The organism is Melioribacter sulfuriphilus, from assembly GCF_051488685.1.
Taxonomy (GTDB): Bacteria; Bacteroidota; Ignavibacteria; order Ignavibacteriales; family Melioribacteraceae; genus Melioribacter.
In genome coordinates, this window is record NZ_JBPSEH010000001.1 from 461,372 (window position 1) to 576,714 (window position 115,343).

Here is a 115,343-nt window from a genome sequence, read left to right on the forward strand (position 1 = left end):
ATCGAGTTGACAATTCAGTTTTACAAAAAATATAACGTGGACTTACCCAAAGATGCTCACAATCGACTGATCGACTTTCTTGGATTAAGCGACTGCATCGAGGAAAAATAAAAGTAAATTTACCTCATAATACCGCTCAGTGCTTCTTTAATCAAATCTTCGAGTGCCATCGAAGGATTTTTATCCAGAGCAGCCTTTACAGATTTTTCAGCTGTTTTTTGATTGTAGCCCAGGTTAACCAATGCCGCAATCGCATCACCAGCAATTTGTTGCAAATCGACAGCTTGCTCGATTTCACCAGCAGATTTTATTTTGTCTTTCAATTCTAAAATTAATCTTTCAGCAGTTTTTCTTCCAATTCCCGGTGCAGATACAATCCTCGAAACATCACCTGTTAGAATTGCTCTTTTCATCTCGTCCACACTAATACCGGATAAAATACCGAGAGCTGTTTTTGGTCCAACTCCGCTCACACCGATAAGTAATTCGAACATCTCTTTCTCTTCTTCACCGTAAAAACCGTATAAGTTGAGTGCGTCATCTTTAACGACAAGATATGTATACAATTCGGCTTCTTCTCTGGTGTTGACTTTTTCGTATGTAGCAATTGAGATATTCAATGTGTAACCAACTCCATTTACATCAAGAATTAATTTAGTCGGTTTGATAGAAATAATTTTACCCCTTAAATATCCAATCATAATATTACCCTGTCTGGATTTTTTTCGATATATTCTTTCCAGTTGCGGCTTTTGGATTTTGAAGCAATCGATTTGTATTTAAATGCATGGCACACAGCAACAGCCAGTGCATCGGTTTCGTCGAATTTCAAATTATCAGTTTTGATGCCGCAGATTTTTGAAATCATAAATTGAATTTGTTGTTTGGACGAAGAGCCTTTTCCGCAGATTGCTTTTTTGATTTCTCTCGGCGAATATTCCCGAACAATCAAATTATTCTGTGCTGCAGTCAATAACGATACACCTCTGGCATAACCGATTTTAAGGGCTGACTGAACATTTTTGCCGTAAAAAGCTGTTTCGAGTGCAAATTCGTCAGGCTTATATTTTTTAATAACTGCCGTTAGATCGTCGTGTATTTTTTTGAGTCTCAGTGCAAAGTTGTCTACCGCAGGAATACGTATAATACCCGAAGAGATGTATGAAATTTCATTGTCTTTAAAATCGATGATCCCGAAACCCGTTATAAGGGTGCCGGGATCAACACCTAATATTCTCATTTTATTATTCTTCAACAAAATCTGCGTTTGTAAAAACGTTTTGCACGTCGTCGTTATCCTCGAGCGCTTCAATCAACTTCATAACTTTTTCAGCTTCTTCACCTTTAACTTCAACTTGATTTTTTGCAATCCATTGTAATGATGCATTTTCAACGGGCAAGCCTTTTTCGACTAAGGTGCGTCTTACGGCTTCAAAAGATTCGAGCGTTGTAACGACTTCGAAAAACTCCTCTTCGGTTTGTAGATCATCGGCTCCAGCATCGATAATTATTTCCATCATTTCGTCTTCAGACATGTTGTTGCGTTTAACCGTAATAATACCTTTTCTTTCGAACATCCATGCGACGGAATTCGATTCGCCGAGGCTACCACCGTTTCTCGAAAAGAGATGTCGAACTTCGGCAACGGTTCTGTTTTTATTATCAGTTGCGGCTTCAACTAAAATTGCAATGCCGCCTGGACCGTAACCTTCATAAACGACCTCATGGTAAGCTGCTCCTTCGAGTTCGCCGGTGGCTTTTTTAATTGCTCGTTCTATATTTTCGGCGGGCATATTAGCTGATTTTGCATTGTCGATTGCCAGTCTGAGTCGCGGATTTCCCTCCGGGTCACCTCCGCCCTGACGCGCTGCTATCGTAATTTCTTTAATCAGTTTAGTAAATAATTTACCTCTCTTAGCATCTAATGCGGCTTTTTTCCTTTTAATGGTAGCCCATTTTGAATGTCCGGACATAAATTACTCCTTTATATTATTTTTGATCTTTAAATCCTTTACGCGTATTTGTGGATATTCTTTGCCATCTTTATTAATTGTTTCAATCGTATATACAATATCTACTAAATCTCGGTCTTTATCAATATGTTCTGCATAGTAACCGAGGTTGAATCCGATTGCGTCGAAGACCTTGTCGTTGCCATTTTGTTTGAAAGACGTTACAAGGTGATTCATTCCAACAATTTTGGGAGGGTAAACAAGTTTGACGTTATCACTCAAAAAAACCGGTCGCATATTACCCGGACCGAAAGGAGCGAATTGTCGGAGTATACGCAAAAATTTAGGCGATATCTCTGAAAACGAAAGTTTTAAATCGATCGTAATTTCTGGATAGATATCTTCTTCGTTCATCGACTTGCAGAGAATATCGTTAAAGCGTTTTTTGAACTCGTCAAGTTTATCGATTGCAACCGCCAGTCCTGCGGCCGCTTCGTGACCACCAAATTGAAGTAGTAAATCTTCACAGCTCTGGAGTGCCTCGTAAATATTGAATCCAGGGATGCTCCGCGCAGAACCCTTTGCAATACCATCAACAGTAGTAAGCATTACTGCAGGGCGGTAGAATTTTTCGACAAGCCGTGAAGCCACTATTCCAATTACACCTGGATGCCATTCAGGGTCGTGCAATACTATCCCCATATTAGTATTCAGGTCGATCTCTTTTTCAACAATGCTGACAGCATGGCTGAATGTGGCTTCGTCGATTTCTCTTCTTTTTGAATTTTCTTCTTCGAGTATTTTTGCCAGTTGAATTGCTTTTTGAGGATCGTTCGTAGTAAATAATTCAACAGCTCGATGTGCATCACCGAGTCTACCAACCGCATTGATCCTGGGAGCAATTGTAAATACAATTTGTCCTGCGGATAAATTTCCAGGCTCCATTCTTGCCGAACGGATCAGAGCTTCGATGCCTGGCCTTGGATTTTTATTGATTATTTCGAGACCTTCCCGAACAAGTATTCTATTTTCATCTACGAGTGGGACAATATCAGCAGCACTGGCGAGCGCCACCAGATCGAGATATTTATAGGCCATTTCCTTCTTGCCAATTCTGTCGCCGATCGCAGTAGCCAGTTTAAAAGCCACACCTGCACCAGAAAGACTTTTGAAGGGATATGTATCTGTTGGTTTCAGGGGGTCCAGCACTGCATAAGCATCGGGCAATTGTTCTTTAGGTTGATGGTGGTCGCAAACAATGACGTCAATTTTATGAGATTTGGCGTGTTGAATTTCCTCAACTGCCGTAATGCCACAATCGACTGAGATAATCAGATTAATGCCCTGCTCGTTTAAATAATCGATACTTTGATTCGATATTCCATAGCCTTCAGTAAGTCTATTGGGAATGTAGGTCATCACATTGGCACCCAGTTCCTTCAGGAAAAGATACATAAGGGCTGCCGAACAGGTGCCATCGACATCGTAGTCGCCATAGACACAAATTTTTTGGTTGCTTGTAATTGCCTCGATAACCCTTTGTGTGGCTTGCTGCATGCCATCCATCATAAAGGGATCGTGAAGAGCCTCGAGCGATGGACGGAAATACGTCTTAGCTTCGAAAAAATTGGTAATTCCTCTTTGAATCAGGAGGATGGCTAAAGCTTTTGAAATATTGAGACTGTCTGCCAACGATAGAATTGATTTTTCATCTGGTAAATCTTTTAGTTTCCAGCGTTTAGATTTCATATTATTTCAGAAGAGGGAACAGATGAATCGTGTCTGTAAGCCGAATTCTGTAATCCGCCAGAGGCGGACGGCAGTTATTTATCTTGACCCGGTATTACTACCGAGTTCCAGCGGTCTACCCGAAGGTACTAAAGGCGAACAACCTTTTTCCCTTATAAAAGGGAAGACCTTCTGCTTGACCTTGCTCCAGGTGGGGTTTACCTTGTCCTGCCAATGGCAGGATCCCGTAACGGGACCTCCGACATTACTGCCGAAGCGGTGAGCTCTTACCTCACCTTTTCACCCTTACCCCAACTAAAGTCAGGGCGGTCTGTTTTCTGTGGCACTATCCGTCTTCCGATTTAATCGGAATCCCGGGCGTTACCCGGCACCTTGTTCTGCGGAGTTCGGACTTTCCTCCCCTTACATATCGGGGCAACTGCCCAACACGATTCATCTGCTCTTCTTCTGCTCTTATTATTTATACATTACTTTTTCAATTGAGACAAATATAATAAATTTAATCCCACTCCGCACTACTAAAATTCGGGCTTATAATAACATCAAACTATGGTAAAAGTTTCTGCGAGCGACTATCTAATTGCTCATCAAATTGGCAAGAAAACGCATATTCTTGGAATTTGAATTCGATATGATGATCTTTATGACGGCTGTTAACGGCACAGATAAAAACATCCCTACTATTCCCCAGATATAGCCCCAGAGCATTAGAGAAATCAATATCACCAGCGGGTTCAAACCCAAACGATCGCCAAAAACCATTGGTTCGACTATGTTTCCAAGTATGTTTTGTACGAGAATTAATGTTGCTGTTACAAGTATTGTGTACCCGAATGATTCAAATTGTATCAAAGTCATCAATGCAGGTAAAATTACTGCTATTATCGAACCAATATTAGGAATAAAATTCAGCAAAAAAGAAAGCGTAGCCCACACGATATAAAATTCAACTCCATATAGCCATAGTACTAATCCTATTAAAATGCCGAGCGTAAAACTGATAAGAAATTTTGTAATGATGTACTTCTGTACTTGATTCGTAATATCTTTAAATGTTTTCTTCAATTTCATTTCCCTTTGTATGGTCATAGTAGCAAGCTGGTCGTCAATCGATTTTTCATACAATCCTTCTTTAAGACTTTTTTCTTTCAATTCCTTTTTCAGTTTTTTCACAGTCGTCTGGACATTCTTTTCGACATACCGGATTCTGATTGCTTCGAATATTTTTTCGTGACCGCTGCTGATAAAAATGAAAAAGAAGAGAATCAGAAAAAGACTCACAAAAATATCGAGAGTTGACGTGAACAATCCGCCCACTATTGAACCGTAATCAATATTTTCAATTGTTTTAAGAAGTTCGTGCATCATCATATCGTTCATTCCAATGGAATGCATTCCTTCCTGAAACAAACGGATTATCTTTTCCTGATATCTGGGCAAAGCTTCTCCAAAACTTACAAACCGCCCTACAATTATCTGAACCACACCGCCAAATAACGATATTGTAATTATTATATTAAACAAGATTGTAAATGGGAGAGGTATTTTCTTTTGTTTTAGGTAATTGTTTATCGGTTCAAATACGAAATAAAGAAAATATGAAATAACGAACGGAATAAAGATGTGTCGTAATTCTTTTAACACCATAAAAATTATTACAAGACCTATTACCGATATAAAAAAGGTAATTGCCGGATCGATGTTTTTTTTCTTCATATCTGCCCTTATCAACTATTACAATATAATGAATTCTTTTCTAAGTAAGAGTGATGTGTGGCCGCACAACAAATAATTTTATGACAAATTTTTACACTGACAAAATAAAATAAATTTATTATCGTTATATATAAATATGAGTTTATATTGAGAAAAATTGTTACCCTTATGAAAATTCGCTAATCCCAAAAACATATCTTACGATAATTAGTTAGGAAATAATTTAATACGCTCGGAGGTTCTATGGAACAGCTGAACTTAAACATCTTTATTACCTCTGCAGACGATGCAGAATTGGCCGAATATAAATTGCTGGCAGCTCTGAAAAATTACAAAGAGGAATTTCATAAATATCGTCTCTATCCATTCTTCGGTGAAATTGTTGATGTTAGCAACCAGCTTCGTCAGTTAATTAATAGCAAAGAAGAATTTAACAAACTCCGTTCGAAAAAAATAACGGGGATAGATCTGGAAAATCAACAATTGATTTACGAATACACCGAAGAGACACTGAGCGAGGAAAAGATATCGCGCGTCTTTTCATTTATTGAATGGGCTCTGCCGAAGATTAAAGAAACTCTGGAAGAAGGAGTTGCAATTTACGATTTTGTAGAAAGCAATATCGAGATTAAAGAAATCGGTTTGCTCCCGATTTATAAGGATGAAGGTTATTTTTTTGTAAGAGACAATCTGGAACGAATGCTCTACATCTATAAATTTTCGGTGACAAAAGTTGTCAATTCCAGCGTTCCGTTCCAGTCGCTAAAAACAAATTTCGTTGAAGTGTTCAAAGAAGAGACTGCAGTTGTACCGCCGGAGGCAATAAAACTGGAATTAATTAAGAAATATCCCGATTTGCCAAATCCGGCAACATACAACATTGACACGGACGTGGATTTCCCCTTCAACGAAACAGTACTGCCCGTTGCTAAACGGAAGTTTATTCGTTTTCTGGCCGCTTAGGTACAGATCGGAGGAAAATTCCGAACTGCTTTTGTTCTTCAAGGCGGCACGACCAGACCAGGTCGCCGTTCCATACTGTAATATCCGGGCAGCCGTCGCACATACTCTGGCGTCCATCCTGCATAAAATCCACGGGCTGGATAAAAAGGATTGTCTGCATGTGAACTTTTCTGAAAACATTTAACGGATTTTTAAGATAATTTGCAAATGCCTTTCGAACCCCTTTGTCGAACAGGAAGCTGAGCAGCATGGTAGAGCGCCCCATCGATGCCAGAGTTGGAGATGCATACGAAAGATATTTCCCTTTCAACAGATGATGGAAAGTCATAATCATTTCGATAAACTTAGCACCGCCATAACCGTAAATTTTTCCTTTCGAACCAAAGCGCTCTGTCAATAGCCATTTGAAAGAATCAACTTTTTCCGTGCCATTGAGAAAAGCAGCAGGCTTGAAATCCGGGTAAATTTTACGCGCCTCGGCCACCATATCAGTCGAAAGGATATCAATTTTTCTTACGTTATCAGAATGATATGCAATTGTCTTCCAGTCGATTTTTTGTCCACCTGCATACCAATCAAACGGTAAATTAGGCACCACATGACGGAATGCGATGAAAACCATCGTATGAACTATATCGATATTTTCCTCTGCCCATTTAATCAATTGGGGTAAATAATGGAGAGTATCTTCATAAACTGTCGAATTGAACGAACAGGCAATGCCTCCTTCATTAGCAAGCATACGAGCATATTCATATCTCAATTCATTTAGCTCGATTTCATTTTTGCCCTTCCATTTGCCTCCTCTGCCTTGTTTACTATCCACGTGAAAAGTAAATCCAAAAACTCCAGCTTTTTTCAAATCCTTCAATAATGTTTTATTGAGCGCCACTCCGTTTGTGTTGAGTATGGGTTTAAAACCTCGCCTCTTAATTTCGGCAACTATTTCTACAATTTGAGGATGTAGCAGTGGATCGCCTCCAGCAATCGAAATACAGTCCGAATTTCTTTTCGATTGAAATACGTCAAGTTCATGTTTGATTTCGTCGAATGGTTTATGAGAATTTTTTTCATTTGCACGGTAGCAACCGTCGCATGCAAGATTACACATTGCCGTCGGTTCGAGCCACGAAATTGCATTGTCTGCCAGATTCCATGGAAGTCGGTATAATTCCCTGTGATTAACTACCTGACCGTTCATTTTGACCCTCGCATTTTTTATTTAGAAAACTTAAACGGAATCAGGATAATAGTGATGTCAAGTGTATTAAGTTTGCAATTGATAAAACAAACAAATTACAATTTGCTTACTGAAGCTTTCCTCTTTAAGAATTGAATTCCAATTGCAGTTTTAATAAAAAAATTACTGAATTTAACAGCCCGTTTTAAATTTTTAGACTTCCTTACCCATATCAAACATATAATATATTTCTATTCGAATCAAGGTGGCTAAATGCCTGTTAACAATAAAATAATTTATTTCACCAACAGCATTGCCCTCGTTAATTCCGTATTATCCGAAATAAGTCGGTAGAAATAAATACCCGCAGAGAGATCGGCGGCGTCGAAAAAAACAGAATAATCTCCTGGTTTATGATGTCGATGTGCCAGAGTTTTTACTTCCCTGCCGAGCACGTCATAAACTTTCAGCGACACAAAACTTTCTCGTCCAACTGTGTATTCAATTTGAGTGGAAGGATTAAAAGGATTTGGATAATTTTGCATCAATTTGTAACCGTATGATTTAAAAACTCCCTCTTCTATAGAAGTAGGGACACCTTCGCCGTAAGCTTCCACTCCGTACCAGAGAGTTTTGTACGTCGATTGATTAAGGTTAACGATAAAACAATTCGACGAATTTGGCTTCACAATGAAAGCTTTCGAGTGGTCTTCCTCCCCTTTGTTATTAAGCGGAATTATTTTTATTGAATCGGCATGAAGTGTTAATTCTAAATAAATATCGAGTGGTTGAATTTCGGTCGTACTATTACCCCAGTTGTTTTTCAAAGTGGTGTTATTGTTATACCAGACCATGCCGCTGTTTTGTATTTTTGATGCAATGGTAATAAGCGATTTTCTCGAATGTAGAAGCGAGTCATCGTTTAACGATAGCCAGGTAATAACACCGAAATCATTTCCCGACCCTGATTGTTTCACTTTTATAGCACTTCCTTCAACGTTCTTTAATTGAGAAAGATAGCCACCCAGACCGATGAATCTTTCAGTTAGAATGACGAATATTCCTTTATTAGCATCCCACTCAATTTCGCCCGTATCAGTTTTGTATGGATTTGAAGGAGATTGCTCAAGTGTTTCAAAATCTGTTGTATGGTCGCCAAAATATGTTTCTGTTTTGATCGAATGTTTCAATGCAAGCTTTCTATCGAAATAAGTAGGGCCAGTCCACCCTGCAGCGTCTTTGGATGGCATACTATAAATAGTGTCGGCAGTGTAAGAAAGATATATCGGATTTGAAGACGGTTTAACTAGTTCATTCCTGAATACATGAGCAATCGTTGGAAAGAACGACATTAAAACCGAATTACGGTTGATGGCAAAAAAATTGTTAATTCTATCGATACCCCAGTCGTAAGCCTCGTCGTATGCAAAATACATAAATCCATCTGCGTCATTGAATGATGCATAGCCGGTAGAAAAGAGAACCGATTCGACCTGGTATCGATTTGGAAAAGCGTGGTTGTATTCGCTTACTGTAAAAGGTTTCCCTTTGATTGGCACTCCCGCAAACAATGCAGGAATTATCCCGCCGTTAATATCTTTTACCATTGGTGTATTATTTATCAACCAGTCGGTCGACGACCAGGGCTCGTTGGGAAATTGTGGATGATCCCAGTAGGCATGATTATCGACATAATTACCATCGGACATTGCGGCTAAATCTGCCGTACCTGTATTCCAGTTAGTAGTTAAAATCGGAACTTTAACGCCTAATGTATCTTTTAGATATGCTATCATTTCTTTAAAATATTGACGTTCCAGAGAGATATAAAATTCCGACATATCTTTAATACGTTGTGAAGAAAATTGAACTGCTTTACTATAGTCGATCCTTCTTACATTTCCTGAAGCAAGTGATTCTCCCTCGCGCAATCCTTCAAGCCCGGCAGATCTAAATCTGATATTGTCGAACCAGTAGGTATTGATTTCCAGACCTAAATTGAATGAAAGGCGTGTATGTCCATTATTATCCTCCGGCGCCCTGAAGCTGAAGGAAAACTCCTGCCAATCTGAATTCAAATTAAGAGTTATACCCGAATAATAGGTATATGGGGAACTATCGTTCATTACACTTACACTTATTTGTGTCGGCGAACTTGACATAGCAGCAAAGTTGATTGTATACGTAGAATCTTTTTTAATAGTCGCGTAAGGAAATTTAAATTGAATATGCCAGTTCTGATCGGACGATTTTGTTACTTCCACCTTGGCACTTTTACTGCCATTGAACGATACGTTCGAATCGATTGAAAAAAATGCAGATGCTCCTGAATGTTGCTCCAGCTGCCACCTTCCTTTCGAACCGGATTCGAAACTTCCATCATCAATTTGTTCGTCGATACCTGTTTCTTTTGTGTTACTGTTCCAGGCATTTTTTAATGCTTCGTCGTTTTTATATTTTTCTCGAAGAAAGTCGATCCACAAACTGTCGAGCATTTTCGAATATCTATAAGGCAATTCCCCGCCCTCGGAAATTGGTTTGAGATTGTCCTCGCGCCAGAATCGATAGAGAGAATTTTCGTTAGTAATTTCGAGCATTGCCATTACGGGGTCGTCCTTCAAAGGTAGACCAGTATAAGGATTTACATGCGTAAGTAGCTGGTGTGCATATTCTTTATGCAGACTTTTAATGTATGGGTCGAAAAAATTTACTCCCTTTCCAAATTCTGGTAACGAATCGTATGACGGCACATTGTCGTTAATTCTGAATGTACGCGACACATGGAGGTTCATATTAATATAAATTCCGTTGCGTTTCAATTTGTCAATCAGATTTTCGAGAATATCGAGATAATGCGAATTAAGTTCTCGCGTCGAAGTTTTACCCAACAGACTGCGCTCAGACCATGGATTGTCTAAGTGATGAAGTCGAACGAGATTAATGCCAAATTTGCGCATTCTGCCGGCAAGTAATTCACATTTATCCTGAGGAGGGAATGCAGCGTCGGCTCCTAAATTTGTACCCCAGAATCGTACTCGTTCTCCGTTAAGACTAAAATGGCCTTCGTCGTCTATTGTGATAAAATCCTTTATTTCTTTCACTGGAAATTTTGGTAGAAAATTTACTGACACTGTATCTTCTGAGGGAAGATAAAAATTAAATCCACCAGTGAAGTTCTGTGCAATGAGAGATGTTAAAGGAAGTAATAAAACAACAAGTAATTGCTTTAATAATTTCATAAATGCTCTGTTTACTTAATTAATTCAAATAAGTAAGAATTTTTTGTACGGATGTAATTTCTGATAGTTTTACCGGACAATGTGAGATTCGATTCACTCCATCCACCCGTAGCTGCAGCTCCAGGTACTAACGCAGCCGAGCTCTCATTCTTATCCATTATCGACCAATTACAATTACTCAATTTATTTTTTTCCATAAAGTCGAACCAGAGATTTGCTTCGTTCATGTCGATATTTCCGTCGCCACTTGCCTCGCTCAGTCCGTATTCAGTTACAAACAAAGCGACCCCCTTTGCAAGTGCGCTTGAAGCTTTCGTTCTGTTAGGTTGTTTGTGAGTGCTGGAATAAAAATGGAGTGAATAGGCAACGTTGATATCATCAATCGGATCTTTTGCGGCAATATCCACATCCTGCGACCACGTGGAATTTCCCACTACAATTAAATTATCAGGGTCGTATTCTCTAATTGTTTTTATAACTTCAACTGCATACGGCTTAATTGTTTTGCTCCACGAAACTTGCATCGGTTCGTTATAAATTTCATATATTAGGTTAGGCCTGTCACCATACTTCTGTGCAAGCAATTTGAAGAACTCTTTAGCTTCTTTGAGGTGGTTTTCGGCGTGATGGTCGTGCCAGTCGACAATTACATAAATACCGAGATTAATAGCCGCATTTATAATTGTTTCAGCCTTCTGCATTTCAGTTTCGGGATTGGAAAGATATCCACCACTTTCGATTCCAATTGAAGCTCTTACAACAGTACACTTCCAGTCATCTCGCAGCCATTTAATACATTCTTCATTATAATATTTCCCACCCCATTGACTCCAGAACAAACTCATACCTCTCAGTACAACCGTTGTATCAGCTTTGCCGACAATTTTATTTCCGTCTACTTTCAAAGGTCCAATTAATTCAACAATTGTTTTGGGAGTGAAATTTTCTTCAGGATTAGTAACCGCCGAATTTTCATCTCCACAATTGAGTAAGGAAAATGAAGTAATTATTATAAGAATAATATTTTTAATGGACATTATCCCTCTTAATTTTAATTAATCAGTTCAAATTCTGTTTCCAGCAGGTCTTTCGAATTAGGCCCTACCATAAGTTTGAATTTACCTGGCTCAAGCAGATAATTCATATTTACATCAAAAAATTTCAAGCGGTCAACGGGCAGTTCGAATTCAACAGTTTTTGTTTCTCCTGGCTTCAAACTAATTTTCTTGAAATCTTTCAATTCTTTCACAGGACGTGTAACACTTGCAACTAAGTCCCTTATATAAACCTGAACAATTTCCTTTGCTTCATATTTGCCAGTGTTAGTTACATCGACACTGAACTTAACAGAATCGTCACTTTTAACTTTGTCGGTTTTCAATTTTAAATTAGAATACTCGAAAGTGGTATAACTGAGGCCATAACCGAATGGGTAAAGAGGTTCTAAACTGAAGTCGATATAATATGAAGTAAAGCGTGGATTTTCGGGATTGTATGGGCGGCCAGTGTTTTTATGGTTGTAGTAGAGTGGAATTTGACCAACTCCTTTCGGGAACGTGACTGTGAGTTTTCCACACGGAACATAATCGCCAAAAAGTATATCAGCAATGACGCTGCCATGTTCGCAACCGAGATACCACGATTCAATAATCGCAGGAATATTTTCAGATATCCAGTTAATTGTCAAAGGTCTGCCGTTCATTAAAATTGCTACCACAGGCTTACCGGTCTTTTTAATTTCTTTAATCAATTCTTCCTGAACGCCGGGTAAATCGAGCATGGCTTTCGAATGTGCTTCACCGCTCATGTCGCGTGTTTCTCCAATTACAACTATTGCCACATCAGATCGATTAACGGCATCGATAGCTTCTTTAAATCCAGATTTATCGTTACTGCGTACTTTGCATCCTTCTGCATAATTTATTTTAATTCTGTCGCCGACTTTATTTTTTAATCCTTCGAGAATCGATACGACAGTTTCTGGAGTTCCTTGCTGTGCCCAAGGTCCAAGCGGGTCGTCTTTTGAGGCTGCTAATTCGCCAATTAATGCTATCGATTTGATATTCTTATTCAAAGGAAGCAAATTGTTCTCGTTCTTGAGTAATACAACCGACTCAAGTGCCACTTGCTTTGACGCCCTTCGTAAGTCTTCGCTCAGTGTAACTCTGGCTTCGCGTTCGGAATTGCAATATTTGTATGGATCGTCAAACAAACCAAGTTTGAACTTAGCTTTCAGGATCCTTCTTACAGCATCATCAATATATTTAATATCGACTTTCCCCTCTTTCACAAGTTCGGCAAGATAATTGTGGTATCCGTTACTTTCCATATCCATATCGATCGAAGCTTCAATTGCAATTTTTGTTGCTTCTTTCAAATCGTTAGCAATTCCATGAATAAGAAATTCACCAATTGTATTCCAATCGGTTAATACAAATGCATCCGACTGCCATTCGTTCCTCAGTATTTGAGTCAACAATAATTTGTTTGCAGAAGATGGAACGCCGCCAATTTCATTGAATGCTGACATCAAAGAACCGACGCCTGCATCGACTGCAGCTTTGAAAGGTGGAAGATAAATTTCTCTCAATGTACGCTCTGAAATGTCCACAGTATTATAGTCTTTTCCTCCTTCAACAGCTCCGTATGCAGCGAAATGCTTGGCGCAAGCGAGTATAGTATTTTCATCATTTAAATTTTTCCCTTGATATCCTTTAACACGTGCGGCAGCCATTACTGAACCGAGATACGGGTCTTCACCGCTCCCTTCCATAATTCTTCCCCATCTCGGATCTCTGGCTATATCGACCATTGGACTGAATGTCCAGTGAACGCCTGCAGCCGAAGTTTCAATTGCCTGCATACGTGCCGAAAACTCGACTAATTCAGGATTCCAGCTACATGCCTCGGCAAGCGGTATCGGAAAAGTGGTTTTATAACCGTGTATAACATCAAGGCCAAAAATTAAAGGAATTTTCAGTCTACTTTCTTCTACAGCTATTTTTTGAAGTTGCCTGGTTTGTTCAGCACCTACTATATTCAAAAACGAACCAATTTTTCCCTGTCTTACCAGTTCTTCGTGTCCCTCTTTCGGTTTCCTTGTTTCTGTGCCTGTGTCCCATCCCGCACTGTATTGAACTAATTGACCAACCTTTTCATCGAGCGTCATCAATGCAAGCACCGAATCGACTTTTTGTTCGAGAGTTTTACTTTGTGCGTATAGAAGTGACCCTATAAAAAATAAAAGAAAATATTTTTTCATGACTGTTATCCTATAGATTTTCTGAGATAATTAAGACCTTACAAATAAAACAAAAAAATAATGCTCAAGATAGTTTACTTTTCTGCACACAATTTTATGAAGTTTTGAATATAAAGGATATCCCTAAGATATCATTTCTTATTTTTCCATTTCGTTCCATATTAAAGCTGCGGCTCCCATAATTCCGGCTCCTTTTCCGGGTAGTGCTGAAGGTATAATTTTAACCTTATTCTTGAAGATATTGAGCATATGTTTTTCCATATACTTTTTCGTCGGCTTAATTAGCAAATCACCGGCAAGAGCCAGGCCTCCGTAGAGTATGATAGCTTCGGGACTTAAATGAACGACAGTGTCTACAAGTTTAAAACCGAGTACTTTTGCTGTAAAATCAAAAGCTTCAAGAGCCAGTTTATCTCCTTTTAGAGCGGCATTATAGATATCTTTTGCCGATAACTTTTCACAATTTAATTTTCTCAATGTGCTGGGATATGGATATTTAGCCATTAATTCCAGAAGTGTCCTTTTTATGCCCGTTGCCGAAGCATAGGTTTCGAGGCATCCAAGTCTGCCACATCCGCACAATCTGCCATTCGGGTCGTAAGTAGTATGTCCGAGTTCACCTGCAAAGCCGTCGTTGCCATAAACTAATTTTCCATCGACGACTATTCCGCTTCCGAGTCCAGTGCCAAGTGTAATGACGACAAAATTTTTCATTCCTTTAGCCGCACCGAAGATCATTTCGCCAAGAGCAGCTGCATTTGCGTCATTTGTAATAACCACCGGTAAATCTGAGAACTCTTTAATCAATTTTACAACATTTACATTACCCCAATTTAAATTGGGCGGCATTTCCACTGTCCCTTTGTAATAATTTGCATTCGGAGCACCAATCCCGATACCAACGAGCTCATAGTTTTTTTCAAATTTCTTAAATGACTTATCGGCAGCCTTAAATATCCTTTCAAACAATTGCCGCGCATCTAAATCTGCTTTAGTGGGAAGTGAAGCGTCATAAATTAACTTTCCTTTTCGATCGACAAATCCAAATGCTGTATTTGTTCCCCCAACATCGATTCCCATAACCAACTGAATTTTGTTCATTTTAATATTTCTCCTGTTCTCCGAAAAAAATGATAAACTAATTTATAATACAAATTTTATGCCTTAAGCAAGATATAGAAAACATCATTTTTTAGTTAAAAATGGATGACAGGTTATTAAAATAATATAAACGATTATTAATTTAATAAATTTATTAGCAGACCTAAGGATTGCACGATAAGTTCTGCTATTCGAGGACAGCCGAAAGAAAGGCTTTTGAATTGGAGTGAGATTAAAATAGATGAATAATTACTGCTACATTGTAATAATCTGATCTTCTTGCGTTAAATGAAATGATGACTAACTTTTTCAAATTAGGATTTTTTATAATTTCCTAAATCTGGCGGTCCATTTATTATTACTGATCCAGAATTATATATATCGTTTAGCTTTTTGAAAAACGTTCATTTGAAAAAATTTTAGTTAAGCATATATCTTAAATAATGGCTGAGTAATCGAACATAGAATATAAAACAAACTTGCGCAACCAGTACTGCAATCTGTGCCCGATGTTAATCGGGAAAGCATCGAGAAAATTAATCATAATTACAAAGTCACTGAATTAATTTCAGAGAGAATTCAAGTTCAATAGGTTCAATCATACTGGCGAACCTTGGTAAACGGCTTCCGATACGATTTCCCCTCATACCTCCTTCAAAATCGGCGGGCATTTTAGTAGGTTCTTCAGTTTCGAGTTTCATTAAAATTACCTTATCCTTATCAGTTTTAATCAATCCAGTATCAACCGGAAGTTTAAGTTCGTAAACAAATTCTGATTTAAGCTGATTTATTTCCGCCTTAATTCCATATTTATTCTCGGATTTATTAATTAATGTCAGAGGATAATTTTCTTCGTTTACAATTTCAATCTCTTTTTGATTCTCCAAAAATTTGTGTAATCGCTCTTCGAACATTTTTCTCATTTCATCTCTGTCCATCAACATTTCTCTGTTAAAATCCTCGCGTATTCTTTCTCGATAGACCATCGGAAACTTAAGACCGATTTTATGATTATCGGATTCAATCCACAATGTAAGTCCTCCTCTTAATACGGGCAAAAAACTTCTGAATTCCTTGAAAATGAAACAAAGATATAGATTGTCCTTGTCGTTTGTATAAGCGACTCCGATATTTTTTTCGTCGAAATTAAAAAACTTACCGTTCCATTCGGAAGGATTAGCATCAATTACAACATTTGTTACTTCGCTCTTTTCGAGAAGAGTTGCAGATGAGCACGCAAAAATAATAAGAGGTAAAAATATTACACACCATCTTATATTTTTCATAATTAACCCCGTTTAATTTTTTATTTTTTGACAAATAGAGTCCAAGCAGGGTTTACAATTTTTTCATTTAAAATAGCCACTCACAAATACAAGAGGAGCGTTCCAGTTAATTGCAATTTCATTCGACGACCAGCTTCCTGTATCGTCTGCAAAACAGAGGGCAGGAGGGGTATTTTTATTAAACAATTTTAGTAAAACGGGATCCTGTAAATATTGATTCGGACCACCAGACAAAAACCCAGGTATTGGCTCGTCGATTCCATCCGACGCAGTAGGTCGATGATGTGGATTGCGCACGTAGTTTGAACCTATTCCTGTAACAAATGAAACTTTATGCGCATTTGCTCCTAAAATGTAATTAAGTTGTCCCAGTGCTAAGTTGTAAAAATTTTTCTCACCTGTAATTTCATAAGCTATAATTAAAATGAGCGCATTGTTTAAAACGTCAGAGTTAGAACCCCATCGATATTCGCCGGGCAATATTGTAACACCGTAACCGTCTTTATTACTTTTGGCTAAAAGGTAATCCGAATAACCCAATAGTTCAGCTTTAATTTTATCCGTGATTTCATCTGGAATATTTCTTTTAGAACTATTGACCAGAATTGTAAAATTAGCCAGGTCATTCAATTGCGACCAGCTTATTGATTTAAAGTGGAAATTATTTTTGCGAGCATATTCAGTAAAATAAATAAGATACTCTCTATCGCCTGTTGTCATAAATAGTTCTGAGGCAGCCCATGCCCTTTCATCCGAATCGTCCCTATCGCCATATTCACCTGTCACGGTACTTTCGGGATTTTTAAAGCCTCCAGCAGGAATCATATTTGGATTGTCGCTTAAAAATTTCCAGGCAGAAATTGCTGCATCCAGAAATTTTTTTGACAAATCCCGGTCGTAATCTTTTATTAACCTAGAGGCTTTCGCTAAAACAGCCGCAAAATCCGCTGTTGCCGTTGACGATATTTGATAAATCAAACGTCCGTCTTCGGTATCTTTATCGGGCATAACAAAATCTTCGAATTTTTCTTTAGTCACTTTAGTAAAAACAGCACCATCCTCACGTTGCATTTTTAGCATCCAATTGATCTCAAATATAGCTTCGTCCAGAATATCCGGTATTCCGTTTCCACTTTCTGGAATATTCAAGCTATCGCTCAGGAACTTGGCAGGGAAAAATTCGTAAGCCATCAATAAAGTGCCGACGGAAACTCCTGCATTTACAATATATTTTCCGTAATCTCCAGCATCATGCCAACCACCGGTAACATCCTTAAAGCCATCTCCAGCTAATGGATGAAAACGAGCATCTTTTGTATGACATTTTCCGTAAACATAACCTCCCGCAAATTTTTGATCGAGTCCAACGCCGCACCTTTGATAATAATACGATTTCAAGGATGCATTAAACAAGTGATTATAAACTGTATCAGAAATTTCGAATGGTGCAGATTTTTTTCCGTTAGGGAGTGTTATAAAAAATTTCCCAGAATTTTTAAAATCTGAAAAATCACCAATATAAATTTCCATTCCGCTTGCAGGATCACTCTTAGTCTTAAGCTTAATTTCACCTTTAAAAACTATTTTTCCGTCAGCAGCATCATGTAAATAAAACGAATCTGCCGGCTCATTAATAAAAAAATACTTTGGCGCAACTATTAAATATCCTGCCTGATTTATTGAAAAATCGCCTGCACTTATTATTAAAGAAGTGGCAAAGAAGAACAAAAACGTAACCTTTTTCATATTACGCCTCGATGAAATTATGGATTAAATTTTTTCAAAAATAATTAAAAATATTGATAGTGCGTAACAGACTTTTGAATTAATTGGATAAAGCACCACGATCTTTCAAGGAAGGAAAAATTTGTAGTTTAAATAGGCAGAAATGAAATTCTGATTGTAAAGAATATGCAGTTTACCGAACTCTTGCTTTGCTTCGAAAACAACCTAATTGGTTAACTCAACGATCGTGTAATTACAATTATTTAATCAAAACGATCTTTTGTGTGTTAATAAATCCGTTCAGATTGTAATTGACGAAATATGTACCACTTGTTAAGCCTAATTTATCTGCATTCAGGTAATACGAATGTTTGCCGGGCGCCTGAATTTCGTCCAGGAGCACCGCGATTTCCTGGCCGAGGATATTATAAAGTCTAACTACAACTCTGCCGAATTCTGGCAGCGACCATTCAAGTGTAGTGCCTGGGTTAAAAGGATTTGGATAGTTCTGAGCAATCACAAAACGATTTGTTATGCCATTTAAATCATTTTCCATTTTAGTAATTATTTCTTTACCATCAGATGGAGTTGGTAATTTTTTTGATGTATATAGATGAAACTCGCCTGGTTGAAGACTAATAAACGAACTTCCATTTTCGACAAGCACGCTATCGCCGGTAAAATAGTCATACCAGTATCCATTCTGGGAAAAAGAATAATTTGCAGAGCGGGATAAGACGTCGAAGTTACCGATGATTTTCACATTCACAACAGAATCGAGTAGAGTTATTTCTTTTGTCGGTCCGGTTACATTCATGTTAAAATCGTCGGTCGAAAAGACTGAATAATTTTTTTTCAATTTTATTAGTTCTGCAAAAAAGCGGAAAAGTTTCTGTCGTTCAGATTGTTGAGGCTGCGTATAATAGTCCCATCGAATTGGTTTTTCACCAAGCCGTCCATTGTAATCAATTGAATAGTCGTATCCCAATTCTTCGAATTGCCACAGCATTTTAGGTCCTGGAACTGTAATAAAAAATGCAGCTGCTAACTTTATTCTCGAGAGAGCATAATTCAATTTTTTAATATCGTAATCGCCATAAGAATTCCCCCAATTTAAATTTTTATACATCAACCTTTCCTCGTCATGACTTTCCATATATCCGACCAGGTAAGGTTTTGAAAACCCCTGTGCTTTATAGGAAATTCTATAGAAGTTTGACTTGCCGCTATCGTTCCATCCCATTGCAGCTTCCGAATAATTATAATTCAGATTTCCCCAGAGCATCATACCATAATTAGATAGTTCTTTTTCTTCACGATCTTCTGCAAAGTGTTCAAGGATAACGTAAGCCTCTGGGTCAACTTTCCAGACTTTATCGGCCATTCTTTTCAATATTTTAATGCGTGCAGCGTCATAACTGCTGCCGTCGCCTGGAGTGTTCGTAAGCCCTTTTGTGAAGTCGAATCTGAATCCGTCTACTTTAAATTCACTTAACCAGTAAGATGTAACTCTGTCAACATAATATTTTGTGTTGTTGCTTTCGTGATTGAAATCGTAGCCCCACGAAAAAACAGGATTGGGTGACACCTGATTAAACCACGGATTATTAGCGGCTGGTCTTCCCTGAGTAGTGTCCCAGTACATTCTCACCATTGGGTTTAATCCGTAAACGTGATTCAAAACAACGTCTAAAATCACTGCAATATTATTGGCATGACAGGAATCGATAAATTCTTTCAACTTTTCTGCAGGGCCATAATATTTATCTACTGCAAAATGCATCATGGAATTATATCCCCAGCTTGAATTACCTTCGAATTCCATAACTGGCATAAGTTCAACTGCATTCACACCGAGTTTTTTAAAGTAACCAATTGTGTCGATCAAAGTAGCAAAGCTGTGGGTTTGTACAAAATCTCTCACCAGCATTTCATAAATAACAAGCTTCTCTTTTGGTGGTTTATTGAAATCAGTTACTTTCCAATTGTAATTTTTCGGAGTTGTATTGAAAACTCCTACGATGTTTTCCGTTTTACCGTAAGGATATGCTTTCAAATTTGGATAGATTGTTACTGGTATCTCAGCGTCGTTCCACGGGTCAAGTATTTTTTCAGAATAGGGATCCGGTATTCTTAAGCTACCATCTATAAGATATTGAAACGCATACTCTTTACCTGGTTCCAAATTACTTAATTTAGTCCAGTAAATTACGCTATCGGGTCGTATCTGGTATCGATTCATCAAATAATTGTTATCTACTTTCCAGTCGTTAAAATCGCCGAGCAGATAAATAAATTTTTTATAAGGGGCAAACAGGACAAGATAAATTCCGTCGTCCCTATAATTAATTCCATGTTGAAGACCTTCGGGCAGTTGCATTTCGGGAATTTGCGGAACATTGACAATGGCAAAGATGGCTGTATCTTTCTGGCCGAAAATGCTTTCGGCAATTATCCTGACCAGGTTTGTGTGTTGATTCGGATTAGGTACAAAAGTATACTCTATGGAATCTGTAAATGATTGACCGACTAATTGATCGTTAATGATCATATTGATACTTTTTGTAGATGTGCCGATTGCAACACTTCTTGCAGAAATCTGCACCTGCTTGTTGTCGGCAATAAAATAAGGAGAACGCATCGGGTCACCAAAATAATTAGCGGCTTGTGGTGATTTCAATACTACTGTAATTCCTGGATCATAAATCGGCACAAATATATCTTCGGTTTGTTTTGAACCGTCGCTACTTCTTAAAACAAAACAGAGTTGAGTAATATCTACCGAAGGATTACTAACATTATAAAACTTTCTCGGGTTTTCGATTGTAATCCGATAAACGTTTTCTGTGATTCTTGTGAGTTTGGGCTGGACTGAATTATTACCCCAATTGCCGATTACATTTTGCCAAGCCGTTACATTCCCCTTATTATCCCTCAATGTAACGCCAGTATGAGCATATACATCACCTTGATAACCTGCAATTTTATTTTGATGAGTTGCATTAGTTACATCAAATGTAATTGTAATTGTGTCGGTCTGGATTGGATATTGTGGTATGGTATAAAATTGAGTGCCTGAACTGCTCTGGGCAAGAATCAATTCCGTAATTAAAAAAATCCATACAAGTATACTTTTTTTCATATCAATTCACTCTTATAATTTTTGAAAGGAGCCCTTATTCAGGGCTCCAATAATTTAATTATTTAATGAGAAGCATTTTCATCGTTCTGGTAAATGTTGAAGTTTTGAGAGTATAGAAATAAATTCCGCTGCTTAATTTCGACCCAATAAAATCAACTTCGTAGCTGCCAGCATTCATTTCTTTATTTACAAGAACGGCTACCTCTTCTCCTAAAGCGTTAAATACTTTAAGTGTGACGAAGTCGCTGTTTGGTATTGTAAATCTAATACGTGTAGTCGGATTGAAAGGATTGGGGTAATTTTGCTCGAGAGTAAAATTATTTGGAACAGAGGATTGAATTTCACGAATATCTGTCGGCAGACCTTCTGGCCAACTTTCTACCTGATCTGATTTATCTTCTTGATCTGTCCAGTTATCGAGAGGAGCAGTATACGGTTGGACGAACTGACGCGAGCCGGTCATAGCACAATAACGAACACGGTATGCATTTTTACCATATCCGGCTGTTTCCTGTTTGAAAGTGCCATCGCTAGCTCTCTGGAAAGCATATCTATACTCGAATGCATTGATACCGGGTCCAGAAACAGTCAATGTACCTTCATATATTTTATCGCCATCGGGGTCAGTCAATTCAAAATAGGTTTGTTCATCGCTATCTTCCCAACCCATCAATTTACTAAACAGAGGTTGTTCACTTATCCAGTATACTTTATCTCCTGGTTGCATAGGTTCGCCTGTTTTATCTGGGTCCATAGCATCGGCCATATTCACGCGAAAAGTAACTGAAATTTGTTGACCTTCAGGAATAACGAACTGTGGAAATACATCGTCATAGTAAACCATGTCGAGCACCTGATCGTTGGAACCTTCGAAAATTGCTTCTCTATTTCCCCCACCCATCGAAAGTGGTCTTTCCCAGCCATCAACCCAAATTTCGCCTGCTGTATCTGCTAAAGAAACATAATATTTGAATTGAAGTACTGAATTTACTTCGTATTTTTCAAATGGTACCTGCAAGAACCAATTGCTCGGGAAAAGTGGGTCCTGATTCATATGCGAACGTGCAGGGTCACTATCACTCCATCCGTTGAATCCTCCCCTTACCTGCAATTGATCGACAGCCGGATCATAAACTCCAAGTTCTTCCAGTACACTCATATCAACATTAAAAGTAATGTTGCCATCTGCAAGTTGTACATTTGGATTTACATCATTGAAATATCTTTCAATAACGTTTTCTCCATCTTGCACAAAGTAAGTTCTGTTCGGATCTCCTTCCCACGTTGTACCGCCGCTTTTATTAGTATAGAGGAATTTGTAGTTGATTGTTTGTCCTGAATTGATTTCGACGGTTTTTGAATAAACCGAGTCATTGTCGTCATCAGTTAACTCATCTTGAGAAGTACTCCAATTGTTGAAGCTACCGGCGACAAATACTTTACCCGTGCCGGGTATGAGTTCGCCTTGTTTAATTGGAAGTCTCATATCGGCTTTAAAGGTTACCTGGGCGGGATTTCCAGATGGCATTGGGATATCATCATAGTAGACAACGTCGAGTACAAGGTCAGAAGCAACATTATCTACAACACGATTACTAATTGATTCCCAACCGCCATTTGTAGCATTAGCTCCATTGTGAAAGAATTTGTATTCGAGCTTACCAGCGGGTACTTGAGCAGTTACCTCGTAAATTTTGTCCCCGTCGGCATCTGCCATAGGTGTTTCTCCCCAAGAATTGAAACTACCTCTTACTGATACCTGATTCGAGGCGGGGTCGAATTTACCTTTGGCAATCTCCACGCTCATATCAACTTTGAAAGTTACATTATAATTCTGAGCCTTAAGAGATGCAAAGGCAAACAGCAATATGAAAAATGGAATTAGTTTTTTCATGATACCTCCATGTTACATTAAATGAATTAATAATTTAGTTTGGTTAAAAACCAATAGTTACTCCAAAGCTGTGGATATTATCGAGATATTGATATTTTTGATACGAGTAATCAACCATAATTCTCAAAACTCCGAATTGATAGTTGATACCTGTACCCAATGTTAATCCCTCCTGATTATCTTTCAGGAAGAGTCCTTTATATCCACCTCTCAGGCAAAAAAGATTATTGAAAAGCGATAGTTCTCCCCCAATATTTACCCATTGATTATTGTCGTTCGGGTGTATTGCATCTACAGAAAAAACAAATTTTTGATCATTGAGAAATTGGAATTCTTTTGATATTCCGATTTGCAATCTTAATGGCAATTCGAATTCTTCAGTTTTATAATAAGCATCGAGTGTTTCGTTATTGCCTGCTCGTTGCGGGTCGGAGTCGTGCCGAATAAGAAGATCTTCTCCCTCCATTTTCATTTTAGAACCGTAATTTGTTATGCTGCTGGCAAATCGGATTCCATAAAAAGGTGTATTGAAAATCGTACCAATGTCAAAGCCGATGCCTTCTGCAGTTGAATTAAATATATTTTCTCTTATATACTTCACATTGACGCCAATCGAAAAATCCTGTGTTATAAATCGACCGTATGAAATACCAAATGCATAACTGCCGGCACTGAATGTTTCACCGGTACCTTCGGGGTAATACTCAGTAGTTACTTCCATATCGCCTATAGTTAGAGCAGTAACATTGAAACCAAAAGAACCGTAGTCTCCTGCTGGAATAACCACTCCGAAGTAATTAACGTTTAAATCGGCAAACATTTTTGTATAAGTAAAAGTAGCCTGAATTTCCTTCATATAAGAAATTCCAGCTGGATTCCAATACATACTTGTAACGTCGTTAGCAACCGAGCTGTACGCTGAACCCATTGCATTTGCTCTGGGTCCAATTCCTATACTAAGGAATTTAGCCGCTGTTGTACCTGTTTTGGTAACCTTCTGAGCTTGCAGTGGATAAACGCTTAATATGCAGAAGATTAAAACAGTCAATAGATATTTTATATTCACGTTTTTACTCCTTAAAATTTTCATCTCGCTTACTCCCAGTTATTTAATTATGGCGAATTTACCGGTTTTACTTCCGATTCCTGGCGCATCGACATGATAGATATAAACGCCATACGAAACCGAGAGATTATCTTTAGTTAACAAATTCCATTCAGCTGAACCATCGTTATATGGGCTTTCATGTTCGATCACATCTACCAGTTCACCATTTACTGTAAAAATTCGGATTGTACATTTACTGGGTAAGTGTGTAAAATGAATGGAACGAGGACCTCTACCACTGGAGTACGGATTTTTTGGCTCCCACAACGCTGTTGCTACATACGGATTCGGAACCACTTTAATATTGTCGAGTTCCGCTTTTGCTTTTTCCGTATCGATGTATCCCTTCCTTGCCACGAATCTAAATTTATCGCTCGAAAGGAATGGCTTTTTCAATTTAATAGTAATAATGTCACCTGCTTGAGGCAATCGTGTGCCATTTGTCGGATTTGGAGTATCCAGCAGATAGAACCACCAAGTATAAACTGGAATATTGTTTTTATCAGGTTCTACAAAAATAATCCTGTCACGCTTTGCTCCGTTGGTAGACAACTTACCATCGTTTCCATCTACTTCTACAAAGATAAAATCGATATATTCATTTCTACTTAAATTGAACACTTTGAAATTGACAGGTTTGGCAGGAAAAACATTATTGCCGAGTTTTCCTTCTATCGATGTTCCGAATCCCAGCTCACCAAATTCAATTCTGTAGTCATTGGGTCTTTCTTCGCCTTTGAGACCTGTAGGCCATACGAATTTTTCAAATTGATAATTCACAATTGTCGAGTCGCTCCATTTTGATTCAGAGCGGTTTAATTCAACTCTGCTTTCATTCTTAAACTTCAGTCTGAAACCATCTACTATCGGCTGTTCATAAATCTCGCTTATTTGCGTGGATTTGTTGATTACTAATTTGTTTTCTGTAGAATCTATCAGAGAATAATTTTTTGTTGTCAACGTATCGGGCTGTCCAGGACGTTGTGCTGTCTTAATTGTATCTTCGAATACGATATGATAGACGTGGCCTTCTTTGATTTTATTTATATCAACTATTTCATAAGATATCGTACCTGATGTTGAACCTTCTACTCGTGTAATTGTACCAAGCGTGGGTTCAATATAACCAGCTGCAGGAGCTTCTGGAGTAACTCTTACAACGTTAGAACCAAGTTTAACACTTCCATCCTGTTGTAACGAAACACGTATTGGAGATTCAGAAGGTATAATTTGTCCTTCAGGATAACCGAAGTCATAAGCTACCAGAGCATAATAATATGTAAAGCCATTTTGAACTGTTGTGTCTACGAACGAATGTTTAATTCCAGAATCGGTACCTAAGAAATACTTTACTCCGTCTATGCCAACAGGATCGAATCCCTGAATACCGTCTACCAGGTCGAATTGTGCAATTGGGGTTTTAAATTGTCTGTTTCCATAACCGTTAGTTATATTTTCCGCATCCTGAAAAGCGGGATCCGAAGACCTGTAGAGTTTATAGCCTTCAAAATCGTGACCGTTGCCACCAATTGCATCTATATATTGATCAAAAGAGGATTCTGCTACGTCGTCCCAATAAAGAGTAACTTTATTATCACCCGGAATTGCAGTTAGAGTTGGAATTAGAGGTGCGTTTGCAAAGCGGTAATCGTTATTATAGGTTTCCTGAGCGCGTACTCTTTTACGTAAAATCTCCTGTTTTCTGAATTGCCCGTTGGGATCTGGAACAGGGCCATTGGCCAGCAAAACAACCAATGATATAGGTTCTGTTTGTCCAGCTTTCAAGGGGAAAAGACTTGAAGACACAAATAAGTCATATTCACCTGCTACGACTTCCTGAGGGTCATAGAACTTACCTGGAATCATAAAGTCGAACCACATTTGAGCATCGCTGTTGATATTCAAACCACCTGCAGGTACATAATCGGCATTAGTTATACCGATCTGATCTGTTTCGCTTACGTCTGTAACGTCAACATTTGGTTCTCCAGGCAATCCTAAACGTGCACCAGAAGTTGGATGCGAATCATTTTCGCCTGGGTCACCCGATTGAGCAACTCCATCTAAACCCACATCGTCTCTCATCGGATCCCAATCGTAATCATTATCAATACCATCATTTCGAGCCTCATCTATTAATACATCGATGCCATCATCAATCCCTTCGTCAATTGATCCGTCGTTGTTATTATCCACTCCATCAGCATATTTCATTCCTAAAGTCGAAGCTACCACATTATAGAGAATGATTTTATCATTAACTCTGTATCTGAAGTAAGGAGCATCTTGAGCAGCGGCGTTGATCATTTGTTGTGTAATTACAGGACTGCCTCCTTCGCCGTCGTTATCGTTATCGATTCCATCTTTAAATGGGAATCCTAGTTTATCTTGTGTTACCATAATTAAATGGATCTGTCCTTTCTGGAATTCATCCAGCGGTGGCCAAATATTCCATTTAACCCCAGAAACCTGGTTAATCATTTCTTGTGTGACAGTTGGACTATTGGCTTCCACTTTAAATCGTGGATGTTTGGTTACATATTCCGGATCTACGGGTTGAGCTATACGGTCAGCATAAGTAACGCCGCGTTGAACTCCGAAAGGAATGTGAGTTTGATTTTCGTCGATAAGACCGTTTCCGTTGTCGTCAACGAGATTATCAGGAGTTTCACCCTCGAGCATCTCAGCAGAAATAAAATTGTTTAATTCAGGGCTATCGCCGTCATTGTCTATTCGATCGGTGGCATTACCAGGAGTTTCGAGGAATGAAACAGCTACAATTCCGACAGGATCGGAACCGAATGTAGGCGCTTTGTGGTCGTTATCTCTCGACCATGCAATATCTTCGAGCAAGTCGAACTCGGAAATATCATCCTGAGAATCACCGTCTCCGCCTACGAAATCGGCATACCATACCGTCACGCCAACTTTATTGATATCCCTTGTGCCATCATTTTTGATGTAATGCAATAAATAGAGAGCGTCTTCGACAAGTACTTGTGACCAGGCAAGTGCACGAACATCAAGGAGAATGCCGAGACCTTTACGTGTCATGTCAGTAGTGTCGGGGAAATAGTTCACATAGCGGTCATATTTATCGTCAGAGGCTCTGTAGAACATTTCCTGGTCAGCGTTAAATACATTCTTACCAAAATATCCATTCCATGAACCTGGCCAGCCGGGGTCAACTTCATCGTTCATTTTATCCGGCCAGAAAGCGGGCCAAGTTTCTTCATCCACACTCGTTGCAATTTCATTTTTCTTTTCGTTGAAATATCCTGGTACAGGCTCGAAATTCCATGTTTTCCCTTCCGGAGATTGACGGAAATTAAAGACGTCTATAATCCTCTGTCTTTCGCCTGCATTATCGATAACTTCACCACCGACAAATACTCCCTGCATAGCCAGATATACTTGACCGGTATTTTTAGGCCATTCGTATGGAGTTTGAACAGAGATGGGATACTGTCCACCTTCTCTTCCAGTCATTCCGAAATTAAATACCGTAGTCCTGATACGGTTTCCTTCCATCTGTCCTTTAGTTCTTTTGGTCGGGTCGCCTCTTTCTTTACCCGGAGTATATTGTGCATAAATATTAACAGTCATCATCATGGAAACAATTATGCATAAAATTTTGATGCTCTTGTTCATATCAGTTCTCCTGCTTTCCATTAAAATGATAATTCTAAACCAAATTGAATTAAACGCGGCTCACCGTAGTTAGTGGGATACCGCAAATATTCTTCTACCGAATTAGGACGTTTAGGATCGTCGCCCACATTTCTTCCTTCTGTCGTATAATCGGGTTTACCGGTATCGCCGAAAACGTTAACTACCACACGTGTATCGAATAAATTAAATACATTCAAAAACGATGTAAGGGAGATACCGGCGATATCAAATGTTTTGTGTAGTCTAAGGTCAAAAACATGTTGCGTAGGTCTACGCCTGCTATTTCTTTGCAACCCAGAAGTTATTCCCCTGTCTGCGATATACTGTGTAATAGAAGGAGTATATGGCAATCCAGTGCCGTATCTGGCAATAAGAGATGCGCCCCAATCATTGTCTCCCACAAAGAAAGAGAGGTTAACAAGATGTCTCTGATCCCAGTCGAGCGGAATTAAATACAATGTCGGTTCGTTATTGCCAAGTTGTGCATAAAATTCATCTTCTGGGTTGGAATTGCTACCTTCGGCTACCTGATAAGTATAATTAAGGTCGATAGCATAATGATTGCTGAAACGTTTATTAAGATTTAATGTAATCCCTTTCACATTAGAATAATCTTTATTTATATAGGTAGAATAACTAACAAGATTTCGAGTGATTATAAGTGGACCTGCAGTAATCCAATTTCTTATGTCGCGATAAAATGTAGTTACATCTACAGTATAATCCTCGAAAAATTGTTGCCTGAGTCCGATTTCGTACATAACAGTGCTCTGTGGCTTGAGGTCTGGATTGCCGTACGGTCCATAAGCGCTTCCAGTATTGGGCACGTAATACGGCCCGCGATTGTAGAGATACTGGAACGTGGGCACCTGTAAAAATTGTCCGTATGAAAAATGTAATACTCCTTTGTCACTAATTGGATATGCAATACCGAAGCGAGGACCAATAGCCCATTTCGGTGTTGCATTTTTATAAAAATATGGTTCTCTTTCTTCGATGCTCAAAGCTGCAAGTTCTTCTCTTAACGGTAAATAAATGTTTGGATCTGTTGGGTCTACCAATACTTTGGCATTCGAATTAAAATAATCGAGACGAACACCGATGTTAATAATCACACTTTCATACTCGATTTTATCCTGAATATATGCAGAAAATTCATACGGTGTATTCGAATATTTTGTTCTATTCGGTGTATTCTCTGCAGGTATTGAAGGTACAAAAGGTTCTACAGGCACACCATTTACTCTCAAGGGCTCCAAATTATAATCGTCCACGTCAATTTTATGCCAGCGTCCTTCAACCCCAAATTTTACAAGATGTTTATCCGTAATCTGGCTTGTAAAATCGAATTTACCGATAAGTGAATTTGTACTTCTGAAGAATCTGTGAAGATTTGTGCCTTTTGATGCAAAGGCATAGCTTACTGTAATTAAAGAATCGGGATGCAAATATCTTGAGTCAAGAGGATCTTCGTAGAGCCATTCGTTAAATTCCTTAAAAAAATTGGAAACTTTAACAGTATAATAAGTCCTGCTCGAAAGTGTATGAGTAAGAGTAAATGTTGCATTATAGCTATCCGAAAATTTATTAACGTCGCCATCAGGATTTAATTTAAAGAAATGATTATAATCTCTAAAATCCTCAGTAGAATAGAGCAATTCGGCATTCATTTTAATTGCAGAAGTTGCCCATAAACTAAGATTCAACTGGCCTAAAAAACGTTTATTCCAGTTCATTGGGACCAGCTCGCCGTCGCCAGTTGTACCGTCTGGATTAAATTTTCTTATACCATAAAGATAACCGTCGTCATAGACGTATCTTGCATTTGAAAAGAAAGTAAGTTTATTATTAGTAAATGGTATGGGACCACTCAAACTGCCCTGGAAATTATAATTTGCAACTGGATTAAATTTGTCGATCCCAGTAAAATATTTAGTAAAATTCGAAAGATAATCGCTGGTGTAGACTTTAACATTGGCATCGTATTTTGAACTGCCTTCTTTTGTTACAACGTTAATAATTCCAGAAAGAGCCTGTCCGTATTCTGCATTGAAGGTACCGCTTATAACTTGCAATTCCTGGACGCTACTGTTGTCAATTTCAATACCACGGCTGTTGTCGAAAGCATCGGTAACCGAGATACCGTTAACCCAGTAAGCAATTTCAGAAGATCGCCCGCCACGAATATGAAATTCGCCCCCTGCTCCTTTTGTGACACCTGCTTGAAGTTGCAATACGTCGTTTAATTCAGTCACAGGTAAATTGCTTATCTCCTCGGAAGTAACTTTAGCCTGACTGGAAGTAATGTCTTTCTGGATGCCATAAACATCTGCACTAACTACAATATCTCCAAGTGTAACAGCAGATTCTTCCATTTCTACATTCTGTACAGTTGTAAGATCAATCGATATTTTTACATCGTTTACAATTACGGTTTGATAACCAACGAACTGATATTTAACAGTATATTTCCCCGGCGGTATATTAAGAATAATGTAATTTCCATCAATATCAGTTGCCCCGCCGATTGTTGTGCCTTCCAGAATAATATTAACAAGCGGAAGTGGTTCCCCCGTCTTTTTATCGGTTACTTTTCCGACCAGTTTACCGGTCGTTCCTCCTTGAACAACCTGCACAATAGATATTATCATTACTATTACAATCGATAATACTTTTTTCATATTATGACTCCTCTAATATTTCAATTTCACTCAATAATTTTTCATTTATTTTGATATCTATATTTTTCTTTTTCCCGTTTATGTATTGTTCCATTATCATTTTTGACTTTTCTTTTTTGAGCAATCTTTCCGCACTATCTTTTACCTGTTCATAAGGTATCAATCCACCTTCTTTCTTGCCCAAAAGTTTAACTATTGCGTATCCATTTCCAGTTTTGACCGGTCCTATCAGCTCACCTGGTTCGGCGTTTAATAAGTTGTCTTTAAGAATTCCAAAATTAGAAGCAGCTGTAAAATCGACCACTCCTTCATTTACCGCAGTGGACTTTCGCACTGAATATTCTTTTGCCAGTTTGCCAAAATTGTCGTTATTGTCGAGCCATTTACGAATAGTATCTGCCAATTCTTTATTTTCTACTACTATTTCTTGAACTTTTAGCAAAGGCTCTTTTTTGAAATATTGTGGATTCTCCAGATAAAAACGATAAATAGCACTATCTGCAAATTTATACGCGTTATGAATCTCTTCACGTTTATATTTCAGGAAGAGATTTTTATGATATTTCTCGATAACCTTCTCTACTTCTAACTCTTTATCATAGCCTCTTTCAGCGGCAGTACTTAATAATATTCCTTGTAAAATAATTCCTTTTATAACTGTTTCAAGGGAGTGTGTATCTGTAATTTTAGTTCGATGATAACTTGGTATGGCATTAATTTCGTTGTATAGTTCTGCTACTGAATATGCTTTACCGTTGTATTCTGCACAAACATCTGCCGCATCATTATTAAATTGTTCTTTATTGTCTGCCTTTAATAGTAAGTAGTAAAGTTTATTAATTCCTGCCTGGTTGAATTTGATTTTATCGAAATTAATCATGTTGTTCATATAATTTAACTCGGCATCGCGTTTTTTACGTAAACGTACTACCTGCATCATGTGTGATTTCTTTTTTTGAAATTCCCATTCGGTAATTATTGGCAATGTAACTTTGTCTTCGAGTTTAATAATACTATATCCATATTTTGTCTTCACTGGTGTAGAAATTTCACCAATTTTCATTTTGTATGCAGCATCTTCAAATGCGGGGTCCATATCGCCCCAACTAAAGTATCCCAGATATCCACCGTTATTAGCAAGTAAACTATCCGTAAAAATAGTTTTAGCAAGAGAATCAAAATCAGCGCCGTTACGAAGAAGCTCATATAAACTATCTGCTTCTTCTTTTGTAAAAGCAAAGAGATGTCTCGCAGCTACTTTTTGATTTGTCTTTAAGAATGCGTCTCGCAATTCTTCTTCAGTAGCGGTTATTTTTGCATAAATTTCACGGTCTTTCAAGTAAGCTAATATAGTCTGCTTTCTTGCCCATTCGAGCTCTTTATTGTATTCTGGATTATTAAAAATTGCACTGTTGTCATCATAATAATAAAGTAGAATTTCATTGATCATATTGTTCAAAATTGCTTTACGCGTAGTAATATTGTCTTTAATGCCGGAAGCCAATAAATATTCTTCATAACGCGAAACAAAATCATTTACATTAATAATTTTTTCGCCTACTACTGCCAATGCTGAATCTTTATGTTGAGCAGTAGCCAGCTTGAATGTTACAAGTAAAGAGACAATCAAAATTAAATACTGTTTACTATTCATAATTTCTACTTTAATATCATTATCTGATAACCATTTAATGAAATTTTTCCGCTGCAATTTATTGCCTTTCCCGTAATCAGGTCGGTCTTTGTATTCGTCTGGTTAATTTCAATTTCCTTTTGCTCGTTATCGATATTAGCAACTACAATAATTTCTTCTTCGCCTAAAATTCTTTTGTATGCCAGTATATTTTTCTCAGCTAATTTGTCATTGAATTCGAGAGTACCAATTGCTAAAACTTTATTGTCCTTTCTAATTGCCGCCATTTTTTTATACCAATCAAAAAGCGATTGGTCAAAAAAGACTGAATCTGCAGGTCGGGCTTTTCCAGATGGATGCGATTTCTCGACTTCATAATTTAATTCCTTCCAGATCATCGGCTTACGACAGTCGGGGTCATCGCCACCCCACATTCCAGCTTCGTCGCCGTAGTAAATGTGAGGCGCACCTGGAAGCGTAAATTGCAATGCAACTGCAAGTTTTTGTTTTTCTCTTTCGATTTCATTTGGTTTCCTTACATCGAAGTCGGGATTTTGTCCAGGATTGCCCGATTGGTCATACATATTATCGGGATTAACAATCAAGGAAGCCAGCCGTTCGGTATCATGACTTCCCATTAAATTCATCATTGCATAAAAATTAATACCGTATTGTTTCATCATAGTATTAACAGTGTCGATGAAACCATCTACACCAGTAAAAAACTTTTTCGAAAAAATGAGGTCTTTAACCGCGCGCGTAAATCTGTAATTCATTACTGCATCGAACTGAGTTTGTAACCATGGAGCAGCATTAAACATTTCATTATTGTTCCAGTTCTTCCACCATACTTCACCGACCAGATAAGCTTCGGGATTAATTTCCCTGACCCATTTTCTGAATTTAATCCAGAACGTATGATTAACCATTTCTGCTACATCGAGTCGCCAGCCGTCAATACCGTCTTCGGGATTGCCGTCATTGTTTGGATCCATCCATCTCTTTATTATATAATGAATATGTTCCGCAGGCTCTTCAACTATTCCGTTTTCGTCTTCTCTAATTTCAGGTAAATCTTTAACCCCGTACCAGCCTTCATAATCAAATTCGTCTTCAGGTGTTGTGGGATCGTCCCATTTTTTAATTGTATACCAGTTCTTAAAACGGGAATTCTGTTGATTCTTTATTATCTCCTGAAAAGCCCAAAAATTTCTGCCTGTATGATTGAATACTCCATCGATAATTATTTTAATCTCTCTTTTGTGAGCTTCTTTTATCAATTCGAGGAAAAGTTTGTCTGCCGAAGTCCATTGCCAGGAAGAAGGATCTTCTGGATTTTCTTTTTCCCAAACTAGTCGATCGCCTTCAGGATCTGGCCCGAAATTATTATCGATATGGTGGTACATCGAAGCATCGTATTTATGCAACGACGGCGATTCAAAAACAGGGTTGAGATAAATTGCCGTTATCCCAAGTTCTTTTAAATAATCGAGTTTATCAATAATTCCTTTAATATCGCCTCCGTATCTTCTTAAGCCTGCATTTCTGTAAAAGTCGAAACCCGTACTTTCTTCCCATGGTTGGAGTTTATACCAGTCAGAAGTCCAAGGATGAGTTTGCCAGCCTTTTGGTGTAAAATATGGCCAGGCGCCTTCCATGTCTTCTGGCTTTGGATCGTTCGATTTATCCCCGTTATTGAAACGTTCAGGAAAAATTTGATACCAAATTGCTTCTTTTGCCCACTGCGGTGGCTCATCGAATCTTACTTGTCCGAAAATAAACGCAGTCGAAAAGATGATTAAAATCGTTGTAACAAATTTCATATCATTATCCTAATACTTTAATTCAATTGTAATGTTATCCGACACCGGTAGCTGTATGCTTAATTGGTTATTTTCAAAATGGAAATCATCTGTTTTATTGCCGTTGACTGTTAAAGTGCGCGGCTTTTCGACACCTACAAAAAGGAACTCGTATTTTTTGACGCTGCTTTTGTAACCCTTGTGTTCCTTTGTCGCTTTAAGGGATATCTGCTTGCCATTGGTATTAAGAATGAACTTCGTAAGAGAATATTGACCGTTTTTATATTCATAAGAAATGCCATCGTCTTCGTAGAATTGATATTCCGAATTTGCAGTCGGGAATACAAGAAAGCGGAGCGAGTCGATCTCTTTTTCGCCAACGTAGTTAACTACTTCCTGCATTGGAATAATTCCGCCAGCTTTAACAAAAAGTAAAATTTCATCGAGTGGCACTTCTTTAATTATCCACCTGCCGCCGTCGACCACACTGTTGTTTGTCCAATCGTACCACTTTCCTTCGGGTAGATAAAGTTTTTTGAATTTATCGTAAGATATTAAGACGGGAGCTACCAGCAGATTTTCGCCCACCATGAATTGGTATTGAGCCTCGCGACTGTATGAATTTTCATCTTCTGGATAGTTTACAAACATGGCTCTCATAATGGGCAAACCCGTCATCGATGAGTTATAAAATTCATTATATAAGAATGGAAGTAGACGGTATCTCATTTCGATCGCTTTGCGCACGTCTTTTTCAACAAACTCGCTGAAATTATACGGCTCGCGTTGACGGGTATCTACAGCAGAATGACCCCGGAAAAACGGTGTAAAAGCTCCTAATTGATACCATCTTCTGTAAAGATTATCCGAAGGTTCTCCGATAAAACCGCCTACGTCGGAACCAATGAACGGTACACCACTGAGTCCCATACCAAGCGACATTGTACAAGCAAGTATTAGATGTTCGTCGTTGGCAACATTATCACCCGTCCAGACTGCTGCATATCTTTGGATACCAGCATAACCAGCGCGTGTTAAAACAAAATGTCTTCTGTCTGAATATCTTTTTAATCCTTCGGCAGTAGCTCGTGCCATCGACAATGCGTAAACATTATGAATTTTTTTATGTGTGGCTTTATATCCATTATCGTCAAAGAGAACGATATCCGGGAAATTTTGTCCCCATACAGCAGGCTCGTTCATATCGTTCCAGAAACCTTCAACTCCCTGTTTAAGAAAAAGCGATAGTTTGTCGCCCCACCATTCTCGTGTTTCTTTTTTAGTGAAATCCGGGAAATACGCCCAGCTTGGCCATACTTCTCCCTGATAATATTCTCCGTCCGGATATTTTGCAAAGAGGTCCTTTTCAACACCCTCTTTTGCAACAAAATAGTTCGAGTCGACTTTAACTCCTGGATCGATAATCGGTACAACTTTATATCCCATTTCTTTCAAATCCGAAAGCATTTTTTCAGGCTGCGGAAATCGCTCCTTGTTCCAAGTAAATACCCGGTATCCGTCCATATAATGGATGTCAAGATAGAGGACATCACACGGAATATTACTGTCACGGAAAGCTTTCGCAACTCTACGTACCGACGATTCGGGATAATAGCTGTATCTGCTTTGTTGATATCCGAGAGCCCATTTTGGTGGCAATTCCATTCTACCGGTTAATTTAGTATAATCGGAAATAACTCTCTTGATGTCAGGTCCGTATATGAAATAATAATCCATTTCACCTTTCTCTGCTCCGAACCAGTAAAACCGGTTATTGCTTGCCCCAAAATTAAAATGGGATTTGTACGGATTATCAAAGAAGATGCCGTAGGCTTTGTAATCTTTAATCCCGATGAAAAAAGGGATTGACTGATATAATTCGTCCTTGCGTGTATCGTATGCAGGAAAGTCGCTATTCCAGAGAGTATATTGCTTGCCATTCTTTAATAGTCCGTCCGATTTTTCGCCGAGTCCATAAAATCTTTCATTCGTGTTTAATTCTTTGAAACATCTTATGTCGTCGCCGTCGAAAGCAACGCCGAAACTTTTATGATCTGCATTAACAAGATTATTGTCTTTATCGTAGATTGATACACGGCAGGGATTTTTAGAAATCTTTATCTTTAATTCCGATGTGGTAATAACAAATTCATCGCCTGAGTCGTTAAAATCGAAATTGGTTCTTTCTGGCATTTCATAAACAATGGCATAGGAGGGTGCAGCATCGAATTCATTTCTTTGTGTATATCTAAATCTAATTATATTTCGATCCAGAACGTAAAGGTTGAATTTCGCATTATCCAGCACGAACTCAACACGATTGTTTAGCACATTATATTCTTTAACTTTTCCTACAAATTCGAATTCCGCAATAATTTCAACAGATTGAATAACTACCAAAAAAAGGATGACAGCAAATTTTTTCATTATATCTCCTGTTTATTCAACTGAAAAAAAACCAGATGCCGATCGTTAGAAAAAGAATGACACCTGCGAATAAAATTGTTTGTTTATCGTAAACGCTGCCCGAAGAAGTAAATTGAAGAATCGGATTTGCATGCCGGGATTTCAAAATTGCATTGAATAAGAACATCACCGACAAAGTGAACACAAAGAGCAATATTGCAAAATGGAGATAATTGATATTAATCAGGAACAAGAGAATTTCGTTCGTCACATAACCACCTCTGTTCATCGATTCGATTGCAAATCGAAACAAGCCGACAAGTTCACCTGTAGTCAATGCGAGGAAAATCGATTTAAAGTTGATATTTTTCACAAAAAGTGCAGCAATAAATACAGCAGTTATCGGTGCGCTTACATAAGCCTGCGTGCTCTGAAGAAATAGATAAATCTGGTTATTAACTATTTTTATAAATGGCAGAAGTACCAGTGTTAAAACTACCACAATAATAGTGGCCATTCTTCCCACAAGAACGAGAGTCCTTTCCGATGCATCCGGATGTGTCGATTTATAGAAGTCGATAGTATAAACAGCAGCTATGCTGTTAAATGCAGCCGACAAAGACGACATCATTGCACCAAAAAATCCAGCTATTATAAGTCCTTTTATTCCCGCAGGTATAATGTCGCTCACAAGGAGCGACGTGTAAGCATAATTTCCTTTCAATTCAGGATAGAGTACCACAGCAGTCATCCCCGGAATTACAAATAAGAAGATCGGCAAGATTTTAAGTAATCCTGCAAAGAGAGTACCCTTTCGTGCATCTTCAACTCTTCTTGCAGCGAGTATACGTTGTACAATGTAATTATCCGTGCACCAGTACCAGAAAGCAATAATAGGAGCTCCGAATAGAATGCCCGTCCAGGGGAATTCAGGGTCGTCCATCGGTTTGAACATCTGAAAATAGTCAGCTGGCAACTTTTGAAACAATTGCTCGACGCCACCGATTTCCTTCAATCCGATAAACGCAAAAATTGCGGATGTAATGAGGAATAAAATTCCTTGAAAAATTTGGGTTCTTATAACAGCCGAAAAACCTCCTATCAAAGTATAAATTCCGCTTGCCAGAATTATAATTATGGCAGAGGAAAACAAACTCCATCCCAGAACTGCATTAAAAAGGATTCCACCGGCAAAAAGTGTTACAAGAATTTTCGTAAAAATGTGCGAGAATATCGTTAGTCCTGCAAACAGTTTTCTATTTTTTTCTCCGTAAACAATTCCAAAAAATTGAGGTGAGGTAAGGACTTCTGACTTTTTATATAAAGGAGCCAGCATCCATCCCAGCAAAACCAGCAGGAAAATGGCAATCAATTCATATTGCCCCACAGCCAATCCTCTTTGCGAACCCGACTCAGCCAGTCCAATTAAATGTTCGCTCGAAATATTTGTAACAAACAACGAGAAACCAACTATTACCCAGTTTAAGCTACGGCCCGCCAGGAAATAATCGTCGACACCCTTATCTTTGAATTTTGAATAGAGACCAATAACAATAACTATTAGCAGATAGCCAATAATTATTATACCGTCATATATATTTATCACACCATTCATAGGGCATAACATCATTCAAATTAAATACCAATTTCAGTATGGGTTAAAACGCAATAGAAGCATCTTTTAAAACAGGGACGATCTGTCAATTATCATATTTATAATCAAGCGTTATTATAATAATAAGTCGATGGGATACTTTTTCCTGAATTGAACTTTTTGTTTTAGTCGATAATTGTTTTTGTTATAAACTCGTTTTTTGAAAAAATTTCTTTTAACTTAGTGTTCAAATTTCAATGAAAAACGGATGAGGTTTTAAAATGTTTGACGAGAACTACAAATTCACCGCAGTCGACCGCTTTTTGAAATACGTTAAAATCGAAACTACATCAAACGAAGAATCGACCACATTTCCGAGCGATAAGAAACAACTCGAACTTTCAAAGCTCTTGGTTGAAGAATTGAAAGATATTGGTATGCAAGACGTTGAAATGGACGAGTACGGTTATGTAATGGCTACTCTCCCTTCCAATATCGACAAAGACATACCGGTAATCGGATTTATTGCGCATGTCGATACTTCTCCAGCAGTAAGTGGAAAAGATGTTAAACCGGTGATTCATAAAAATTATCAGGGTGGAGATATTATTTTGCCAGGCGACACTACGAAAGTAATTAAAGCCGAAGAAAATCCAGAGTTGAAGAACATGATAGGCTTCGACATTATAACAAGCGATGGCGCAACACTTCTGGGTGCCGACGACAAAGCCGGCATTGCCGAAATAATAGATGCAATGAATTACTTAATTGAGCACCCAGAAATTAAACACGGCAAAATTAGGGTATGTTTTACTCCCGACGAAGAAGTGGGGCGAGGTACAGAAAAATTCGACGTTAAAAAATTCGGTGCAAATTACGCTTACACAATCGACGGCTCGACTCGTGGCGAAGTTGAAACCGAGACATTCAGCGCCGACGCTGTAGTTGTTAAATTCCACGGCAAAAATGTGCACCCCGGCTACGCAAAAAACAAAATGATAAATGCAATTAAAATTGCAGCCAATTTCATCGATATGCTGCCGAAAACATATCTCTCACCCGAGACCACTGAAAAACGGGAAGGCTACGTACACCCGACTTCCGTAACAGGCAATGAAACTGAAACAGTAGTAAAATTTATTATTCGCGATTTTGAAGCAGAGAAATTAGAAGAATATGAATCCCTCCTCAAAGAACTGGCAGAAAAAGCTGTTGCCAATTTTCCAGGTTCTTCATACGATTTTGAAGTAATTGAACAATACCGGAACATGAAATACATTTTGGACCAGCATCCACAGGTTGAAGCATACGCAATTGAAGCTTTGAATCGACTCGGCATAAAACCGATTAAATCTGCCATCAGAGGCGGTACAGACGGTGCACGCCTGAGTTATATGGGACTTCCTACTCCAAATCTTTTTGCTGGCGGACATAATTTTCACGCATATACAGAATATGTTGCCGTTCAGGATATTGAAGCCGCTGTCAAAATGATCGTTACACTTGCACAAATATGGGCAGAAAAATCGTAATTTTTGCTTGAACTGCCGCTGTCCGAACTCAGCGGCATTATTTTATAAATTACTACACACTTATGAAACAACTTAAGCGTGCAACTGACATAACTCTCGGGATAAATATTTTCCTGTTTCTAATCAAAGCAATTGTGGGAATATTGTCGAATTCAATTGCTGTAATTTCAGAAGCACTTAATTCATTTACAGATATTCTTGTTTCAATTGGAATTAAAATTGCAGTCAAAATTTCAAAAGACAAACCGGATTCAAAGCATCAATTTGGTCACAACGCCGCACAGCCAATTGCTGCTTTTATACTGGCGGTTTTCGCTTTTGTAGTAGGAATTAATATTGTCGAAGAATCGATCAAAAGATTGATAAAACCTCACCCGATCAACCCGATTCCAGAAGTTTATATAGTTCTTCTTGTCACAATTATTACAAAAATCATATTGAGCAGATATCAGATAAGTATCTGTAAAAAATACAAAAGTCCTGCAATCAAAGCAGCCTCGATAGACAGTATTAACGACGTACTTGCATCTTCAATTGCTTTAGTCGGATTTTGGGGCAGCGTTTACAATCTCGAATATTTTGATGGAATTGCAGGCATAATGGTTGCCATGTTCATTTTCAAATCCGGTTATGAAGTAGGCCGGGAAAATATCGATTACTTGATGGGGCGTTCGGCTCCCGCAGAATTTGACTCTCAACTGAGAAATATCACAATGCAAATTCATGGTGTCAAAGGGATAAACGAACTCCGTTCCCACTTCGTGGGCGATAAATATCACATCGAAATCCACATCGAGGTAGACAAGGATATTCCCACATCAATTTCTCACGACATCGGTAATAAAGTACGCCAGAGTCTCGAAGAGCTCGATGAAATTCAAAAGGTATTCGTTCATGTCGACCCCATATAAGTTGAATTTTTGTCGATAATTTTTGTTATTATTTGTGTCAATATTATGAAGTGTGAAAATTGAAAAAACTAACCTTATTGGAAGTACTAAATTCAAGCTGCGAGAAATACAGCAACAACACTGCCGTATCATACATCGATCAGCCTCCAATTACGTATCAAAAATTCAAAGAAAAAGTCGAAAATATTTCTGCGTATCTCAAATCAAACGGCATTATTGCAGGCGACAAGGTGGCCATATTGAGCGAGAATCAGCCTAACTGGGCTGTTACTTATTTTGCTATTACAACAATGGGCGCAATTGCCGTTCCGGTTATGACTGAATTCACCGCTTCGGAAGTACAACATGTACTCAGGCATTCAGAATCGAAAGCAATTTTTGTTTCGTCCAAACAGTTTTCTAAGATAGAAGATTTCGACAGTAATAATTTAACTCTCCGAATTTTAATTGACGATTTTTCGATAATACCGGCTAATACGAAAAGCGATCTACTCAAAGAAATATTGAAAAGCGGTAAAAGGGAATTTTCAAAAATTAAAGAAGCAGCTTTGAAATTCATTGGTTTATTATCTGACGAAGTGGAAGAGGAAAATCCCGCACTGATACTTTATACTTCGGGCACCACCGGCCATTCCAAAGGAGTTGTACTGACGCATAAAAATATTGTTTCAAATGCACTCGACACTTTATCGATCGTAGAAGTTACTTCGACAGACAGGCTGCTCTCAATTCTCCCCTTATTCCATACAATTGAATCGACATTGGGATTGGTAACGCCCTTCATCGCTGGAGCATCGATAACATATTTATCGAAACCACCAACAGCAGCAGTTCTGCTTCCTGCTCTTCAAAAAGTAAAACCGACTGTTATACTCGCCGTCCCTTTAATTATCGAAAAAATTTATAAGTTGAGAGTATTGCCCGAAATAAACAGAAAGATGATTACGAGGAAATTGTACGGCATATCATATTTCAGAAAAAAGATTAATTCAATTGCAGGTAAAAAATTGATGCAAACATTCGGTGGAAATTTGAAGATGTTATGTCTTGGTGGAGCGGCTCTTGCTGCAGACGTCGAGTTGTTCCTAAAAGAATCGCGGTTCCCTTATGCCGTAGGTTATGGCTTAACCGAAACTTCACCACTTGTAACCGGTACAAAACCGGAACTTGTTAAATTCAGGTCGGCTGGCAAAGCTCTTCCGAACGTAAGTATCAAAATTGACAATCCTGACCCGACAACAGGAGAAGGCGAAGTGCTGATCAAAGGCCCGAATGTGATGAAAGGTTATTTCAAAGATTTAGAAAAAACAAAAGAAGTGTTTACGGAAGATGGATGGTTCAGAAGTGGCGACCTCGGATTTATCGACGAGGAAGGTTATCTCTTTATTAAAGGTCGTTCTAAAAATGTAATTATCGGTCCAAACGGAAAAAACATTTATCCCGAAGAAATCGAATCACTAATAAACGAATCGACTTATGTGCTGGAATCGCTTGTTGTCGAAAATAATGGTCAATTGATAGCGCGTGTCTTTCTTAACTACGACGTTATCGATAAAGAAACTAAAGACATGGACGACTCTCAATCGCGACAATTCATTCAGAAATTATTGAATGACATTTTAACAAACGTTAATTTGCGCGTTAATAAATTTTCACAATTAAATAAAATTATAGAGCAACTGGAACCATTTGAAAAAACACCTACTCAAAAAATCAAAAGATATCTCTACACATAATAGAAACTATTTTAATTTGTCAATGTATTAATACCAAATAATTCGGACTATTCAATGAAAAAATTAACTCTGTTACTCAGTTTTATATTGCTTGTCGGCTCTGTCAACGCACAAAATTTAGAAGAAGTAATTAAGAAAAACCATTCAATCGATTCATCGAGAGTAATTCTTCCGGAAGAAACAAATGCAAGAGTCGCTCAGGTAATAACAAGAATTCTCAGCCGTTACCACTTTCGCAAAGAGCCACTTTCAGATACTCTTTCATCCCTCATATTCGACCAGTACATAAAAAATCTGGACAATTCTAAACTCTATTTTCTAAAAAAAGAGATAAATCAATTTGAGAAATATCGTCACGAATTCGACAACTATCTTGAGACAGGCGATCTGACAGTTCCATTTGAAATATTCAATCTCTATAAAAAAAGATTAGGTGAACGCGTAAAATACGTTGAAAAAATTCTCCAGCACGAATTCGATTTCACTGAAGATGAATACTTTCAACCCGATAGAGATAGCGCTGAGTGGGCTGAAACAGAAGAAGAATTAGACGAGTTATGGAGACTTCGTTTAAAAAACGACGCATTGAATTTAATCCTATCGGGTAAAAACTGGGAGGGTGCAGTTGATGTTTTGTTGAAGCGTTACCGGAACTATCACAAAATCATTCTTCAATACGAATCCGAAGACGTGTTTTCCGTCTTCATGAATTCAGTAACTCAGGTTTACGATCCGCATTCAGATTACTTATCGCCTTCGGCTTCTGATAATTTCGATATCAGTATGAAGCTTTCGCTCGAAGGAATTGGCGCTACTCTTCGCCAGGATTATGATTATACAGTAGTAGTTAGCATTGTGCCTGGTGGTCCTGCAGATAAAAGCGGTCAACTGCATGCTGAGGATAAAATAATCGGAGTGGCTCAGGGCGAAGATGGTGAAATGGTCGATGTTGTTGGCTGGCGCCTCGATGATGTAATTAAATTAATACGCGGTAAGAAAGGTACACTGGTGCGTCTATCGATTCTTAAGGCTGAAGACGGAAGCAATGCGCAACCCACAGAAATTAAAATTGTGCGCGACGAAGTTAAACTCGAAGAGCAGGCTGCCAAAAGTGAAATTATTAACATCGAAGAAGATGGATCGAATTTCAAACTGGGCGTTATTAAACTTCCATCATTTTATAGCGACTTCGAAGCACAACAGAAAGGATTGCAAGATTACCGAAGTACTACACGCGACGTTAAAAAAATACTCGATGAATTTAAGAAAGAAAAAGTAGACGGTGTAATTCTCGATTTAAGAAATAACGGTGGTGGTTCCCTTCAGGAAGCAATTAATCTTACGGGTTTATTTATAAAAGCTGGTCCAGTGGTTCAGGTAAAAAATATTATGAACATAGTCGAGGTAAACAGCGATCGCGATTCGGCAATTTATTACGATGGTCCTCTGGCAGTACTTGTCAATCGATTCAGCGCATCGGCTTCCGAGATTCTATCGGGTGCAATTCAGGACTACGGGCGCGGGCTTGTAATAGGAGAAAATACTTTCGGCAAGGGCACCGTTCAAAACTTGCTCGACTTGAACAGCCAAATTCCGATTAAAGACAAAAAACTGGGCAAACTGAAATTAACAATTGCCAAGTTTTATCGCATTACAGGCAATTCTACTCAAAACAAAGGTGTCGAACCTGATATCAATTTCCCATCTCTATACGAATCAAAAGAATTCGGCGAAAGCGCTTACGACAGAGCGTTACCGTACGACACAATCAATCCCCTGCCATACGACCCGTACGATAATTTGACGAGTTTAATTCCGCTTCTGGAAGAAAAACACGAAAAGCGTGCACAAAATGACCCGGAATATCAATTCCTCCTCGATGATATAAGGGAATTCAAAAAGAAAAGAGAAAAGAAACTTTTTACTTTGAATCTTGAAGAAAGAAAAGCTGAAAAAGAAAAAGCCGACGCCGAGAAAAAAAGAAGGGACGAAGAGAAAGCAAAATTACTTGGCATCGATATTAAAGAAAAGGACGAAACTTCTTCAAAAGACTCATGGATTAAAGACTACGAATTGAAAGAAACCGGCAGAATTTTAGCAGACTTTATATTAACCAAAGTAGGTTAACATGTGCGCTTTCCCGATACTAATTCTAATCTATTGACTAATATCGGGAGAGCGCTTTATCATATCAATTTAATTCATTTCTATTGCACATCTATTAAAAATATTTAAAAGAATTTAAATTCCTTAAAAAACATTTCATCAAGCATTTCGTTTTTCGTTCGTTTTAACTCAATTCACTACGGCACGTCTTTTGTAATCATACCTATCTATGATTGACGATCAATACATACAACTCTCTTTAATACTGTTGTACATTCTAATGGTTGCAGTATTGTGCCGAATGCTAATAAAAATCGGTAAAAAATAACTACGGAAAAATTGTTATGACAAAAACCAAATTGCTTTTTATTTTACTATTATTTACTTATCCTCTTGCCGCTCAATCCTACGATTCAAATCTCGAAAATCTAATCGAACGGGCAATACGGGTAAGCCCCAAACTGAAAATGCTGCGTGTCAAACAAAACATATCGGAATCAAAAATACCACAGGTTTCCAATCTGCCTGACCCGATGCTTACATTCGGAGCTATGAATCTTCCGGTTAATTCATTTAAATTCTCACAGGAACCGATGACGTCTAAAATAATCGGACTGAGTCAAGCCGTACCTTTCCCGGGCAAATTAAACGCAGCAGAAAGAGTGCAGGCACAGGACGTGGAAATTAATCAGCAGGAAATTGACGATGCAATAAATGAAATCATCAACGAAGTCCAAAAATATTATTACGACCTTCGATTCTATCGCGAAGCCATCCGCATTGCAAATAAGAGCAAAAATCTGCTCGCTCAAATTGCCGAGGTAGTTAGAACAAAATATGCCGTTTCGAAAGCCAGTCAACAAAACCTGATACAAATTGAAGTGGAGATAACAAAAATCAACGACAAAATCGAAGAGTTGAAAAGTATGGAGAACTCTGCTCTAACTGCGTTAAATTCGCTGTTGTTAAAAGAACCCACATCTCCAATCGAAACGGACACTATTCCTGACATTAAACATTTAAGAATCGATTTTAACAAATTGGTTGAAATTGCCAGAGAAAACAGACCTTTTTTAAAAGGAATTCTTCTGGCAAAAGAAAAATCTGAACTAATGGAAAAATTGTCTGAATATGAATTCTATCCGAACTTCAACTTTGCAATTCAATATTCGCAACGCGATAAACTTGCGCCGTCAAATATTGCATTAAACGATTTTCTGTCTTTTGTAGTCGGTCTGAATATTCCCCTCGATTACGGCGGAAAGAAATCCTCTAAAGTAGAAGAAGCGAAATTAATGCAACAACTTTATACCGATCAGTACAATCTCGCACTTCAAACTCTCTATAAAAATTTCGGTAATTCGTTAGCAAGACTAAACGAGTTCAAAGAAAGAGAAAAATTGATCGAAGACGGATTGCTACCACAAGCAATTCAATCGTTAAATGCGGCAGTTGCAAATTATCAGGTTGGCGAAATTGATTTTATCAACGTACTCGACGCACAAAATAAAGTTTATGAAATTGAAACCAATCTCTGCAGAATAAGAACTAATTTCTTTAAGGAAATATCGCAACTCGAATTTTTAATCGGCAAAAGAATCAATAAGGAGCAATTCTGATGAACAAGAAAACAATTATAATCGTATTAATTGCGCTTGGAATATCAGCTGCCGGATATTTTCTGTTTGCAACAAAAGAGAGTATTCAAATAACGGGAAATAAAACGGAGATGAAACAACTATGGACCTGCGGAATGCATCCTGAGATAATTATGGAAGAGCCGGGCAACTGCCCGATATGCGGAATGAAATTAGTCCCCAAAAAAGGAACGGGCAAAACGACTGGCGAAAGGAAAATTCTCTATTGGCGCGCTCCGATGGACCCGAACGAAATTTATGACCATCCCGGCAAATCGAAAATGGGCATGGAACTGGTTCCGGTTTATGAAGACGAAGCTGGTTCATCAGGTATTGTTACAATAGACCCCGCCGTCGTTCAGAACATGAACGTTAAGACCGAAAAAGTAAAATCGATGAAACTCTCGAACATAGTCGTTACAAACGGAATTCTTACTACAAACGAGCAAACCGATTATATTGTGACGACAAGGGTCAACGGATGGATTGATAAACTATATATTAATTACACAGGACAAAAAGTAAACAAAGGCGACAGGTTAATGGACATCTATTCGCCCGAACTTGTTGCAGCTCAGCAGGAATTATTATCCGCAATCGCATATAAAAAAGCCGTAAGCAATACCGACATTAATGACATCCTTGATAGCGGGGATATGCTCATCAAGAATGCAATCAGGAAATTACAGCTTCTGGAAATATCCGACTCCGACATAAAAAAACTCATAGAGACAAAAGAAGTTAAAACCTATGCAACTCTTTACGCTCAAAAAAACGGAACCGTAATTTCAAAGAATATACTTGAGGGACAAAAAGTTATGCCCGGGATGCCGTTGCTGCACATTTCGGACCTTTCGCTTTTGTGGTTGACTGCCGATATATACGAATACGAACTTTCAAAAATTCAGTTAGGCTCAAAAGCTGAGATCCGTTTTAATTTTTTGCCGGATAAAACATTTACAGGTAAAATAAGCTTTATCTATCCGACTGTAGAACCCAAAACAAGAACAGCAAAACTTAGAATTGATATCCCAAATAAAAACGACTTGTTAAAACCCGCAATGCTTGCAAATGTCACAATATACGGCAAGGACCTGGGTGTTAAACCCGTAGTTCCCGAAAATGCAGTAATTCGCAGCGGCAAAAAAGATATTGTTATTATTGCACTGGGAGAAGGTAAATTCAAACCGCAGGAGATAAAACTCGGAGGATATTCAGACGGTTATTATCAGGTTCTCCATGGTTTAACCGAAGGAACTACAATTGTTACATCTGCTCAGTTCCTCATCGATTCGGAAAGCAATCTTCGAGCGGCAGTAAATCAATTTACTTCCGGAACTTCCGAAGAAATCAATTCTTCACATGATACCACAACTTCTCACAATATGAAGAGCGACGCTGTACACAATTTTCACTCGAATGATAATTTGAAAAATGTCGATATAAAGAACGAGAAGAAGACCGAATCGATCATTCGGGAAGGCATTATTGATTTAACTGCAATCGACAAGAACAAAGACGGGAAAGTATATCAGGATTTAATGGACTGGAACGTAATCTCGGACGAACCGGGGAGATGCCCGATTTGTAATATGTATTTATCCGAAGTAACAATCAGAGAAGCTAAACAAAATTTAATCGAACACGGTTTCCAGGTTAAGTAAATAAGGAGCTTCTGATGTATACCGATGAAAAACAAAAAGAAGGTTTAATTGCCAAATTAATAGAATGGTCTTTGAATAATAAGTTTCTTGTTATTCTTTTCACTGTGGCTCTAATCTTAGGAGGAGTTTGGTCTATAGTAAACACCAAAATAGACGCCCTTCCCGATTTGAGCGACGTTCAGGTAATTATCTATACCGAATACCCCGGACAGGGTCCACGCATCGTTGAAGATCAAGTAACTTATCCACTTACAACAAAAATGCTTTCAGTGCCTTATGCTAAGGACGTACGCGGATATTCATTTTTCGGATTCTCGATGGTGTATATAATATTTGAAGACGGCACCGACATTTATTGGGCAAGAAGCAGAGTATTAGAATATCTTTCTAGTCTCAGCAATACACTGCCTCAAGGAGTTTCACCTCAATTAGGACCCGATGCTACAGGCCTCGGCTGGGTCTATCAGTATGTTCTTAATTCCGATAAAAGAAGTCTACAGGAACTCAGGTCGATACAGGACTTTTTCCTCAAATACGAACTTTCGTCGATACCGGGCGTCTCAGAAGTTGCAAGCATTGGTGGATATGTTAAACAGTACCAGGTTAATGTAGACCCGACAAAACTTGCTGCTTATAATATCCCACTCCAAAAAATTAGAACGGCTATACAGAGAAGTAATAATGACGTAGGTGGCAGACTAATTGAAATGGGCGAAACCGAATTTATGGTAAGAGGTTTAGGCTATATAAAAAGTATTGACGACCTTAAAAATATTTCGATAGGAGTATCGCCCAACACAGGAACGCCTGTTTACCTCAAAGATGTAGCTACAATTAATATTGGTCCGGAACTACGAAGAGGGCTTGCTGACTGGAACGGTGAAGGAGAAACTGTAGGAGGAATAATTGTACTCCGCTATGGCGAAGATGCGCTTACTGTAATCAACAGAGTAAAAGAACGACTCGAAGAGTTAAAAAAATCTTTGCCCGATGATGTTAAAATCGAAACTGCATACGACCGTTCATCGCTAATCTACAGCGCCATTGACAATCTAAAAGGGAAATTGCTGGAAGAAACACTTATTGTTGCCCTAGTTATAATTGCTTTTCTTCTTCATATCCGCAGTTCATTCGTAGCTATATTTACATTACCCACTGCTGTTCTACTCTCTTTTATAATTATGAAATTACAGGGTATCAATGCCAATATAATGTCGCTTGGTGGTATTGCAATTGCCATAGGAGCAATGGTAGATGCTTCGATTGTACTAGTAGAAAATGCTGCCAAACATCTATCAGAAGAATACGACAAGCCGCCAGAAAAACAAAGACCACACTGGAAAATAATTGCCGATTCTGCTAAAGAGGTGGGTCCTTCTATCTTTTATTCTCTTTTAGTAATTACCATCTCATTTCTGCCAGTCTTTACGCTTGAACAGCAAGAAGGAAGATTATTTAAGCCGCTGGCATTTACCAAAACTTATGCAATGGCAGGGGCGGCAATTTTAGCAGTTACTATTGTTCCAATTTTGCTCGGCTATTTTGTGCGTGGGCGAATGCGTAAGGAAGAAGATAATCCGATTACGAAAATCCTAATCAAAATTTATCATCCTATTGTAGACTTTGTTATACGTAAAAGATGGTGGGTAATATCGACTGCATTAATATTAATTTTACTTACAATTTATCCTTATTCAAAATTAGGTTCCGAATTCATGCCGCCTTTATATGAGGGCGACTTGCTCTATATGCCCACAACTTTACCAGGAATATCAATAACGAAAGCTCGCGAGCTATTACAACAGACCGATAAAATTATCAAGTCGTTTCCAGAAGTAGAATCAGTATTTGGTAAAATTGGACGAGCCGAAACTGCAACAGATCCCGCACCACTTACGATGATAGAAACAACAATCAGGTTAAAACCACAGAATCAATGGCGAAAAGGGATGACTCCCGATAAATTGATAGAAGAACTTAACACAGCCATACAAATTCCCGGACTAACAAATGCCTGGACTATGCCTATCAAAACACGCATTGATATGTTATCAACTGGCTTTAAAACACCTGTAGGAATTAAAGTGGCTGGACCCGACTTAAATAAACTTGAAGAGATTGGAAAAAAAATAGAATCGATCGCCAGAACGATACCAGGAACTCGTTCTGTTTATGCCGAAAGATCTGTAGGAGGTAATTATATTGACTTCAAAATAGATCGAAATTCTATTGCACGCTATGGGCTCTCGGTGGCTGATGTCCAAGACGTTTTTATGTCGGCTGTAGGCGGAATGAATATAACAAAAACTGTCGAAGGTCTCGAAAGATACCCGGTAAATCTTCGCTATTTGAGAGACTATCGTGAAAATATCGAAGCTTTAAGACGAGTTCTTGTTCCTCTCCCCTCTGGAGGAAACGTCCCACTAGAAGAACTGGGCCAAATTGAAATTAAAAAGGGACCGGCAAGTATAAAATCCGAAAATGCACGACCCAACACCTGGGTTTATATTGACTTGAATCAAGATGCCGATATAGGTACTTATATTAAACAAGCAAAAGAAATACTCGGGAAAAAATTACAATTGCCAGCAGATTACTCGATAAAATGGTCGGGACAATATGAGTACATGGAAAGGTCGTCTAGACACTTGATGATGGTAGTGCCGCTTACGCTTTTAATTGTTATCGTGCTTTTGTATATGAATACTAAATCAGCCTGGAAAACTGGAGTGGTCTTACTGGCACTTCCTTTTTCGATGGTTGGAGCTATCTGGTACTTGTACCTCGCAGGTTATAATTTGAGCGTTGCTGTTTGGGTGGGCATTATAGCGCTGCTGGGAGTAGACGCCGAAACTGGCGTTATAATGTTGCTATATCTCGATCTGGCGTATGAAAAATATAAAAAGGAAGGAATGATGAATTCACTTACCGACCTTAGAAATTCGATCTTTGAAGGGGCCGTCAAAAGAATTCGTCCCAAAATGATGACGGTGCTTACAACACTGCTTGGCTTGTTGCCAATTATCATTGGCATTGGTACCGGCTCAGACGTTATGAAAAGAATTGCCGCACCGATGGTCGGTGGAATTATCACGAGCATGATAATGGAATTGACAGTTTATCCAGCTATCTACTATTCAATCAAGAAAAGAGAAATTATCAAAAACAATCTTACATATCTGTCAAATGATTGATAATAATTTCATAATGAAAGAGTTATCTTTTGGTATAATTTTAAAGCGCCTGTTCGCAAAGTCAAATTTTTAAAACAGCGTATAAAATTAATTTTTTAAGAATATTGCTTTATAAAATGTTATCGGCTAATTTTGCTGCCCGTTTATATCCTTGCGCAGAAGCCGTAAACGTTGTTCAGGAATTTTTTGTTATTTAGAATAAAATTATTCTGGGATAAATCGGTTGCGTATAATAAAGTAAATTATCAATTAACAAATATAAAAAGGAGTAAATTATGAAAACCCTCAAATCAGCTTTGATTATTTTAATAACGGTATATACAATGGGCATTCAAGCTCAGGATAAAAAGGAGAATCACGAAGCAAAATGTCAAATGATGGTCGAAAAGATCCAAAAGACCGACGCAAACATGGATGGTAAAGTATTTGCCTGTCCAAAATGTGAAGTTTATCAGGATGAAGCCGAAAAGTGTTCTAAATGCGGAGGCGAATTGCACGAAATGACTGTCGACGAATTGCACAAGGCAATTTGTGCAAAAGATGAAGCTCACCATCATAAAATGGAAATGAAGTCTGCTAAGGACTTGGATAAAAATAAAGATGGTAAAGTATTCCAGTGTAATATGTGCGCCAATGAAATTTCGGACGCGGCCGGCGAATGTCCTGCATGCGGTATGAAATTAACGGAAGTTTCTGTTGAGAAAGCTCAACAAAACCTGAGCAGGTCAAAAGAAAAGATCGAAATGAAAAAGAAAGAAGCAAAATAATTGAGAGAAAGCCCGTCACAATCAAGAGTGACGGGCTTTTTAACAACCACATACGTTAGACATTCTAACAGAAATTATAAATTTTGTTTTATCATATTCGCTGTCAAAGATGTTTTTTAATAAAGAAAATATTTTATTTGCCTCACCTTTTACTAAAGTCGACATTTCGCCTATCTTAAATTCAAGATCGCTTTTTCTTATAATTTCAAGAACACGTTCAACATCGGCGATGTAATCTTCAGAACCAAGAGGTATAAATGCAATTTCGCAAGTCATAATTTTTTCTTCCATAACGCTGCAATGAATCCTGGTTTGTTTTTATTTGAATAAATTTTTTCTTTTTCAAGAGATGGTTCGTTTTCGTCAGGTGGAGTATATAATGTTTCTTTAATATCAATCAGTTCGCCAGTATGAATCGAGCGGATTTCGTCGATACCAAGTAATCTGGCATATTTAAAAACTGTGTTTTCCTTGAAGTAATTCGACTGATAAAGTTCACCCCAGTTGCTATTTTTATTTATAAATCCGATTACAATTTTACCGCCGGGTTTAACAACTCTGAATATTTCATTGACTCCTTTTTGCCAATTATCAAAAAATTCAACCGCAGCCACGCAAACAGCCGCATCAAAAAGATCGTCCTCAAAAGGCAATTTGGTAACATCGGCAAATAAAAAATTCACTTTTAAATTACGATATCGAGCTTTTTCAATGGCAATGTCAATCATTTTTTTAGAATTATCTACACCTGTTACATTGCAGCCCAATGCAGCTAATTCGAGCGAATAATTACCCGTGCCGCAACCGACATCGATTATACTTTCACCCTTTGTCGCATTAAGGAGCGAAAAGATGGCTCGTCTTTCAAGACGATCAACAAAATTGCCCAGCGGCGTTTCGTACCATTGGTCGTAATTATCCGCTTCTGTATCAAATATTGCCATTTGATTTCTATCCTAGATATAAATAAATATTCTATCTTTTTGATTCATCTTATTCTCGCACAATAAACAAGGATAAACTAAATGAATTAGCAAACGCGTAAACCAAACAAAATCGTTAATTTAATCGATAAACAAATTACGTCATTAAATACTACAAAAAATTTCTAAAAATCTCCGCTTTTACAATAGTACTCTTGTAAAATCATTAAGTGAACCGACATCTTCGCATCGGTTCATGAAATAGTAATCTTTTTGAGTTACGTATGAATTCTTATAATTTATTTGACGAAGTGTAAACCATTATGTGTATCGAGTTTTTCTTCTGCAATGTCGATAATCACCAGTTTGAAATTTTTATTGCTTTTTTATTTGGGAGCAATAAATTACAATTTCATTAATTATTCAGACTGCCTCATTTTTCCTGTCTTTCCCAGAGCTGCTTTCGACTCAATTTTGTAAACATGTAAATCGATTAATCCTGTTTCAATTTCACACAATCAGCTTTAAATACAAACAAGACAAACTATTAGTAACCTTTGAACGTATTATATAATTCAAGTTCTTTTACTTATTGTATTCATTCAGAGCAAGTTTTTCGAGTTCACGTTTTAATTCCTTTGGCAATATTACTGTATCGTAATACTTACCGTCTTTTCCTTTTTCGTTTGGAGCGGATACAAACAGCCCATTCGACCCGCTAACGAGACGGAACCCTTTTATAACAATTTCTTCATCTGTTTGAATATCGAAAAAGGCAGCAGTTTTACCTCCGCTTTGAACCTTATTCATTCTTACTATTTTCATTTTTGCTCCTAATTATGATGATTAATTATTTATAAGAAAGGATAAAAACTTGAAGCGAGTTAACAAGTAGCTTCATATTGTACCATCTGCCCTTCTTTTGCAAATCAAGATAATTATTTTTTTAATTTTTGTCTACATAATTACAAATGTAAGAGAGTATTTAATCAAACATACTGAATAAAAGGAGAATTAGAGTTAGTGAATTGATTTTAAGCAATTTTAATTTCTGGCGCCCCTGAATTTTAAAAAAAAGAAGACATAGTTACTTGTAAAATAATTTTAGATGACTGCCCTTTATGGTACATATCCGCTTATGAAAAGTGCATTTAATACACATTTTTGGTGTGTTAGAATGCTACAATTTCATTATGTCAGACTTTCTTTAGAAAAAGAAATCATACGTAAGTAATTTCAAAATTCTCTTCCGTAGTGTTCGTCAATATCGATGTATGTGTTAGGAAGATAAGGAATATCCTCGTCCGTTTCTTCATCGTAATAATAATGATAGTCGTTGGGAGTATACATATCATCGATTCTTTGATTCATATATTCAATAGCGTTCCTTACATTAGTTTCTTCGTCGCCACTGTCTAACATTTCTTTAATTCTGTCGTTTACAGGGAAAATTCTTCGCATATTAAATTTTGATACATCTTGATCCCTTCGGGAGTGTATTTCTTAAATAGTGGTAAAAGTAACTCCCAGTATCCACCTACATATTTGTAAACACCTGTTCCGTCTTCACTTTTAATCCAGGTATTTAATAAATTATTTAACTGCTTGATAACGTAATCAGACATTTTTACCTCGATTTTTGTGGGGAGTAAATTTATAAGTTTTTGTATTTAGACTGCAAATTTTGAAGGGCAAATAATTTTTTTTTCACAAATGCTATTTGTTTACTTTGATTATTACTTCTTTATTGATATGCCAGCTTTTGTTTGCTTTATCTTTCAGACTTTAATTCAAACTACTTTCCTTTTAATAACACACTTTTTGTCTACACTACATCTTATCACTTCGAATGTCGTTTTTATATAAATTCCAGAATCGTGTACTTCTGAGCTATTCATTTTCACAATAGTTTTTCACAATAGTTATATTAATTCCCTTCTTAAGTGACTCGTCGGACCACCCAATTTTCGGAGTTCGTCCCGCTCTTTAAGCGGGACGAACGACGACCCCCGCCATAGGCGTGGACAATTCTACTATACCTGTCCGACTCTGACGGACCTGCCCGACTAAGACGGATTCGATTAATCCCGTCATTACATGACTCGTCGGACCTTTCGATTTTCGGAGTGAGTCCCGCTCTTTAAGCGGGACGAACGACGACCCCCGCCGTTGGCGGGGGCAATTCTATTATACCTGTCCGACTCTGACGGACTCGCCCGTCTTTGACGGGGTTCGATTAAGACCATGAGGAATATATAGAAGAGACGCTGCAATATCTGAAATTTCAATTCTACTATAGTTCGATTAATCCCGCCGTTGGCGGGACGACTCGTCACGTCGTTACGTGACTCGTCGGACCTTTCGATTTTCGGAGTGAGTCTCGCTCCTTAAGCGGTATGAACGACGACCCCCGCCATAGGCGGGGCAATTCTATTATACCTGTCCGACTCTGACGGACCTGCCCGTCTTTGACGGGGTTCGATTAAGACAAACCCGAAGATGCACAAAATGCATACCACATTTTCGCCCGTCTTTGACGGGGTTCGATTAAGACTCCCTAAATATCCTCATTTTTAGTTTATTTTGCAAACATTTTTTTTACTTTTTGTCGTCGTCCTATAATAATGTAAAAATCCCAGGGGGTCGACGACTTTATATAATTCAACTAAATTCCATTCATAACTTCTCGTAAATTTTAATCTAAATAAAAGAATCAATCTCATTTTTCTCAACCCCAATTATCCCCCTCTCATGATAATTCTGGGCGTCAAATCGGTAATAAATTACGCTATCATTTTTATCGTTGATAATTTCCTTTATACCATGCTTCAAAATTTCAAATTCGCTCTCTGTAATTTCTCCTTCAAAAACTGAATTTTGTACCCAGTTTAAATAACGCCGTAGGTATTTCATCAATTTTGTTCCCCTTTTGGGAGCTGCATCGTATACTACAATGACATACATCTTACCACCATATAGTAAATGGTTTATATTCCTTTTCACCTAATATGTGCTTTATTAATTTATAGCATTCTAACCTAATCAAATGCCGATAACTTACACTCCTTTTAAGCTGCCTATGTTTAATAGTGGTTTTTAATCTTTCGTCAAATTCTTTAAGATATATTTTTCTTCCTTCGTCTATTAAATAGCACTGATTGAGTTCTTTACTGAAATGTTTTTCCTGAATTTGATTTTTATTAAGCAAAGAAAAAATAATTCTGTCTGCCAGTAAAGGCTTGAATACTTCGGCTATATCCAGTGCCAGTGAAAATCTTCTTTCTCCAGATTCATGTAGATAACTTATCAATGGATTTAACTGCGTCCGATAGATTTCACCCAATACAACCGTATAAACCAACGCATTCCCGAAAGATATTAGTGCATTTATTGGATTTGTAGGCGGGTGCTTTTCTCTCTTTGTAAAATTAATCGTAGGATTAATTATTAAATTCCAGGACATATAATATTCTGACCTTAAATTCCCTTCAATTCCCATAAGCTCCTGAATATCGTTACAATCGGGGATTCTACGAATTGTTTCGTCGGCCTTTTCAATAAAATATGAAAGATCTTTATCACGGCTGTTGTAATACTGCAAATTCTTTTTAATATTTTCTGCCGCACCCAGAATAAATTTTTTAGCAATATTCAATCGTTCATTTCTGTCAATATGCTTTTTAACCTGTTCTACCAATAGTTTACCCGACAGGTACGGCTCGCGCGGATAAAACGACGAGGTATAATATCCGTAATAATTAAAAAGATGTAGTATAATTTCTTTTTGCGCAAGGAAGTTTAGAAATTTAGTATTGAATTTTAATTCACCATAGCAATAGATCGAATCGATATCTTCTACAGGTATCGGTTTACGGGGCAACTTTACCGGTTCTCTTTCTTCGATTTCCTTTTCAGTTATAGATTCGTCTTCTACTTCGATCTCATCTGAATGACTATCTTCTTCCGCCTCTGACAATTCGCCTGGTTCAAAATATAACGTATTGTCTTTGCGGATTAATTTGCCACTGCTGAAGATGTAGTAGTTTCGTTTCATTTTTCTTTCGATGATTATTTAAGATTGCAAGATTATTGAATATTCATTTGGTGTAATTAAATTTTAAATGGTGCTTTGATTTTTTTTATCATTATAAGTTTTTAAATATTTTATAAAATTAAAATTTGGCAAGTCAGTTAAATCGTAAATTGATTTTACAAAAGCCCTTGCATCTTGTCACACTTTCAATTCCTCAAATGCTCTAACCATTTACCCTTAACATATTTTTTATAAAATTTGTAACAATTCAACAATCCAGTAATTTTATAATCGTATAATCACCCGAATTTTGTAATCTTGTTAATCTTGTAATTTTTTAATTCATTAATCACACATAGCACAAATCATAATATGCGCACTGTTTGCAAAATGGCTTATTGATAATATCAGGTGGAGCGCTCCGTTCTATTATTTTTCTTACATCTTCTCGAATTTCTTTAAGTTTCTTTCTGTCGTCGTCACTCAATTCTACTCTTATTCTCTGCTTTAGCTTGGGATAATCGATTTCTCCTGTAATGTTACTAATGCCCCTTTTCTCAAGTACATAAATATAGAATTTGACCTGCCATATGTGAGTTTCTTCCATTTTATCTGACTTTTTTACTTCATGTATGGTTTTAGTCTTGGCGTCATAAAAGTCCAGTACAATATCATCTTCATCGTCGGAAATGTGTATCTCGTGTTTTTCGCGTTGATATGTAGAATCAGAGATGAACTTACCAATAGCAACAGAGTCACTCGTTTGTTCCATTTCGATATTACGAGAGAAAAGCCATAGTTTACGAGGACAAAGGAAATAATAAGATATTTGTGTACCTGTCATTAATGACCTTTAAAAATAGTGCAAGATTTTATAGTTGCAAGGTTTTTTAGATTACAAAGATTATTAAACTACTTTTATATAAATGAACTATACTCAGGAAAATCATAATCGTATATCCCTACATTATCATCATATTCCACTTTTACATTATCATCATATTTCACTTCAACTATAAATATATTCTTACACCACTTTTTTAATAAGTTAATTTGTGACTTTGAAAAGTCATTTTCACAAGTTTCTAACCAATAACTTAGTCGAATGTCTTCTCTAAATCTAATAGTATCATATTTCCATTTGTTGAACGGAACATTTAAAACATATTTATTTAGTATCTCTTTCTTGAATCTGACATAAAGATTTTTTTCCTCCGAATTATTCTCAAAGAAAACTATTAACGCATTTTTAAGTTCTTCTAAACTCGACATAGGAATAACTATAATGTTTGAAATTTCTCTGAAGATACGATGCGCTTCTTCTTTTCTTTCTGCCATAAATCCAGCATCGAGAATATCAAGGGTTTTGTAAAATTCGGACAAATAACTTTCTGACACAGCAAACCATTTTTTATCATATAATTCATCCACCAAGTCCCTTTTCTTTTTCTCTGATAATAAAAAGTTATCATCGTCCATATTTTTTATTTTTTTAAAAAACTGATCTACTGTTTTTACATTTCGCCAATCATTAGATTTTTTCTTATAGTAACCATTATTGTCGAGCCAATCTTTTTTTGAGTCATCAACTGAATTTGAAAGTAATTTTAAAGTAATCTCGACCAAATCATTTGAATAAACTTTATGTCCACCGGATTCAATTCCGTTTTCAAAAATAGTTATGAAAACATTAGGGCTTTCCAGAGAGCTTGGAGATTCAGTTTTATAACGACGTAAAACTCTACCCATTCTTTGAATAAGTGAATCAAGAGGGGCAAGTTCAGTGAAAAGAATATCGGCATCTAAATCGAGTGATGCTTCAACTACTTGAGTAGCAACAACAATCTTTGGCATTTTTTCATTTTCGGGCTTGGGATTTGAAAATTCCCTTTCAATTCTCTTCTCTTTTTCCTGACGAATATTAAAGGTCAATCTGGAATGAAGCAATTCAAGATAAAAATTATTTTCTTTTTCAATTAGTTTGTGTAGCTCATTGAATGTATCTACTGCAAGTTTAACCGTGTTAACAACAACCAGCACTCTTTGTCCGTTATTTTCTTTAGCTTTAGCAACCATGCCCCTTATTAACTCATTTGAGAATTGATATTCTTTCTCATTATGTTCTTCTCTGATAAAAGCCAGCTTATGTTTTTTAATATGTGCGTAAGTTTCATTTTGTTCATAATAATCAACCAACTCAAAATCCGGGCGTTCCTCATTTTCTTTTTTTATTCTTTTTTCTAATTCTTGTTTAATAAAAGAAGGCAAAGTAGCTGTAACCAGTAAAAACTTTCCTCCCATTTTATGAATATCCTCTAAATACTTTACAATTATTGCCGCTGCTTTTGGGTCGTAAGCCTGTACTTCGTCTACAACCAGGCGTGAATATGAAAACGTAGCATAAATTCTTTCGTAGGATGGAGGTCTCAATGCATAAGGAAAAAACTGGTCGCCCGTAGAAACCATAAATGGATAGCTCAGTTGTCTTGCCATACTGTATGATTCCAGATTTTCCGTTTCATTACCATCGCCCAGTAAATATACATCTGCATCTGAGTGTAATAAACCAGTTCTTTCAACCTTTTCATCATCAAATAAAACTTGAGATCGCTTAAATATTTGATTAACTGCAGAACGTAACGGCAGAGTATAAAAAGTTTTTTCGCCATTTGACCAGAGGAATGAAAATTCAGTTTTCCCGCTTCCCGTTGGAGCAATAAGGATAACATTTTTGTTCTTAAGATCATTCTGCTCAATTAGTTCGGCTTGCCAGAGATTGACAGTAGCACCATTACTTAATTTTTCACCAATGCTTGTTGTAATTTTTTCCTTAATCTTGATATACTCCAATCCTGGAATTTCAATTTGTAATTCATAGTTATTTTCGCTTTCGCAAAATGAAGCAAAGTGGTCACATCGCATCAAAAAGCCGGCAATTTTAACCCAATCAGTTAGGTTCACCTTTTCAAAAGAAAGTCGCATTGGTAGCCAGTATAAATTGTAAGGAGGTATTGCATAATTCTGTATTTGTGCACCATTGAGTATTTCCTTTGCCATTATTTCATCGAATTGAATTAAGTCGGTTTTACCTCTGAAAATATCTTCCAAATCTTCTTTAAGATTTTCTATTATTTCATTTATCAAATTAGAATTCAATAGTTTTTCAAGGTCGTTGTTTGAATATCGCACTACTTCTTCAAAATTATTCCGCCAATGATGATATGCAACCGCAGACAAAACAAATTGAGTGTACTCATCTGCTTTTTGCTGATAGTAACCTTCAATCAATTCTTTTAAATACTTTTTATTGACTAAGAACAATGAGAAGATTGAATGCGGTAGGTTTGTTGTCACTTCGAATGGCTTATAATTTCTGTTACCAACGCTTCTAATTTGAAAATATGGCAATGCTTTGCCTATATCGTGAAGCAGCACTGAAATCTTTATCAATTCATAGAGATTATCATCTTTAATGTATGGCCTTAGTTTGTCAATATTATCTTGAATATCTTTTATGTGCTTGTTTAGCGAAATTCCTTTTTCTTTGTCCTTTGATGGACTTTTTGCCCAGATTTTATAATCAGTTACTTCCATTTAGATCACCTAAAAAAAATGGTAAGGTTAATTCTTTATCTATCATCAATTTATGACCTATAATTAATCCATCATTTAATTTCGTTTTTACATAATCGAAAGTTCTTCTACCGTGACGGTTATAATTATCTTCATAGCCTTCAATTGTGCTAAATGTGGGAAGATTATATAATAATCCTTCGAAACCATCATAATCGATCTGTTTCCATATCTCGTTTTCATGAATATAAAATTTCTGAGGGATCCAAAAGAAATGATTAAAGTTACCACCATTATGTTCGTATACTATCTGGGAATCGTCGAGTAATTTTGGTTCTTCTTCCAGAACAATCCAGTCTTCAGCTCGACCGAGATGAAGGATTTCTAATCTGTTTGCAGGATCAGAAAGTTCCTCACCAATTCTTTTGAGTACGTCAATACTTTCGTGTCCTAAATAAAGAAGCAAATGGACATCATTCAATACATCAATTCGCATTGGGGATTGTCCACCCGGGTGTTCAACTGTTCCATTATTTACTCTATTTCCCGGATAGTGAAATCTTGAATTATGCGCTTTTTTACTCATATTTCTAAACCAAACATATTCTGTTATCTTGCTATCAAATTTTCCCGCCAGTGAGATTTTGAGATTCTTTATCCCTTCATTATAAAAATTATCTCTTTGGTCCCATATCCCGAGTGCATTAATAAGAAATCCGATTACCGTTGAATAAGGAGGCAAGGGATAAGTTTGCCTCCTCTGATATGCAAATGGCAGTCTATAATGTGCATTCGGTTGATAAATCCTAATTCTCAGCAGATGCATTTTCTGCCTCATTACCGTTTAAAAGTCCCACTTCTTTAAGAAATTCTTCCCAATCATATGTAATGTTATTATCTTGAATATTAACGGGAATCCTTTCACTACATTTAAGATATACCTTACTATCAATCCAACCATTTTCTAAACAATCTTTTATACCTATGACCTTAAATTGTCCATCTTCTCTTTTAACATCAATGTACGAATGAAAAATTGGTGAAGGAATTGTTACACCGCTGGCAATTATAAATAAGGGAACAATTGTATTAGCCTCACCGCTGGATTGCGAATGGAGACCATTTTTAATTGCATTTAATATTTGTTGTATCCTTTCCTTTTTTGTGTTTTCAGCTAGAACAAATTTTATCTTATATGTGTTTGGGTTAATTTGTTCAGTTATAATTCTTCCTATTTCTATTCTTGAAGAGTTTTCTTCTTTCTCAATAAAATAAAGGTTTTCATCATTGCTGTCTTTTCTACATCTAATTCTTTTTTGTTTATCAACTATTTTTATCAATAATTCATTATTGTTGTATTGAGGCTTTTTATCAATAATCCAGGTATCAAATCCAAATAACTTTTCATCTATTGAAAAACTCACTTTATACAATGATGTATGTTCTTCTTTATTATAAGGATCTGGGGCTGGATACTTATTACCTGATGCTTTAATACCTTGGTTTAATGCTCTAGATACTAAATCATGATTACCATAGAATGCTAAATCTTGCCCATAACTAAATATAGAGACAGCTTTTGTAATTCCAATAGGGCTTTTCCTTGTAATTGCACCTTGTTCACTTATTGTATACATATAACCGAAAGCATTTAATTCAGGACTTGATATAATATCAGATTGCGTTATGTCAAATTGAATAATATCCTTTTTCCCAAATAATACGTTTGTTTTTTCCCATTCATATTTCTTATTCACCGTATCAAACAAATAATGTCTGATAGCAGGCTTGCTTATGTAAGATTTAATTTCGCCGTTTACATTCATTTTTTTAATTGAAAGAATATTACCGCCAACTTTTTCGTCGCGGTTCAAAGCCGAACCTTCAAATATCATTGTTAACGTTACGTTTTTCATTTTATAACTCCTTTAATTAATATCTAATTGTTTTTCTTCTCCAATTATGCTACTCAAAAAAGAGAAGATGAATACTTTGAACATTTCATCGGTGTAAATTGGTTTGAAAGCTTCAATTAGCTCACCAGGGAAATTTATTTTGTGTGCTACGAATATCCTAAGGATACCATAATAAACATCCTCTTTTTTGCCGGCTCTTGTTTGCTCAAGTAAACGATAGCCCATATTTTCGAATGCATCTCCCAGCTCTTTTTTAAAAGCGTATCCTTTCCGGTTAAGTTTATCTACAAGCTCCGATGCATTTCTGCCAGCTACTCGCCGATAAAGTTTTCCAAATTCTTTTTCATCCTTCTTTAGTTCTGAGGCATATTCAAGTAATTTCTGAAATTCGTCATACTTTTGATTGAGCTCATTGTAATAATCTTGAAAATCTTTGAGAATCGGGTTACACTTTTTCAATTGTTCGCTAAGTATTTTTAATTTCTCTTCCATTTTAGTTCCTCTTTAATTTATCTTCTATTAGTGAATACAATTTTAGAATTTTTGTTGCCGTTGCGGTGAGATTATATTGATTTTTTGATTGGTAAAGTATGCTGTTGATTAACTTATCATTTCTATCATTATAATCTTTAAAACTCTCACGTAATAATTTGTACCCAAGCTCAATCAGATAAGAATATTTTCTATCTAATACAATATTGAGGATTTTAACCTCTCCTAAATCAGATAGAATATTTGAAATGCTTCTATCTGTAATAATTTGTATTACTTCTGTAGGTAACGAAAAGAATTCAATTCTATCTTCTAATTTTCCTTTATCAATTTTTATTTTATATTTATGCACAATTTCAATATTCATAGTAGTCCAAATACCAAGAACACTTTGCATTTTTCTTGTGTATTCAATTATTGTAGTTGCCAGTATATCCCTAACCTTTTTATTTCCTTTATCTGATGAATTCCCATACAATTCTTTCACAAGTTTATTCAAGTCGTACATCAGACGAAAAGATGGTGTGTTAATAAAGACTTGCGATAGACCTGTAAGTTTTGTAATAGCTAAATGATGATGAATTTCCAAGAAGCTGCATAAATGACATATTCTAATCCCCAGGCGGTTATTCCAATATGAATTTGGAAACTTTTCTGGAGCCGGCCCTAAATCCTGATTATGAACAAAGTTAAAGTTTGTTATTCTATTGAGAAATTTTTTGTCACTGGTCTGTTTATTATTTATATCCTCAAAATCTTTATTTGTAAGGAAATATCCGTTATTGCAAAAATCACATTGTGCATTTTGCTCAACATTATCTAATGCCTTCACAAATACATGAAAAAGTTTTTTCTCCTCCTCTGTAGTAATAAAATTTCTATACATTCCATTTCTATAAATAGAAGAAATCTTTTTTTCACTAAAGTATCTCATGTTTATATCTATCTTACTAAAGAGTGGTAGTTTAAGGACTACTTCTCCTGTATCTTGTAGAGACTCTTTAATATCAATCTCCTTTTCAATTCTCTCAACAGAATTAATAAAACCAATTACGCTAGCATTATAAAGCCAATTAGAAGGATAAAGTGTTATTACGTTGTTTTTTTCACTCATTTCACCACCTCCAGCAGTCCAAATCCTTGTGAACGATGTACTCCAAGTCCAATATCATAAATCATCTGGAGTATCTGCGGCTTGGACTTAATTTTAAATATTCCAATAATCCCGGGCATTTTTTGGTAATGATATAAAATCCGTTTTTTGTAATCTTTTACCTCGAATTGAAATGTGAAATCTGTACTTTCATTTAAATATTCTCTTGCACACTCACGAACGGAGAATTCTAATCCTTCTAAAAACCCCTCCTCACCGGGCAGCAAGAATTTATTTGAATCCCCCAGATTGTTAACAAGAAGTGGCGAGAGTGTTTTAACAGTAATTTCTTCTTTATCAATTATTTTGACCGGTTGAAGATTAGCTCTAACTGGCTTGAAATTAATTGAGCTTACGTTGTTTTGCCAGGTGTGCTCTTTCACTTTCAAAAAGCCATTGTAAATACTTGTTGCAAGTTGAACCGATGACGTAGAAAAATTGAGTTTAACAATTTTACCAACATTAAGCTTGTCGCCTTCTTTTCCACGTAGCATTGGGAAATATGTCCCGAAGGTAAATGGTTTTAATTTAGGCTCGTTGTAGTAAAGATTAAATTGCAAACTATCTCCCGCTTCCAATAGCTTTTTTATCAACGAGATAAAACCTCTACCATAGTTTTTGGGGATGATTTCAGGATTAATTTCATATTCAAATAAAATTCTCATCACGCCTCCTTAAATTTTTTTGCAATCTTCTAATTTTCTTACGCAATGATGAAAAGGGATAACAACTTTGCCCCCTCTTCTATAATTCAATTTTCGAACTGAAAGACTAAATTTAACTGGACGGAATTCCCTCTTACATACTGCATTTTCTTAATTCAAATTTTATTATCTCTGTTTTTTAATACAGAAATAGTTACTTTCAAATTAAATATTTTTTTAATATTTGTCTATCAATTTGATTGAAAAATTTTTCTGTATCTAATTTCTGATATTCATACATTTATTCAAAAAAATGATCAGATTATTCTATGCCAGGAAGGTCTGAAAATACAAACTATGTCAATTATCTTATCGAACTATCGCAAGCTGGCAGAAAAAATGCATTCTTCGACCTGTGCGAAATAAATCTTAAGAATGTATTCACTACAGTCTACCGTTTATTAGCCGACTACAACAGTGCTCGCACAATTACAATCGAAACTTTTATTAACGCATGGGAAGAAATAAAGTCGTACGACTACAAAATCCCTTTTGTTCTATGGATTAAAAAAATTGCTGTCACTACCACCATACCTAAAATCGACAAAATTAGAATCGTAAAACTACCTGAGGTACTGCCAGACGACCCCAGAAAAAAACTTGAATTACTGATCATGAGTCTCGACTATTTCAGGCGAACTATATTTGTGCTCCATGACCTCGAAGGTTATGACTACGATCAGATTGCACAATTTCTCTGGTACGACAAAACGGACGAAATTGTTATGGCATTGATGGAAACCCGCGAATATTTAATCGAAGCGGTGTGTAAAAAATGAACTGCAGCGATATTTATATTTATCTACACAGGTATGTCGATAATTCACTCGACGAAAAATCGCTTCATGAACTCAAAATTCATGTGGCAAGCTGCGAAGTGTGCCGCAAAAAGTACGATAAATTCACACGCTTTTTCGAACTTCTCAAATCGATGCCCTATTCGATTGAACCGCACTCTGACCTTATCGAATTACTTTCTAAAGAATTATTAAAAAAGTCTCTAAGTCAAGTTGATAAAGAGCACAGAACAAAAATCATACAGGATTTCAGAAAGAAAAGAGAGCAATCACGCCAGGAAAAATTTTTAAACGAAACGCGAGGCCTAACAAAAAAAAGTCAGATGAGTCGCTCGTTAAAATCCTCACATCCACATCTATCTACCGGAAAAATTATTTCGGCAATTATAGCCGGTATTTTAATTTTCTCTGCACTCGCTTATTTTGTTTACCAGTACAGTCAAAATAATTCACCGTGGACAATTGAAAGTATAAATGGAGCTTTTGAATTAAACGGGACCAAACACACCGATGCCTTCTGGTATGAAGGCGATAGATTAGTTTGTTCAGACTCATCGCTTCTACAAGTTATTGTGCCAGGCGAGGGAAGATTTCAACTGGCAGGAAAATCCTCTGTTTTATTAGTGCGAGCTCAAAAGAAAAATAATCAAATTTTTCTCGAATACGGCTCGCTTATTGCAGACAATAAACTTGGTAATCTTGGCTTGACAATTAAATTTGGAAACAACGAATTGCGCGGAAATTTTGCTTCCTATAAATTTTCTCTGTCTAAAGGGAAAGGAGAATTAAGCGTTTTGACAGGAGCAGTCGATATTAACGGTCAAATTACCGTCGACAATAATTACTTCGTTAAGTTCTATAATTATTCGTCTGGCACGCCATTAAGAACAGATGCCGAAAAGCCATTCAAAAATTTTGTTGAGCAGTTCGATACAGGTCATCTGGATTCACAAACAATCTCGGGAATAATAAAAAGCGCACGTCCCGAGGATTCGATTTCTCTCCTTTCGATACTTGAAAGGTCACCATTAAAATACAGAGGAGAATTATTTCAGACGGTTGCTAATTTCTTCCCTCCCCCAACGGACGTGACTTATGATGGAATTATTCACCTGAACAAAAAAATGCTGTCAAGATGGAAATACGAAATTGAAAAATCAATCGAACTTCAGTAAGTAAATACAGGCACACTTATCGAACGATAAATTTTCCAGTCTCCCTGATTATCTTTGAGCAAAACTTTCATGCTCCTTTCGGAATATACAGGATTTCCTTTTGATTCTAAGGGGTCGGGCATTACAAAACTACTGATTATTATTACATAGCCAATTCCATCTTTTATTAACATTTCCTCAATCGAATATTGCCATTTGCCTTCGGGATACTCGGTTTTATACTGATAAAGTTCTCTTTTAAAATTTTCAAGCCCTACAATTTCATCGGACTCGGATAGAATGGCTTTGTAATCCCGTGAAATACAGGTTAGAGCACTATCTATATTCCCTTTATTAAATTCATTGTAAAACGATTCAATCAGTTTATTAATTTTATTTTTTTCTGTAGTTTGAATTATGCTTTTATCTTCTTCAGGTACATCTTTTGTACAGGCAGCAATAAATAGAAGTAAAAGCAAAATTGAAATATTTTTTAACATAATAACACCACTCTTTTTATGAATCATTATATAATAGACGGCAATAATCTAATCGGAAAAATAATGAAAAATATGAAGACCGTAAACAAGGGGGCCTGCAGAGATGAATTGGTACGAATTTTAAACACTCATTTTGCAGGAAAGAAGTGTAGTGTTTCTCTTCATTTCGACGGGTACGAAAATATTCCTCTTTTATTTACAAAAGGAAAAATTATTTATTCTAACAACAGGACCTCAGACGAAAAAATCCGTGAAGAGATTGATAATTCGACATCAAAGCGTAAAATTATTTTAGTTACTTCGGACAGACAATTGGCAGAATATGGTCGAGTTAACAGTTGCAAAGTAATTTCGTCGGAGGAATTTGGTGATGATATTAATAGCAAACGACAGAGTGACGAAGAAGCTGAAAGAATTAAAGAGATAGAAAGAGAGAATGAAGAATTTAAAAAGTTATTTGGGGCATAAAAAAAGCCCGCTTGCGGCGGGCATTTGAGGGGAAGCATCAGGAATTAGAAGCTTAACCGACGTTAAGGAGCCTGTGTTTCGTAACATGCGAAACAGAATCTATTTTGAAGCGCATAACTAACGATTGGAGATTTTCTGTAAGATTTCTGAGATTTTCACTTGCTTTGGCTATTTGTTGGATTCCCATTGCCGATTGTCCGGTAACATTATTAATGAATTCGATATTCTTCCCGATTTGTTCAACTGCGGCCGATTGCTGTTGACTGGCGGCAGCAACTTGAGATGCAATGTCTACAACTTCCTCAGCGCCTTTGATAATGTCTGTGAGCGATTTACGAGCTTTATCGGCAGAAGTTTTGCCTTTATCAACTTCTCGAGTTCCCTGATTCATCGATTCAACTGCGCCGCTGGTATCTTTTTGAATTTCTTTAATCATAGCAGCTATTTCTTTGGTGGCTTTAGTCGTTCTTTCGGCAAGCTTTCGAACTTCGTCGGCAACAACAGCAAAGCCACGTCCCTGTTCTCCTGCGCGCGCTGCTTCGATTGCAGCATTGAGAGCCAGTAGATTTGTCTGGTCGGCAATTTCGTCAATTACCTGAATTATTTCACCAATTTTATCGCTGTTTAAACCAAGTTTCTGAACTGTTTCGGCCGATTTTTGAACAACCTCTGCGATTCTGTTAATTCCAGCGATCGTTTCTTCGACTACAATACCACCGTTTCGAGCTGTTTCGCCCGATTCTTTTGCAGCTCTGGCAGCGTATTCTGCATTTTTAGTTGTCTCAAGTATTGTTTGAGTCATTTCAGCTACTGCCGCAGCGACTTCTGAAGATTGCGCCGATTGCTCCTGAGCGCCTGCAGCCATCTCTTCGGTGCTGGCAGATATCTGATTGGCTGCACTTGCAGCTGCCTGCGCAGAGGCAATAACTTCATCGAGAATATCATTGAAAGATTCACTCAAACGGTTTACACTATCCTTAATGATTTTGAAGTCTCCTTTATAGTCGCTATTAATTCTTACAGTTAGATCGCCTTCGGCAATTTTTTCAAGGGCTTTGGCACCTTCTTGAATTGGAATAATAATGGTGTCGAGTGTTTTATTGAAACCTTCAATAATTTCTTTGTAAACACCGTCGAGACCACCCGTATTGCCGCGTACATTCAGATTACCATCTAAAGAGGAACTAATAAGTTTAATTGTTTCTTCTCTTAAACGCCTCAACGTAGTAACAATTTTATTTAATCCTGGAGTCAACTCATCTTTGGCGTCGAGCAATTTAGCCTCATTACTTAAATCCCCTAGCGAAACCTTATTCATAATTTCATTAAACTCGCGTAATGTATTAGAGAATTCATTAATCGAATCGGCAAGCACTCCTACTTCGTCCTTCGATTTAATATTGAGATTTACATTAAGATGACCTTTTTTAAGTTCACTCATGACTTCGGTAGCCTCGGCAATCGGTTTACCAATTGAGTTAAAAAGTAAGTAGCCACCAATTAGCGCAATTAAAGAGGAGAATATTAAGCCTATAATTGAAATTGTAGAGGCATTATTATACGAAGTAAATGCGTCTTCTTTTTCATTGAGTGCAAGAGTTTCAATTTGTTCCGTAAGCTTGTCGATTATATCGCGTGCAGCTTCGAAAGAGCGGTTTCCCTCTCTAAACGATAACTCGATCGCTTCGAGTCGCCCTTCTGGTGTATCGCTTTCTCGTGCCTGAACAATTTTAGCTGAGTAGTCTATCCACTCTTTACGCGCAGTTTCGTACTGTTTATACAGAGTTTTATCCACTCCATCAATATCAATTGCTTTAAACTGATTCCAGCGGTCAATAGCCTGCTGAATATTTTCATTATTTTCCTTTTTTAATTCCTCAAATTGCTCGCTGCCAACGCTGGAAAAGATCATTGTCCTTTGAGCTACAAGAGCCTGTTGCATATCCCGATCGATTTGAAGCAGAAGATCGGTTCCATTGAGCAATTCTTCTGCAAAAAGCTTTACATTGGCGTTGATGTTTTTCATATTCAAGAGAGCTATTACATTGACAATAAGGATAATTGCCAAAATAGAAGTAAATGTTACCAGTATTTTCTTTTTAATCGATAAATTTAAAAACCATTGTTTCATAAATGCCTCCGTTATTTCAGTTTTCCAGTATCGATACCGAATGTTGCCGTTCCTATTGTTATACCACCTTTTTTGACAGGCACAGACACTTGTATTACATAGGTTTGAACACTCTCATCGAAAGTTTGTTTGCCATAAAATATTTTACCCTGCCCACTGTTAAAACATTTAGTGAACTTATCTTCGTCGCCCTGCCAGTAATCACTTGTTTTGTTGCTCATAGCGACGTTTGCGCCTTTATTATCCGTAACGAAAATTTCAACCAGATATGGTTTTTGTTTCATCAAACTTTTAAGATAGCGAGAACATTCATTATTGATCAGTTCTTTCATGAAATCGTTCAGTCCTGAAGTGTTCTGCCATTCACTGTCGATTTGTTTGATTTTGGCGAGAGAAAAATTCTTTGCGTTTTGAGATTCCACAGCTGATACAACTACGGAATTTGACACTATTTTCAGAAGCTCTGAATTGGCCACTTTTACTACATTTGCTGGCACATCCTGAGCCTGCATATTAACATGAAGAAGAAATACGAATAACTGGAATAAAATAGTTACTGTTGATTTTTTCATAACTTTGTCCTCCTAAAACCTTGTTTGGAGTTCAATAAATAATATATTTGGGTTATCCCTGCCGTCTTTGTAATTGTAGATTTCGTAATTGATTCTGAGTTGAGCAAAATTGATTTTTGCAAAGTGGAAGGAAATGCCGCCGGTAATTTTTTCAATTTCGTTTGAATCGATTGAATTATTCGGTTCGTAATACTCGTACCTTATTGCAGGCATAATATAAGAGAGAATCGAGTTGTCGAGTTTAATCGAATAGACTCCATAGACAAAGAATGCATTCGAAGTTATAGAATAAGAACTCAAGTCGGTATTACGCTGACCGAACTCACCGTTTAGAGTAAAGTTATTATATTCAAATGCAGCGCCTAAGTCGAAAATATTTACATCCTCGTTGTCAAGTCTACCTCCGTAATAATTTGCCGATAATTCCACTCCATCGATTATTTCAGTTACTGCGCGAATAGAATAATTAGCAGTATTATCGGTTTCGCTTTTATTTTGTCCGCTGCCGTTAAAAAGTCCTGCACTTAACATTAATGGCACGTTTGAACTAAATTTATACTCGGCCATTACACCCACGTCTCTCAATCCGGGGGCTACACTGGTTAATAATGGTCTATTTACAAATTCGATATCCGCTGCACTTTTAAGATTATCCGTACTAAAAGGGACTTTATACTGTCCTAAGGAGAGGGTAAAATTTTTTGTCGGTTTTAAGATTGCCTGTGCATCGAGCAGTACATCGGAAAAAGAAGCGCTTACAGATGAGACCACGCTTTTGCCATCAATATTAGTATAAGTGGTTTTCAATTTTCCCAGACGAGCGAAATCGACAAGGAGGCGATAACCGGTGTATTGATTGACATCGCCTTTGAAGCCGAAACGCGCCATTTTAACTTTGAACTCGCCGTGATTTTCTGAAAAGTCGGTTTCGTACCAGCTCCGCACATAACCGAAAAATTTCATGGAGCTTTCCGATTTATTCTGAGCCGCAATTGTAACGGCAATAAACAAGAAAAGAATAATTTTATTTTTCATAGTTTCCTTCCTAATTTGTTAATGAGTTTAAATAATTACTTACATCGGCTGATAGAACTCTTTCCAGATCGAGTAAAATCAGAAGACGATCTTCCAATTTCCCGATAGCTTTGATAAGCGATGAATCGACACCTGCTACCATAGCAGGAGGTTGTTCTGTAATATCTTCTGGTATACGAAGCACTTCGCTTACTTCGTCGACGAGAAATCCAATTGTCTTTCCGTTTAGATCTACAACTACAATCCTCGAATTCTTGTCGGCTTCTATTCTTTCCAGCCCCAGTTTAACCCGGAGATTTACAATTGGTATGATCCTGCCTCTTAGATTTACTACACCGTCAATATAATATGGTGCGTTTGGCAATCGGGTTAAATTTAGCATCCTGTTAATTTCCTGAACTCTCAGGATGTCGATCCCGAATTCTTCTTTCCCTATCTTAAAACTTACAAGTTGAAGAATTTCGCTGGAGGTCTGTCTATCTACATTCATAAATCCTCTTTTTATTTTGTTCATGGGAAATTATCGCAGAGAGTGAATTGTTTTTGAGTGTTTTTCTACAAGCGATGAGTTAAATAAATAAGCGGGTTAATTGATGAATAAGCGAGTTTAAGTCTTATTAAATTAGCAGTATTTTAATTATATGCTATTTTTATCTTTTATTTTTGAGATGTATCGCTGGCTGATTTCAATTTTCCTGTTTAATTCTTTTAAAAAGATGAAATACTTACGATAGTTCTCCTTTTCAACATAGTCGATACAATTCGTGTTGACAATAGTCGATTTTCGAACTCTAAGAAAATGATCCGGTGGCAGAATCTCTTCCCATATCTTCACCAATTTGTTTGTATAATATCTTCTTTTCTCAGTCAAGAATAGGGCAGTGCCGGTATTTTCGGATTCTATTAGAATAATTTCTTTGATTTTTATCATTACTGGCGTGTTACCCGATTCGATAAAAACAGGATCTTCGTAGTTAAATTTTTTTCCATAATTGTCGTATCTATTTAAATTTTTCAAAGCTTCGTATTTAGCAAGCCGAAGCTCGATTGTATTCAAAAGGTCGGCTGCTTTAAAAGGCTTATAAATATAGTCGTCGGCACCGAGATTCATTCCCCTGCGCAGATCTTCGTAATCGGCTTTAGCAGTCAAGAAAACGAAAGGAATGAAAGCTGTCTTTTCATCCTTTTCCAGACGGTTCTTGACCTCATATCCGTCGATTCCAGGCATAAGAATGTCGCAAATAATCAAATCGGGATGAGCTTCCCTTGCAATTTTAATTCCTTCCTCGCCGTTTGAAGCAATAAGAAGTCTGTAATCTCTTTTATTCAATAAATAGTAGAGATTTGTACGGAGAAGCGAGTCGTCCTCGATTATCAATATCGTTTTCATAATTCGGTCCTTCTTAATGGAAAGGTAACAATTGCACTCGTGCCTTTGTTCAATTTACTTTTAATTTCGACTTTACCTCTCAAGGCTTCTGTCCAGCGCTTAACAATTGCAAGCCCGAGTCCAGTTCCACTGTAATTTACTGCATTAGAAGCTCTGAAAAAAGGATTGAAAATATCTTTTAGTTCGTACTCAGGTATGCCGATCCCTTCATCTTTAACAGTAAGACTAAATTCTTTGTCGTTAGAATTTAGAATGACTGAGACTTTGCTCTGGTGCGGCGAAAACTTAACGGCATTGCTAATAATATTATAAACCACCTGAGTAAAAAGCTGGGGGTCAACTTCGGCTGTGAATCGTTTTCCTTTTAACTCAAAATTGATCTCTTTATTATTAAGAAGTTTGAAATTTTCTACCAGTTCTTTGACCTTTTCAAAAACGTCAATTTCCTCATATTTGAGTTTAATTTCTTGCATATCCGACTTGCTCAAAGAAGTAATTGCATTCAACATCGAAATCATCGTATCGATCGATTTAAAAATATTATTGAAATGAGTTTCGGTTTCCGATCGGGTTAATTTATTCCTGTAGAGCTGGAGAATTTCAGCTGAGGTCTGGATTGCAGTAAGTGGAGTCCTGATCTCGTGAGAAACCATCGAAATGAATCTCGATTTCAGCTGATTGAGTTCAATAGCTTTGTCGAGTGCCTTTTTGATTTCTTCTTCAACTTTTTTGCGCAGAGTAATATCCTGAGCTATCCCAGCAACGCGATAATTGTCGTTAATTTTAGCAATAGGGAAAGTTTTGGCATAAATCCATTTTGCATTTCCTTTAGAATCAATAAGACGGAATTCCTTCTGAAAAAATTTTTCCCTGTCGTAATCGTGATAAACAAAATCCTTAATCATTTCCCTTTTATCATCTGGATGAATTTTATCGATGAAATCGTTTGCACTTTTATAGAGATCATCCCTTTTCGATTCCCACACCCGCTCATAGGCAGGGTTTATGTAGAGGAATTTTCTACCTTCCTGAAGCCAGATAACGTCTTCCAGATTTTCAGCCAGTTCCCTGAATTTTCTTTCGCTTTCATAGAGTTCTTTTGACAGGTCGGTCAGTTTTTGATTTAATTTTTTCATCTCCCTGTTGCTCTGAATCAATTCTATGCTTTTAAGCGATAGTTCGTTATACTGCGCATTAATTTTTTCATCGGCTCTTTTTCTCTGAATTGCATTTGAAATGGCGTGCGTGCTAAGCATTAGTAATTCGATATATTCCTTATCCCATTGTTTACTCTCATTTTTCGAATCGTAACCGATAAAACCAATTAATTTATCATTCGATAGAAGAGGCAAAAAAATGATTTTTGAAGTATCAAAAAGACTTCCTATTGCCGATTTCCACAAAGCCGTATTTATTTCAAGGTAGGCGCCATTTTGAAGAGTAGCAAGAATATCCTCTATATTGTTCAATTCGATTTTCGATATTTTTTTACTCAATGGTGACGAGTTGGGAGCTACATATTCTGTTACTAATTCCATCGATTTATTTTCCGACTCAACAAATAGATATCCTCTGTCGGCCCCGATTAAACCGGCAATCACTTCGATTGTACTTTTAATTCGCGATTCGATCTGAAGAGGATGTATATTTATAAAGTCAGAGGATACTTGGGTAATTATTCTAATATGTTCAAGTTTTTCAACCAGTCGATTTTCTGCACGATTTTTTATATCAATTACTTTATTTAAATATTCATTTCTTTCTTTTAATTCCGTATTAACTTTATAAAATTTCTTTTTATACGTACTGGCAACACCCACAAGTAATGCTATGACCAGTTGTAAAAAACCACCAACTACATCGAGTAGCTGAACCTGCTGAACATCAATTAATAGAAAAAAATTAAGATAATTAATTAAAAAGAAGAAGACTGCAACTATCAGAGCAGCCAATGCGCCATAGTACCAGGAAATAGTGAGAACTGGAAGTAACGAGAAGAGTCCTGCGGATGTATTAATCTTAAATGCAAATAATATTACCAGAATCTCATAAAAAACGAGTGATAATATAATTACAATATTCTTATATTTTTCCAAAGTGACCCGGATTTTTATATTTACAAATATATTAAGGATTACTCAATGTTGGCTTCTTAAAAAACATAAATGTTATCCATTACAAATGAAATGGTTGTCATTTTAATACTATAATCGGAATTTTAAGAAACTATTTTAAGTACTAATAGTATTCGGTTTAGTTTACTATTATTTATAAAAAGCCTATTTTTAATCGGAAAATCAAGTCATGAAATGAAAGAAAAGAATAGATATTTGACCACATTTTATTTCTCGATTACTGCAATTACTTTTTTCGCAGTTTCGGTCTTCATTTTTACCACACTTTTTGGCGACTTGCTGGTAACCGACGACAACGAGCCGGTAAAGATTTATTTTGCCGATAATATTTCGCCGAGCCACAAAACGGCCATCGAAAAATTCAATCGGCTTCATAAAGGGGAAATCGAGGTGATTCCGGTCGACCTCCCTTTCGAGAAATTTACAACGAACGAAAGAAAAGAACTTCTAATTCGTTATTTACGTGGCAAAAGCGAGCGGCTCGATATTTTTTCGGTGGATCAAATCTGGGTGCCACGCTTCGCAAAATTCGCTACACCACTCGGAGAATATTTCACTTCAATTGAACGCGACGCTATCGTATCCGAAGCCCTTCAATCGTGTTACTACGACGAGCAATTTATTTCGGTTCCTCTCTTTTTCGATATTGGAGTAATGCACTATCGAAAAGATAAACTAAAAAAACTTCCCGATTACCCCGAAATTAAAAAGAAGCTCGACAGCTCGATAACATGGAAAGATTTCCTTGCTCTCGGGAAAAGGTTATCAAAAGATGGGACTCCTTTTTATCTCTTTGCTGCAGATGCTTACGAAGGTCTTATGTGCAGTTTCATGGAGCTTATTGCTTCACAAAACGGAGCTTTACTGGAAAATGGCAAAATCAAATTGAACACACCCGAATGTCGAAGGGCGTTGAATTTACTCAAAGATTTGATTTATAAATACAAACTTTCTCCTCCTGAAGTGGCAAGTTTTACCGAGAACGAATCGTATGCTTATTTCGTCCAGAACAACGGTTATTTTTTGCGAAGCTGGCCTGGATTTATTACCTGGTACAGAAATAATGTAGACAGCAAGAAAGACACCCTTCTTTTTGATAGAGCACCAATTCCAAGATTCGAAGGCGGCAATTCGAGGAGTACAATTGGTGGCTGGTACTTAATGCTTTCGAAATATTCCGAAAAGAAAAAGGAAGCTGCTAAATTCATCAAATTCCTTCTGAACAACGACATTCAAAAAGAATTTTATTATTCCGGATATCTGCCCGTTACCAAATCCATCTATTCAGATTCTCTGTTTGTCAAAAACAATCCCGATGTTAAATTTTATTACTCGCTACTCAAAAATGCCGTGCGCAGACCATTTGTCGAAAAATATACACGTTACTCGGATGTAATTTCGTATCATCTAAACAGAGTACTTAAAAACAAAATGAGCGTGGAAGAAGCTCTTTCTGAAGCCGAACGAATAATCAATTCAGAAATAGAGACTGGACTTTAGATGGGAAAAAAAATTTTATTCGACAGAATTAAAAAATATCACTTTGAGTTCAAACACCTTACGGTGCTCTTTGTCGGATTAATTTTATTCCAGTTTATCCTTTCGTTTATTCACAAAGCTTCGATGCATAATTTTTTCGACAATACGCAGGAATGGTATCAGCGCAATTCAGCCGAACGACTGGCAAATATGAATACAACAACAATCGAACTGCTCTATGAAATTGTTAAATTGCGCGAAGAGATGGGACCTGAGGAAAGAAGACACATTATTCAGTTCTTCGACATGATTCTCAATCAACAAATACTTCATCAGAATATTGAAGAAATTTGCCTGCTGGTTAATAGAGGCAATAAGATTCTGGCAATCGACAATGGCAACGCTCTTTTTGCAAATTTAATTGATAACATAAATGTCACAGCAAATTCGTCTTCGCACAAAAATGCTATTGAATTATACAGGCGAATCTACGATAAAATTTCTCGCAGCGAACAAATTATAAATCTAACTACAAACAATAAAACATATCATATCTTTGTACCTTTTGTGCCAAACGGCGAATTTGCCGGCGCATTTTATATAAAAAACACACCCGACTTCACCTTCGTACAGCGCGAAATGATATCAAGTTACGAAGAAACTTCTCTCATCTATTCGGCATTGTTCCTGCTTGGACTCCTGGCAATGTATTATATCTCGACTTACACGGTTAAAGAACGTGACGAAGCTCAGAAATTACTTCTCGAAGAGCACGAGCAAAACTTAAAACAACAAATTGAACATCAGAAAGAATCGATGTTTACAAAAAGAATTTATCATACTCATCACAAAGCCGAAAAGATAATGGGCTTTATAAAAGAAGATTTACGGAATCTTTCTATTGACAACATTGACGAAGTTAAAAACCGAGTACTGAAATATTCGAATTTCATTTCCCGCGTTATTTACGATATGAAATGGTATGAACCACCCTTACAAACTATCCGCAATCCCACTTTTCGAACAAACATTAACGACGTAATACGCTTTATTGTAGAAAATATTTTCAATCGTACTGCCCGAAAAACCGGTTCCTTTAAAATTGAACTCGACCTGGACGACAATATTCCACCCGTGCACGTCAACGAATTTGTTGTCTGGGAAATTATCGAACCGTTGATTCAGAACAGTATCGACCACGGCGGAGAAGATTTTTTAAATATTAAAATAACCACAATTTATAATCGAGAAGCACATTCCACAACTATTACAATCGAAGACGACGGCGTTGGAATAAAACCAGAACTACTCGAGACGAACGAAAATGGAATAAAAAAACTATTCCTCGAAAAAGTTAGCACAAAAAACATTTCGCACACAAATTCGGGTTATGGCTGTTATATTGCTTACGAACTTTCAACACAAAGATGCGGCTGGAAAATCGACGCCGAAAATTTACCTTCAAAAGGATGTAAATTTACTATATTAGTTCCTCATTAATTTTTTTAATATGGACAAGAATAAACCAATCAAAATATTACTCATCGAAGACGAGGAATTCGACGTTCGTCGTGTCGAGAACACAATCGCACCATTCAGCCAAAGAATCAAGATTTCTGAAGTAGTATCAGACGGAAAATCTGCAATTGAACTTTTAGAGAAAAAAAGAAACGAGTTCGATATTATTATCATGGATTATCAAATTGCTGGCGGTATTCGTGGTGAATATCTGATAAAGAAAATAAAAGACGTCGACCCTTCGATCCAGATTATAGTTATTACCAAAATGACAATAAATTTAACCGATTATGAATTTGCACAAAGTTTGATAACCGCAGGCGCCTTCTGGTACTGCACAAAATATCCAGTCGATATCGAAGAATATATTTATCAGCCGACCGACTTTGTCCTCTCAATTTTCAATGCATACGAAAAGAAAGAACTTCTGAAAGAAAGAATTAATTCGAAGGCAAAAATTAAGCGAAACGTTGAAGGGATTCTTACGAGCAAACAAATTATTGGAGTTTCTGACCAAATTGTAAAGCTGAGGGAACAAATAAAAAAAATTGCAGAGAGTAATGCTCCGGTTTTAATTACAGGAGAATCCGGTACGGGCAAAGAATTGGTCGCATATAACATTCATTACAACAGCCATCGAAAATATGAAAACTTTGTTCCGATCAATTGCGGAGGCATTCCCGAACAGTTAATTGAAAGCGAACTTTTTGGATACGAAAAAGGGGCATTTACAGGAGCCGACAAAGCAAAACCCGGTTTATTTGAAATTGGCGACAAAGGAACAATTTTTCTGGACGAAATTCCTGAACTACCACTTGCTTCGCAGGTTAAATTGTTGCGAGTTTTGCAGGACGGCGAGGTCGAAAAACTTGGTAGACTCGATAAAATTAAAGTAGACGTAAGAATTCTTTCAGCAACAAATAAAAATCTCGACGAGGAAGTAAAGGCCGGTCGCTTTCGCGAAGATTTGTTTTATCGTTTGAACGTTCTGCCAATTTTTATTCCACCCTTGCGTGAAAGGAAAGAGGACATAATTTATCTGACCGATTATTTTCTAAATCACTACGCACTTGATATCGGCAAGCCAGTGCCCACATTGACCGAAGAGGCAATGTCGATGCTCGTTGAATACGACTGGCCTGGCAATGTACGCGAATTGAAAAATCTGGTTCAACGTCTCCTCTTCTACGGCGAAAACATTATAACACCCGAACAGATAGAAAATGCAATCGGGAAATCGACTTCGAGTGGAATTTCAAAAAATGACGGGATTTCATTCAAAACCGAAAATGGATTTCTTACTCTCAAAGAGATGGAAAAGCAGCTGAGATTAAAATATTTTCAGTACATCCGCAGCAAAACAAATTCAGACGCCGAAGCAGCAAAAATTTTAGGACTCGCTCCGCCTAATTATTACAGAATGTGCAAAGAATTAGGACTCAAATAAATTGAAGATGCTAACGAACCCGATCGAAATAATCAGGAAAAAGAGAGATGGCGGCAAGCTGTCGTATCAGGAAATTGATTTTATGGTTTCGAATTTTACCTCAGGTACAATTCCCGATTATCAATTTTCGGCTTTTTTAATGGCTGCATTTATTCGAGGACTCGATAAATTTGAGACTTCATATCTTACCGAATCGATGCTCAAAAGTGGAAGAATAATTGACCTCTCGACAATTGAAGGATCAAAAATAGATAAGCACTCGACCGGGGGTGTTGGCGATAAAACTTCTTTAATACTTGCGCCAATTGCCGCAGCAGCCGGTATTAAAGTGCCAATGATAAGCGGCAGAGGATTGGGTCACACTGGTGGCACACTCGACAAACTCGAATCGATTCCCGGTTTTCGCACTGACTTGAATTTAGTAGAATATAAATCGGTATTGAAAAAATGTGGCGCCGTTATGATTGGTCAGACAGAAGAAATTGCCCCCGCCGATAAACTTATCTATGCGTTACGAGACGTTACCGCCACTGTTGAATCGATTCCATTTATTACCGCCAGCATTATGAGCAAAAAACTTGCCGAGGGCATTGAAGGACTTGTACTCGACGTAAAAACTGGTAGTGGCGCCTTTATGAAAAAACAATCAGACGCCGTCAAGCTTGCCACATCGCTTGCCAATACTGCAAAAACGTTCAACAAAAAAGTTATCGCTTTTATTACTGATATGAATCAACCACTCGGAAATTATATAGGAAACTGGCTCGAGGTCTACGAATCGCTCCTTATTCTCAGAAACAAAATTAAAAACGATTTATACGAGTTGAGCGTTACACTCGCTGGCGCCATGATCTATCTGGGCGGTAAATCGAAAGATATTTCATCGGGGAAAAAGATAGCCGAAGAAATGATTGAAAGCGGCAAAGCGTTTGAAAAATTTATTGAGATTACCAGACTTCAAGGCGGCGACGTTTCTTTCCTTTTAACACCTGAAAAATATCCGAAATCAAAATACCGGAGAGGAATTCATTCGAGCAAATCGGGATATGTCCAAGCAATCGACACTTACAGAATCGGAATGACTTCCGTTTTGTTGGGCGCAGGCAGACTGAAAAAAGAAGACAAGATCGATCCAAAAGCCGGGATTATATTTTATCCTAAAATTGGTATGAAAATTAAAAGAGGCGGTCTTATTGCCGAAATCTTTACAGACAAAAGAAACGTTCTTGAAACCGCATCCGATTCCATAAAAAATTCAATCGAACTGAGCCCCTCAAAAACATCAATACCAAAGCTGATAAAGAAAAAAATTGAATTTTAATCCTTCTAAAACTGGAAATAGATAAACGGCTGTATATCTGCAGATTTAAATTGTGCCGCCAACCAAATTGCAATCGTTAATATTAATATTTTCCCTACAAGCGGAAGTTTTGCAATTATAGTCGCGCTATAATCGAATAATTTCGAGGGCAAAAAGTGGAACAAAAATCCGAGTACCATTAATCCGGTAATCAATGGCATCTTTTCGACAAACTGGAAGAAAACCTCGGCGTGGAAGAATTCCGATATTTGTGAAAGCATGTCGTAAACTGTCTGAATATCATAACTTCTGAATACAGCGAATGAGAGCGCAACCAGATGAAATGTGATTAATATCTGAAAAAATCGGAGGAACTTTGTATTCTCGATGCGAAGTAATTTCAAGATACGAGTTCTTGGTTTTTGAATAAGCAGCGAAAACGACATCATAAATCCGTGAAGAGCGCCCCAGTAGATAAAATTCCATCCTGCGCCGTGCCACAATCCACACAATAAAAACGTAACAAAAATTCCGATCATATTGCCGAAAACTCTTAGGTTACGATATTTCATTTGAATTGGCCTGAATAAATAATCGAGCAGCCATCGCGATAACGAGATATGCCAGCGGCGCCAGAAATCTGCTATGCTGGTTGCTTTAAAAGGATAATTGAAGTTCTCCATCAAACGGAATCCCATCAACAACGCTATGCCAATTGCCATATCTGAATAGCCTGAAAAGTCGCAATATATCTGCAGCGTGTAGCCGTAGATTGCCAGTAAATTTTCCAAACCTGTATATCGCAAAGGAAAATCGAATATTCGATCGACAAAATTAAGACTGATATAATCGGCAATAACAACTTTTTTAATAAGTCCAATTGAAATGAGAAACAGAGCCAGTCCCAGCTCTTTCTTTGAGATAAACGGCTCTTTATTAATCTGTGGCAGAAAATCTGCAGCTCTGTCGATTGGCCCGGCAAGTAAATTTGGGAAGAAGAAAAGATATAATGCAAAATCCCTGAAACTGTTGGTCGGTTTTAGAGTATCGTAATAAATATCGAACAGATATGTAAGCGCTTTGAAAGTATAGAATGAAATTCCAATTGGCAAAAATATATCGAGTGGTTCGATTACACCCGCTCCAATACCATTAATAATATCAACTATAAAATTCGTATACTTGAAATAACTTAAAAGGCCAAGATTGACAAATAATGCAATAACGAGTATTAATTTCTTGTATGAAAAATTTTCTGTTGCCGAAATCCATTTGCCAAAATAAAAATTAACAACAGCCGACACCAGAAGTATCGAAGTATAATATCCCGCCGATTTATAATAGAAATAGATCGAAAAGAAAATAATAAGGCCAAGTCTGAACGAATTATTTTTAATAAATAGAGTATAGAGAGCCATGAAGAATGTAAAGAGAATGAGGAAGAGCGCAGTACTGAAAACAAGCGGGTCGTCGGGCTGGTATCTTAGCAATTCAATTAGTTTATTGAAATCGATAAAAGAAGTCATAGCTATTGCTTGTTTAATTTAGAATCGAGAAGTTTTTGTAAATCGCCAACACATTTAAGGCGTAACAATTCATAGCTCTTAAATTTTACTTTGAAATGCTCTTCAATTACTAGTATGATATTAATATGGTTAAGCGAATCCCAGCCTGGTACTTCTGGAGCCGTGGTTTCGTCTTTAATATCGAAGTCATCCAGATTGAGTTGTTTTAATATTACCTGTTTTAATTCTGGAGAAATCATTTTATCTGCTCCATACTTGTGGATCTTTATTTTCGATTAATCTCTCTTTGTTGGTTTTTCTGCTCGGTTTACCCGAAGAGCTTTTGATGAGCCATCTTGGTGGCACAAGATAAACTTTATGAATGCCAACGTCGATACTCATTCCCGCTTTGAGGATTGCAAGTCGGAGATTGTTTTTTTCTTCTTCTGTTTGGGCTTTTGTTTCGGCCACAACACTTATAAACTCAGTCCCCATTTCCGGGTCTTCCTCCCCGAATGCAATTACCCTTCCGGGAATTACACCTTCCACCTGATTGACTGCATCTTCAATATCTTCAGGATAGATATTTTTTCCCGCTACGATTATAATATCTTTTTTTCTGCCAATGATAAAAAATTCATCCTCGTATTTGAATCCGTAATCGCCGGTGAAGTACCAACCATTTTCAACGACCTCTGCAGTTTTTTCGGGATAGTTACGATATCCATCGAACATCGAAACAGATTTAACGGCAACCTCTCCTACAATGCCATCTGGTAGCTCCTTTCGATTGTCGTCTACAATCTTTGCATCGCATGCTTCTATCAGTCTCCCGGAAGAAACGCAAATTCTAATTGAAGAATTTCCATCGGCTAATTTTACTCTTCCCTGAGCAAGTTCGTCTCTGTCTGCTTTGACTTCTTTAATTGGCTTGCCGAGATCGGTCACAGTAACGGCAAGGGTAGTTTCAGCCATAGCGTACATTCCAGCGAGCGAAAGCGGATTGAGATTATACTTTTTAAAACGCTCTATAAACTTAACATGACTTTCGTGACGTATTGGCTCAGCGCAATTAACAACGGCGCGTAAACTTGAAAGATCAATTCCTTCAAGTTCTTCCTCGTCGATTTTTTCGGCAAGTACATTGTAAGCAAAATTTGGCATGTACGTCATAGTGGCTCTTTCTTTTGTAGCGGCTTCAAGTTGTAAAATGGGAGCCAGTACCCACTCGAATGGATCGATTTGTATGGTTGTAATTCCATAAGCCAGTGGGATATGAAATGCGGCAATCAGTCCAAGATCGTGATACAAAGGCAGCCAGCTTACAACTTTATCATTCCGATTCATACCGAGCCGTTCGCCCAGATATTTTACATGATAAAGGAGTGCCTTGTGCGAAAGGACAACCGGCTTTTGGAGTCCTGTTGTGCCCGAGGAATGTTGCAAAAAAGCTTCATCTTCGAATTTAATTTCGTCAGCCTCTCGTTCAATTTCGTCATTCAATCCAGAATCGAATTCCGATTCCAGATCCCAGTCAAGTGGAAAGAAGATATTCTTTATTGTACTTCCCTGCTTATCGATTAAAGGTCTGATAAGTGGGTCGAGTTCTTTTTCTGTCAGAACATAATCGAGCCCGGAACGTTGCGACATTCCTTCCAATCCCTGACGGAATTTGTCGGGATGAAGTCTCGGATTCGGATAGGCAAGAATTGCTGGCAGTGCTCCAAGTCGAATTATCGAGAAATAGAGCGGATATAAAAGTTTATTATGACGGATTATTATTGAACATACTTCACCCTTTTTGATACCATGTTTTTTCAAAACTACGGAAAATTTTTCGGCTGTATCAATTAATTTTTTGTATGTCCATCTATATGGTTCTTCGCCGGCAAGCCAGTGAACTACAGCTTCCTTGTCGGGATATTTTTCGGCGTTAAGTTTCCACCTCTTCCATAGAGTATTGGCTTCTTCGATGTTGAATTTTTCCATCATTTCCTCTTGTTAAATTCGTCGAGGAGAGATTCAACAAAAAGTTCAGCAATTCTTTCGGCGCCCTGATTATTGAAGTGAATGTAATCGCGCGATGCCATAGGAGGATTTGCAGTCACCCAGTTGTGCATTGAATTTTTACCACCCATCGCTTCAAACAAACTCCATAATGCCACTCCGTTATTCTGCGCTATCTTTTTCTGAACTTCGAGTAGCTTAAATACAGCCGGGTCGGTTTCAAATTTAGTCCCGACTTTGCGGGCTTTGTCGTGAACACTTATCATTATAATGCTTGTTTCGGGAAACGCCTCTTTAAGACTCTTAATAACCTTTCCCATCTCTCTTTCGTACCAGCTGTAATCTGTCATTCGGGAACCCAGTATATTCAATCCGAATTCGAGAATAATAAGTTTGTAATTGAGATATTTCGAAAATTCTTTGAGTATCGAAGGATTGATTTGTGCAATATCAACACCTGAATTTCCTCTTAGTGGAAAATTATCGATATAAATTCCGGGTGTGTTTTCAAGACTGACTCCATAAAAATGTGCCTGTTCTTTTTGAGGAAATTCAATGCGAACCGATTTAACAATTTTGCCGGCGTCAAGAACAAGTTCCTTAATTCCTGAACCCGGATTCAGACTTACTGACTTTTTGGAAGCGTTATCGAAAGAATAGTAGATATCCGAACTTTTAGCATTAGAATAAAAAATTCTGACTCTGGAAAAACCTTTAAGCGACTTTCTCAATCTGCTGACTTCATATTCCACCCAGGCGTTCCCTTGTGGAATAAACACCTCGCCGCTTATTCCGAGCTTCAACGATTTGGGGTTACTTGTGTAGACAGACGCAATTTCCCAGTTATCGGAAAATGAATGTCTGGTAGTTGTACGAAATGCAACATCCTGTGAAACTATTCCGAGCCAGCCCACGGCGTCGCCGCCGAATTTCTTTTGCAATTGCTCTCTGATATCGGCAGTTATCAAATCGCCTTCAATCACAGAATCGCCATAATGTGCAATTCGGAACGGTTTCGTTTTAGCTGTGGAAAGTGCGTCAAAAAAATATTTTAGCTGCTCTGTGTTGCCGTAGAATCCCGTCTTCTGTCCCTGATAGAGATAATTTTCGCCGTAACTGTTGGATGATAAAAACTCAATCGCACTGGAAAAATCGAATCCAGCGAAAACTACACCGGGTTTGATTGCGACGGTCGTATTTTTCGATAAATCTTCTTCGGAACTGTCGGGTTTAATATCGATAAAGAAATCGACATTGCGAAATGTAAAACCTGCAATTGTATATTCATAATTTACAAACGAAAGGAGGTACAAAAGCAACAACGTACCGACAAGAATAATTGTTGGTTGCTTTATATAATTTTTTTCCATTTTGCACCCTTCATAATTTATATTTTGATAAAATCTTTTCGATTTCATTTGCCCAGATTTTATATCCTTCTGCGTTATAATGCAGACCGTCCCAGGTATATTTTTCGTCAATAAAACCCTCGGCATTTGACATAAGTTCGTTCAAATCAATATAATCGATGTTATTTCGGAGAGCATAATTTTTTAGCATCTTATTCAATTTATCGATTTCGCGATTTCTTCCTGCGTTAACTTCCGGCGAACCGCCCCAGTCTTTGGCATAATTCTTTGCAGCGTATGTTACAGATGTAATCACGGGAATAATATTTTTTGATTGAAGTCTGGAAATGATTTTTAAATAATTAAAATAGATTTCGTCAACGGGCGTCCAGTTATAGATATCGTTAATACCACCCATAATAAATACAATTTTGGGTCTCAACTTAATAATATCGTCGAGACGTTCCAAAAAGCCAGGCAATATATCTGAGGGTATTCCCCTTCCGACGGCATTGCACCTGCCAAGTAGTTCGCTCCAATCGACTCCAGCAGTAAGAGAATTCCCCAAAAAAACAATATCAGCCTGTTTTGTTTTATAAATATTGAACAGGGAATTCATTTTTTCGTAGTTAGGATTTTTCTTGAACTGAGGAGAGAAATTGCTCTGTCCGCAAATGACGGTAGCAGAAGATAACATGAGAGTCAATATTCCACTTAAAAATAATTTTTTCAAAATCGCCCTTTATTCTGAACTATTGCCCAACTGCTTTTCGAATTCCGAGATTCTGGTTTTCAAACTTTTTTCCAGTGCAATTAATTCCGATACTCTGGCTGTATACTCTTCTTTTTTCAATTCGATTTCCGATGCCTCTTGCTTCATTAGTTTATAGTCGTTTTTCAGTTGTTCATAATAATTTTCAAGTTCTTCTAATTTCGTACGGGCTTCATTGAGTTCCTGCGACAATCTATATTTTGTTTCGTCAAGCGAAGAATATTCCTGGCTCGATTGTTTGAGCAGGTTCTTTATCTCTTTTTCCACCGACATTTTTTGTTCTTCGAGAATTTTTGTTTCCGATTTAAGAGATTCGATCCTGCTTTTCATTTCGGAATATTCCGTCTTAATATTATTGAGTCTGTTATTCAATTCATATTCTTCGTTTCTCAAGTTGCGATTAGATTCTTCAAGAATTTGTTTTTCTTTTTCGAGCACTTTGACAATGCCTTCATATTCTGCAATTGTCGATTTTTTTTCGAGCAGCAATTTTTCCTTTGTCGATATCTCCTTTTCTTTATCCAGAATATCCTGTTTCAGGGAGTTCAATTCTTCGTTAAATTTAGAGAGCGTTTGTGTTACTTTATTCTCTAAGTTCAAAGCATGTTCTTCCAGCTCAAATTTCTTCTTTTCATATTCCTCGAGCGATTTTTTTTGCTTGTCTATAATTTCGAACAAGGCTTCGTTTTCCTTTTTAAGCTGAAGAATTCCTTCCTGTAGATGCCTTTTTACATTTTCGAGTCTATTGATTTCGTTTAACAGATTCTGCTTATCTCTTTCTTTTGATGATATTTCTTCTTTGATTTCGGTCAACTTTTTATTTTCGGCTTCAATATTGAAATTCAATTCAGCCAGTACATTTTTGTTCTTTCTAATTTCCTCAACTATTTCATCCCTGCTGAACAAAAATTCAGAAAAGATCTGTTCCTTTTCTTGCAGTTGGGTGAGAACTACATTTAGCGATTTTTCGAGATTTGTCTTGATCTCTTCACTCAATGAAATCTGTTCTTCAAGTTTGGCAAGTAGTTTTTTCTTTTGATTTTCTTCTTCTTTCAGTAGTTCTATTTTTTTTTCGATGTCTGTGGAAGCTTCTTTAAGTTCCTCCGGAACGTCCTCGTTTTTTGTTTCGGCAAACATCTTATCCTGAAGCTCTAAAAATTCCGATTCAAGTTTTACGTAAGCCTGGTTCAATTCATCGTACTTTTTATTTATTTCTTCGAGTTCTTGTTCTTTTTTCTTCAACAATTTCGCCGATTCATCCGGCGAAGATACAATATCGGAGACTTCCTGTTCGTACAAAATTCTTTTTTCTTCGAGCTCGGCAAGTTCTGTTTTTATTTTTTGGAGCATTTCATTTTTTGTCTGGAGTTCGTAATTCAGCGATTCAACTAAGGAGGAGAGCTCTTCGTTACGTTTGGTAAGTTCTTTGAATTCCTTTTCCGCTTCTGCAATTTTTCTTTCGACGTTATTTATACTTGAATGTTTTTGAACAAAAGCATGAAGAGTGTTTTTCAATTCGTCGTTTTCATCGCGCAATCTGTTCAATTCTTCTCTCATCCCTCGGGAAAAAAGCCCCATAGGAATTATCTCCTTGATTGGTATGGTGTATAAATGATGCGATAAAAATAATAAACTTTGAGAAAAGTTACTCTATTTAAAATCTGCTTGCCCAAAATTAATCGCTTTCGGCAATATCTACCGTCCTCAACGAAAGTAGATAAGTAATTACTCCAATTGCAACTATAGTCAGTACAACACGAAGAAACAGGCTCGACGTAAAAAAGATCGTCGAGCTTCCAATAGTTACTATAACCATCCCAATTGCAATAATTTTGGACTTTCGCGGTATTCCTCTGTGTTCCATGTAATTCTTTATAATCTTTCCAAATTTTGGGTGATTAATCAACCAGTTATAAAATTTCTCCGAGCTGCGGGCAAAGGATGCCGCCGCAAGAATGAAAAATATAGTCGTGGGCATCAACGGCAAAAAAATACCTACTATACCAAGTCCCACAAATATCCAACCAGCTACAATCAATATTTTTTTATAAATGTTTTTCATTTCTATTGAAATAAAGATTACGAATAACTTATGTGACAAATATAAGAAAAAGGGAAGAGGGAATAGATATTAGGGGTTAGGGATTAGATATTAGGGATTAGGGATTGGGGGTTAGATATGGGGATGAGGGAAATGAAGTTTTAGTTGTGTGGTGAGGTAGTTCTGGAAAGATGGTGTAGATTGAGCTGTAGATTAATAAAAACAAATTTTCAAATTTGTGGATACATTTTTAATGGCAATAAGTTCTATTCATCTAAAACGCGCTGTAAATAATCGCGATATAAACAATCTGGAATGCTTTCTATCAATTTTTTGAACTGATCTTTATCGATAAATTTTTTTTGATAAGCAATCTCTTCAATGCAGGCAACTTTTAAACCCTGTCGATCTTCAATAACACCGAAGAATTGGGAAGCTTTAAGGAGAGCTTCAGGCGTTCCTGTATCGAGCCAGGCTACTCCCCGTCCTATCTTTTCTACACGCAATTTGCCACGGTTTAGATATGCTTTATTAACATCGGTAATTTCAAGCTCTCCTCGTTGAGAAGGCTTAAGTTTTTTCGATATCTCAACTACATTATTATCATAAACGTACAGTCCAGGTATAGCAAAATCGGATTTCGGTAGTTTTGGTTTTTCTTCAATACTAATAACCATGCCGTTGTCGTCGAATTCGACGATTCCATAACGTTGAGGGTCCTTTACCTGATAAGCAAAAATCGTAGCACCGTCGTTGTTTTCCTGAACGGCTTTATAAAAGAAGTCGAGTTTGCCGTAAAAAATATTATCTCCGAGTATGAGCGATACTGCATCTTCGCCTATAAATTTTTCGCCGATTATAAATGCCTCGGCAATTCCATTTGGAGCATACTGAACAGCGTATTCGATCGACAGGCCGAGATGAGAACCATCTTCAAAAAGTTTTTGATAGAGCGGAATTGTTTCATAGTTCGAAATAATCAAAATTTCTCTTATCCCTGCAAGCATTAAAACAGACAGGGGATAATAAATCAGGGGCTTATCATAAATAAGGGTCAACTGTTTGCTGTAAACTTTTGAGATGGGATACATTCTCGTTCCCGAACCACCGGCAAGAATAATTCCTTTCATTACTGCTCCCGAATTTTATTTAACTTTCTTTTGTAACTATAAAAACGATATAGATAAAATTACAAGGGACTTACCAAGCTGCCGTACTCATACAAATTACCGTTCTAACAATTAATACAATTTCCATCTATCAATCTTTTTTCCTTGTTAGTCATAAATTATACGGATCAACAAAAGCGAATCAATTATTCTTAAATCTGTCGTTTTTGAGATGAGATGTAAAATAATTGTAAATATAGTTGATTATTTTATCTGCCTGTTGTTTGTTATAAAGCAGATATTCTTCTTTTCTAAAAACTTTATAGAGCGATTTGACAGTTTCTGTAATAATCAGAGATAGGTTGGACCTTTGACTGATAATATCGACGGGGAGCAGAAATATGGTATCAAAGATCGCCGCTTCGACAATTTTTATCTGGTGTTTATAACTCAAATCCTCGAAGCGGGCAAACTTGCTTATGTCGTTCGACTTATGGCGCATTTCAGTTTCAACTTTTATTCTGTCGAGCAATAAAGCCAGCGCCGCTTCGATTGTAATCTTTAATTCAATCATTTTTATATTAACTTATAACTGCCGTTACTTTTTCTGCAGCTTCTTTCAAAGAAGATGCAACTTCGAAATTAAGACCTGATTTTTTCAGCATCTCCTGAGCAATATCGGCATTCGTGCCTTCCAGACGCACTACAACTGGAATTGTAACGTTGACTTCTTTAACAGCGTCTATAACTCCTTGTGCCACTCGGTCGCATCGAACGATACCGCCAAAAATATTAATCAAGATGGCTTTAACATTCGGGTCGGAAAGAATAATTTTGAAGCCATTGGCAACAGTTTCTTTATTAGCACCGCCCCCAACGTCCAGGAAATTAGCAGGTTCGCCTCCTGCCAGTTTAATAATATCCATAGTAGCCATTGCGAGTCCTGCACCGTTTACCATACAACCCACATTGCCATCGAGTTTGATATAGTTGAGATTATATTTCGAAGCTTCGATTTCGAGCGGATCTTCTTCGTCAAGGTCTCTATATGCCGCAATATCGGGATGACGATAAAGAGCATTATCATCAAAATTCATTTTGGCGTCGAGCGCAATAATTCTTTCGTCGTTTGTAATTACCAGCGGATTTATTTCAAGCAGCGAAGCGTCAGTCTCTTCGTATGCTTTATAAAGCTTCATTATAAACGGAATGAAATTCTTAAATGCAGCACCTTTTAAACCGAGTCCAAAGGCGAGTTGACGTGCCTGGAATGGCTGAAATCCGATAGCAGGATCAATCCAGACTTTCAATATTTTTTCCGGGGTTTCTTCAGCGACTTTTTCAATTTCTACTCCGCCCTCTGTTGAAACCATTATTACGTTTCTCGAGACGGTGCGGTCGAGCAAAATTCCAACATACAATTCTTTTTTATAGTCGAGTCCTTCCGTGATATAAAGTGTTTTTACCTTCTTCCCTTCTGGACCAGTTTGATGAGTTACGAGTATATTCCCGAGCATTTTTTCGGCGTATTCTTTTACTTTTCTTTCATCTGTAGTAAACTTAACCCCGCCTTCCAGCACAAGTTCATTCCGATTATTTGCGTTGTAAATTTTACCTTTTCCTCTGCCTCCGGCGTGGATTTGAGATTTAACGACAAACTGATTAATTCCGGCGGCTTTAAGTGCTTCCAGAGCCTTGTCGAGTTCCGATAAATCTTTAATTGCATATCCGTCCTGCACTGGCACGCCATATTTTTTGAGCGTCTCTTTCGCCTGAAATTCGTGTATTTTCATAAAATTTTCTCCACTTTAATGGGCATCATTATTCTTTCATCGAAAAATTAAGTCATTTAAATAAGAGATTCAATTGAATTTCCCCATATCGAAGTTTGTTTAAACGTCAAAAGGATGACAATGAACAAAAAGCAAAAATATCTGACAATTATTTCCTCCATTTTAATATTGATCACATTCGGTATCTGGCTCTACCACGGAGGTGAAATCTTTACAAAGACCGAGGTGCTGGTGGAAACCAAAGATGAATTATTCGGCTGGACTGAAAGCAAATGGGTCGACAAATTTGTCTGGGGGTTGGACTTGAGTTTGGCAATTAGCGGAATTATCGTCATATCTACGGCATTACTCTACTTCTTCTTCAGAAGGAAAAAATGATCGAAATTTTGATTACCCTAAAATTAATTGCAGCAAATATTGATTGTTATCTTTATATAATTCTTTAGCATACGCAAGCGTATCTGTCTGTTTGCAATCTTCGTAAATTTTTGCATCGTAATCATGAACTACCAAAAAAATTTGTGTGCCGAATACCTATCAAGTACTTTCCGCGACTTTCTCAGTTCAGGGAATATTTAAGAGAATAACTGGCTCATTTCAATTTTGAGTTATACTGCAGTTTAAAATTAACTCCCGAAATTTTTATTGTTCTCAAAAGTTTTTAGAATCTCTCTTCTAATTTTATCGATTGATACTGACATATTAAAACACTGATCACACATAGTAGTTGTTTTGAATTACATGGTTTTCTAATAAAAATGTACACAGATCTTTTGATTTCGGTATCGAATACTTTTTCAGAACCTAATTTGGGGTAAATCGATCCTTAGATGCCCAAAATTTTTAACTGATTAATACTATCTCTAAGAGGCATCTAAAGCAAAAACAACAACCGCACAGAGCGAGGAACTTTTAGCTTTTTAATAACGTGGTAATAATTTTCCGAGAAGCAATCGAAATTCTATTGCAGAATCCTTTTATAACAGAAATTAAAAAATGCTATAATCCGCCAGTATTGCTCATATTCATATCCGCATCTCGTCCGTTTTTAATGCTTTCAATTAATTCCCATACGAGTTCATTTGAGTTCATTGCATCGATAACATAAGGGTCTTCGTATTTAAGATCGGCAAGTGAATTAGCAAGTTGCACAGCGCTGTGGATGCTAATATTGTTGCTTTCAATTACTGGGGCAGTATGATGAAGCAATACACCTTCGACTATCTCTTTCGGCAATCCCCATAAACTCAGAAGGTAAGCTCCCAATTCGCTATGTGTAGCGCCAAGCAAATCTTTAGATTCACTCTCTTCCATTGGGTAGAGGTTTTCTTTTCCTATTCGAAGCAAAAGCGAAAGTTGAATAATCTTGCCAATATCATGAAGTATTCCGGCAATATATGCTCTCTCACTCTTAACCCTGTCCTTAGTAAAAAATTCCATGATCTGTTTCGATAAAGATGCTACTAAGATGCTATGACTCCAGAGTTCTTCTATATAATCTTTTATTCGCGGATTTTTATTGACAAAGTTAAAGATATTAATATAAAGCACGAGGGACTTAATAATGTTAATGCCCAGCATTGTAACCGCCTGATGCAAATTTGTAATTTGTGCAACGGTACCGAAATAAGCAGAGTTGGCAAGATGAAGAATTTTAGCCGTCAATGCTATATCCTTTGAAATAATATTTACAATCCTATGAATCGAGATATCCTCTGAATTCAATTCTCTTTCGAGCTTGTAATAAATTTCGGGAAGAGCGGGCACAACATCACCACTGTTGATCAATTCTATCGTTCTGTTATTAACAATCAATTCTTTCAATATCATCACCGGTTCTATTTTTTCGCGCAACAAATTCCATTCAAACGGTTTGGCAAAATATTGATGAAAGATATTGCTCGATTGAATTGCCAGATCTTCTTTGTGAAATCCCGAGAGTGCAAAACGTACCACTTGCGGATAATTTTTCTTGACTATCCTAAGCAGTTCACTTCCGTCAATACCAGGCATTTTGATATCGCTGATAATAATATCACATCGTTCCGATTTAAGAACGTTCAATGCTTCTACTCCACTCTGTATAAACGAAGCTTTCCATTTAAATTGAGATGCATAGAGCGATCTTCTTAGACCGTTTAATACATTTATTTCGTCATCGACGAATATTATACTTGGTTCCATTTAATATGCTCCCTCTGAAGATGGTAATTTAATTATGAATTTAGTTCCTTCCTTATATCTCGAATTAATCAATATACTTCCTTTGTGTTTATTGACTATAATATTATGGCAGATCGATAGTCCCTGTCCAGTACCCTTTCCCACTTCTTTGGTCGTAAAAAACGGATCAAAAACTCTATGTAAATATTCTTCTTTAATACCGATGCCATTGTCCCAGATAATAATTTCCACGTTATTTTCTTTTTTTGCAGTTTTTATTCTAATTGTACCTTTTTTGTAAAGTCCTGCTTTAATTTTTTCTTCGATTGCATCCGCACTGTTGAGGATCATATTTAATACCACTTGATTAATCTGGTCGAGATTGCAGTATACATTCGGTAGTTTTGGATCGAGTTCAAGCTCCAGGTCGGCTATGTATTTCCACTTATTCCGAGTTATGTTTGTTACCACTTCTATACTATGATTCAAATCGTAATGCGACATTTCATTTGTGCCAGGGTGTGCAAATTCCTTCATCGAAAGCACAATTCTGTTTACTCTCCTGATTCCTGTATGAGACTGATCCAATGCATTAGGAATTTCTTCTTTAAGAAATTCGAAATCGTATTCTTTTTCTTTCTCTCTTGCAGTTTTAATTATCTCCTCGAGAGGTACAAGCTTGTCAAACGCTTCATTGATGAATGAAAGATACTCCATTATATTGAAGAAGGCGTGTTCGAGAAAATTAATATTGTCGCTGATGTATTGAAGTGGGGTATTAATTTCATGAGCAATGCCAGCTGCTAATTGTCCTATCGATTCCATCTTTTGAGATACAGCGAGCTGATTTTCGACGGCAATCGATTCGGTCTTATCTTTTAAAATAAATACCACGCCCCGAAGTTCTTTCTCATCTTTTATTTCTAAAGAATTTATCTGCAATATTTTTCGTTTCCTGTCTTTCGCATTGATAACCAGCTGTTCATTTTTCATCGGAATAAAATTTTCGATATCTGACATATCAAAGTACTTTGACTTCGCTCTGTAATTTTCTTCAAGTATCGATTCGAATAACGAAACAAGCTGAAAATTTTTAATGTCCTTTTCTTCGATGCCCAGAATATTTTCCGCCGATTTGTTTACGAGAAATACTTTACCTTTCAAATCGAGAGCAATTACGCCGTTTTCAATTGAACCGAGTATCACACGGAAATACTCCTTTTCTGCATCGATAGCAGAATTTAAAATTTCGAGCTTGCTATTCAGATTCATTATCTCTGCCGTCTTTTCCTGAACGGTTTTTTCTAATTCACGACTTAATTCATTTATTGTTTTAATTCTCACTGCGCGAGCAAGACCCAATACGCCAGCCACGACAAAAAATATCACCAAGATTAATGCGATGTCGCTGTCGAATAATAGCAATCCCGCAGCAATATTTAGTATACTGATTGAAATCAAAGCAGCTTATATTTTTTACAAAATTATCCAATGTTATTATCGATAAGAAGTGTATATACTTAAGTATTAACAGTGAACTGTATCAATATCAAAATTGTTTTTATAACAGCATTCGGCAGGTGATAAAAATGAAAATCTTACTCGCAGTTTTATTTTTTCTGACAGTTGTTACATTCCCGCAGAGCAAATCGACATTTTATTTCAAAGAAGAAACCGGCAAAAATCAAATCAGGTTCTTCAGCACTACTCCGCTCGAAGATATAAACGGGACGGGCGATCAAGTTTCGGGAAGAGCGGAGTTAAATCCCGTTAATTTGAAAGAAGGAATTAAAGGTAAGATTGTTCTGAACGTTAATTCCATAAACACTGGTATTAAACTTCGCAATAAACACTTACAGAGTAGCAACTGGCTCGATTCAAAAAAATATCCGCACATTACATACGAAGTTGCAGGTGTCGAAAAAATTCTTGCAAGCGAGGGTAATAAAACAAAATGCATTTTAAATGGAGTATTGACCATGCACGGAATTTCAAGGAACATTCCGGTGGTCGTTGAAATTGTTTATCTGCACGAAAGCAAAGAAACAAGAGAAATAGCAGAAGGCGATTTGATTGGCGTCAGCGGCAATTTCAGTATTAAACTTTCTGATTTTGGCGTCGAAAATAAATTGATTGGTAATAAAGTTGCTGAAAATATCGACATCAAATTCAATCTTGTAGGCAGCACAAAATAATTATTTGAAAAATTCGTCCTTTAATCCCTGATTGATTTTATAGTCCGAATAAGTAAGTACGACTTTGCCGCTTAGTGATTGTCGAAAACTTTTCTCTTCCTCTTTCTTTGATTTGTCAGCGCTACCTTCATTGAGATTGATGACCACTTTTGAAGGCAATGCATAAGAAGTATTTTTATAATAGAACTTGCTAGTTACGTTAATACCCCGCCTTGTTACTGATTCAAGTTTTTTGACAAGATGATTTTCTCTATCGACCCATATTGTTGAAAGAATATAATCAGCAGTATCGCTGAGTGGAATTATTTTTATTACATCTAAATTAATTTTTTCGTCTTCTTCGTCTTTTTCATTCTTTACATAAACCGTGCTATAATCTCCTTTAAGAAATTTGAGAGGATTCAGATTAACTCCGTCTTTTGGAACCATTGCAAATCCCTTCGAAGAAATTTTCAATTTATCTGGTTGCTTGAAGAAAATTTTCAATTTCATTTCGGGCATTTTGACCATTTGCAGGTCTGTTGTGATTGTAAGGTCAACTTCGTAATCTTTAACTCTTTCGAACTTTTCAACAACTTTATTCAGTATTTCATTAGCATCCAATTTTTGTGCAAAAAGATTGGTAACAAAACATAGAAGAAGAATTAAACTTCTCATCATATTACCTCAAGTTAGAATATCTTTTTTAATAAAAATTCCTGCAGCTATGGTAAAAAACAGGAATGTATAACCAGTTAGATAGAGAGCCGATTTAGTTATTTCATTATAATCAATTTCATCGGAAAAGAAATGACTCCATGCCGGCATATATGTTGTAAAAAAGTACGGCTGGATAGCATTGAAAAAGTCAATAGGCAAAGCCGACAAAACCAATAGAATTATAATCAGAGCCATGGAACCTATGATAGGTCCAATTGAATTTTCAACAAACGACGAGAACAAGAATGAAAGCGAAAAAACTGTGGTCATACTTAAAATCGAAAAGAGATATGCAAAGAAAAAACGCCACAGGACGTCGTCTGATGCAAATATGATTAATTTATCCCTGAAAGTAATCAACTCACCTGAACCGAAAATTAACAAACTTATACCCAGACTAAGAAATGCGAGCCAGGCAATTAAACTGATTACATAAATAATTCCAGCTATGAACTTCGACGTAATTATTTCAAAGCGGGATACAGGTCTTACCAACAGCATTCTGTAAGTACCGGCAGTGGCTTCTCCTGCAAGGATATCGCCTCCCACCAGTACAATCAAAAAAGGTATGTGTATGAATAAAGAATTCAGTACAAGATTGGCAATAAAATATCCGTTAAGCAGATTTCCAACCATCAGAAAAGTTTCCTGAAAACCTTGTGTTACCATTTTGATATAGTCGTCGCCAGTAAAATAAAGTGCCGTTTGAATAATAGGCACAAGCAATCCGATTGCAATAAATCCGATATAGGTTCTCCATTTCCCGAATATTTTAGTCAATTCGATTCTTATTAGATTAATCATTGTTTGCTCCCTCGGTAATTTTAAGAAAGTACTCCTCGAGAGAACGGACAGGCACTATCGAATAAACTTCAATACCGTTTTCGACAAATTTTCGATTGAGTTCGGATATTTCTTGTTGTGTTAAAGTGAGCGTTACTTTATTCGAGTCGGAATAAATATCGTGGTTTTCGACAATTTCTTTTGCAACTTCTACTGCTTTGGTATTATCGGAAACTTCGAAAGATACATTCATCCTGTCGGACCGCAGAAGTTCGGAGACGTTCCCCTCGACGATTTTTTTCCCTTTATTTATAATAATCATTCTATTTGCAATCATTTCCACCTCATGCAAAATATGTGACGAAAGGAAAATGGTTTTTCCTTTATTGCGACTGAGATAAAGAATTAATTCGCGAATTTCTTTCATTCCCTGCGGGTCCAGACCAGTAGTCGGCTCATCGAGTATAATTAATTCGGGGTCATGAAGTAATGCCTGAGCCAGTCCCAATCTTTGTTTCATTCCGTGAGAAAATGTTTTCACTTTACTCTTATATCTCGAAGCCAGACCAACAAGTTCGAGCATTTCCATAATTTTGTTTTTCGAAATGTCGGCACCGCTAAGTCTGCCCAGTATTTCAAGATTTTTATACGCTGTCAGATATAAATAGAAGTCGGGTTTTTCGACAATAGCACCGATTCTTCTCATTATTTTTTTGTGGTCGTGTTTAACAGAAAGTCCAAAGATTTTAATTGATCCTGAAGTGGGTTTTATAAGCGACAGCAACATTCGAATTGTAGTGCTCTTGCCTGCACCGTTGGGTCCCAAAAATCCAAAGATGTCTCCCCTATAAACTTTCAAGTCGAGATTGTCGACTGCCGTTAATGAACCGAACTTTTTGGTGAGTCCGTTAATTTCAATTATTGTATCGTTCAATTTATTTCCTTTCAATTTTTCCAAACGCAGGATTAAGAGGAATAAATTTAGCTACTATAAACGCCGGGATTGTAGCAATGCAAACCCACACAAAAAACATCTGATAACCGACCGCCTCTTGAATTAATCCGCTGAACATACCAGGGATCATCATGCCTAAGGCCATAAAGCCTGTCGTTATTGCATAATGAGAAGCTTTGTATTGTCCTTCTGAAACATAAATCATGTACATCATATATGCAGTGAATCCAAAACCATAACCGAACTGTTCAAAAATCACACAGAGATAGACGATCCAGATTTGATCCGGTTGCGCATAAGCCAGATAAACATATACGAGATTCGGAACATTCATGGCAACGAGCATAGTAATGAGTAATTTTTTCAGACCGTATTTTGAAATCAAAATGCCGCCAATAATTCCTCCTATCACGAGTGCAGCCACACCAGCCGTACCGTAAATCAATCCAACATCTGAGGTTGATAAGCCGAGTCCACCGGCACTTTTAGGATCGAGGAAAAATGGACCAATCATTTTAACCAGCTGCGCTTCGCCGAGTCTGTAAAGCAAAAGGAAAGCTATTATCCAGATTATTTTACGCTTTTCAAAGAATCTAAAAAATGTTCTAAAGAACTCGCTCGTTAATTTTTGTAATCCCGGTATAATTACTGGTTTGTCCGTTACCGGTGCTGGTAAAACACGGCTGTGATAAATGAAAAATATCAAAAATAATATTGCAAGAATTCCGAATGTAATAATCCATGCGAGTGGGACTTTTACAGGCTCAAGTCGTAAGAGCGCTTCGGTCCTCTCGTTAACATAAGGTTCAAGTTGAATGAGTGCGAAAGCTGGCTTATTCCAGTTTGTTGAATTAAAGACAAGTTTGTTACCCGCAATTACATTAAAATTTTTATCGCCTTCCTGGTAATTAAGATTGACAACTATTTCTTCATTTTCATCCGGTTTATTAGAAAGCATGAATTTAACAATTCCGATATTTCCTGCAGGTTCCATACTTCCGGTGGTATCAGGAAGAACAATTTCTGTTTCAGAAAAACCGTTTATAATATTCATCTTTCGAACAAAATTCAGATAAAAATCGACCGTTTGTTTTGTCTGAGGTTTCGTACTTATTTCGAGTCTTTCCGGTCGGGCTATAATTCTAAGTTTACCTTCCATCGGCTTAACTGAAGAAGAATCGACGGTAAGAGTATTTTCAAAAAATTTTTCTGGCGAAGAAATAACTCTTATTTCTGCTGGAGTAACTGTAAGTGCACTTTCGAGTTGTCCTGCAAGGATTACGAGAATGCCCTGCCCAAAGATAATTGCAAAACGATAAAACGTACTTCTTATCCCTACAAAAAAACTCTGTTCGCCTTCGCTGAGCGCATGCATATAAAAACCATCGGCTGCAATATCGTGAGTTGCCGAGCTGAATGCTATTAACCAGAAGAACAAGAGAGTGAACTTAAAGAAATCAGGAGCGGGAATGGTCAGCGCTACTCCCGCCATGCCAGCTCCTATTAACAATTGCATGGCAACAATCCAGAACCGTTTGGTACGTATTAAATCGATAAACGGACTCCAGAATGGTTTGATAACCCACGGTAAATAAAGCCAGCTTGTGTAAAGCGCTATGTCAGCATTCGAAATACCCAGACGTTTATACATTATTACCGAAAAGGTAATAACAATTACATAAGGTAACCCTTCAGCAAAATAGAGAGTTGGAACCCACGTCCAGGCGCTACGGCTATTTGTTCCTCCTTTGTGCAGAGATTTCTTTGCAATCATTTAATATCCTTAAAAAGTTTAACAGCAGTTAAAGCAGCACCATACTCGGGTGTATATCTTGCTTTATTAAATATCATTCGATTCGAGTTTTTTATTTTTTTCTTGATCAATTCTGTGTAAAATAAATTATTCGACAAACCGCCAGAAAAAACAATCGGAAGTTTATCTCCCGAGTATTTTTTCGAAGCAATATCAATTAGTGATGCAACCTCTGCTGCTTCTTCTTCTAAAATCCGCATACAGAATCTGCTCCCTCTGATTGCACATTCAATAAAAAGCATGGCATATTGCGCAATATTTTCTGAGCTGACAAAAGGAATTAATTTATCTCTTTGAAGAAGACCTAATTTGTCAGCTGTGTCATAGAGAAGCTTATCACTTAATCGACCGTCGATAATTTTTGCTATGCCGCCAAATCCTTTCCTTGCAATCGAGTAGGCACTCCCCTCGTCGCCTATAATTTTTCCATAGCCTCCTATTTTAGTAAAACTTGCACCCATCTTCAGATAAATAACCGAACCAGTTCCTGCAATCAATAATGCACCATCCCTCCCTGCAAAAGCGCTGTAATGTGCTATTTCGATATCACCTTTAATTTCAATTGGAAATTCAAATCTACTTTTAATTTTATTCATTAGTTTTTCTGCCACACTGGTATTTGAACATCCCGCTATCCCCAGTACAGCTCCCGACAATTGATATTTTTCATTTATATCATGAATAAATGACGAGAGCAATTCAGCTGATTTATTGAAGCCGACAGTATAAGGATTGGAAGCCCCTGTTTCAAAACGGGCCAGGACTTTCTTTTTTTCGTCAATGCAAACGGCTCTGGTTTTAGTACCGCCCCCGTCCGCTCCTAAAAAATACTTCATAAGCAGAAATTTTTATTGTTTGAAAAATAAAAAAAAGAATTCATATGCCCTTTATTATTTTGTTGAAATGGAATAATAATCTCTTTACTTTACGAATGTACATTTAGAGGAACCCCTTTTCCAAAAAAAATATTTCGGGAGAATGAGATGAAAAATTTATTAAAGTCGTTATTCATATTGTTACTATTTACGTTTATCTCCTGCAGCGAAGATTCGAATCCGACGTCCTCTGAACCGACTTTAACAGGCACATGGAAATTAACTGCCATCACAGTCCATACGGGTTCCGGTGATGTGAAACTTTTACCCGACGCTTTAGGATATTCTATGACGGTTGTTTTAAATGAGGACGGAACTTATCAAGCCACTTACAAAGATCCAGAAGGCGAGAATACCGAAACAGGAACATGGACTGAAGCCGACGGTAAGCTCACAATTACAATTGACGGAGTTTCAGAGACTGTCGAGTATACACTATCGGGCAATAAACTGACTTTCAATACTACTATGGAAATAGAAGGATTTGGAGTACAGAGTGTGACATTAGAGTTCACAAAACAATAGGAGGTAGTTATGCCTTCGAAAAAGCTCAAAGAATTCCTCGACAATAACAACATTAAGTATGTAACGATTAAACACTCCTTGGCATTCACAGCCCAGGAGATTGCAGCATCGGCACATATTAAAGGGAAAAAGCTCGCTAAATCTGTACTGGTTAAAATTAATGGCAAGATGGTCATGGTTGTTCTGCCGGCATCCTACAAAGTAAACTTCGAGCAGCTGCGTACAGCTTTTGGAAACGAAAATGTAAGATTGGCAAACGAACAGGAATTTATGGATAAGTTCCCTGAATGCGAAGTGGGTGCTATGCCACCTTTTGGTAATTTATACGGACTCGAAGTCTACGTCGACCAGTCACTTGCTGAAGACGAAGAAATTGCATTTAACGCCGGCACACATACCGAACTGATCCAGATGTCGTATTCTGACTTTGAAAGACTGGTACAACCGAAAAAAATGAAATTCTCTTTTCAGTCAAAAGTATAAAAAATTTCGTGGCTTATTCAGTTTCAGCAGATTATCCTGGCACTTGCTTCTAATCGGTGCACGAATGAATAAGCTCGTTACAAAATTTATAGATGCAGCACTATAGACATTTTAGATAACAACTGCTTGATGAATTGAAAGCGCTGAAACTCCCGATTATAAAATCATAGCGGTAATTATTGCAGGATTTATTATTGACTTCATCGGTGTAATTGGTTTTTAAAGTGCCTGATGAAGTGATACTTTCATATTTGTTTACATCATAATTCAAAAATTTAGCACTGCTGGATTAATTGTTGAGATAGACATACGATAAGTATTGCTCTACCACGACAATTGAAATATTCTTCTTTACTAAAAAATCCTCACCTGTTTTAACTTTGAAAAGGTACGATATTTTAATTCTAGTTCAGTCAGATTAAAATTTCATTTAGTGAAAAATGACCTTACACCTAACTCTGATAAAAGAAATGAATTATCTATTAGAATTTAATTCTAAGCAATAAATTACCAGTCGTATAAATTCCATACTGGATATCATCCTTATGGCTAAAGTTACTCACAAAATACAGGATTCTTTGAATAACACTGTTCAGTTTACTTTGATATTTTTACAAAAAAAACATCGAATGAGAATAAAATCACATCCATTAATGTGAACGCATTGACTTCAAATGTAGCTGCCAGTAAAGAATTAAATATCCTATGTATAAGAAATGAAATAAAGAAAAGTAGAGTCGATAAAATTTTTCTTAGGAAAATATGAGTTTGTAAATCAATGATTTTTGGTTGATATACTAATATTTTGTGTCCACTTTTAATGCATGGCAACTTAGTCTTCAAGAGATTTTTGAACTACCTATAAAATGATGACTAAAGACTTCATACAAATACTAAAGAGAGGGGTGAATAAAAATTATATTTGCTGCATTGTGAAATGAGATATCGAAATTTAAAGAGTAGCCTGTCGAACAAGCTACTCATAATGATAAATTCCGCCGCGCCACTCTCTACTACTCCCTAATCCCTATTCCTAATCCCTAACCCCTACTTCCTTTTAGGACGGTACATATCCGTTGCTCTGCCGTAATAAAGTTCGGCGGCAAACATTAATGTTTCGGATAAGGTTGGATGGGGATGAATAGTGAGTTCGAGGTCGTTAGCATTAGCGCCCATTTCAATTGCGAGCGTTCCTTCGGCAATTAAATCGCCTGCACCTACGCCTACAATACCGACGCCGATAATTCTTTCTGTTTCCGGTTCAATTATCAATTTGGTCATACCGTCATTTCTATCGAGAGTGGTAGCTCTGCCGCTGGCACCCCATGGGAATTTTGCCACTTCGTATTTAATTCCCTTTTCCCGAGCTTCGGTTTCTGTTACTCCAGCCCATGCGAGTTCAGGATCGGTAAAAACAACGGCGGGAATTGCATTCGGTTCGAATGCGACTCGTTTTCCAAGTATTGATTCTACTGCAACTTTTCCTTCAGCTGAGGCTTTGTGCGCCAGCATTGGATTACCGACTAAATCTCCGATTGCATAAATTTTGTCGTCGTCGGTTTTCAGAGTCTTATCCACAACTACAAATCCTTTTTGATTGACTTTTACGGCTGTATTTTCGAGTCCCAAACCTTCTGTTACAGGTCTTCGGCCAACAGAAACCAGCACTTTATTAAAAGTTTGTGCAGGTTTCTCCACCTTATCGCCTTCCAATTTTACTTCTATCCCTTCTCTGGTTTCCTTAAGCTCGACTACTTTCGTATTGACATAAATATTTTCTAATTTTGATTTCAGTCTCCTTTCTAAAACTGCAACCAGATCGCGGTCAGCGCCGGGTAAGATACCGGGCATCATTTCAACAACTGTAACTTTACTGCCTAAGGAAGCATAAACAGTGCTCAATTCGAGACCAATATATCCGCCGCCAATTACTAATAATTTTTCAGGCACATCTTTTAATTCTAGCGCAGCTGTAGAATCCATTACTCTGTCTGAACCAATTGAAAACGCTGGAATGGCAGCGGGCACCGAACCTGTTGCTAAAATAGCCTTTTCAAAAATTACTTCTTCAGTTGAACCGTCGACTTTTTCTACCAAAAGAGTAGAAGAATTGACAAACGAAGCTTTGCCCTGAATATAATTAACCTTTCTTTGCTTGGACAATTGTCCAAGTCCACCTGTTAATTTTCCTACTACGTCATCTTTAAATTCTCTCAATTTATCGATGTCAATTTTAGGTTTGCCAAAGTGGATTCCCCATTTTTTAGCTTCTTCAGCTTCGTTTATAAGTCTGGCAACGTGAAGAAGAGCTTTCGAAGGGATACAACCTCTGTAAAGGCAAACTCCGCCGGGATTTTTTTCTTTATCGATCAAAGTTACTTGCATTCCGAGGTCGGCAGCCAGAAAAGCAGCTGCATATCCTCCTGGCCCTGCGCCTATTACTGCTAATTGAGTGTTTGTAGACATTGAACTTCCAATTTTTTATTAAAAAATTATTATGAAAAACTAACCTTCCAGAATTAAAAGAAATGGATTTTCGAGAGCTTCGACAATCCACCTGAGAAATCTAATGCCATCTGCACCGTCAATTACTCTGTGATCGTAGGATAACGAAAGAGGCATGATCAATCGCGGCTCGAATTTACCATCGATGTAAACAGGTTCGTAAGAAGACCTGGATACTCCAAGTATTGCAACTTCGGGGGAATTAACTATGGGTGTAAAATATGTGCCACCGATGCCTCCCAGATTCGATATTGTAAAATTGCCTCCCTGCATCTCTTCAAGTGATAATTTTTTATCGCGTGCCTTCTGCGAGATTTCAGCCAATTCCACCGAAATATCAACAATGTTCTTTTTATCGACGTCTTTTATTACTGGCACGAGTAAACCTTTATCGGTATCAACTGCAACGCCAATATTAAAATATTTTTTATAGATGATTTCACTTTTTTGCATGTCCACACTGGCGTTGAATTGTGGAAACACTTTCAATGCAGAAGCAACTATTTTAATCAGAATGGCAGTAACAGTAAGTTTACCACCGGCGGCTTCTACTTTTTTTGAATATTCTTTTCTAAGTTTCTCAAGATTTGTGATGTCAGCTTTGTCGAATTGAGTAACGTGCGGAATTGTCGACCAGGCATACGATAAATGCTCGGCGGTCTTTTTTCGTACGTTATTCATTTGAACGCGTTCGATCTGACCCCATTTTGAAAAATCGGGCAAAGGTTCCTGCATCAGACCCGAAGCTGAAATTTGTCCGGACTGGATTTTTTGATTTAGACTCTTTGCAAAAGCTTTAACGTCCTCGATAGTAATTCTTCCGCCTTTACCGGAACCTTCAACTTGATGAATGTCGATTCCAATTTCACGAGCAAATCTTCTTACAGATGGAGCAGCGGGAACTATGTTTTTAACAATATCGCGCGGTATATCAATTACCTGAGGCATATGAGTATGCTCTTTGACAGGTTGCGGCTTTTCAACCTCTTTTTCCGTTTTTATTGAAGGCTTTGTTTCCGGTATTTCTTTTTTAATGGCAGATGTCGACTTTGTTTCAATTAGAAAAGCAGTTTGCCCAACTTTCACTTTATCGCCTTCTTTAACTTTCACTTCTTTAATTACACCGGCGTATTCAGATGGTACTTCGACCGTTGCTTTATCTGTTTCTAATTCCATCAAAATCTGGTCGACTTCAACGTTATCGCCCGCTTTAACAAGTACTCTGGCAATTTGTGCTACTTCAATATTTTCGCCCAACACAGGAACCTTGAAGTCCACTATATTGCTCGTTGATTCAACTTTTGAAATATTTTCTTGGGGCTGTTGAATTTTTTCTTCTGCCTGTGAAGGTTTTTCTGTTTGAGCTCTGGAATCAACACTTTCACTTTGTTCAATTGTAATAACTGGCTGACCGACAATAGCTTTATCGCCTTCTTTGACATGAACCTTTTTAACTATACCGGCAATTTCAGAGGGCACTTCAACTGTAGCCTTATCCGTTTCGATTTCCAGGATTACCTGATCGATTTCTACCCGATCGCCTTCTTTAACGAGTACTTTTACTACATCTGCTGTATTTATATTTTCACCTAAATGTGGCAATTTAAAATCTACTGTCATATCAAAAACCGAATTTATTTATAAATTTTTTATGATTTAGCCGGATTTGGTTTTTCCGGATTTATGCCGAGTTCCTTTTGAGCTTTTTTAAGTAAATCGAGTTTAATCTTTTTTTCTTTATAAAGCGAATAGAGAGTAGCATAGACAATATGTTTGGCATCTACTTCAAAGAAATCGCGCAATGCTGCTCTGCTTTCACTTCTTCCGAAACCGTAAGTACCAAGCGAATGGAGAGGTCCTGGCAACCATTTTGCCAGAGCGTCTTTGATAATCTGGACATAATCCGATGCAGCCACAAAAACTCCCGATTCGCCCTTCGTCACTTCGGAAATATACGGCGTTCTCGGTTTTTTATCGGGATGGAACATGTTCCATCTTTCAGTTTCCTGGGCGTCGAGATGCAAATTTTTGTAACTCGTAACGCTCCAGATATCCGTTGACACTTTATAATTATTTTCGAGAATATCCGCTGCTTTAATGACTTCGTTGAGTATGGTTCCACTTCCCAGTAGATGCGCTTTTAATTTTTGATCATTCATTTTTGAGGAGCGGAATTTATACATGCCTTTCAAAATACCTTCCTTTACTCCTTCGGGCATCGGAGGCTGGGGATAATTTTCGTTCATAATAGTTATGTAATAAAAAACATCTTCTCGCTTTTCATACATTCGATAGATGCCGTCTCTAATAATTACGGCAAGTTCATAAGCAAATGCCGGGTCGTATGCAACGAGATTCGGAATTGGATAAGCCAGAAGATGGCTCTGACCATCCTGGTGCTGCAGACCCTCTCCTGCTAAAGTAGTTCTTCCAGCTGTTGCTCCGAGTAAAAATCCTTTGCAACGCATATCACCTGCAGCCCAGATTAAATCCCCAACTCGTTGTAATCCGAACATCGAATAAAATGAAAAGAATGGGATGGTGTTGATCCCATGAACGGCGTAAGCTGTACCGGCGGCAATGAAAGACGACATCGAGCCGGCTTCGGTAATCCCCTCTTCGAGTATTTGCCCATTTTTTGCTTCTTTATAATAGAGCAAACTGTCGCTGTCAACCGGTTCGTACAATTGACCTGCATGAGAATAAATGCCAACCTGTCGGAAAAGGGCTTCCATTCCGAATGTACGAGCTTCATCCGGAACAATTGGTACAATAAGGTGCCCGATTTCTCTATCCTTCAACAACTTAGCCAGTATCCTTACATAAACCATAGTTGTCGAAACTTCACGGTCTTCTGTGCCTTTATAAAATTCTTCGAATATTTCTTCGGGAGGAGTTTTAAGCGGTTGTGATTTGACAACTCTTTTAGGAATATAACCGCCAAGAGCTTTTCTTCTTTCTTTCAGATAACGGATTTCGGGCGAATCTTCCGGTGGACGATAAAAAGGAGCTTTAGAAACTTCTTCGTCACTGATTGGAATCGAAAAGCGCGTTCTGAATTCTCTCAATTCTTCTTCGTTCAGTTTTTTCTGTTGATGGGTAATATTCTTACCTTCACCAGCTTCTCCAAGTCCGTATCCCTTAACTGTTTTTGCAAGAATTACTGTAGGGGCATCTTTATGCTCGACTGCAGCTTTATAAGCAGCGTAGACTTTCTCTGGGTCGTGACCGCCGCGTTTCATTTTTTCCAATTGTTCGTCAGTATAATGTTCTACGAGTTTTAGTAGTTCGGGGTACTTACCGAAGAAATGTTCACGGACGTACTTGCCGCCTCTTGTAACGTAGTTTTGAGATTCACCGTCGATTGTTTCGTTCATCCGCTTTACCAGGAGTCCGGTTTTATCCTGTTCGAGCAAGGGATCCCAGTCGCTTCCCCAGATGACCTTAATAACGTTCCAGCCAGCGCCTCTGAAAACTGCTTCGAGTTCCTGAACAATATTGCCATTGCCACGCACGGGACCATCGAGGCGCTGTAAATTGCAATTTATTACAAAAATCAGATTGTCAAGTTTTTCACGAGCTGCCAGCGAAATAGCGCCCAAAGTCTCAGGTTCGTCTGTTTCACCGTCGCCAATAAAAGCCCATACTTTCTGGTCGCTCGGTTTTTTAAGACCTCTATCTTCGAGATATCTTATAAAGCGCGCTTGATAGATTGCTTGAATTGGACCTAAACCCATTGAGACAGTCGGAAATTCCCAGAAGTCGGGCATCAGCCAGGGATGAGGATATGAAGAAAGTCCGCCGCCTGGTTTTAATTCCCTTCTGAAATTTTCAAGTTGCTCTACAGTCAATCTGCCTTCGAGAAAAGCTCGCGCATAAATTCCAGGCGCCGCATGACCTTGATAATAAATTATATCTCCTTCATGATTACCATCTTTACCACGGAAAAAATGATTAAATCCAATCTCATATAAAGTTGCCGCCGAAGCATAAGTTGAAATGTGTCCACCAATTCCGTTTTCTTCTTTATTGGCTCGAACAACCATAGCCATAGCGTTCCATCGAACTAGACTTTTTATACGTCTCTCGATTTCTCGTCCTCCCGGGAAAGGGGGTTCTTTTTCTTTGGGTATTGTATTGATATGAGGGGTATTGGCTGTAAATGGTATCTCTACTCCTTTCTGGTGAGCATAGGTATCGAGATTGTGAAGTAGTTCTTTTACCTTTTCCGGGCCACCTGTTTGCAATACATATTCGAGAGATTCGAGCCATTCTTGTAGTTCGATCTCTTCGAGTTCGGATAAATATTTATTGTTTTTATCGCTCATAATTAATCCCGTTTTTTCAATCTTCTAAATAATAGTTAAACTCTTATTTTATTCGACAAATTTAATAATTATTAGTCAACTATACCAATTTGCGATAACGTATAACTAAATAAGTAAGTTCCTCAATCGGAATGCCCTTCTGGTTCTGCGTGTACCATTACTGTAATGTTTTTCACTTCTTTCATAATAGCTTTCTCTACTTTGTGAGAAATATCGTGCGCTTCGCCAATACTCAAGTTCCTTTTAACATGAATATTTATATCGACAAATCTATAAGGACCCGATTCTCTAATTTTAATATCGTGCGACTCGATAACTTCGGGTAGACTGTTTACGATTTGATAAATTTTTTCGTACAGTCCTTCCGGAGCTTTGTCGATCAAGGCATCGAAAGAACGTTTGCCAAGTCGGTAACTTACTCCTAAAATAATGATTGCCACCGCTAATCCAGCAACAGCATCAGTATAAAAGAAATTAAACGAAGCCCCCGTTAAACCGATCAGTACTACTGCCGAACTCCATATATCGGTTGAAAAATGGAGAGCATCTGCTTCAAGCGCCTGGCTGTTGTGTTTGACCGCCGCTCTTCTCAATGCCCTCGAACGCGATATGTCGACCACTATTGAAGTAATCACTACAAGGAAAGCCCAGACATTAACTTCAATTTCGACTTCGTTCGTAATAAGTCGTCGTATAGCTTCATAAATTATCCAGAAACTTGTAATGAATAAAAGAAGGGTTTCGATCAGCGCCGAATAGTTTTCGATTTTACCATGCCCGTAATGATGTTTTTCGTCCGCCGGTTTATCTGAAATATTAACTGCCAGATACGTAATACCTGCAGCAATTAAATCGAGCGCCGAATGAAGCGCTTCGGATAAAATGCCGAGACTGCCTGTCATCATGCCGACGATTATCTTAAAAGCTGTGAGCATCAACGCCGCCAGTACCGACAGTAGCGCTACATTCTTTTTTTCCTTTATTGTTTCAGTTTTTGTTTCTACCACTTGATCACTTCTAATGCTTTGGCTTTATTAATTAAAGCTTTATATCGATTTATTCTATATAAAGAAATTTTATCTATTTTAGAAATAAATTCAAATTTATACTTGACACAATATCTTATTATTATTATGTTTGCCCTCAAAATCAGGCAATGTAACATGTCAGTACCCCAAAAAAATAATTTTTGTTGTGCTTGTTGTATGATGAACCTCACGACTTCGAGGCGGAGGGTATGATATAAGTTTTATGCCGATAAAATTTTATAAATAAAGCCCTTCGCACTCGAAGGGCTTTTTTTTTAATATCAATCGAGGAGCAATAAAATGAGAACGAAAATATTACATAAGCGCAAGAGTAAATATCTGTCTTTAAGAAAGCATTCATTTTCCAGCCCTTCCATGCCCTACCTTATGCAAGCTCACTGCGCTTGTTCTTGTTGTTGTTAGTCCCATAAACACACCAGCACTTTAGAACTATTTTACTATCGAGGATTTAGTCCGTTAATCGGGAGTAGTCTATGTATGAAAAACCATACAGGAGTATAATTAAATCGATCTCGTGGCGCATTACAGGCACAATCGATACGATGCTTATATCATACTTGATAACAGGTAGTATCGAGACTGCAGCTTCAATAGGTGGTATTGAAATTTTTACAAAAATGATTCTCTACTTCATCCACGAAAGACTATGGAACAAAATAAATATTGGGAAAAAATCAGAACCCGAATATCACATTTAGGAGCATATTATGAAAGGAAAAGAAATTCTTGCAGAAAACTTAAATAATCTCGACGCGTTTTCTGTATTAAAAAAATTAATTGAAAGTTATGGAAACCGGGTTGTTTTTTCGACAAGCTTCAGCATTGAAGATCAGGTAATTACCGATATGCTCACAAAAATAACCCCGAAGCCCAACATATTCACATTAGATACGGGCAGATTGCACGAGGCCACATACAAAACATTAGAACTTACACGCGAGCATTACAACATAGATATTAAAATCTATTTCCCTGATTACAACAAAGTCGAAGAGATGGTTTTTCGTCACGGCGTTAATCTTTTTTATAAAAGCGTGGACTTGCGTAAATATTGCTGTAGTATTAGAAAACTGGAGCCTCTCTCAAGAGCCTTAAGAAATGCAATGGTCTGGATTACCGGTCTTCGAAGAGAACAGTCGATTACGCGTAAAAATATCGAACTGGTCGAGGAGGACAATCTACATGGAGTAATCAAAATTAACCCGCTTTACAACTGGAGTGAAACCGAAGTTTGGAATTATATCCGTACTCAGAATATACCATACAATAGCCTTTACGAAAAAGGATACACAAGTATAGGCTGCGAGCCCTGCACTCGACCGATTCAGCCTGGCGAGGAGACGCGTGCAGGCAGATGGTGGTGGGAGCACCCCGAGACAAAAGAATGCGGATTACACATAAAACAACGGGAGAATCAATAATGGATTACATCGACAAACTTGAAGCGCACAGCATTTATATATTCCGTGAAGCCTACCGCGAATTTAAAAATCTCGCAATGCTCTGGTCAATCGGAAAAGACAGCACCGTTCTCTTACATATAGCACGGAAAGCCTTTTTCGGTCATTTGCCGTTTCCACTGGTTCATATCGACACTTCATTTAAAATTCCGGAGATGATCGAATACAGAAATCGTCTTGCAAAAGAGCTGGGATTCAATCTTATCGTAGGTCAAAACACCGAAGCTCTTAAAAGCAAAAAAACATTTCCCGACGGGAGTGTGGACAGAATTACATGCTGCCAGTTATTAAAAACCGAAGCTTTGATAAATACATTATCGGGCAAATGGAAACGACTTAAATTAGACCATTCCACCGGCGCTTTTGTTGAAGACGAGAATACAGAGGCTTACACAGGCGTTATAGTTGGCGTCCGTTCTGATGAAGAAGGCAGTCGTTCAAAGGAGAGATATTTTTCTCCGCGCGACAAAAACAGCGACTGGGATATAGGCGACCAGCCGCCTGAATTCTGGAATCAGTTCAAAACTGAATTTGCACCCGGTACACATGTTCGTATTCATCCCCTGCTTGACTGGACGGAATTGAATATCTGGGAATACATTCGAAGGGAAAATATTCCCGTAGTTTCTCTTTACTTCGACAATGGTTTCGGAATGCGTTACAGGTCACTAGGTTGCTATCCGTGCACCAAGCCAGTTGAATCTCAGGCAAAGAACGTTGACGAAATTATAGAAGAGTTACGTTCAGGTAAATTCGCAAATATAGCCGAACGCTCAGGGCGGCAGCAGGATAAAGACGGAGGTGGTACACTTGAAGAACTGCGCCGCTCCGGATATATGTAATAAATAAATCAACAGAGGTTTTTAAATGAAAGAAAGAATGAATATCGTTTTCGTAGGCCATGTGGACCACGGCAAGAGCACTTTAATCGGGCGACTCCTATCAGATACCAACTCATTGCCCGAGGGAAAACTTGAACAAGTAAAACGCACGTGTCAGCTCAATTCCAAACCTTTCGAATACGCTTTTTTGCTCGACGCTCTTAAAGACGAACAGGCACAAGGAATTACTATTGATACTGCAAGAGTCTTTTTCAAAACAAGCAAACGCGAATATATAATTATCGATGCCCCGGGTCATATTGAATTTCTGAAAAATATGGTCAGTGGAGCTTCCAGAGCCGATGCGGCCATTCTAACGATCGACGCTCAGGAAGGCATTGCCGAAAACTCGCGACGGCATGCTTATATGCTATCCATGCTCGGTATCAATCAAATTGTCGTCGCTGTTAACAAAATGGATCTGGTAAATTACAGTCGAGATGTTTTCGAGAACATAAAAACTAATTACTCCATTTTCCTGACTGAAATTGGAATAACGCCAGTTGCTTACGTTCCGGTCTCGGCACGCGAAGGGATTAATTTAATTGCGCATTCAGATCGTACACCCTGGTACAGGGGAAAAACAATAATCGATTTAATTGACGACTTTAAGTGCTCTCGGTCGGATCCGGAAAACAGCTTCCGAATGTTCGTACAGGGCGTTTATAAATTCACAGAAAAAAACGACAACAGAAGAATAATTGCTGGCACAATTAATTCAGGCAGAATTGAACGCGGCGACGAAATTATCTTTCTCCCATCAGGCAAAACAAGCAACGTTAAATCGATTGAAATATTTGGCAAAGAAGACGTTAATAGCGCCGAAGCTGGAATGGCAATTGGCCTTACTATTACTTCGGAACTCTATATTAAAAACGGCGAATTGATATGCAAAAAGGGGGAAAAACTTCCATCCGTTAGCAATCGTTTTAAAGCCAATATCTTCTGGATGGGTAAAAATAAATTAACTATCGGGAAAAAATATAAAATCAAACTGGGCACATTTAAATCAGAACTCTTTATTGAAAAAATCGAAACATCACTTGATGCCTCTACTCTCAGAATAAACACAAATCCTGAAAATGTTAATCGACACGAAGTTGCTACAGTGATTTTAAACACTCTTAAACCCGTGGCTTTCGATTTAAGTAATGAAATTAAGGACACCGGTCGATTTGTAATCGTGGAAGACTACGATATAGCCGGAGGCGGTATTATAACTGAATCGTTGCCTACAAGTGATATTCATCTACAACCTGATTATACTCAATTCGAAATCGAACTCTACAATTTGATTAAAAAATATTTTCCACACTGGGAAATAAACATCATTAAAAACCAGAACGAAAGGGGCATACATGTATAAGATAAATTCGTTGCCAATACTACTACGTAACCCCCGTATATTATTAATCGGAGGAGGCATAGTTGCCTTGCAAAAGATAACCGTACTCCTCCAGAATAATATCGATTTTTTTGTTATAGCAGAGAAATTTTGCGATGAGTTAAAGAATATGAAATTCAATCGTAAAATAAAATCATTTACAAAGGATGACGCTGAGGGATTTAATATCATAATCGATGCAACGGGAAATAAAGAAGTTAATCGCCTGCTGAAAGAATTGAAAGAAGAACGTTTCTTTTTACTCAATACGGTAGACGTACCCGAAGAGTGTGACTTTTATTTTTCTTCACTTCTACTCTACAAAAACCTGAAAATTGCTGTTTCGAGCGATGGTGCAAGTCCAACTTTGACCCAGGTAGTTCGAGATAAAATAAAGGAGTATTTACCAAATAAACTCGAACAACTGGCAGAAAAAAAATTAAACGAGCGTATTGAAGGCATAATTGATATTGAATCGACAAAAGCCGAAACGCTACGTTTGTTTGGAAAAGTTTTTATTGTAGGTTGCGGAATCGGGGGGGGCGAACTTCTCACAGTAAAAGCGTACCATATTTTAAAAAAAGAAATTGATGTAGCAGTTTATGACAATCTTGTCTCCGACGAGATCCTCTCCATTCTTCCTGATAGGGTTGAAAAAATTTATGCGGGCAAGTCGAAAGGAGACCATTCAATGACTCAGGAAGAAATAAATCAATTACTGGTAAAATTGGCCTCCGAAGGAAAACATGTCGGACGCCTCAAGAATGGAGACCCTTACATATTCGGAAGGGGTAGTGAAGAAGCACTTTATCTGATTAATAATAATATTGACGTAGAAGTAGTTCCTGGCATTTCGTCTGTAACTGCTGCTCCGCTACTTGCAGGTATTCCACCGACTGCACGTAATTTTTCCTCCTCTGTGTCAATAGTTACAGGTCATCTCAAAGGAGGCGAATTCGATTATTCCTGGATCGATCTACTAAAAAGAAAAAATCACACAACAATTGTGCTAATGGGAGTAACTTACGCCGATAAAATTTCTGCTTATGCAAGAATAAAATCTGTAGACGATTTCACTCCCGTTGCTGTTATATCTAATGCTGGCAGACCAAATCAAAGTGTGGCCATCGGAACCATATTGGAATTAGAAAGTCTTGCAAAAGAAGCTTCTTCACCGTCAATGCTGGTTTTTGGTGATGTTGTTAACCTATCTCGGATCTTGCCTCGATATTCTGTAAGCGAGTTAATCAATCAACAAGCATGAAAGGAGAAAGATAATGAATAATGTGCTGGATAAAATTGATATCAATCGCGGTTATGATATCTACAAAGAAATAGAGGAATACGAAACAGTTATTCAGAACTTCCTCGATAAAAAAATTCACCCGGAGAGATTCAAAAGCTTCCGTCTCGTTTTTGGTACTTACGGCGTAAGACACCATGACGAGGGAATTCATATGCAACGGATTAAAATCCCCGGCGGATTCATTCTTTCAGAACAAATGAAAACGATTGCCGAGCTGACGCAAGATTATGCCGCATCTGGCCATGCCCATATCACGACACGACAGGACATTCAACTTCATTATGTGTCTTTAGAAAATATTCCCTCGTTGCTAAGACGATTGGCAAAAGTTGGAATTACCACACGGGAAGCTTGCGGCAATAGCATTCGCAATATTACAGCTTCTTATCTCAGCGGTATAAATCCAGACGAAATTTTTGATATAGTACCTTACGCTCTCTACTGCACTCGTTACTTCCTGCGTCACCCGCTATCTTCGACACTACCGCGTAAATTTAAGATCTCCTTTTCGGAAAGCGAGGCCGACTTTGCATACGCCCGGATGCACGATATCGGAGCAATTGCACAAGTTGTTAATGGCAAACGAGGCTTCAAAGTTTATGCCGGTGGAGGACTCGGAGCCGTGCCGATGACCGGCCATTTATTGACCGATTTTATAGATGAAGTCAAATTCTATCTGTTAATAGAATCAGCACTACGAATCTTTCACAGACACGGACGACCAGAAAGAGAAAATCGTAATAAAGCACGAATGAAATTCTTTATATCCAGAATTGGTTTCGAAAATTTTCAGGAAAAGGTATTTGCCGAGCTGGACTTACTCAAAAAAATCCGAAAGATCGACAGCGATTTAAAAAAATACATTGAAAACTTTCCTCTCCCATCGCCTACAAAAAACGGAAGAGAAGACAGTTTCCCAAATAACAGAAAAATATCCAGCCCTATCATACGAGAATTTAATGAACTGCCGGAGAGTGGCAACTGGAATCTC

Annotated in this window: 90 protein-coding genes and 1 other RNA gene (2 of these 91 running past the window's edge); 27 read left to right on the forward strand and 64 right to left on the reverse strand. The window is 37.4% G+C overall.

Translation table 11 applies throughout. The features are described 5' to 3' along the window. Nucleotides 1-111, forward strand: partial view of a zf-HC2 domain-containing protein gene (locus ACSSV9_RS01980; RefSeq protein WP_437345534.1) — the 3' portion only. Its footprint begins 141 nt before the window's first position; 111 of the gene's 252 nt are visible here — the last part of the coding sequence; its start codon lies off the left edge, out of view; the stop codon is at nt 109-111. 8 nt (nt 112-119) lie between these two features. On the opposite strand, the gene ruvA is transcribed toward ACSSV9_RS01980, so the two are convergent. The 6 genes from ruvA to ACSSV9_RS02010 form a co-directional block, all read right to left on the reverse strand. Continuing rightward, complete coding sequence (gene ruvA, locus ACSSV9_RS01985; RefSeq protein ID WP_437345535.1) at nt 120-701, reverse strand: Holliday junction branch migration protein RuvA; 582 nt, start codon at nt 699-701, stop codon at nt 120-122. Beyond that, complete coding sequence (gene ruvC / locus ACSSV9_RS01990; protein ID WP_437345536.1) at nt 698-1,240, reverse strand: crossover junction endodeoxyribonuclease RuvC; 543 nt, start codon at nt 1,238-1,240, stop codon at nt 698-700. The genes ruvA and ruvC overlap by 4 nt, the downstream gene beginning before the upstream one ends. A gap of 4 nt (nt 1,241-1,244) precedes the next feature. Then, entirely contained in the window at nt 1,245-1,973 is a 729-nt protein-coding gene (locus tag ACSSV9_RS01995) for a YebC/PmpR family DNA-binding transcriptional regulator (RefSeq protein WP_437345537.1), read from the reverse strand. Between the two features lie 3 nt (nt 1,974-1,976). Continuing rightward, nucleotides 1,977-3,701, reverse strand: a complete 1,725-nt coding sequence (gene recJ, locus ACSSV9_RS02000) for a single-stranded-DNA-specific exonuclease RecJ (protein WP_437345538.1) — start codon at nt 3,699-3,701, stop codon at nt 1,977-1,979. 20 nt (nt 3,702-3,721) lie between these two features. Further along, nucleotides 3,722-4,135: RNase P RNA component class A (gene rnpB, locus ACSSV9_RS02005), an RNA gene on the reverse strand. A 142-nt stretch (nt 4,136-4,277) separates the two neighbouring features. Beyond that, nucleotides 4,278-5,417 carry an AI-2E family transporter gene (locus ACSSV9_RS02010; RefSeq protein WP_437345539.1) on the reverse strand — a complete coding sequence of 380 codons (1,140 nt, stop codon included), beginning with the start codon at nt 5,415-5,417 and terminating at the stop codon, nt 4,278-4,280. 243 nt (nt 5,418-5,660) lie between these two features. Here ACSSV9_RS02010 and ACSSV9_RS02015 point away from each other — a divergent pair, with 243 nt between their 5' ends. After that, nucleotides 5,661-6,380 (forward strand): hypothetical protein, encoded by a 720-nt coding sequence (locus tag ACSSV9_RS02015; protein WP_437345540.1) that lies wholly within the window; start codon nt 5,661-5,663, stop codon nt 6,378-6,380. Here the strand turns inward: ACSSV9_RS02015 and ACSSV9_RS02020 are convergent. The 16 genes from ACSSV9_RS02020 to ACSSV9_RS02095 all read right to left on the reverse strand — a co-directional run bounded on the left by ACSSV9_RS02020 (nt 6,358) and on the right by ACSSV9_RS02095 (nt 38,126). After that, nucleotides 6,358-7,581, reverse strand: coding sequence for a radical SAM protein (locus ACSSV9_RS02020; RefSeq protein ID WP_437345541.1), 1,224 nt, complete (start codon nt 7,579-7,581; stop codon nt 6,358-6,360). The genes ACSSV9_RS02015 and ACSSV9_RS02020 overlap by 23 nt on opposite strands. Nucleotides 7,582-7,856: 275 nt before the next feature. After that, nucleotides 7,857-10,799, reverse strand: coding sequence for a carbohydrate binding domain-containing protein (locus ACSSV9_RS02025; protein WP_437345542.1), 2,943 nt, complete (start codon nt 10,797-10,799; stop codon nt 7,857-7,859). 11 nt (nt 10,800-10,810) lie between these two features. Further along, complete coding sequence (locus ACSSV9_RS02030) at nt 10,811-11,836, reverse strand: glycoside hydrolase family 5 protein (protein WP_437345543.1); 1,026 nt, start codon at nt 11,834-11,836, stop codon at nt 10,811-10,813. Nucleotides 11,837-11,850: 14 nt separating this feature from the next. After that, nucleotides 11,851-14,061: a glycoside hydrolase family 3 N-terminal domain-containing protein gene (locus ACSSV9_RS02035; protein WP_437345544.1), complete on the reverse strand. Its 2,211-nt coding sequence runs from the start codon at nt 14,059-14,061 to the stop codon at nt 11,851-11,853. A 138-nt stretch (nt 14,062-14,199) separates the two neighbouring features. Further along, nucleotides 14,200-15,162: an ROK family protein gene (locus tag ACSSV9_RS02040; RefSeq protein ID WP_437345545.1), complete on the reverse strand. Its 963-nt coding sequence runs from the start codon at nt 15,160-15,162 to the stop codon at nt 14,200-14,202. A 554-nt stretch (nt 15,163-15,716) separates the two neighbouring features. Continuing rightward, a complete protein-coding gene (locus ACSSV9_RS02045; RefSeq protein WP_437345546.1) occupies nt 15,717-16,448 on the reverse strand; it encodes a hypothetical protein in 732 nt (243 codons plus the stop codon). Between the two features lie 63 nt (nt 16,449-16,511). Beyond that, a complete protein-coding gene (locus ACSSV9_RS02050) occupies nt 16,512-18,194 on the reverse strand; it encodes a glycoside hydrolase family 9 protein (RefSeq protein WP_437345547.1) in 1,683 nt (560 codons plus the stop codon). Between the two features lie 238 nt (nt 18,195-18,432). Further along, entirely contained in the window at nt 18,433-21,315 is a 2,883-nt protein-coding gene (locus ACSSV9_RS02055) for an alpha-amylase family glycosyl hydrolase (protein ID WP_437345548.1), read from the reverse strand. A 58-nt stretch (nt 21,316-21,373) separates the two neighbouring features. Next, on the reverse strand, nt 21,374-23,209 hold the full coding sequence (locus ACSSV9_RS02060; RefSeq protein ID WP_437345549.1) for a carbohydrate-binding module family 20 domain-containing protein: 1,836 nt from the start codon (nt 23,207-23,209) through the stop codon (nt 21,374-21,376). Nucleotides 23,210-23,252: 43 nt separating this feature from the next. After that, on the reverse strand, nt 23,253-24,299 hold the full coding sequence (locus tag ACSSV9_RS02065; protein ID WP_437345550.1) for a PorV/PorQ family protein: 1,047 nt from the start codon (nt 24,297-24,299) through the stop codon (nt 23,253-23,255). 15 nt (nt 24,300-24,314) lie between these two features. Next, entirely contained in the window at nt 24,315-27,968 is a 3,654-nt protein-coding gene (locus ACSSV9_RS02070; RefSeq protein WP_437345551.1) for a hypothetical protein, read from the reverse strand. 20 nt (nt 27,969-27,988) lie between these two features. Beyond that, complete coding sequence (locus ACSSV9_RS02075) at nt 27,989-30,670, reverse strand: TonB-dependent receptor (RefSeq protein ID WP_437345552.1); 2,682 nt, start codon at nt 30,668-30,670, stop codon at nt 27,989-27,991. A 1-nt stretch (nt 30,671) separates the two neighbouring features. After that, nucleotides 30,672-32,324: a peptidylprolyl isomerase gene (locus ACSSV9_RS02080; RefSeq protein WP_437345553.1), complete on the reverse strand. Its 1,653-nt coding sequence runs from the start codon at nt 32,322-32,324 to the stop codon at nt 30,672-30,674. A gap of 5 nt (nt 32,325-32,329) precedes the next feature. Beyond that, the gene (locus tag ACSSV9_RS02085) at nt 32,330-34,126 is read right to left on the reverse strand and encodes a glycoside hydrolase family 13 protein (RefSeq protein ID WP_437345554.1); all 1,797 of its coding nucleotides are present in this window, start codon (nt 34,124-34,126) and stop codon (nt 32,330-32,332) included. A 9-nt stretch (nt 34,127-34,135) separates the two neighbouring features. Next, nucleotides 34,136-36,532, reverse strand: coding sequence for a glycoside hydrolase family 31 protein (locus ACSSV9_RS02090; RefSeq protein ID WP_437345555.1), 2,397 nt, complete (start codon nt 36,530-36,532; stop codon nt 34,136-34,138). A gap of 16 nt (nt 36,533-36,548) precedes the next feature. Then, on the reverse strand, nt 36,549-38,126 hold the full coding sequence (locus tag ACSSV9_RS02095) for a sodium:solute symporter family transporter (RefSeq protein WP_437345556.1): 1,578 nt from the start codon (nt 38,124-38,126) through the stop codon (nt 36,549-36,551). A gap of 260 nt (nt 38,127-38,386) precedes the next feature. Between ACSSV9_RS02095 and pepT the strand changes: the two genes are divergently transcribed. From pepT to ACSSV9_RS02135, 8 genes are all read left to right on the forward strand, one after another. Beyond that, nucleotides 38,387-39,637, forward strand: coding sequence for a peptidase T (pepT, locus tag ACSSV9_RS02100; protein ID WP_437345557.1), 1,251 nt, complete (start codon nt 38,387-38,389; stop codon nt 39,635-39,637). Nucleotides 39,638-39,699: 62 nt separating this feature from the next. Next, nucleotides 39,700-40,548 carry a cation diffusion facilitator family transporter gene (locus ACSSV9_RS02105; RefSeq protein ID WP_437345558.1) on the forward strand — a complete coding sequence of 283 codons (849 nt, stop codon included), beginning with the start codon at nt 39,700-39,702 and terminating at the stop codon, nt 40,546-40,548. 59 nt (nt 40,549-40,607) lie between these two features. Then, nucleotides 40,608-42,284 carry an AMP-binding protein gene (locus tag ACSSV9_RS02110; protein WP_437345559.1) on the forward strand — a complete coding sequence of 559 codons (1,677 nt, stop codon included), beginning with the start codon at nt 40,608-40,610 and terminating at the stop codon, nt 42,282-42,284. Between the two features lie 54 nt (nt 42,285-42,338). After that, nucleotides 42,339-44,411, forward strand: coding sequence for a carboxy terminal-processing peptidase (locus tag ACSSV9_RS02115; protein WP_437345560.1), 2,073 nt, complete (start codon nt 42,339-42,341; stop codon nt 44,409-44,411). A 323-nt stretch (nt 44,412-44,734) separates the two neighbouring features. Then, nucleotides 44,735-46,009, forward strand: coding sequence for a TolC family protein (locus ACSSV9_RS02120; protein ID WP_437345561.1), 1,275 nt, complete (start codon nt 44,735-44,737; stop codon nt 46,007-46,009). Beyond that, a complete protein-coding gene (locus ACSSV9_RS02125) occupies nt 46,009-47,691 on the forward strand; it encodes an efflux RND transporter periplasmic adaptor subunit (RefSeq protein WP_437345562.1) in 1,683 nt (560 codons plus the stop codon). The genes ACSSV9_RS02120 and ACSSV9_RS02125 overlap by 1 nt, the downstream gene beginning before the upstream one ends. Nucleotides 47,692-47,705: 14 nt before the next feature. Next, nucleotides 47,706-50,885, forward strand: a complete 3,180-nt coding sequence (locus ACSSV9_RS02130) for an efflux RND transporter permease subunit (protein ID WP_437345563.1) — start codon at nt 47,706-47,708, stop codon at nt 50,883-50,885. A 275-nt stretch (nt 50,886-51,160) separates the two neighbouring features. Beyond that, nucleotides 51,161-51,652 carry a heavy metal-binding domain-containing protein gene (locus tag ACSSV9_RS02135; RefSeq protein ID WP_437345564.1) on the forward strand — a complete coding sequence of 164 codons (492 nt, stop codon included), beginning with the start codon at nt 51,161-51,163 and terminating at the stop codon, nt 51,650-51,652. Between the two features lie 39 nt (nt 51,653-51,691). Here the strand turns inward: ACSSV9_RS02135 and ACSSV9_RS02140 are convergent, their stop codons facing one another. The 14 genes from ACSSV9_RS02140 to cas6 form a co-directional block, all read right to left on the reverse strand. After that, a complete protein-coding gene (locus ACSSV9_RS02140) occupies nt 51,692-51,928 on the reverse strand; it encodes a YkoF family thiamine/hydroxymethylpyrimidine-binding protein (protein WP_437345565.1) in 237 nt (78 codons plus the stop codon). Continuing rightward, nucleotides 51,925-52,596: a class I SAM-dependent methyltransferase gene (locus ACSSV9_RS02145; RefSeq protein ID WP_437345566.1), complete on the reverse strand. Its 672-nt coding sequence runs from the start codon at nt 52,594-52,596 to the stop codon at nt 51,925-51,927. The genes ACSSV9_RS02140 and ACSSV9_RS02145 overlap by 4 nt, the downstream gene beginning before the upstream one ends. A 564-nt stretch (nt 52,597-53,160) precedes the next feature. Next, nucleotides 53,161-53,400, reverse strand: coding sequence for a septation protein SpoVG family protein (locus ACSSV9_RS02150; protein WP_437345567.1), 240 nt, complete (start codon nt 53,398-53,400; stop codon nt 53,161-53,163). A 411-nt stretch (nt 53,401-53,811) separates the two neighbouring features. Next, nucleotides 53,812-54,036, reverse strand: coding sequence for a hypothetical protein (locus ACSSV9_RS02155; RefSeq protein WP_437345568.1), 225 nt, complete (start codon nt 54,034-54,036; stop codon nt 53,812-53,814). Further along, entirely contained in the window at nt 54,015-54,200 is a 186-nt protein-coding gene (locus ACSSV9_RS02160) for a hypothetical protein (protein ID WP_437345569.1), read from the reverse strand. The genes ACSSV9_RS02155 and ACSSV9_RS02160 overlap by 22 nt, the downstream gene beginning before the upstream one ends. Before the next feature lie 1,075 nt (nt 54,201-55,275). Next, nucleotides 55,276-55,539: a CRISPR-associated endonuclease Cas2 gene (gene cas2, locus ACSSV9_RS02165; RefSeq protein WP_437345570.1), complete on the reverse strand. Its 264-nt coding sequence runs from the start codon at nt 55,537-55,539 to the stop codon at nt 55,276-55,278. A gap of 1 nt (nt 55,540) precedes the next feature. After that, entirely contained in the window at nt 55,541-56,629 is a 1,089-nt protein-coding gene (gene cas1b, locus ACSSV9_RS02170) for a type I-B CRISPR-associated endonuclease Cas1b (RefSeq protein ID WP_437345571.1), read from the reverse strand. A 328-nt stretch (nt 56,630-56,957) separates the two neighbouring features. After that, nucleotides 56,958-57,452: a CRISPR-associated protein Cas4 gene (cas4, locus tag ACSSV9_RS02175; RefSeq protein WP_437345572.1), complete on the reverse strand. Its 495-nt coding sequence runs from the start codon at nt 57,450-57,452 to the stop codon at nt 56,958-56,960. 74 nt (nt 57,453-57,526) lie between these two features. Beyond that, on the reverse strand, nt 57,527-60,202 hold the full coding sequence (cas3, locus tag ACSSV9_RS02180; protein ID WP_437345573.1) for a CRISPR-associated helicase Cas3': 2,676 nt from the start codon (nt 60,200-60,202) through the stop codon (nt 57,527-57,529). Further along, entirely contained in the window at nt 60,189-61,007 is an 819-nt protein-coding gene (gene cas5b, locus ACSSV9_RS02185; protein ID WP_437345574.1) for a type I-B CRISPR-associated protein Cas5b, read from the reverse strand. The genes cas3 and cas5b overlap by 14 nt, the downstream gene beginning before the upstream one ends. Beyond that, nucleotides 60,988-62,097 (reverse strand): type I-B CRISPR-associated protein Cas7/Cst2/DevR, encoded by a 1,110-nt coding sequence (gene cas7i, locus ACSSV9_RS02190; protein WP_437345575.1) that lies wholly within the window; start codon nt 62,095-62,097, stop codon nt 60,988-60,990. The genes cas5b and cas7i overlap by 20 nt, the downstream gene beginning before the upstream one ends. A gap of 12 nt (nt 62,098-62,109) precedes the next feature. Beyond that, nucleotides 62,110-62,589, reverse strand: a complete 480-nt coding sequence (locus ACSSV9_RS02195) for a hypothetical protein (RefSeq protein WP_437345576.1) — start codon at nt 62,587-62,589, stop codon at nt 62,110-62,112. Between the two features lies 1 nt (nt 62,590). Then, complete coding sequence (locus ACSSV9_RS02200; protein ID WP_437345577.1) at nt 62,591-63,703, reverse strand: hypothetical protein; 1,113 nt, start codon at nt 63,701-63,703, stop codon at nt 62,591-62,593. Beyond that, nucleotides 63,700-64,407: a CRISPR-associated endoribonuclease Cas6 gene (cas6, locus tag ACSSV9_RS02205; RefSeq protein ID WP_437345578.1), complete on the reverse strand. Its 708-nt coding sequence runs from the start codon at nt 64,405-64,407 to the stop codon at nt 63,700-63,702. The genes ACSSV9_RS02200 and cas6 overlap by 4 nt, the downstream gene beginning before the upstream one ends. Nucleotides 64,408-64,715: 308 nt before the next feature. On the opposite strand from cas6, the gene ACSSV9_RS02210 reads away from it, so the two are divergent. Together ACSSV9_RS02210 and ACSSV9_RS02215 are read left to right on the forward strand one after the other, a co-directional pair. Beyond that, on the forward strand, nt 64,716-65,225 hold the full coding sequence (locus ACSSV9_RS02210) for an RNA polymerase sigma factor (RefSeq protein WP_437345579.1): 510 nt from the start codon (nt 64,716-64,718) through the stop codon (nt 65,223-65,225). Then, entirely contained in the window at nt 65,222-66,418 is a 1,197-nt protein-coding gene (locus ACSSV9_RS02215; protein WP_437345580.1) for an anti-sigma factor family protein, read from the forward strand. The genes ACSSV9_RS02210 and ACSSV9_RS02215 overlap by 4 nt, the downstream gene beginning before the upstream one ends. Here the strand turns inward: ACSSV9_RS02215 and ACSSV9_RS02220 are convergent. After that, entirely contained in the window at nt 66,412-66,897 is a 486-nt protein-coding gene (locus ACSSV9_RS02220) for a nuclear transport factor 2 family protein (RefSeq protein WP_437345581.1), read from the reverse strand. The genes ACSSV9_RS02215 and ACSSV9_RS02220 overlap by 7 nt on opposite strands. 18 nt (nt 66,898-66,915) lie before the next feature. On the opposite strand from ACSSV9_RS02220, the gene ACSSV9_RS02225 reads away from it, so the two are divergent. After that, on the forward strand, nt 66,916-67,365 hold the full coding sequence (locus ACSSV9_RS02225; protein WP_437345582.1) for an NYN domain-containing protein: 450 nt from the start codon (nt 66,916-66,918) through the stop codon (nt 67,363-67,365). Nucleotides 67,366-67,417: 52 nt separating this feature from the next. Here ACSSV9_RS02225 and ACSSV9_RS02230 read toward each other — a convergent pair whose 3' ends face one another. From ACSSV9_RS02230 to ACSSV9_RS02255, 6 genes are all read right to left on the reverse strand, one after another. Beyond that, nucleotides 67,418-69,496, reverse strand: a complete 2,079-nt coding sequence (locus tag ACSSV9_RS02230; protein ID WP_437345583.1) for a HAMP domain-containing methyl-accepting chemotaxis protein — start codon at nt 69,494-69,496, stop codon at nt 67,418-67,420. 11 nt (nt 69,497-69,507) lie between these two features. After that, nucleotides 69,508-70,068, reverse strand: a complete 561-nt coding sequence (locus ACSSV9_RS02235; protein ID WP_437345584.1) for a PDC sensor domain-containing protein — start codon at nt 70,066-70,068, stop codon at nt 69,508-69,510. 12 nt (nt 70,069-70,080) lie between these two features. Beyond that, entirely contained in the window at nt 70,081-71,103 is a 1,023-nt protein-coding gene (locus ACSSV9_RS02240) for a porin (protein WP_437345585.1), read from the reverse strand. A 10-nt stretch (nt 71,104-71,113) separates the two neighbouring features. Beyond that, nucleotides 71,114-71,593 carry a chemotaxis protein CheW gene (locus ACSSV9_RS02245; RefSeq protein ID WP_437345586.1) on the reverse strand — a complete coding sequence of 160 codons (480 nt, stop codon included), beginning with the start codon at nt 71,591-71,593 and terminating at the stop codon, nt 71,114-71,116. Between the two features lie 147 nt (nt 71,594-71,740). Further along, complete coding sequence (locus ACSSV9_RS02250; protein WP_437345587.1) at nt 71,741-72,493, reverse strand: response regulator; 753 nt, start codon at nt 72,491-72,493, stop codon at nt 71,741-71,743. After that, a complete protein-coding gene (locus tag ACSSV9_RS02255; RefSeq protein ID WP_437345588.1) occupies nt 72,490-74,589 on the reverse strand; it encodes a sensor histidine kinase in 2,100 nt (699 codons plus the stop codon). The genes ACSSV9_RS02250 and ACSSV9_RS02255 overlap by 4 nt, the downstream gene beginning before the upstream one ends. A gap of 213 nt (nt 74,590-74,802) precedes the next feature. Between ACSSV9_RS02255 and ACSSV9_RS02260 the strand changes: the two genes are divergently transcribed. Genes ACSSV9_RS02260 through ACSSV9_RS02275 form a run of 4 tightly spaced genes read left to right on the forward strand, consistent with a single transcriptional unit; the run spans nt 74,803 to nt 80,393 of the window. Beyond that, entirely contained in the window at nt 74,803-76,128 is a 1,326-nt protein-coding gene (locus tag ACSSV9_RS02260) for an extracellular solute-binding protein (RefSeq protein WP_437345589.1), read from the forward strand. After that, entirely contained in the window at nt 76,129-77,607 is a 1,479-nt protein-coding gene (locus tag ACSSV9_RS02265; RefSeq protein WP_437345590.1) for an ATP-binding protein, read from the forward strand. It abuts the gene before it with no gap. A gap of 10 nt (nt 77,608-77,617) precedes the next feature. Next, a complete protein-coding gene (locus ACSSV9_RS02270) occupies nt 77,618-79,072 on the forward strand; it encodes a sigma-54-dependent transcriptional regulator (protein ID WP_437345591.1) in 1,455 nt (484 codons plus the stop codon). 7 nt (nt 79,073-79,079) lie between these two features. Next, nucleotides 79,080-80,393, forward strand: coding sequence for a thymidine phosphorylase (locus ACSSV9_RS02275; RefSeq protein ID WP_437345592.1), 1,314 nt, complete (start codon nt 79,080-79,082; stop codon nt 80,391-80,393). 5 nt (nt 80,394-80,398) lie between these two features. Here the strand turns inward: ACSSV9_RS02275 and ACSSV9_RS02280 are convergent, their stop codons facing one another. From ACSSV9_RS02280 to sucC, 10 genes are all read right to left on the reverse strand, one after another. Beyond that, complete coding sequence (locus tag ACSSV9_RS02280; protein WP_437345593.1) at nt 80,399-81,898, reverse strand: MBOAT family O-acyltransferase; 1,500 nt, start codon at nt 81,896-81,898, stop codon at nt 80,399-80,401. A gap of 2 nt (nt 81,899-81,900) precedes the next feature. Next, on the reverse strand, nt 81,901-82,137 hold the full coding sequence (locus ACSSV9_RS02285) for an acyl carrier protein (RefSeq protein WP_437345594.1): 237 nt from the start codon (nt 82,135-82,137) through the stop codon (nt 81,901-81,903). A gap of 1 nt (nt 82,138) precedes the next feature. After that, nucleotides 82,139-83,866 carry an AMP-binding protein gene (locus tag ACSSV9_RS02290; protein WP_437345595.1) on the reverse strand — a complete coding sequence of 576 codons (1,728 nt, stop codon included), beginning with the start codon at nt 83,864-83,866 and terminating at the stop codon, nt 82,139-82,141. Beyond that, on the reverse strand, nt 83,866-85,254 hold the full coding sequence (locus tag ACSSV9_RS02295; protein WP_437345596.1) for an SGNH/GDSL hydrolase family protein: 1,389 nt from the start codon (nt 85,252-85,254) through the stop codon (nt 83,866-83,868). The genes ACSSV9_RS02290 and ACSSV9_RS02295 overlap by 1 nt, the downstream gene beginning before the upstream one ends. 10 nt (nt 85,255-85,264) lie before the next feature. After that, nucleotides 85,265-85,966 carry a GDSL-type esterase/lipase family protein gene (locus ACSSV9_RS02300; protein WP_437345597.1) on the reverse strand — a complete coding sequence of 234 codons (702 nt, stop codon included), beginning with the start codon at nt 85,964-85,966 and terminating at the stop codon, nt 85,265-85,267. 9 nt (nt 85,967-85,975) lie between these two features. Beyond that, nucleotides 85,976-87,583, reverse strand: a complete 1,608-nt coding sequence (locus ACSSV9_RS02305; RefSeq protein WP_437345598.1) for a hypothetical protein — start codon at nt 87,581-87,583, stop codon at nt 85,976-85,978. A 97-nt stretch (nt 87,584-87,680) separates the two neighbouring features. Then, on the reverse strand, nt 87,681-88,067 hold the full coding sequence (locus ACSSV9_RS02310; protein ID WP_437345599.1) for a YbaN family protein: 387 nt from the start codon (nt 88,065-88,067) through the stop codon (nt 87,681-87,683). Nucleotides 88,068-88,312: 245 nt separating this feature from the next. Beyond that, nucleotides 88,313-89,176 (reverse strand): glucose-1-phosphate thymidylyltransferase RfbA, encoded by an 864-nt coding sequence (gene rfbA, locus ACSSV9_RS02315; RefSeq protein WP_437345600.1) that lies wholly within the window; start codon nt 89,174-89,176, stop codon nt 88,313-88,315. Between the two features lie 181 nt (nt 89,177-89,357). Next, nucleotides 89,358-89,729 (reverse strand): hypothetical protein, encoded by a 372-nt coding sequence (locus ACSSV9_RS02320; RefSeq protein WP_437345601.1) that lies wholly within the window; start codon nt 89,727-89,729, stop codon nt 89,358-89,360. Nucleotides 89,730-89,736: 7 nt separating this feature from the next. Further along, nucleotides 89,737-90,948, reverse strand: coding sequence for an ADP-forming succinate--CoA ligase subunit beta (gene sucC / locus ACSSV9_RS02325; RefSeq protein ID WP_437345602.1), 1,212 nt, complete (start codon nt 90,946-90,948; stop codon nt 89,737-89,739). Between the two features lie 120 nt (nt 90,949-91,068). Between sucC and ACSSV9_RS02330 the strand changes: the two genes are divergently transcribed. Next, a complete protein-coding gene (locus ACSSV9_RS02330; protein ID WP_437345603.1) occupies nt 91,069-91,326 on the forward strand; it encodes an LPXTG cell wall anchor domain-containing protein in 258 nt (85 codons plus the stop codon). A gap of 621 nt (nt 91,327-91,947) precedes the next feature. Here ACSSV9_RS02330 and ACSSV9_RS02335 read toward each other — a convergent pair. After that, the gene (locus ACSSV9_RS02335; RefSeq protein ID WP_437345604.1) at nt 91,948-93,132 is read right to left on the reverse strand and encodes an HDOD domain-containing protein; all 1,185 of its coding nucleotides are present in this window, start codon (nt 93,130-93,132) and stop codon (nt 91,948-91,950) included. Then, entirely contained in the window at nt 93,133-94,572 is a 1,440-nt protein-coding gene (locus ACSSV9_RS02340) for a sensor histidine kinase (RefSeq protein WP_437345605.1), read from the reverse strand. Nucleotides 94,573-94,700: 128 nt separating this feature from the next. Here ACSSV9_RS02340 and ACSSV9_RS02345 point away from each other — a divergent pair, with 128 nt between their 5' ends. Further along, nucleotides 94,701-95,306 carry a YceI family protein gene (locus ACSSV9_RS02345; protein ID WP_437345606.1) on the forward strand — a complete coding sequence of 202 codons (606 nt, stop codon included), beginning with the start codon at nt 94,701-94,703 and terminating at the stop codon, nt 95,304-95,306. Here the strand turns inward: ACSSV9_RS02345 and ACSSV9_RS02350 are convergent, their stop codons facing one another. The 5 genes from ACSSV9_RS02350 to ACSSV9_RS02370 are packed head-to-tail and all read right to left on the reverse strand — an operon-like array spanning nt 95,307 to nt 100,392. Next, a complete protein-coding gene (locus ACSSV9_RS02350) occupies nt 95,307-95,966 on the reverse strand; it encodes a LolA family protein (RefSeq protein WP_437345607.1) in 660 nt (219 codons plus the stop codon). A 6-nt stretch (nt 95,967-95,972) separates the two neighbouring features. Continuing rightward, nucleotides 95,973-96,809 (reverse strand): ABC transporter permease, encoded by an 837-nt coding sequence (locus ACSSV9_RS02355; RefSeq protein WP_437345608.1) that lies wholly within the window; start codon nt 96,807-96,809, stop codon nt 95,973-95,975. Further along, nucleotides 96,802-97,722 (reverse strand): ABC transporter ATP-binding protein, encoded by a 921-nt coding sequence (locus ACSSV9_RS02360; protein ID WP_437345609.1) that lies wholly within the window; start codon nt 97,720-97,722, stop codon nt 96,802-96,804. Before ACSSV9_RS02360 ends, ACSSV9_RS02355 begins: the two co-directional genes overlap by 8 nt. A 1-nt stretch (nt 97,723) precedes the next feature. Next, nucleotides 97,724-99,517, reverse strand: a complete 1,794-nt coding sequence (locus tag ACSSV9_RS02365) for an MFS transporter (RefSeq protein WP_437345610.1) — start codon at nt 99,515-99,517, stop codon at nt 97,724-97,726. Next, on the reverse strand, nt 99,514-100,392 hold the full coding sequence (locus ACSSV9_RS02370; protein WP_437345611.1) for an N-acetylglucosamine kinase: 879 nt from the start codon (nt 100,390-100,392) through the stop codon (nt 99,514-99,516). The genes ACSSV9_RS02365 and ACSSV9_RS02370 overlap by 4 nt, the downstream gene beginning before the upstream one ends. A 147-nt stretch (nt 100,393-100,539) precedes the next feature. On the opposite strand from ACSSV9_RS02370, the gene ACSSV9_RS02375 reads away from it, so the two are divergent. Next, entirely contained in the window at nt 100,540-100,956 is a 417-nt protein-coding gene (locus tag ACSSV9_RS02375; RefSeq protein ID WP_437345612.1) for a lipocalin-like domain-containing protein, read from the forward strand. 9 nt (nt 100,957-100,965) lie between these two features. Beyond that, a complete protein-coding gene (locus ACSSV9_RS02380) occupies nt 100,966-101,439 on the forward strand; it encodes an aminoacyl-tRNA deacylase (RefSeq protein ID WP_437345613.1) in 474 nt (157 codons plus the stop codon). 1,047 nt (nt 101,440-102,486) lie between these two features. Here the strand turns inward: ACSSV9_RS02380 and lpdA are convergent. The 4 genes from lpdA to ACSSV9_RS02400 form a co-directional block, all read right to left on the reverse strand. Further along, nucleotides 102,487-103,905: a dihydrolipoyl dehydrogenase gene (gene lpdA, locus ACSSV9_RS02385; RefSeq protein WP_437345614.1), complete on the reverse strand. Its 1,419-nt coding sequence runs from the start codon at nt 103,903-103,905 to the stop codon at nt 102,487-102,489. Between the two features lie 39 nt (nt 103,906-103,944). Then, nucleotides 103,945-105,564 carry a dihydrolipoyllysine-residue acetyltransferase gene (locus ACSSV9_RS02390; RefSeq protein WP_437345615.1) on the reverse strand — a complete coding sequence of 540 codons (1,620 nt, stop codon included), beginning with the start codon at nt 105,562-105,564 and terminating at the stop codon, nt 103,945-103,947. 29 nt (nt 105,565-105,593) lie between these two features. Then, complete coding sequence (gene aceE / locus ACSSV9_RS02395; protein WP_437345616.1) at nt 105,594-108,272, reverse strand: pyruvate dehydrogenase (acetyl-transferring), homodimeric type; 2,679 nt, start codon at nt 108,270-108,272, stop codon at nt 105,594-105,596. Between the two features lie 122 nt (nt 108,273-108,394). Continuing rightward, the gene (locus tag ACSSV9_RS02400; protein ID WP_437345617.1) at nt 108,395-109,279 is read right to left on the reverse strand and encodes a cation diffusion facilitator family transporter; all 885 of its coding nucleotides are present in this window, start codon (nt 109,277-109,279) and stop codon (nt 108,395-108,397) included. Between the two features lie 515 nt (nt 109,280-109,794). Here ACSSV9_RS02400 and ACSSV9_RS02405 point away from each other — a divergent pair. The 6 genes in view from ACSSV9_RS02405 to ACSSV9_RS02430 are tightly spaced (at most 25 nt apart) and all read left to right on the forward strand, a layout consistent with a single transcriptional unit that may run on beyond the window. Beyond that, nucleotides 109,795-110,019 carry a DUF2061 domain-containing protein gene (locus ACSSV9_RS02405; protein ID WP_437345618.1) on the forward strand — a complete coding sequence of 75 codons (225 nt, stop codon included), beginning with the start codon at nt 109,795-109,797 and terminating at the stop codon, nt 110,017-110,019. Between the two features lie 9 nt (nt 110,020-110,028). Then, entirely contained in the window at nt 110,029-110,742 is a 714-nt protein-coding gene (locus tag ACSSV9_RS02410; protein WP_437345619.1) for a phosphoadenylyl-sulfate reductase, read from the forward strand. Beyond that, a complete protein-coding gene (gene cysD / locus ACSSV9_RS02415; protein ID WP_437345620.1) occupies nt 110,742-111,623 on the forward strand; it encodes a sulfate adenylyltransferase subunit CysD in 882 nt (293 codons plus the stop codon). Before ACSSV9_RS02410 ends, cysD begins: the two co-directional genes overlap by 1 nt. 25 nt (nt 111,624-111,648) lie before the next feature. Beyond that, nucleotides 111,649-113,028: a sulfate adenylyltransferase subunit 1 gene (locus tag ACSSV9_RS02420; RefSeq protein ID WP_437345621.1), complete on the forward strand. Its 1,380-nt coding sequence runs from the start codon at nt 111,649-111,651 to the stop codon at nt 113,026-113,028. Beyond that, nucleotides 113,021-114,310 carry a uroporphyrinogen-III C-methyltransferase gene (cobA, locus tag ACSSV9_RS02425; protein WP_437345622.1) on the forward strand — a complete coding sequence of 430 codons (1,290 nt, stop codon included), beginning with the start codon at nt 113,021-113,023 and terminating at the stop codon, nt 114,308-114,310. Before ACSSV9_RS02420 ends, cobA begins: the two co-directional genes overlap by 8 nt. A 13-nt stretch (nt 114,311-114,323) precedes the next feature. Beyond that, on the forward strand, nt 114,324-115,343 hold the 5' end (the start) of the coding sequence (locus ACSSV9_RS02430) for a nitrite/sulfite reductase (RefSeq protein ID WP_437345623.1). The gene runs 1,173 nt beyond the window's last position; only the first 1,020 of its 2,193 coding nucleotides appear in the window; its start codon is at nt 114,324-114,326; its stop codon lies off the right edge, out of view.

What these genes read in the sequence shown, in the direction of transcription:
- ruvA (WP_437345535.1), bottom strand. Translation starts at nt 701, where the DNA reads ATGATTGGATATTTAAGGGGTAAAATTATTTCTATCAAACCGACTAAA.
- ruvC (WP_437345536.1), bottom strand. Translation starts at nt 1,240, where the DNA reads ATGAGAATATTAGGTGTTGATCCCGGCACCCTTATAACGGGTTTCGGG.
- ACSSV9_RS01995 (WP_437345537.1), bottom strand. Translation starts at nt 1,973, where the DNA reads ATGTCCGGACATTCAAAATGGGCTACCATTAAAAGGAAAAAAGCCGCA.
- recJ (WP_437345538.1), bottom strand. Translation starts at nt 3,701, where the DNA reads ATGAAATCTAAACGCTGGAAACTAAAAGATTTACCAGATGAAAAATCA.
- ACSSV9_RS02010 (WP_437345539.1), bottom strand. Translation starts at nt 5,417, where the DNA reads ATGAAGAAAAAAAACATCGATCCGGCAATTACCTTTTTTATATCGGTA.
- ACSSV9_RS02015 (WP_437345540.1), top strand. Translation starts at nt 5,661, where the DNA reads ATGGAACAGCTGAACTTAAACATCTTTATTACCTCTGCAGACGATGCA.
- ACSSV9_RS02020 (WP_437345541.1), bottom strand. Translation starts at nt 7,581, where the DNA reads ATGAACGGTCAGGTAGTTAATCACAGGGAATTATACCGACTTCCATGG.
- ACSSV9_RS02025 (WP_437345542.1), bottom strand. Translation starts at nt 10,799, where the DNA reads ATGAAATTATTAAAGCAATTACTTGTTGTTTTATTACTTCCTTTAACA.
- ACSSV9_RS02030 (WP_437345543.1), bottom strand. Translation starts at nt 11,836, where the DNA reads ATGTCCATTAAAAATATTATTCTTATAATAATTACTTCATTTTCCTTA.
- ACSSV9_RS02035 (WP_437345544.1), bottom strand. Translation starts at nt 14,061, where the DNA reads ATGAAAAAATATTTTCTTTTATTTTTTATAGGGTCACTTCTATACGCA.
- ACSSV9_RS02040 (WP_437345545.1), bottom strand. Translation starts at nt 15,162, where the DNA reads ATGAACAAAATTCAGTTGGTTATGGGAATCGATGTTGGGGGAACAAAT.
- ACSSV9_RS02045 (WP_437345546.1), bottom strand. Translation starts at nt 16,448, where the DNA reads ATGAAAAATATAAGATGGTGTGTAATATTTTTACCTCTTATTATTTTT.
- ACSSV9_RS02050 (WP_437345547.1), bottom strand. Translation starts at nt 18,194, where the DNA reads ATGAAAAAGGTTACGTTTTTGTTCTTCTTTGCCACTTCTTTAATAATA.
- ACSSV9_RS02055 (WP_437345548.1), bottom strand. Translation starts at nt 21,315, where the DNA reads ATGAAAAAAAGTATACTTGTATGGATTTTTTTAATTACGGAATTGATT.
- ACSSV9_RS02060 (WP_437345549.1), bottom strand. Translation starts at nt 23,209, where the DNA reads ATGAAAAAACTAATTCCATTTTTCATATTGCTGTTTGCCTTTGCATCT.
- ACSSV9_RS02065 (WP_437345550.1), bottom strand. Translation starts at nt 24,299, where the DNA reads ATGAAAATTTTAAGGAGTAAAAACGTGAATATAAAATATCTATTGACT.
- ACSSV9_RS02070 (WP_437345551.1), bottom strand. Translation starts at nt 27,968, where the DNA reads ATGAACAAGAGCATCAAAATTTTATGCATAATTGTTTCCATGATGATG.
- ACSSV9_RS02075 (WP_437345552.1), bottom strand. Translation starts at nt 30,670, where the DNA reads ATGAAAAAAGTATTATCGATTGTAATAGTAATGATAATATCTATTGTG.
- ACSSV9_RS02080 (WP_437345553.1), bottom strand. Translation starts at nt 32,324, where the DNA reads ATGAATAGTAAACAGTATTTAATTTTGATTGTCTCTTTACTTGTAACA.
- ACSSV9_RS02085 (WP_437345554.1), bottom strand. Translation starts at nt 34,126, where the DNA reads ATGAAATTTGTTACAACGATTTTAATCATCTTTTCGACTGCGTTTATT.
- ACSSV9_RS02090 (WP_437345555.1), bottom strand. Translation starts at nt 36,532, where the DNA reads ATGAAAAAATTTGCTGTCATCCTTTTTTTGGTAGTTATTCAATCTGTT.
- ACSSV9_RS02095 (WP_437345556.1), bottom strand. Translation starts at nt 38,126, where the DNA reads ATGAATGGTGTGATAAATATATATGACGGTATAATAATTATTGGCTAT.
- pepT (WP_437345557.1), top strand. Translation starts at nt 38,387, where the DNA reads ATGTTTGACGAGAACTACAAATTCACCGCAGTCGACCGCTTTTTGAAA.
- ACSSV9_RS02105 (WP_437345558.1), top strand. Translation starts at nt 39,700, where the DNA reads ATGAAACAACTTAAGCGTGCAACTGACATAACTCTCGGGATAAATATT.
- ACSSV9_RS02115 (WP_437345560.1), top strand. Translation starts at nt 42,339, where the DNA reads ATGAAAAAATTAACTCTGTTACTCAGTTTTATATTGCTTGTCGGCTCT.
- ACSSV9_RS02120 (WP_437345561.1), top strand. Translation starts at nt 44,735, where the DNA reads ATGACAAAAACCAAATTGCTTTTTATTTTACTATTATTTACTTATCCT.
- ACSSV9_RS02125 (WP_437345562.1), top strand. Translation starts at nt 46,009, where the DNA reads ATGAACAAGAAAACAATTATAATCGTATTAATTGCGCTTGGAATATCA.
- ACSSV9_RS02130 (WP_437345563.1), top strand. Translation starts at nt 47,706, where the DNA reads ATGTATACCGATGAAAAACAAAAAGAAGGTTTAATTGCCAAATTAATA.
- ACSSV9_RS02135 (WP_437345564.1), top strand. Translation starts at nt 51,161, where the DNA reads ATGAAAACCCTCAAATCAGCTTTGATTATTTTAATAACGGTATATACA.
- ACSSV9_RS02140 (WP_437345565.1), bottom strand. Translation starts at nt 51,928, where the DNA reads ATGACTTGCGAAATTGCATTTATACCTCTTGGTTCTGAAGATTACATC.
- ACSSV9_RS02145 (WP_437345566.1), bottom strand. Translation starts at nt 52,596, where the DNA reads ATGGCAATATTTGATACAGAAGCGGATAATTACGACCAATGGTACGAA.
- ACSSV9_RS02150 (WP_437345567.1), bottom strand. Translation starts at nt 53,400, where the DNA reads ATGAAAATAGTAAGAATGAATAAGGTTCAAAGCGGAGGTAAAACTGCT.
- ACSSV9_RS02155 (WP_437345568.1), bottom strand. Translation starts at nt 54,036, where the DNA reads ATGCGAAGAATTTTCCCTGTAAACGACAGAATTAAAGAAATGTTAGAC.
- ACSSV9_RS02160 (WP_437345569.1), bottom strand. Translation starts at nt 54,200, where the DNA reads ATGTCTGATTACGTTATCAAGCAGTTAAATAATTTATTAAATACCTGG.
- cas2 (WP_437345570.1), bottom strand. Translation starts at nt 55,539, where the DNA reads ATGTATGTCATTGTAGTATACGATGCAGCTCCCAAAAGGGGAACAAAA.
- cas1b (WP_437345571.1), bottom strand. Translation starts at nt 56,629, where the DNA reads ATGAAACGAAACTACTACATCTTCAGCAGTGGCAAATTAATCCGCAAA.
- cas4 (WP_437345572.1), bottom strand. Translation starts at nt 57,452, where the DNA reads ATGACAGGTACACAAATATCTTATTATTTCCTTTGTCCTCGTAAACTA.
- cas3 (WP_437345573.1), bottom strand. Translation starts at nt 60,202, where the DNA reads ATGGAAGTAACTGATTATAAAATCTGGGCAAAAAGTCCATCAAAGGAC.
- cas5b (WP_437345574.1), bottom strand. Translation starts at nt 61,007, where the DNA reads ATGCATCTGCTGAGAATTAGGATTTATCAACCGAATGCACATTATAGA.
- cas7i (WP_437345575.1), bottom strand. Translation starts at nt 62,097, where the DNA reads ATGAAAAACGTAACGTTAACAATGATATTTGAAGGTTCGGCTTTGAAC.
- ACSSV9_RS02195 (WP_437345576.1), bottom strand. Translation starts at nt 62,589, where the DNA reads ATGGAAGAGAAATTAAAAATACTTAGCGAACAATTGAAAAAGTGTAAC.
- ACSSV9_RS02200 (WP_437345577.1), bottom strand. Translation starts at nt 63,703, where the DNA reads ATGAGTGAAAAAAACAACGTAATAACACTTTATCCTTCTAATTGGCTT.
- cas6 (WP_437345578.1), bottom strand. Translation starts at nt 64,407, where the DNA reads ATGAGAATTTTATTTGAATATGAAATTAATCCTGAAATCATCCCCAAA.
- ACSSV9_RS02210 (WP_437345579.1), top strand. Translation starts at nt 64,716, where the DNA reads ATGCCAGGAAGGTCTGAAAATACAAACTATGTCAATTATCTTATCGAA.
- ACSSV9_RS02215 (WP_437345580.1), top strand. Translation starts at nt 65,222, where the DNA reads ATGAACTGCAGCGATATTTATATTTATCTACACAGGTATGTCGATAAT.
- ACSSV9_RS02220 (WP_437345581.1), bottom strand. Translation starts at nt 66,897, where the DNA reads ATGTTAAAAAATATTTCAATTTTGCTTTTACTTCTATTTATTGCTGCC.
- ACSSV9_RS02225 (WP_437345582.1), top strand. Translation starts at nt 66,916, where the DNA reads ATGAATCATTATATAATAGACGGCAATAATCTAATCGGAAAAATAATG.
- ACSSV9_RS02230 (WP_437345583.1), bottom strand. Translation starts at nt 69,496, where the DNA reads ATGAAACAATGGTTTTTAAATTTATCGATTAAAAAGAAAATACTGGTA.
- ACSSV9_RS02235 (WP_437345584.1), bottom strand. Translation starts at nt 70,068, where the DNA reads ATGAAAAAATCAACAGTAACTATTTTATTCCAGTTATTCGTATTTCTT.
- ACSSV9_RS02240 (WP_437345585.1), bottom strand. Translation starts at nt 71,103, where the DNA reads ATGAAAAATAAAATTATTCTTTTCTTGTTTATTGCCGTTACAATTGCG.
- ACSSV9_RS02245 (WP_437345586.1), bottom strand. Translation starts at nt 71,593, where the DNA reads ATGAATGTAGATAGACAGACCTCCAGCGAAATTCTTCAACTTGTAAGT.
- ACSSV9_RS02250 (WP_437345587.1), bottom strand. Translation starts at nt 72,493, where the DNA reads ATGAAAACGATATTGATAATCGAGGACGACTCGCTTCTCCGTACAAAT.
- ACSSV9_RS02260 (WP_437345589.1), top strand. Translation starts at nt 74,803, where the DNA reads ATGAAAGAAAAGAATAGATATTTGACCACATTTTATTTCTCGATTACT.
- ACSSV9_RS02265 (WP_437345590.1), top strand. Translation starts at nt 76,129, where the DNA reads ATGGGAAAAAAAATTTTATTCGACAGAATTAAAAAATATCACTTTGAG.
- ACSSV9_RS02270 (WP_437345591.1), top strand. Translation starts at nt 77,618, where the DNA reads ATGGACAAGAATAAACCAATCAAAATATTACTCATCGAAGACGAGGAA.
- ACSSV9_RS02275 (WP_437345592.1), top strand. Translation starts at nt 79,080, where the DNA reads ATGCTAACGAACCCGATCGAAATAATCAGGAAAAAGAGAGATGGCGGC.
- ACSSV9_RS02280 (WP_437345593.1), bottom strand. Translation starts at nt 81,898, where the DNA reads ATGACTTCTTTTATCGATTTCAATAAACTAATTGAATTGCTAAGATAC.
- ACSSV9_RS02285 (WP_437345594.1), bottom strand. Translation starts at nt 82,137, where the DNA reads ATGATTTCTCCAGAATTAAAACAGGTAATATTAAAACAACTCAATCTG.
- ACSSV9_RS02290 (WP_437345595.1), bottom strand. Translation starts at nt 83,866, where the DNA reads ATGGAAAAATTCAACATCGAAGAAGCCAATACTCTATGGAAGAGGTGG.
- ACSSV9_RS02295 (WP_437345596.1), bottom strand. Translation starts at nt 85,254, where the DNA reads ATGGAAAAAAATTATATAAAGCAACCAACAATTATTCTTGTCGGTACG.
- ACSSV9_RS02305 (WP_437345598.1), bottom strand. Translation starts at nt 87,583, where the DNA reads ATGGGGCTTTTTTCCCGAGGGATGAGAGAAGAATTGAACAGATTGCGC.
- ACSSV9_RS02310 (WP_437345599.1), bottom strand. Translation starts at nt 88,067, where the DNA reads ATGAAAAACATTTATAAAAAAATATTGATTGTAGCTGGTTGGATATTT.
- rfbA (WP_437345600.1), bottom strand. Translation starts at nt 89,176, where the DNA reads ATGAAAGGAATTATTCTTGCCGGTGGTTCGGGAACGAGAATGTATCCC.
- ACSSV9_RS02320 (WP_437345601.1), bottom strand. Translation starts at nt 89,729, where the DNA reads ATGATTGAATTAAAGATTACAATCGAAGCGGCGCTGGCTTTATTGCTC.
- sucC (WP_437345602.1), bottom strand. Translation starts at nt 90,948, where the DNA reads ATGAAAATACACGAATTTCAGGCGAAAGAGACGCTCAAAAAATATGGC.
- ACSSV9_RS02330 (WP_437345603.1), top strand. Translation starts at nt 91,069, where the DNA reads ATGAACAAAAAGCAAAAATATCTGACAATTATTTCCTCCATTTTAATA.
- ACSSV9_RS02335 (WP_437345604.1), bottom strand. Translation starts at nt 93,132, where the DNA reads ATGGAACCAAGTATAATATTCGTCGATGACGAAATAAATGTATTAAAC.
- ACSSV9_RS02345 (WP_437345606.1), top strand. Translation starts at nt 94,701, where the DNA reads ATGAAAATCTTACTCGCAGTTTTATTTTTTCTGACAGTTGTTACATTC.
- ACSSV9_RS02350 (WP_437345607.1), bottom strand. Translation starts at nt 95,966, where the DNA reads ATGATGAGAAGTTTAATTCTTCTTCTATGTTTTGTTACCAATCTTTTT.
- ACSSV9_RS02355 (WP_437345608.1), bottom strand. Translation starts at nt 96,809, where the DNA reads ATGATTAATCTAATAAGAATCGAATTGACTAAAATATTCGGGAAATGG.
- ACSSV9_RS02365 (WP_437345610.1), bottom strand. Translation starts at nt 99,517, where the DNA reads ATGATTGCAAAGAAATCTCTGCACAAAGGAGGAACAAATAGCCGTAGC.
- ACSSV9_RS02370 (WP_437345611.1), bottom strand. Translation starts at nt 100,392, where the DNA reads ATGAAGTATTTTTTAGGAGCGGACGGGGGCGGTACTAAAACCAGAGCC.
- ACSSV9_RS02375 (WP_437345612.1), top strand. Translation starts at nt 100,540, where the DNA reads ATGAAAAATTTATTAAAGTCGTTATTCATATTGTTACTATTTACGTTT.
- ACSSV9_RS02380 (WP_437345613.1), top strand. Translation starts at nt 100,966, where the DNA reads ATGCCTTCGAAAAAGCTCAAAGAATTCCTCGACAATAACAACATTAAG.
- lpdA (WP_437345614.1), bottom strand. Translation starts at nt 103,905, where the DNA reads ATGTCTACAAACACTCAATTAGCAGTAATAGGCGCAGGGCCAGGAGGA.
- ACSSV9_RS02390 (WP_437345615.1), bottom strand. Translation starts at nt 105,564, where the DNA reads ATGACAGTAGATTTTAAATTGCCACATTTAGGTGAAAATATAAATACA.
- aceE (WP_437345616.1), bottom strand. Translation starts at nt 108,272, where the DNA reads ATGAGCGATAAAAACAATAAATATTTATCCGAACTCGAAGAGATCGAA.
- ACSSV9_RS02405 (WP_437345618.1), top strand. Translation starts at nt 109,795, where the DNA reads ATGTATGAAAAACCATACAGGAGTATAATTAAATCGATCTCGTGGCGC.
- ACSSV9_RS02410 (WP_437345619.1), top strand. Translation starts at nt 110,029, where the DNA reads ATGAAAGGAAAAGAAATTCTTGCAGAAAACTTAAATAATCTCGACGCG.
- cysD (WP_437345620.1), top strand. Translation starts at nt 110,742, where the DNA reads ATGGATTACATCGACAAACTTGAAGCGCACAGCATTTATATATTCCGT.
- ACSSV9_RS02420 (WP_437345621.1), top strand. Translation starts at nt 111,649, where the DNA reads ATGAAAGAAAGAATGAATATCGTTTTCGTAGGCCATGTGGACCACGGC.
- cobA (WP_437345622.1), top strand. Translation starts at nt 113,021, where the DNA reads ATGTATAAGATAAATTCGTTGCCAATACTACTACGTAACCCCCGTATA.